Origin of the sequence: Candidatus Pelagibacter sp. HTCC7211, from assembly GCF_000155895.1 — a bacterium.
In the GTDB taxonomy this organism is placed as follows: Bacteria; Pseudomonadota; Alphaproteobacteria; order Pelagibacterales; family Pelagibacteraceae; genus Pelagibacter.
Genome location: NZ_DS995298.1, coordinates 57,672 through 173,014, shown reverse-complemented (window position 1 = coordinate 173,014; position 115,343 = coordinate 57,672). Strand labels below are relative to the sequence as shown.

Genomic DNA, 115,343 nt, shown 5'->3' with positions numbered 1-115,343 from the left:
ATTGAAAATAAGATGAATAATATAATTACGAATACAAGTTTTTATAATTCTCCAACCCTTCCAAAAAAACATAATCATGTAGAGATTATTTTTGAAAAATTTAAGGTTGTTTATAATGACCCAAGAAGATTTGGTTTTTTTCAGATTATAAAAAATAAAAAAAATTTAAAAGAAAGATTTAATCATCTTGGTCCAGAACCATTCGATTTAAATTTTGATTTAAATTATGTTTATAATTACTTTAAGTATAAAAATAGAGATATTAAAAATCTTTTGCTTGATCAAAAATTTATATCAGGGGTAGGAAATATTTATGCAAGCGAGATACTATTTAAAAGTAAAATACACCCTTATAGAAAAGTATGTTTTTTGAGTAAAGAAGAATGTAAAAAAATTATATTAAATTCAAAAAAAATTCTTTTAAAAGCTATAAGTAAAGGAGGTTCCAGCATAAGGGATTTTAAAAATACGTCAGGTTCAAAGGGAGGATTTCAAAATGAATTTAAAGTTTATCAGCAACAAGGCATGAAGTGTAAAAATTTTAGATGCACCGATCTTATAAAAAAAAAAATAAGCTCAAATAGATCAACTTTTTTTTGTGAATCTTGTCAAAAATAGCCAATTATTTTATTGACCACTTTAAATTCTCAAGCTATACCCCTGCGGATATGGCAAACACAAAATCAGCAATTAAGAGAATTAGAAGAATTTCTAAACAAACAGCTGTAAATAAAGTAAGAAAAAGCAGATTTAGAAATGCTTTAAAGAAAATGAACCTTCTGATTGAAGATAAAAAGAAAGACGAAGCTTTAAAATTCTTGCCTAAATTGAATTCTGAATTAATGAAGATTGCTAAAACTGGGATCATTAAAAAGCAAAATGCATCAAGAAATGTTTCTAGAATTACTAAAAAGATATCTGCAATCTAATTTTTTTTTTAATTTATCTTTTTAAAAGACAACTTTTAGTATCCACTGCATATACTCAAAAATTATTTTTCCATCACTACATTTAGACTTAGTAAATTATTAATAGATTATATTCAATCTATGTTTGATTCAATCTACATTCGATTCAATTGTGAATATAATTTTTTAAAGATTTAAAAATTATTTTTTTTAAATTTAATTTTTTTAAAATTAAAAAACTACAATCATAGATTTTATTTTTTTTTTAATTTTTTTATTAAATTGTTGCAAATTTTTTTAATTAGTTCTAACTGAGATTTTCCAATAAGTTATGAATAAATCTACAAATATTAACAATTTAAATCCTGAAAGTTTTGACTGGAAGTTAGTTCAAAACGAGATGAAAAATAAATTGGGTTTAGACATTTATGAAAGCTGGCTAAAAAAAATTACATTTGTAGACGAATTTAATAATTATCTTTTGTTATCAGTTCCAACAAGATTTATTCGTGACTGGATCACTTCTAGATACTTGGATCAAATTTTACAAATTATTCGATTATATAAAAAAGATATTATCAGAATTGAATTTAAAATAGATGATCAAGATAAATCACAAAACATAAATGAAGATATTAAAAAACCTATAGAAAGAAATGAGAATGTTTCTTTTATAAAAGACTCGTATCTCCAATATAATAGAATTGATCCTAATAAAAGATTTGATAATTTTATAATAGGTACTAGCAATAAACTTGCTTACGAAGCATCTTTAAAAGTTTCTGAAAACACATCGCATTATAATCCACTTTATATCTATGGAGGAGTTGGTATGGGAAAAACTCATCTTTTAAACTCCATTGGTTTAGAGCTAAAAGATAATAATAAAGTAATGTTCATTTCTGCAGAACGTTTTATGTATCAATTTGTAAAATCAATAAAAGCAAATGATATGGTTAAGTTTAAAGAATATTTTAGAAATACAGATATTTTGTTAATTGATGATATTCAATTTATTAGTGGTAAGGAAGCTATGCAGGAGGAATTTTTTCATACATTTAACGCATTGTTAGATAAAGGGTCACAAATAATTGTGTCAGCTGACAGAGCTCCAAATAAACTCTCAAGAATTCAAGATAGAATTAAATCTAGATTTTCGGGTGGTTTGGTGGTTGATATTCAAAAACCTGACCTTGAACTAAGAAAAAAAATTGTTGAAAAGAAAACTGAAGAATTAAATAGTTTGTATGCAGATCAGCTACAAGTTTCTAAAGATATACAAGATTTTATCAGTAGAGAAATTACAGCAAGCATTAGAGAGCTTGTTGGTGCAATAAATAGAGTAGTTTCGTTTTCAAGAATATATAATAAGGCTCCTAATTTGTCTGAAACAAAGGTCATTTTAAAAGACTTATTAAACCTAGCTGAAAATAAAGTTACAATTGATTTAATACAGACAATAGTTTGTAAGTTTTTTAAGATTAGTAAAAATGAGATGTTGTCATCAAGGAGATCAAGATACTTAGTTAGACCAAGGCAAACAGCTATATATTTGACAAAAATTTTAACATCAAAATCTTTACCTGAAATAGGTAGAGAATTTTCTAATAGAGACCATACAACAATAATCCATTCGGTAAAAACTATTGAAAAGATTAAGGAAAAGGACCCCGAGATGGTTGATAATATCAATAAGCTAAAAAATCAGATACTATATAATAATAAAGATAATGAAATTTAACGTTAATCAACAAGATCTTCAACAAGCTTTAAATTACTGCCAGGGAGTTATTGAAAAAAGAAGTACTCTTCCAATTTTATCAAATATTTTATTAGATGTTAGTAATTCAAAATTAACAATTACAGCAACAGATTTAGATTTAATATTTGTTCATCAGTTAAACAATATTGAAGTATTAGAAGAAGGAAAAACTACCACTACTTCTTCAATTATGTATGACATTGTTAGAAAGTTTTCTTCAGGAAAAAAAATTAATCTTTCATTAACAGATATAAGTAAATTACAAGTAGAGTCAGAAAAATCTATTTTTAATTTAAATTGTATCAGCGCCACAGAATTTCCATTGACTGATGAAAATTTTAATGAAAATGAATTTGTTATAAAATCAAAACAACTTTTAAAATTATTAAATAAATGTAAATTTTCCGTTTCTAATGATGAAACTAGACATTATTTAAGTGGCATATATTTCCACCAAACTGAAGTTGAAGATAAAAACTATTTGACTGCTGTTGCTACCGATAGTCATCGAATGTCAATTTCAAAAATTAGACTAGGTCAAAAAATTGATTTTGAACCTATTATACTTCCAAAAAAAACAATCTTTCAGTTATGTTCATTATTGGATAGTTATGACGGAGATGTAAAAGTTTCTAATCTTAAATCGAAAATTAAGTTCGAATTAAATAACAGTATTTTGATTTCTAAATTGATTGATGGAAAATTTCCAAACTATATTCAAGTGATACCAAAAAATAACCAAAAAAAATTAGAAATAGATCTTAAATTATTTCTTAATTCAGTTGATAGAGTTGCATCTGTTTCCTTAGATAAAAAAGATGGAGTAAAATTTAATTTATCAAAAGATATTTTGGATCTCTCAGTTAATAATACAAATAGTGGAGACGGTAAGGAAACTTTAAATGTAAAGTTTGATCATGATTTAGAGATAAGTTTTAACTCAAGATATTTAATTGATGTAGCATCACAACTAGATGGAGAAAGAGTTGAGATATTTTTTAATGATACTGGCTCACCAGCGTTAATTAAAGATCCAGGTGATTTTGACAGTATATTTGTTGTAATGCCAATGAAGGGTTAGTTAAGTAAATCTAGTTCTTCGTATATATTCTTTTCCAAATTATTTAGAAATTCTTCTTTTGGAAGTCCAGCAGCTATAGGTTTTAAAATTGAAATAGTAATTGTTTTACAGTTTGATTTTGGACCTTTTTTTGGCCAAACATATCCAGAGTTAATAGCAACAGGTTGACATGGAATCTTTAATTTTTCATAAATTCTGGAAGCACCTTTTTTAAAAGGTGGTCTTTCTTGAGGTAAAACTCTTGTGCCTTGAGGAAATATTATTAGTGGTCTTTTTGAGCTAGAAATAATTTTAGCTATATCCTCAAAGAATCCTAAATTATCTTTAGTAATTTTATTTCTTTTAATCGAAATAGATCCAATTTTTTTTAAATACCAGCCAAAAATAGGAATTAATAATAATTCTTTTTTTAATATAAAGACCGGAGAATTGAAAATTGTTTGAAGATAAAACGTTTCAAACATTGATTGATGAGATGCACCAATAAAAAACTTTCCATTATTAATAATATTTTCCTTACCTTTGATTACAATTTTTATTGATAAAAAAATTTTTAAACATAATTCAGTCCAATATCCCATTAATCTTCCACCTAATAAAACAACTTTTTGAGGTAAAAAAAATGCAGGTAAGAAAATTATTGAAATTAAAATTATTCCTAAAAAGAAAAAAATTGAGAATATAAAGTTTCTAATCATTATAATCAAAAGTTACATCAAGTCTTTGTACTTTTGTTTTTTTCTTATAATTTTAATTTTTGATCCTTTAATTAATATTTCTGATGGTTTTAATCTAACATTGTAATTAGAGCTAAGGGACATTCCATAAGCCCCAACATCGCATATTACGATTAAATCTTTCTCTTCTAATTCTTGAAAATTTTTTAAAGTATTAAATTTATCTGTACTTTCACATATTGGTCCAACAAATTCGTAAGTTTTATTGGATTTTTTTTTACTTTTTATAGATGGTAGAATTTTATGATGTGCTCCGTATAATGCTGGTCTCATTAAATCATTCATAGCTGCATCTAAAATTATAAAATTTTTTGAATCATTTTTTTTAATGTAAATTATTTTAGAAATAAGAATTCCAGTATCTCCTATTATTGATCTCCCTGGTTCAAATATAATTTTTGATTTATGTTTTTTTAAAAATTTTTTTATTATTTCACTGTATTTTGAATAATTAAGTTTTTTATCTTCGTATTTGTATGAAATTCCCATACCACCACCAAGATCAATGAATTCAAACTTATGATTAATTTTATGTATTATTCTATCGATTACTTTAAGCATTTTTTCATAAGGCTTGTAATCTAAAATTTGACTTCCAATATGAACACTAAGACATTTAAGGTCGATATTTTTTGAACTTTTACAAAAGTTAACTAATTTAAAAAATGTTTTTTCATTTACCCCAAATTTATTATCTTTTTTTCCAGTTGAAATTTGACTTAAGGTTTTTGCATCTGTATTTGGATTTAACCTGATACCAATTTTTACTTTTCTTTTTTTTATTTTAGCGACTCTATCAATTTCTCTTATTTCACTTTCAGATTCAGCATTAATTAATAATATTTTTTTTTCTACTGCAAAATTTATTTCTTCAGATGTTTTACCAACTCCTGAAAAAACAATTTTTTTTGGGCTCACACCAGCTTTTAAAGCCATCATGAGCTCTCCCTTTGATACCACATCTGCCCCAAGTCCAAATTTTTTTATTTCTCTTATAAGGTTAACATTAGTGTTAGATTTAACCGCAAAACAAATTAACGGAGAAAAAGATCTAAAATTTTTTTGAAAATTATTAATATTTTTTTTCAATCTTGCATGAGAATAGCAATAGGTTGGTGTGCCATATTTTTTTGCAATATACTGGACATTAATTTTCTCAATTATAAGTTTGTTATCAATGTATTTCATTAAACCTTATTAATAAGGATAGTTTTAAATTCAGCCTTTTTTTCTGGTTCTTTGTATTCAGGATCCCCTTTTTTTCCACAAGAAACAATTAGGCAGTAACACAAAATAATTAAGCTTATTTTTTTTATCATTAATGTTTTTTATATTTTATTATCATTTTTTTAATATTATCAAAAGATGTTCCTCCATAAGATTTTTTCGAATTAACGGAATTCTTCAAATCAAACACTTTTAAAACATCATTTGTTAACTTTGGTTCAATCTTTTTTAATTCCTCTATACTTAATTCATCAAGTTTCTTTTTCTTTTTTTCAGCCAAATTAACTATAGCTGCTGTTTTTTGATAAGCTTTTCTAAAAGACATTGAATGATTTCTTACAAGATAATCTGCCAAGTCAGTTGCTGTGATGTACCCAGAGCTCGCTAGTTCAAGCATCTTTTTTTTATTAGCACTGGTATTTTTAAGTATTTCATCAAAGATTTTAAGACAGTTAATCAAAGTATCATTTGATTTAAAAACAATCTCTTTATCATCTTGAAGATCCTTAAAGTAAGATAGCGGAAGGCCTTTTAGAATAGTAAGCATTGAAAATAAATTACCATAACTACTTCCAGATTTTCCTCTTAAATATTCTAGTAGATCTGGATTTTTCTTTTGAGGCATTATTGATGAACCTGTCACAACTTTATCTGAAAGGTGAATTAGATTAAAACCATCTGAACTCCAAATAATAAGCTCTTCAGCTATTCTTGAAATATGCATTGAACATACAGAAACACTATATAAAAAATCTAAAACAAAATCTCTATCTGATACGGTGTCAATGGAATTATTTGTTGGTCTTTTAAATCCTAATTTTTTACTTGTATAATTTCTGTCAATGTTAAAAGAGGTTCCTGTTAGTGCGGCAACACCTAAAGGATTTTCATCTAAACTTTCTAAATTATTAGTGAACCTTTTTTTATCTCTGTTAAACATTTCGACATAAGCCATAAGGTAGTGCGCAAAAGATATAGCCTGTGCATTTTTAAGATGAGTAAAGCCAGGCATAATAGTATCTATATTTTTCTCTGCTAATTTTAACGTACTTTTAATTACTTTATCTATTGCAATATTTATCTCCTTGGTTGAGGATCTTATCCAAATTTTAAAGTCAGTGATTACCTGATCATTTCTTGATCTTGCTGTGTGAATGTAACCTGCTTCTTCTCCTATTATTTGAAAAAGTCTTTTTTCTATATTCATATGAATATCTTCATATTTTTTACTGAACTCAAATTTTTTTTTAGAAATTTCTTTCTCTATTTTAGTAAGTCCATAGATAATTTTATTTTTGATTTTAAAAGAAATAATTTTTTGTTTAAATAACATCTCAACATGGGCAATTGACCCTTTAATATCTTCTTTATATAGTCGCTTATCAATATCAATTGAATTACCAACTTTTTGAAATAAGCTTGATGCACTCTTCTTGATACGCGTGCCCCATATTGCCTGGTTGTTTTTATTTTTTGCCATGGTATTTAATTATATCTATTTAACATGAGATTTTTAATAATATTTATTTTTTTGACAACTAATGTCATTGCCAATGATTTATCTGAAATAAAAAATGTTGTCATTCATAAAGAACCAAAACTCTATGATAATGTTATTTTTTTAGACAAAAAGGACAAAAGGATTAATTTAAATGAATTCAATGGGAATTTAATCTTATTAAATTTTTGGGCTACCTGGTGTGAGCCATGCAAAGAAGAAATGCCATCTTTAGATAGGCTACAAATTAATAAAGATTTGAGTAATTTAAAAATTTTTTTAATCAATATATCCAAAGAAAGTATTAATAAGATTGATAGTTTTTTTGATGATTTAAATATTAAAAATCTTGAACCATATTTTGATGCTCCAACCACACTTGCAAAAACATTTGGTTTGCGTGGAGTTCCAACATCAATCCTTATTGATAAAGATGGAAATGAATTTGCAAGAATAATTGGATCAATAGATTTTGATGATGAAAATTTTATAGGTTGGCTAAAAGCCTACAATTAGTTTTTAAAAAAATAAGCAAACCCTACAAGAACAAGTATTGCTATAAATTGAAGAAGAACTCTAAGTTGCATCAATTTATTTGAATATTTTTTGCTGGTTTCACCTCCTTTAAAGAGAGTTCCAATTCCTAAAATTAAAACTATTCCTACAGCTATTAAAAGTACTATAGATAGTATTTTAACAAATATTCCTGAAAACATATAAATATTGTAGATTGTTTTAAAAAATAAAAAACATAATTAATCAACTATGACATTTTGCCTAGATTCAATAATAATAAAGCCGGAAGAAGGAACTGAAATTAAAAACGCAATTATTTTACTTCATGGATATGGAGGGGACGGCAATGATATTAGTATGTTGACCTTAAACTGGAAGAGACATTTGCCAAACACAGTTTTTATTTGTCCGAATGGGCATGAAACTTGTTCTATAAATCCATCGGGATACCAATGGTTTGATCTCACCAAAGAAGATTCAAGTTATATACTTGAGCAATCATTGATAGCTGAGGAAAAAATTAAACTTTTTATCGATGAAATTAAAAAAGAATTTAATTTAACAAATGACAAGATATGCTTATCAGGATTTAGCCAGGGCTGCATGATGTCACTTAATATTGGTTTAACTTCAGAAGAAAAATTTTTATGCATTGTAGGTTTTTCTGGAAAAATAATAGATCAAAATAATTTAAAGTTAAGAATTAAAAACCATACTGAAACTTTATTAATTCATGGTGACGCTGATCAAATTGTACCTTCAACACATTTATTGGAGACAAAAGATTTTTTAATTAGAAACAGTGTTGAAGTTCAAACACTTTTAATAAAAAATTGTGATCATCATATTCCTATAGAAGCCTCAAGTACAGCTCTTAATTTTATTTTAAAAAAAACTTAATATCTATTGATATTGATAAAATAGTTCAACTAAGTTAAAAGCACTTAATGAATAATTTTATTGAACAAAATGTTTCATTAGAAAAATGTCCAGCTTTAGTTCTTAATGCTGACTATAGGCCATTAAGTTATTACCCATTGTCTTTATGGTCATGGCAAGATACTGTTAAATCTGTTTTTTTAGATAGAGTTATAATTGTCAGCAACTATGACAGAATAATAAGAAGTCCTTCATTTAATATGCAATTACCTAGTGTTATTGCACTGAAAGATTATATCATTCCACAGACCAAACCTAGTTTTACAAGATTTAATGTTTTTTTAAGAGATAAATTTTCATGTCAATATTGTGGAAGTAGTGAAGAGTTAACTTTTGATCATTTATTACCAAGATCAAAAGGAGGTGAAACAAATTGGGATAATGTAGTAACCGCTTGTTCATCTTGTAATGTTAAAAAGGGTGGAAAATTATTAAAATTTTCAGGAATGAAACTCAACCAGAGTCCATACAGACCCTCTACTGAAGATTTACATAAGAATGGCAAAAACTTTCCTCCAAATTTTTTACATAAAAGTTGGATGGATTATTTATATTGGGATGTCGAGTTAGAATCTTAAATTTTTTCAGAGATATTTATTGCAATTTTAGAGCCAGTTTTAATTATTTTATCTAATATTGAGTAGGCACCTTTTTTTGTTGCACCCTCGTCATAAGCAATATCCTTGTGATGTATTTCATCTTCTCTAAATTTAATAATCTTTTTTTTAAGATTTTTTTCATAATTACCAAGTTGGTTTATTTGGTCGAGATAATGTTTATCAATAACTTCTTCCACGGAGGCAGTGCAAAGCATCGCAGCTTTTTTTCCCAATAAAGTTGATCCAAATCCTAACCCCACTCCCAATAAATCCCATAGAGGTAAAAATTTTGTTGGTTGAATATTTCTTTTCTTTATTTCATTTTCAAAAAATTCACAATGTTCTTTTTCGTGTTCTTTCATTTCTTCAATAGTTTTTTTTAAACTATCGTCTTTAATAAATGTATTTAAAGCAAGTAATTGACCTTCATAAATTTTGATTGCACCTCTTTCCCCTGCATGATCAACTCTAATGAATTCTTCAACTCTTTTATTATTAATTTTTGTCATAATCTAAATAAATTTTTGCTGTGTATATTGTAATTAATAAAGATATTAAAATATTATAAGTTGTAAGTGATAATCCAAAGATTTTAAATGTTACATCTTTGCAAGAAACGCTTTTTTCTTGTAATTGCTTTAAAATGTCTTCTTTTGATAACAAATTTGACCCACTTTTAAGATCACAAACCATTGATTCTTGAATAAAACCTTGCTCAATACCTAAATGATATAAAGATAGAATAGTTGCAATAAAAAATACAATTGTAAGCAGTATTAAAAAATATTTTTCAAAATGATTAAATTTATAATTTAATAAAATTAATATAATTGCTATCAGATATGGTATTCTTTCTAAAATACAAAGATTACAAGGCTGATGACCCAATTTATATTCAATAAAGAACGCAGATGCTAAAGCAACAATACTGATTAAAAAGATAAGTTTTATTAATAAATTTTTACTGTTTTTAGCCATTAGGTTTTAAAAATAAATATATAAATACAAAGATTATAACTATTAAAATTCCAATAACAGTAAACCATTTTGATCCATGTTTATTCATATATTCAGTAAATAATTCGCCAAATTTATAGGATAGAAATGCAACAATAAAAAATCTAAGTGACCTTGAAACTAGACTGACAATTATAAAAATAGGTAAATTAAATGCAATTAAGCCACTCGAGATTGTAAAAGCTTTATATGGCAAAGGTGTAAAGCCTGCTAAAAAAAGTATACTCAACCATGCAAGGAAACCACTTCCTTTAGACATGCTTGATTTTAAATTTTCAACTTTATCTTCATAATTATAAAACTCGATAACATACATTGCCAAATCAAAAAATAGGTAACCAATTAGATATCCTAAAATACCTCCTAAAACTGAAAATATGGAAGCTATTAAAAATATTTTTATAAATGCTTTTTTTTTAGCAATTACCATTGGAATAATCATTACATCTGGAGGTATAGGAAAAAATGAACTTTCAATAAAAGATACAAGACCTAAATAAAAGTTTGAATTTTTATGTCCAGCTAAATTCAAACATTTTTTATAAAGTCTTTGAAACATTTTTTGGTTTTAATATAAATTTAGTTCTTATACTATTTAAATATAATTTAATAAATATTAAGGGCGAATGGCGGAACTGGTAGACGCGCACGACTCAAAATCGTGTTTCGTAAGAAGTGAGAGTTCGATTCTCTCTTCGCCCACCAGAAATAATGAATTTAGATAACTTAAATAACTTAATTGAACTATTTTCTCTTCAAGTAGACAAACAAAATAAAAAAGATATTTTTTTAGAATGGCTAAATCCATTAAATAAAAAAACATATACATGGGAAGAAACACAAAATAATATTTTAAAATTATCAAAAATAATTAGAGAAAATATAAAAGAAGATGATAGATGCCTTTTAGTCTCTGAAAATAGACCAGAATGGTTTATTTCTGATATGGCAATTATGTTGTCAGGAGGAATTACGGTACCTGCGTACACAACATACACAGAAGATGATTATAAATATTTAATTGAAGATTGTGAACCTAGCTTAGTAATTGTTTCAAACAATGAAATGCTTAAAAAATTGAATAATACAATTAATGAAAAAAAATTTATAAAGAAAATAATAACATTAGATGAAGTTAATAAAGTAACTAATGACTTAAACATAATAGATAAAGAAAAATATTTAAATTTTAATTCTATAATAAAAAATAATTTATTAGATGAAGATAAAATACAGAATAATAAATTACAAAGAACTTCACCAGCCTGTATAATTTATACATCAGGAACTGGGGGTAACCCAAAAGGTGTAATCTTAAGTCATGGTGGAATTTTGAATAATCTTGTGGGAGCATCTGAGATTTTAAAACCACTTATAGATTCAAGGCCAGTATTTTTAACTTGGCTTCCACTCTCTCATTCTTACGAGCATAGTGTCCAATTTGTCCAGATCGCTGTAGGAGCAAAAGTATTTTATGCAGAAAAAATAGAAAAACTTCTAGAAAATATATCTGTGGCAAAACCCACAATAATGACAGCAGTTCCAAGATTCTATCAAAATCTTTACAACAAAATAAATATTAATTTAAAAAAACAATCAGGTTTTAAAGCTAAATTAATTGATGCAACTATTCGATTGGGTAAGAAAAAATTATTAAACCAAAAAATGACTATTTTAGAAAAATTTGTAAATATTATAACTGAAGCTTTAGTTAGAAAAAAAATAAAAAAACAGTTTGGTGGAAACCTAAAAGCTTTTGTTTCAGGCGGAGGTGCTCTAGATAAAGAAATAGGAGAATTTTTGAATTCCATAGGACTGCCTACACTACAAGGTTATGGTCTAACAGAAACATCACCAGTAGTAAGTTGTAACCCCATAGATAAGATAAAAGTCGAAACTGTCGGACCACCTTTTCAAGGAAACCAAGTAAAAATTGCTGATGATGGGGAAATCTTAGTTAAAGGGGAAAATGTAATGTTGGGGTATTGGAATAAAAAAGAAGAGACAGATGAAGTTATAATTGATGGATGGCTTCATACAGGTGATATAGGAGAAATAGATCCTGAAGATGGGTATTTAAAAATAACAGATAGAAAAAAAGATATTATTGTAAGTGCAGGAGGAGACAACATTTCACCAGCCAAAATTGAAAATATGATTACAAATGAACCAGAAATAGATCAATGTATGGTTTATGGCGATAAAAAAAATTATTTAGTTGCATTAATAGTGCCTAGTAAAGATTTTTTAAGAGAAAAAGATAAAATTAATAATGTAATTGAAAAAATAAATAAAAAATTAACTTTATTAGAAAAAATAAAAAAAATTCAATTAATAGATGAAAATTTCTCAATAGAAAATGGTTTAATGACACCAACAATGAAAGTAAAAAGAAAAAAAGTTACTGAAAAATATAAAAATCAATTAGAAAAACTTTATTAAATTACATTTAAAATCTGATTATTAACCGCATAAACATTAACAAAATTAATTAAAAAAAATTTTTAAAAAAATAAAAATAAAAAAAAATTTTTTTAAAATTTATGTTTTAATTAAAGAATTGACATAACTTGTATAAAAAAATAAAAATATAGTAACAGCGAATCAATTTGATTCGTTAAACTTAAACAGGGAGCTAAAGATGCCTAAGAAAAGAAAAAAAGCTGCAAAAAAAACTAAGAAAAAAGCAGCAAAGAAAACTAAGAAAAAAGCAAAAAAGGCTAAAAAAGCTAAAAGAAGAAAAAGATAGTAATTTACTAATCTTTACTAAAAACGCTTCTCATTACAATCTGTATGAGAGGCGTTTTTTTTATTCGTCTAAATCTTCATCAGTATCTGAGATAGGTTCTTCCTCAGGTAATTCTGTAGTAGAAGCTTTGGGTGGAGAAGCAACAGGTTGAGTTTGCCCACCTAAATTTCTCTTCAAAGCTTTATCAAGCTTCTTTTGAGTGTCTTCTAGTGACATATTTAGTACTATCTGAAATTCAGATAATATTCTTTCATAAGCTTTTTCAAATAGTTGTCTTTCACTATAAGATTGATCGACCATAAGATCATCACCTTTATTTAAATCTCTCACAACTTCTGCCAATTCATAAATTTTACCCGAAGAGATTTTAGCTTCGTATTCTTGTGCTCTTCTACTCCACATTGACCTTTTTATTTTTGGTTTACTCTTAAGAATAGAGATACATTTATTTACTTGATTGATGGTAGCTAAAGGTCTCAAATGTGATTGTTTATTAACTGGAACCATACCATTTGCTTTATCCTTTTCAAATTTTATTACATAGGTCTCAACATCTATTCCACCTATGTTAATTTTTTTAAATTCTGAAATTTGACCAACGCCATGTTTAGGATAAACAACGTGATCTTTAATTTTGTATTCTCTTTTTTCAGTTTCTTGTTTTTTTACTTTTTTTATTTCAGGCTTAACCTCATTACTTTTAGAAATTCTTAAATTATCTACTTTTGTTTCCTCCTTTATTTCACTTTTTTTTGATATTTTTTTGACCTTAGTTGTCTTAGAGGAAGTTTTTTTTAAAATTTTTTTTGGCGCAACTTTCTTTGCAACTTTTTTAACTTTTTTAACTTTTTTTGGTTTTACGACTTTTTTGATTACTTTTTTGGCTACTTTTTTTTTCACTTTTTTTTCAGTCTTACTTTTAAAGATTTTCTTTAAAATATTTTTCGTACTTATTTTGCTCATCCTTAAATTTTTCATGATCCGTTGGTGGATCTTTTTTTTCACTTATATTCGGCCAGATCTCAGAATATTTTGTATTGATTTCCAACCATTTTTCACTTCCAGGTTCTGTATCTGCAGTTATGGCATCAACAGGACACTCCGGCTCGCAAACGCCACAATCTATACACTCATCCGGTTTAATTACAAGCATATTTTTACCTTCATAGAAACAATCTACCGGGCATACATCAACACAATCAGTTAATTTACATTTAATACATTTGTCATTTACTATATAAGTCATTTAAGATTTTCGATTTTGAATTCTATTCTTAATATCTCCCATAGTTTTACTGTCAATATATAAGAGGCCAGCAAGGCGTCGCATTAAATTTGTCTCATATATATCAGCATCTTCATTTGAGTAGATTATAGACCATAATGCTTCTATTATTTTAATTTTATCTTCCTCAGCTAGGTTTTTGAATTCTCTTGTAAATTCTAAAATTTGATTTGAATTTTCTTCGATAAATTTTGCTTCTTTAATTATTTTATCCAATTCATTTTCATCAGAGCCTAGTTCTAGTAAAGTTTTTTTTATTATTTCTTCCTCACTATTTGTATAATTTTCATCAATCTTAGCTGTATGGATTAATAATGCACAAATTTTTACTAAAAAATTACTTTCTGTTTTATTTTCATTTTTTTTAAAAAACATAAAAATTATCCAAGATTTAAATTTTTTAATACTTTGAAAGGATTTTCACTAGAAACTTCTTTAACTGGATTTTTTTTAAACTGTTTTAAAGGGCTGTATTTGAAAAATGTTTCTTCTTCTTTATCAAAAATTTTATAACCCATTTTCTTTAAAAGTTTTTTAAAATTGTCTTTACTACAACCCAGAAGATTTAACATTTCAGGTACCATTTTTATCTCTTTATTTTCTTTTGAGTTAGAATTAATTATTTGCATGAAAAGTCTTTCCAAAATATCAATTCTAACAAATAAATTATCAAATTTTTCAAAACCACAAAGTAGCATAAAATTTCTATTTCTAGACTCTTGATCATCTAAAAAATTAAGACCAAAAGTAGGAGGTTTTAATTTATAATATTTTTGATGAAAATTTTTCCACAATAAAGTTCTGAGAGATACTGCCTCAGGCTTAATTAATTGATATAAAAAAACATGATATCTTCCAAATTTTACACCAAGATCCCTTAAAATTTTTCTTTCATTTTGACCTAATGATTTTAAATATTCTGAAACTTGTTCTCGTTTTAGCACTCCGTTATTTTCATAAAGTTGATAAGCTAATGCTTTAATTGAGGAGTTTTTTTCTTTAAGATTTTTTAAATCAATAAGACTTTTTAGTACTGAGTTAATTTTTGTCTGTATCCACTTGTGAATAAAGTCAACTAATTTTTGTTTTGGGTTTTGTTCTATTGTGTCATCAATAATAAGTTCAAAATTAGGATTTAAGTAGTCATTTCCAACAGATAGTTTTGCTATAGGAAAATTATTCCAATAAATTTTAAAATCATCATTCAACTCAATAAGCCCTGTATCAATAATTATTTGAATTCTTTTTTCAAGCTCAGGCCCAATAGATTGTCTAGCTGCTTTTTTTAATGATTTAATGTCAGTTTCTAACGCTCCTTTTTTAAAATCTAACTCTAGTTTAAGACCTATTATTTTTCCTATGAATTGATCATCAATTATCACATCGTTATTTTCAAAAATTTCTGTCTTAAATTCCATATCTTGTTTTAAACCTCTTGCAAGAACACTGGCTCTTTTATCAATGAAAGTTTTTGTAAGTTCTTCATGAAGTCTATCTGAAAGTCTATCTTCTAAGTGTTTTGTTTTTTCTATCCAATAGTCTTGATTTTCAATCCAGTTATTTTTATTAGAAACATAAGACCAAGTTCTAACATTTGCAATTCTATTTGATAAAGAATCTACATTTCCTTCTAATTTATCAAGTTTTATAAGCTGTAATCTCATAAATTCATCACTAATTTGTCCTTTTTCACTGTTTAGAAATGAAAATACATTGCCAATAACTTCATAGTGATTTCCATAAGTTTTCTTAACAAAATCGGGTATTTGGCAACATTCCCATAATAGGCTTAACGATTTCTTATTAAATTCTAAATTAATTAAACTTTTTTCTCTTAAAAAATATTTTAAGGCTTTTTCGTCTTCACATTCGTGTATTTTTCTTAACCAATCTGTATGAGGTTTTTCCTCAAGAGATTTAATTAAACTCAATGGATTATTAAAGTTAAGATTTGAATTTCTCCAAAAAAGATTTCTAATTTCTTCAAATTTATGATTTTCTAACAGCTCAACATCTTCGGATGTAATTTCTTTACAATCACCAGTGATTCCAAAATTACCATCATTAAGATATCTACCAGCCCTACCTGCAATTTGACCAATTTCAGAGAGATTTAATTTTCTCAATTTTTTGCCATCAAATTTTTTGAGATTTGAAAAAAAAACATGGTCTAAATCCATATTAATTCCCATTCCTATAGCATCAGTTGCCACTAAAAAATCAACATCGCCTGACTGATACAATTCTACTTGGGCATTTCTTGTTTTAGGGCTTAATGATCCCATTACTATTGCAGCACCACCCTTTTGTCTTCTTATAAGTTCTGCTATGGCATAAACTTCTTCTGCAGAAAAAGCTATTATTGCTGTTTTTCTATTTATTCTAGAAATTTTTTTATGACCTGTATATGTTAGTTTTGATAAACGGTTTCTGTTTATAAACTTTACATCTGCATCAAGTTTAGAAATTATATTTTTAATGGTATTAGAACCCATGAGCATTGTGAGTTTTTCTCCTCTCATATTTAAAAGTCTATCTGTAAAAATATGACCTCTTTCATGATCAGCACACATTTGTATTTCATCCACTCCAACAAATTCTAAATGTTTATCTATGGGCATAGACTCAACAGTACATAAGAAATATTTTGCATTTTGAGGGATTATTTTTTCTTCGCCAGTGATCAAAGCTACTTTATCAATACTAATTTTTTTAATTACTTTGTCATAAACTTCTCTAGCTAATAATCTTAATGGAAATCCAATCATACCAGTATCAAAAGACAGCATAGTCTCTATAGCTAGATGGGTTTTGCCTGTATTAGTCGGCCCAAGAATAGCTGTGATTTTGTGTTTAGTCATTTCTATCTTTGGTATATCTTTTTCTTTACCTACCAGATATTGTTGCTGTTAAAGAACAAAAATAGACTAAAACATGACCGAATCGTAGGGTAAAAAGTTCTCATTTTACTTATATAGTTCAGTTAGATTATCATAAATAAGATTAATTCTATAATGGTAATTTAAAAATATGACCAAAAAAATTTGGCAAGCATCCTTAAATCAAAAAAGAAATTCAATTCTCAATAATTTTGAAAAATATATTTCTGAAAAATTTAATAAAAATTTTAATGGTGATTATCAAAAGATACTTAATTGGAGCATTAAAAATTCCCCAGAATTTTGGAGTGCTTTCTGGAGTTTTAGCAAAATCAAAGGCATAAAAGGGAATAAAAAGATTAAAAAATCTAAAATATTTTATAAAAATAAATTTCTACCAAATAGTAAATTAAATTTTGCTGAGAATTTATTAACTAAAAATAATAATGAAAAGGCTATAACTTTTATAAGTGAAAATAATTATAGAGAAGAGAGAAGTTGGGTTAAATTAAATGAAAACACAAGTAAGTTGATACAGTTCCTTAAAGACAAAAAGATTAAAAAAAAAGATAGAATAGCTGCATACATGCCAAATACTATTGAAACAGTAGAAGCTTTTTTGGCCACATCTTCAATAGGAGCAATATGGTCTTCTTGTTCACCAGATTTTGGAGTAAAGGGAGTAATCGAAAGATTTTCTCAAATAAATCCAAAGTTATTATTTATTACTGATCAATATTTTTATAATGGAAAAAATATTAATGTTTTAGTGAGACTTTCAGAAATATTAAAAAAAATACCTTCAATTAAAAATATTGTAGTTGTTAGTTATCCTGGAAAAAAATTTATAAATTATAAATTACCATTTAGAAAAAATATTTTTAGATGGAATGAATTAATGAAAATTAGTTCTAGGAATATAAATTTCACTAAATATGATTTTAATCATGAACTTGCCATACTTTATTCAAGTGGTACAACAGGAAAACCTAAATGTATTTGTCATAGGACTGGAGGAGTATTAATTCAACATAAAAAAGAACATCAATTACATTGTGATATTAAAGAAGGAGATAATGTTTTTTACTTTACTACTTGTGGATGGATGATGTGGAATTGGTTAGTAAGTGTTTTAGCTTCTAAAGCCTCAATAGTATTATTTGATGGTTCGCCAATGTTTAAGAAAGATGACTTATTGCTAAAAATTGCAGAGAAAGAAAATATTACATTTTTAGGAATAAGCGCAAAATATGCAGATGCATTACGTAAATTAAAACCAAAACTAAAATATAAGTATAATCTAGAAAAGTTAAAAACTATTTGTTCAACTGGATCACCTTTATCAAATGAAGGGTTTAAATATGTATATCAAAATATAAAAAAGAATGTTCATTTAGCGTCAATTTCAGGTGGAACTGATATTGTTTCATGTTTTGTTTTGGGAAATTTATATCAACCAGTGCACGTGGGAGAGATTCAAAATAAAGGACTAGCTTTAGATGTTGATATTTTTAATGACAAAGGGAAATCTATAAAAAATAAAAAAGGAGAATTAATTTGTAAAAATCCTTTCCCTTCAATGCCATTGAAGTTTTGGAATGATAAAAATGATAAAAAGTATAAAAATGCATATTTCAATCGTTTCTCTAATGTTTGGCATCATGGTGATTTTGCAGAAATAAAAACAAATAATGGTTTCGTCATTCATGGCCGATCAGATACAACTTTAAATCCTGGTGGTGTCAGGCTTGGAACTGCAGAAATTTATTCTGAGGTTGAAAAATTTAAGGAAGTAAAAGAGTCAATTGTTGTGGGGCAATCTTGGGATAATGATGTTAGAATTGTTTTATTTTTAATTATGAATTCAAAATTTTATCTTACTGAAGATTTATTAAAAAGAATAAAAATGCAAATCAGAAAAAATGCTTCTCCAAGACATGTTCCTAGTAAAGTAATTGTAGTTAATGATATTCCAAGAACTAAAAGTGGGAAAATTGTAGAATTAGCAGTTAAAAATACAATTGAGCGAAACAAAATAAAAAATAAAGAAGCTTTAGCAAATCCTGATTCTTTAAAATATTTTATGAATTTAAAAGAGCTTAGTAATTAAATGTTAAAAGATTTAGTTAAAAGCCTTAAACCATCTTCAACATTAGCAATAAATGAGACTTCTAGAAAATTAGAGGAGCAAGGAAAAAAAATATTTAAATTTGGTTTTGGACAATCTCCATTTAAAGTTCCATTTGATGTTGTAGAGGAATTAAAAAATAATGCTCATCAAAATCAATATTTACCCATGCAAGGTTTATCCAAGTTGAGAGATGCAGTAGCAAAGTATACTTCCAGTAAAAAAAATTTTAATTATAAATCTGAAAATGTAATTATAGGACCTGGATCTAAAGAATTAATGTTTTTACTACATATAATTTTTGATGGAGAAATTATTTTACCTGCTCCAAGCTGGGTTTCTTATGCACCTCAGGCAATGCTTGGAAGAAATAAAATAAAAATTTTACAAACAAAAGCAGAAAATAACTGGTTCCCAACGGCAAAAGAAATTGAGGAACTTATTCTAAAAGAAAAAAATAAAAACTATTTATTATTTATTAATTCACCAAATAATCCATCTGGCCAAATTTGTGAAAACTTAGAAGAAATAGCTGCAGTTGCTAATAAATATAATCTAATTATTTTATCTGATGAAATTTATTCTGAACTAAGTTTTGAAAAAAATTATAAATCTATTTCAAATTATTGTCCTGAAAAAACAATTGTTAGTACAGGTTTAAGTAAATGGTGTGGAGCTGGTGGATGGCGATTGGGCTATTTTATAGTACCAAACTCCTTAAATAAGTTTAAAGATATGATTAATGTTTTGGCAAGTGAAACTTTTTCTGCTGTCAGTGCTCCCATTCAATATGCAGCAATTAAAGCTTACGAAAACGACCACTCAGATTACATTAATAAATCAAGAAATATTTTAAAAACAGTTGGTAATTACGTTTATGAAAATTTAAAATCAAATAAAGTTTTAATTAATAAACCTCAAGGTGGATTTTATTTAATGCCTGAGTTTTTAAATAAAAAGTTTAATTCTTCAACTGAAATGTGTGACGATATCTTAAATAAGACAGGTGTTGCTTTATTACCTGGATCTGATTTTGGCTTTGATCAAAATCGAATGTTAGCAAGATTAAGTTTTACTGATTTTGATGGAAAAAAATTTATGGAAGAAATTGAAGACAACACAAAAATTGATGATACTTTGATTAATGAGTTAGCTCCTAAGATAGTCGAAGGTGTTGATAAGTTGAAAAAGTGGTCAGAATCAATATAAAATCTGACTATACATACCCAATTAATTGCTGTTAGAATTACAATATAAAAAATAACGATACATGGGGAGAAAAAATGAAAAAAATAATTACATCTCTATCTAGTGCTTTACTGATATTAGCCGCATCTTTATCATTAACTGGTGTTGCAAAATCAGCAGAGTTTTTTACGATAGGAACAGGCGGACCTACTGGAGTTTATTTCCAAACAGGTAACGCAATCTGTAAAATGTTACATAAATCTGCAATTGCTAAAGAACATGGAAGAAAAAAGGGTATTGATAAAGCTTACAGATGTACAGCACCCTCAACAGGTGGATCAAATTATAATATTGGTCAAATCGCTGCCGGTGAGTTTCAATTTGGTGTTGCTCAATCTGACTGGCAATATCATGCAGTAAATGGATCAAGTAAATGGGAAGGTAAACAATATAAAGGCTTACGAGCTGTATTTTCTGTTCACAATGAACCATTTCAAATTTGGGCAAGAAAAAAAGCTAAAATCAAAGATTTTGCTGGCTTAAAAGGAAAAGTTGTAAATATTGGTAACCCTGGTTCAGGACAAAGAGGAACTATGGAAGAGCTTATGAAAGCAAAAGGTGTTGATAATAGTTTCTTTAAATCAACAACTGAATTAACTTCATCTGAGCAAGTTAAAGCATTGTGCGATGGTAAGATAGATGCTTTTGGTTATTCTGTAGGATTTCCAAATGGAGCTATGGAACAAGCAGCAACTTGTGCAGCAAAAGCTTCTCCAATTAACTTAACTGGATCAGAAGTTCAGGGTTTAATTGATGGTGCAGATTATTATGCTAAAGCAGTAATACCTGCTGGAACTTATACAGGACAAAAAAAAGATGCTACTACTTTTGGTGTTAAAGCTACTGTAGTAACTAGTAATATGGTTGAGTCTGATCTTGTTTATTTAGTTGTTAAAGCAGTATTCGAAAACTTTGATGATTTCAGAAAACAACATCCTGCTTTCTCTTCACTTAAAAAAGAAGATATGATTGCAGATGGTTTATCAGCTCCACTTCACGAAGGTGCAGTTAGATATTACAAAGAAGCTGGATTAATGTAATCCAATTACTTAATTAAATTAAAAGGCCTGATTTTTATCGGGCCTTTTTTTTATAATAAGGTATCTTTTTATAATGAGTCAAAGCATTAATGAAAAAGTAAAAAGTAAGATAAATGAAGACCTATCTCCAACAAGAAATTTAACAGGACTTCATCTTAAAATTGTAGCTTTAATAGCAATTATTTGGTCTTTATTTCAGCTTTGGTATGCTTCACCATTTCCTTTTATGTTTAATATTGGAATGTTTAAAGGACTTCCAGCTAGAGCTATACATTTAGGTTTTGCTCTAACTTTAGCTTTTTTAATTTATCCAATATCTAAAGGAAAAAAAATTTCCATAATTGATGTAATAATAAGCTTCGTTGGAGCTTTTTCATGTCTTTATATATATTTTTTCTATGATCAACTTGTTGATCGTGGAGGAGTTCTTTTAAATATTTCAATTAATGAAAATTATAATTTACCCGTTGAATTAATCATTGGTAGTTGTGGTATATTGATTTTATTGGAGGCAACAAGACGCGCAATTGGTTTGCCATTAGTTATTATTGCAATTTGTTTTTTATTATTCTCTTACTTTGGAAGATATGCACCAGAAATAATTTCTCATGGAGGTCTTTCATTAAATAGACTTGTTGGATTTCAATGGCTTGATCAAGAGGCTATATTTGGAATTCCTATTGGTGTTTCGGTTGATTTTATATTTTTGTTTGTCCTATTCGGTGCATTATTAGAAACCGCTGGAGGAGGTAAATATTTTTTAGACTTGGCATTTGCTATGGTTGGAAAAATGAGAGGTGGACCCGCAAAAGCCGCAATTTTAGGCTCTGGAATGACAGGATTAATCTCAGGATCTTCCATTGCAAACACAGTAACAACTGGAACATTTACAATTCCTATTATGAAAAAAACTGGTTTTTCTGAGGAAAAAGCTGGTGCAATAGAAGTTTCATCTTCAGTAAATGGTCAAATTATGCCACCAGTTATGGGTGCTGCAGCGTTTGTTATGGCAAGTTTTATTGGTGTTACATATTTTGAAGTTGTTAAACATGCATTTTTACCAGCAATAATTTCTTACATTGCATTATTTTATATTTCACATCTTGAGGCTCTAAAATTAAATTTAAAAGGGATGGATGATGCAGATGTACCAAATTTAAAAAAAACATTTTTATCAGGAATTCATTTTTTAATACCAATCTTTGTTTTAATTTATATGTTGGTCTACCTAAGATTTACAGCTTCTTATTCAATATTTTATGCAACTGTATCGCTTATATTTGTAAATTTAATTTATTTATTATTTAAAAACTCAAATTTTAAGGAAGCTCTTAAAGAGTGGTTTAATCAAACAATAGTGGGCTTTGAAAAAGGTGCGTTAAATATGGTTGGTGTTGGAATAGCAATCGCAACAGCAGGTATTATTGTTGGAGCAGTTGGGTCCACAGGTTTAAGCACAAATCTTATTATTGTTATAGAGTCTATTGCAAAAGATAATGTTACTATTTTATTATTTTTAACAATTATTTTATGCCTACTTTTAGGAATGGGATTGCCTACTACAGCAAATTATGTAGTCGTAGCCTCATTAATGGCAACTGTTCTGGTAGATGTAGGAAATGCATCTGGTTTTATTTTTCCACTTATAGCAGTTCATTTGTTTGTATTTTATTTTGGTTTAATGGCTGATGTTACTCCACCTGTAGGTTTAGCTTCATACGCTGCTGCAGCTATATCGGGAGGTGATCCTTTAAAAACTGGCCTACAAGCATTTTGGTACAGTTTAAGAACAGGAATTCTTCCAATTGTATTTTTATTTAATCACGAACTATTATTAATAGGAATAGAGAATATTTGGCATGGACTAGTTGTAATTGCAACCTCTCTAATAGGAATATTAGTTTTTACTTCTGCTACACAAGGTTGGTTTATTAATAAATTAAGATGGTATGAGATTGTTATTTTTTTAATTATTTCTATTTCCTTGTTGTCACCTGAATTTGTATTAAATAAATTTTATCCAAAATATAATTATCAAGATATTTATAAAATTAATTCAGTAAAATTAGATCCTACAAAAGAAGTTAGATTCAAAATTACAAGACCAAGTCCATACGGAGAAAGATATAAACTTTTTGTTATTAATAAAAATACTTTTGAAACAGAATATAATATTGAACAATATGGAATTAGCCTTGTTAGAGAGAAAGATAAAATTGTTGTTGATAATTTAAAATGGAATGGAGAAGCTAAGAAAAGTGGTTTTGAGATGGGTGATTTAATTAGTGAATTTAAAATAGAAAATTCTAATAGACCAAACAAAACTAAAATATATCCAATAGCAATTTTATTATTATTTATTTTTGGTTATTTAAATTCAAAAAGAAAACAATAATTTGGCCTTCGCTAATTCGCTTATTTTATTTTTAATATCTTCCAAACTCCAGATCCAGAAGTTATAATTTTGTCATTACACTTTAATTCACAAAACAAAAATATTAGAGTGTTTGTCTTTTTTAATATTTTTGTAAATCCAGTTATCTCATCACCAACTTTTGAGGCACCAATAAATTTTAAATCTAAAGAAATAGTTACACATGGCGATCCATTAGCTGCTCTATGAGCTGAGGTTCCTGCCCCTGCATCAATTAAAGCTGATAAATAACCACCATGAGTTATCCCTGCAGCATTTAAATGATTTTCATTGATTGTAGATTTAAATTCATATTCTGTCTCAGAAATTGTTCTAAATAAAACACCTCCGTTATGTTTCATAAATCCAGGCTTAATACTTATTTGTTCAAATTTATCACTCATATTTTTTTTATAATACAAAAGTTAAAAATAATAAAATTATAAAAATAATTATAAAAAAATATATTACTGATTTTTGTAATGATGTTTTTAATAGCCAATTTAACATTCAATTTCCTTTTTGGTGGACCGCCCAGAACTCGAATCTGGAATCTCCCGGTTCGTAGCCGAGCGCCTTATCCAATTTGGCCAGCGGTCCTTAATTAATTTATTTTATAAAAATATTATAAAGTTACTGTATTTTTTAATTTTATTAACAATTTTTGTGAAATAAAAATACAGCTTTGCATAAAAATCCTAATTAATGTGCTAAAATAACATTAAATATACTTTTTTTTAGGTATATAAACCGTTTTAAAAATGACAGAAAAATTAGTTGTCCCTGATATTGGAGAATTTGAGGACGTTGAAGTTATCGAAGTACTTGTTAAGGAAGGTGATCAGATAAAAGTAAATGATCCAGTAGTTACCATTGAGAGTGATAAATCTAGCGTTGAAATCCCCTCTACTGTTTCAGGAAAAATAGAGAATATAGTAGTAAAGGTAGGTGATAAAGTTTCCAAAGATGATTTGCTTTTAAACGTTTCTTCCTCTGGTAAAATTTTAGACGATAAGTCAATTCCAAAAGATACAGAGAGTATTATCAAACAAGCAGAAGCCGCAATGGCACAACAAAAAGAAGAAACTATAATTTCTCAAGAACCAGTTAGAAAAAAAGAGCAGTCAATTATTCAAGTAACTAAAAGTGGTGACATTGATCCTTTAGAAACACAAGATTGGTTAGAGTCTTTATCTGCTGTAATTTCTAAAGATGGTAATCAGAGAGCGCACTTTTTAATTAAAGAGCTAATAAATAAAGCATATAGAGAAGGTGCTAATATTCCATATACTCAAAATACTCCTTATATCAACACAATCCCCCCAGAGGCTGAGGTAAAATCAAATGGAGATCAAAATATTGAAAGAAAAATTAGATCTTTAATTAGATGGAATGCAGCTGCAATGGTAGTCAGGGCAAACAAAAAATTTCCTGAACTTGGTGGACATATAGGTACATTTGCATCAGCAGCAACATTATATGATGTAGGAATGAATCATTTTTGGAGAGCAAAAAATAATAAATTTGGTGGAGATTTAGTTTATTTTCAAGGACATAGTGCACCTGGCATGTACGCAAGAGCTTTCTTAGAAGGAAGATTGAGTGAAAAACAATTAGATAGTTTTAGGCAAGAGGTTAATACAGATGGGCTTTCCTCATATCCTCACCCTTGGTTAATGCCAAAATTTTGGCAGTTTCCAACTGTTTCAATGGGGTTAGGACCTATGCTTGCAATATATCAGGCAAGATACATGAAATATCTAATTAACAGAGGACTTATAAAAGATGAAGGTCGAAAAGTTTGGGCATTTTTAGGTGATGGCGAAATGGACGAGCCCGAGTCCATGGGTGCTATCGGTTTAGCTGCAAGAGAAAATCTAGATAACTTAATCTTTGTTATTAACTGCAATCTTCAAAGGTTAGATGGTCCCGTAAGAGGAAATGGAAAAATTATTCAAGAATTGGAAGGTAGTTTTCGAGGAGCTGGATGGAATGTAATAAAAGTAATTTGGGGCTCTTATTGGGACGCATTAATAGCTAATGATAAAACTGGTCATTTAGTAAAAATAATGGATGAAACAGTTGATGGTGAATATCAAGCAATGAAAGCAAGAGATGGAGCATACGTTAGAGAGAAATTTTTTGGAAAGTATTCTGAAACAAGTGAATTAGTTTCTAGTTTGTCAGATAAAGATATTTGGAGACTAAATAGAGGCGGTCATGATCCACATAAAGTTTTTGCCGCATATGATAAAGCCTCTAAAAACCAAGGAAGTCCTACAGTCATTATAGCCAAAACCATAAAAGGCTATGGAATGGGAAAGACGGGTGAAAGTGTTAATACAACTCACCAAACAAAAAAATTAGATATTGATGATTTGATGTATTACAGAGATCGATTTGATGTACCTTTAACAGATGAACAAGTGAGAAATATCGAATATTTTAAACCTGATGATAAATCACCTGAGATTAAGTATTTAAAAGAGCGAAGATTAAACTTAGGTGGTTTTTTGCCAGAAAGAACAACTTACGCTAAGCCAATTAAAACGCCATCAAAAGATATTTTTGATTTTATGAAACTTTCAACTGGTGAAAAAGAAATGTCTACCACCATGGCTTTGGTAAGAATGTTGACAAATTTATTAAGAGATAAAAATATTTCACCACGGCTTGTTCCAATTATCCCTGATGAAGCAAGAACTTTTGGTATGGAGGGATTTTTTCAAAAAATAGGTATTTACGCACACGAAGGTCAGAAATATGAACCTGAAGATGCAGCTCAATTAAGCTCTTACCGTGAAGATAAAAGTGGACAGGTATTAGAGGAAGGGATTAACGAAGCTGGTGCAATGTCATCGTGGATTGCAGCTGCTACAGCATACACAAATCACGATATAGAAATGATACCAATCTACATTTTTTACTCAATGTTTGGGTTTCAAAGAGTAGGAGATCTAGCATGGGCAGCAGGTGATAGCCAAGCAAGGGGTTTTTTGATTGGAGCTACCGCAGGTAGAACAACACTAGCAGGTGAAGGTCTACAACACCAAGATGGACATAGTCATTTAATAGCATCTACGATACCCAATTGTGTAACTTATGATCCCACCTTTCATTATGAATTAGCAGTTATTTTCAGAGAAGGTATGAGGCGAATGCATGAAAAAAAAGAAAATGTCTTTTATTATATTACGACAATGAATGAAAACTATTCTCACCCTGAGATGCCAAAAGAAAAGAACTGTGAAGAAGGAATTCTTAAAGGCATGTATAAGATTAGAGAATTTGATAAATTTAAAAAAACAAAAATTCAACTTTTAGGTTCAGGTACAATTTTACGTGAAATGATATCAGCTGCTGAAATTCTACAAAATGATTATCAAATAGATAGTGAAATTTGGAGTGTTACAAGTTTTAATGAGCTAAGAAAAGATGGAATGGAAGTTGAAAGATATAATTTATTAAATCCAGATAAAGATCAAAAAATATCATATGTAGAGCAATGTTTAGGTAAAACAGAGGGACCTATCATGGCAGCTTCAGATTATATGAGGATGCATTCAGATCAAATAAGACCGTATACCAATAAAAGTTTTTATTCTTTAGGAACAGATGGATTTGGCAGAAGTGATACGAGAAAAAAACTTAGAAAATTTTTTGAAGTGGATAAAGAACACTTGGTTGCTTATAGTTTAAGTGTCTTAGCTAAAGAGCAGTTAATAACTTCAAAATATGCGAAAGAGGCTATAAAAAAATATAATATTGATGGTGAAAGACCAATGCCTACTAAATTATAATGTCAGATACTGAAATTAAAGTACCAAATATTGGAGATTTTAAAGATGTTGAGGTTATTGAAGTTTTAGTCTCTGAAGGGCAAACAATAAAAACAAATGATCCACTGATAACAATTGAAAGTGATAAATCTAGTGTAGAAATCCCTTCTAATTTTGAGGGTAAAATTAAATCATTAAAATTAAAAGTAGGAGATAAAGTTTCAGAAGGTGATTTAATATTAATTTTAGAAAAAGAGCCACAAACAAATAAAATAGATGAGGAAAAACCTAATATTGAAAAAGAGTTTAAAAAAATTAAAGTTATTAAGCCAGAAATAGAACAAGCTACGAATAATCAAATTAAAACTTTATCCAAAGAAATATCTTATGCAAGTCCGAAAGCTCGAAAATTTGCAAGAGAACTTGGAGTGGATATTAATCAAGTTTTAGGAAGTGAAAAAGATGGAAGAGTTATTGAGGAAGATATTAAAAAATTTGTTTCATCTAAACCAAAAAATATTGTTGAAATAAAAAAAGATAAGACAAATAAAATTAAAAATGAATTTGAACATTCTGATTTTGGAGAAATTGAAGTTAAAGAAATTCCAAGAGTAAAAAAATTATCTTCAGTTTATTTAACTAATTCTTGGACAACAATACCACATGTAACAAACCATGATGAGGCAGATATAACAGAAATGGATAATTTCAGAAGTTCTCTAAAAGACATGTACACAGGAGAAAGAATTAAAATTACTCCTTTGGCATTTATAATTAAAGCACTAGTAGCCTCCTTAAAAAAATTCCCAAGTTTTAATTCTTCTATTGATGAAATTGAAACTGGAAAAATGACATTAAAAAAATATTTTCATATCGGGATTGCTGTTGATACACCTAATGGTTTAATGGTTCCTAAAATCAGAAATGCAAATAACAAGAAAATTTCACTACTTAGTAAAGAATTAAAAGAAGTTAGTGAACTTTGCAGAAATCTTAAAATTGATAAAAAAGAATTATTTGGTGGCTCTATGACGATCACAAGTTTGGGTGGAATAGGAGGATCATTTTTCACTCCAATTATTAATTTTCCAGAAGTTGCAATTTTAGGAGTAGGCAAGTCTCAAAAAAAACAAATATTGATAGATGGAAAATTTCAAATAAGAACAATGTTACCCTTATCTCTATCTTATGATCATAGAATTATAGATGGTGCGGAGGCAGCAAGATTTAACAACGATTTAAAAGAAAATTTAGGTAGGAATTTTGCTTATAAATTAGCAATTTAATTTTTACAAAAAATATCTTAGATTTAATAAATGATACAAAATATTAAAATTTTACCAAATAGTCTTCATGTAAAATTTAAAAATAATATAGATGATAATTTTCCCAATATTTGGCTTAGAGATCATGCAAAAGATGATGAAAATTGGGATCAAAGAAGCCACCAAAGAAAAACTTTTACTGCTAAGTTAGATACAAACTTATTCATTAAAGAGGCATCAGTAAGTGAAAATGGCAATTATGTTAATATTTTATGGTCAGATTCAGAAAAAATGATCAAGTATTCAACGGAATTTTTACAAAAAAATTTAATTAAAAAAGACACTACACATCAGAAATATTCCTTATGGAGAAGTAAAGATATTAATGATCAAGTTTATCTAAATTTTGATGATGTAGTCTCTGATGATGGATTTAAATTTTTTCTTAAAAATTTACATGAATATGGTTTCTGTGTAATAAAAAATTGTAAAACTAATATGGAAACTGTAGATACAATTGCAAATAAGATAGGTTATGTAAGACAATCTATTTTTGGAGGATTGTGGGAATTCGAGTCTAATGCAGGGATGGCTGATAGTGCTTATACTCAAGAAGAACTAAGACCTCATACAGACTCTACCTATAGTAAAGATGCACCAGGGCTTCAATTATTATTATGCTGTGAACTTGATGCGACAGGTGGAGAGTCAATTATGGTAGACGGTTTCAAAATTGCTGAAACTTTAAAAGAACAAAAAGAGGTATTCGAAATACTTTCAAACGTTGAGGTCCCAGGAAAATATGTTGGTGATGGTGTTATACTTGAAGCAAGAAGACCAATTTTCCGACACAATTCTAAAAAAGAATTAACTCAAGTAAGCTTTAATAACTATGATCGTGCTGAATTTAGAATGGAAAATGATCTTATGTTAAAATTTTATGAAGCAATTACTCAATTTGACAATTTGGCAAACAATATTGAATATCAATGGAGACATATTCTAAAACCTGGTGAGCTTTTAATTTTTAATAACTGGAGAGTTTTACATGGGCGAGGTTCATTTCAGGGGAAAAGAAAAATGGCTGGCTGCTACATAAATATGGAAGATTTTGAAAGTATCTGTAAAATCAACAACATATTTTAAATTATTTTCTAATCAATTAATCAAGTATGACAAAATCTTTATCATTAATTTGCGCTTTAGTTACAACATTTATTTGGGGAACTGCTTTTATCGCTCAAGATACGGGTATGGACAATATTGGTCCTTTAACTTTTAATGCAGCTAGATTTCTTGTTGGTTTTGTAGCCATATTACCTTTTGCATTGATATTTGAAAAAAAAAAAATTATTAGCCAAATAAATTTAGATAGAAAAAGATTCATTAAATATCTTGTGTTCATGGGTTTTTCTTTATTTTTAGGTACTTCGTTACAACAAGCTTCCCTTCAATATACAAATGTTGCAAATGCTGCTTTTTTTACTGTGTTTTATGTACCTTTAGTACCAATACTATTATTTTTTTTATATTCTCAAAAAGTTCATTGGAGTATTTGGCCTTCAATTGCCCTTTGTGTATATGGAGTTTATCTTTTAAGTAATTTTTCTGACTCAGAAATTATGAAAGGGGATGCGCTTGTAATTTTATGTTCTTTATTTTGGGCATTTCACATAATTTTTGCAGGTAAATTTATGAAAATATTTGATATCCCAATGTTTTATGCTGCTTTACAGGCAGTATTTGTTGCTACACTATCATTAATTACAGCTTACACTTTTGAAGATGTTGTTTTATCAAATATTCTTCTAGAAAGTTCATCCATAATTTATGCTGGAGTTTTATCCGGTGGTATTGCATTTACCCTTCAAATGTTTGCACAAAAAAATATAGATGAAGCCCCTGCTGCAATTATATATTCTCTTGAAGGAGTTTTTGCAGTAATTGCAGCATGGATAATTCTAAATCAAATATTAGATATTGATAATATTATTGGATGTATATTAATATTAGTAGCTGTTATATTTTCTCAATTAGCTCCAGAGATTAAAAATAAATTATAAAGAATAGAAATAAAGCTATTATAATTCTGTAAATTACAAAAGCGTTCATTGAGAATTTATTAATATATTCTAAAAAAAATTTAACCGTAACAAAAGAAAAAATGAACGATGATACAATTGCGATTATAACTAGATAATTAAACTCTACTGATTGATCAAATAAATCTTTCAATCCAAGAAAGCTTGCACCACTTAGCGCAGGAATTGAAAGTAAGAATGAAATTTTACTTGAGTCTACTCTATTAAATTTCAAAATCCTTGCTGCTGTCATTGTAATCCCCGCTCTACTAACACCAGGAATTAATGAAAATATTTGAAATAATCCAATAATTAAAATTGATTGAAAATTTAAATTAGCTGAAATTTTTTTATCAAAACGACTTTTGTCAGCAATGTATAAAATAATTCCAAATATTAAAGTTGTCCAAGCAATCACTTCAATATTCCTTAAACTATAAATAATACCTGTTGTGTATAAAAAATATCCAACAATTATAAGAGGAACTGATCCCAAAGTAATTAAAACCAAGATTTTCTGATTATTTTTAATATCTAGTAATTCTTTTCGAAAAAAATAAATTATTGCAAATAAAGAACCTAAATGAAGACTAATATCTATTAATAAAGAGCTTGATTTAAACTCATATAAGCTAGAAACTAATATTAAATGTGCCGATGAGCTTATTGGTAGAAATTCGGATATGCCTTGGATTGCTGATAGAATTAAAATTTCTATAATATTTTGAAACATTTAGACTTCGTAACTTAAAAAATATTTATTTAAAACAATTCGATTTCTGCATATTAGGTATGCATTTGTTAAAAATCACACTTTTTAAACACTATTATTGTATATTAAGGTCATAGTATATGACCTATTTTTTACTTTATTAATTAAAAACAATATATAATTTGCATAAAATTTTTAAAAATTATGTCTGACAAAATGCTTCAATTCGTAAAAATAGGTCAACAAACTCCACCTAAAAGAGGAGTAGATAAGCGTAAAAACGATTTTAATGAAATATATGATGAATTTATTACCGATAAAGCAAAAGAGCAATCAAGTAGATGCTCCCAATGTGGAGTTCCCTTTTGCCAAGTTCATTGTCCTTTGAGCAATAATATTCCTGATTGGCTAAAATTGACGGCCGAGGGAAGACTTAAAGAGGCATATGAGCTATCTCAAAGCACAAATAATATGCCTGAAGTTTGTGGAAGAATTTGCCCACAAGACAGATTATGTGAAGGCAATTGTGTAATAGAACAATCAGGCCATGGAACTGTAACCATCGGTTCAATGGAGAAGTACATCACCGATAATGCTTGGGAAAAAGGATGGGTAAAACCAATAAATGTTTTGAATGAAAAAAATCAGAGTGTTGGAATAATAGGTGCTGGGCCAGCAGGATTAGCAGCAGCAGAACAGTTAAGAAAAAATGGTTATAAAATTACGATTTATGACAGATACGATAGAGCTGGTGGATTATTAATTTATGGAATTCCTAATTTTAAATTAGAAAAAGAAGTTGTTGAAAGAAGAACTAAGCTTTTAAAAGATGGTGGAATAGAATTTGTTCAAAATTTTGAAGTTGGAAAAGATGCTACTTTAGAACAACTAAGAAAAAAACATGATGCTATATTAATAGCCACAGGTGTTTACAAAGCAAGAGAAGTTGAATTACCAGGAAATGACTTAAATAATATTTTTCCAGCAATGGATTTTTTAACTGCATCAAATAGAAAAGGTTTGGGTGATGAAGTAGAAATGTTTGATAAAGGCATTTTAAATGCTGAAGGTAAAGATGTAGTTGTTATTGGAGGTGGCGATACAGCTATGGACTGCGTAAGAACTTCAATAAGACAAAAAGCAAAATCAGTAAAATGTTTATATAGAAGAGATAAAGAAAATATGCCTGGATCTGCGAGAGAAGTTGCTAATGCAGAAGAAGAAGGAGTTGAATTTGTTTGGTTATCTAGCCCAAAAGAATTTAGAGGAACAAACAAAGTCGAAAAGTTATTAGTTGATCAAATTAAATTATGTGAACCTGATGAAAGTGGTAGAAGACGACCAGAAGTACAAGATGGTTCAGATTATGAAATTAAAGCCGATATGGTAATTAAAGCTTTAGGTTTTGATCCAGAGGATCTACCAAAATTATTTGATGCCAACGAATTGCAAGTTACCAAGTGGGGAACTATAAAGGCAGATTTTGATACAATGGAGACAAATTTAAAAGGTGTATTTGCTGCAGGTGATATTGTGAGAGGTGCATCACTAGTTGTTTGGGCAATTAAAGACGGAAGAGATGCAGCATCAGCAATAAAAACTCATCTTGAAAATAATGAAATTAAAAATTCAAAAGTTGCTTAATGGAAAATTATAAAAAAAACTTAAAATTACTCGAAAAGAATCATGTTTATTCAACAGAAATGGAGCATGATGCTTGTGGTGTGGGTGTAATAGCTTCAACTGAAGGAAAAAAATCAAGGCAAATAGTTGAATATGGCATAGAGGCTCTTAAGGCTGTCTGGCATAGAGGAGCAGTAGATGCAGATGGAAAAACAGGTGATGGAGCTGGAATTCATGTAGAAATTCCAAAGGATTTTTTCATAGAGAAAATTGAGGTTACTGGACACGATTATGATAATGCAGAAATTTGTGTTGGAATGATTTTTCTACCAAGAAACGATTACGCAGCCCATGAAAGCTGTAAAACAATTGTTGAAAGTGAGTTAACTAAAAACAATTTTAGTATTTATGGTTGGAGGCAAGTACCAGTTAACCCAAAAGTTTTGGGTGATAAAGCTTTGCAAACTATGCCGGAAATTATCCAAGTTCTTTTTAAATCAAATGATACTAATTTAGTTGATAAAAAATTAGAAAGAAAAATTTATGAAACTAGAAAACGAATTGAAAATAAAGCTTTCCAATTATCTTTAAATAATTTTTATGTTTGTTCAATTAGTTCTAAATCAATAATTTACAAAGGGCTATATTTGGCTGAAGCAATCTCAGATTTTTATCTAGACTTAAAAGATGAAAGATTTGTTTCAAGATATGCAATATTTCATCAAAGGTTTTCTACTAACACAGCACCAAGTTGGAGTTTAGCACAACCGTTTAGAGCCATAGCGCATAATGGTGAAATAAATACTTACAAAGGTAATAAAAATTGGATGAAGGTTCATGAACAAGAAATGAGTAGTCCCCTTTTTGACAACGTAGAGAATTTAAAACCAGTTATACAAAAAGGTGTTTCAGACTCAGCTGCACTTGATAATGTCTTTGAACTATTAAATAAATCTGGACAAACAGCTCCATTAGCTAAGCTAATGTTAGTGCCAGATGCTTGGTCAAAAAAAAATAAAACACTACCCAAAAGTCATCAACAATTATTTAATTTTTTAAATAGTACAATGGAACCATGGGATGGTCCTGCCGCTATCGCCGCCACAGACAATGAATGGATTATAGCTGCTAACGATAGAAATGGATTAAGACCTCTTAGATATGCAATAACAAAAGACAAATTACTTTTTGCTGGATCTGAGACAGGAATGATTGAACTTAATGAAAAAAAAATATTAACTAAAGGAAGATTGGGACCTGGCGAAATTATAGGGGTTAGGATTGAAAAAGGAAAAGTTTTTTTCAATGATGATATTAAAGATTATTTAGCTAAAGAGTTTAAACAGTTTAATTCTCAAATCGTAGATTTAGATGAAAAATTAACAATTTCTAATGAGAAGAATAACTTTGAGGGCGAAGATCTCAGAAGAAGACAATATACATTTGGAATTAGTTTAGAGGATCTTGAATTGATATTGCATCCTATGGCTGAAGATGCAAAAGAAGCCATAGGTTCAATGGGTGATGACACACCTCTTGCTGTTTTATCTGATAAATATAGACCCTTATATCATTTCTTTAGACAAAATTTTAGCCAAGTAACTAATCCACCAATCGACTCTCTAAGAGAGAATAAAGTAATGAGTTTGAAAACAAGATTTGGAAATTTAGGAAATATCTTAGATTTTGATACTCTTACAAAAGAGAATATATATGTTTTAAATAGTCCTATCTTATCTAATTCACAATTTAATAAATTTATAAATTTTTTTGGAAAAAATTCAAAAATTTTAGATTGTACTTTTTCTAAAGATGAGAATTTATCAGTTGCTCTAGAGAGAATTCAAAAAGAGTCAGAAATAGCTGTTAGACAAGGTGTAACGCAATTAATACTTAGTGATAAAAATTTATCTAATGAGAATTTACCTATCCCAATGCTTTTAAGTGTTGGAGCAATTAATACTTATTTAATCACCAAAAAACTTAGAGGCTATGTTTCAATAAATGTTCAATCTGGTGAGGCAATGGATACACACTCATTTGCAACGTTATTAGGTGTTGGCGCAACTACAGTTAATCCATATTTAGCTTTTGATAGCTTGTATCAAAGACATACCAAGAAATTATTTGGTCAGTTCAGTTTTGATGACTGTGTTAAAAGGTATATTAATTCAGTTAATGCTGGCCTTCTAAAAATAATGTCAAAAATGGGTATATCAGTATTAAGCTCATATAGAGGAGGGTGTAACTTTGAGACTGTAGGTTTAAGTAGAACAGTAGTTGATGATTATTTTCCAGGAATTACCTCTAAAATTTCAGGTATAGGTTTAACAGGAATTGAAAAAAAAATTCGTGAAATACATAAAGAAGCATTTGATAGTACAGAAACTGTGCTGCCTATTGGAGGAATTTATAGATATAGGAAAAATGGAGAAACTCATCAATACCAAGGGAAATTAATACATTTATTGCAAAGTGCTGTTGGATCAAATTCTTATGAAGCTTATAAAAGATATGCTGAGGGTATTTATAATTTACCACCTATTAATTTGAGAGATTTAATTAATTTTAGAAAGAAAAAATTAGGACCTTCGATTGACCTTTCTGAAGTAGAGCCAATTGAGAAAATTCTAAAAAGATTTGGTAGTGGAAGTATGTCTCATGGTGCGCTGTCAAAAGAAGCTCACGAAACATTAGCAATTGGAATGAACAGAATTAAAGGAGCTTCATGCAGTGGTGAAGGTGGGGAAGATGAAAAAAGGTTTAAAGTTTTAGATGGTGGAGATAGCGCTAACTCAAGAGTTAAACAAATTGCATCTGCAAGATTTGGTGTAACTATAAATTATTTAAATAATTGTAATGAAATTGAAATTAAAATTGCACAAGGTGCTAAGCCTGGTGAAGGAGGTCAATTACCTGGGTTTAAAGTAACTGAAGAAATTGCAAAATTAAGACACTCTACACCAGGAGTTACTCTTATTTCTCCACCGCCTCATCACGATATTTATTCAATAGAAGATTTAGCCCAATTAATTTATGACCTAAAGCAAATAAACCCTAAGGCTCGAATAGGTGTTAAGTTAGTTGCGTCTTCAGGTGTTGGAACTATTGCGGCAGGAGTAGCAAAAGCTGAGGCAGATATAATATTAATTTCAGGTCACAATGGTGGAACTGGAGCAACTCCACAAACTAGTGTAAAATATGTTGGCATTCCATGGGAAATGGGTCTTACTGAGGCTAATCAAGTACTAACTTTAAATAATCTTAGACACAAAGTTACTTTAAGAACAGACGGAGGAATTAAAACAGGAAGAGATGTTGTTATTGCTGCAATGATGGGTGCAGAAGAATATGGGGTAGCAACAACTGCTTTAGTTGCTATGGGATGCATAATGGTAAGACAATGTCATTCAAATACTTGTCCAGTAGGAGTTTGTACACAAGATGACAAGTTAAGAGAAAAGTTTACAGGCACACCAGATAAAATTGTTAATTTGTTTACTTTTATTGCATCGGAAGTAAGAGAAATTTTAGCTGAACTTGGCTTTAAATCTCTAAATGAAATTATTGGAAGGACAGATTTATTAATGCAAGTTAATAAAGCATCTCCAAATTTAGATGATTTAGATTTAAACCCACTTTTTGTTCAAGCAGATCCGGGTAATAATAAAAGATATTGTGAGAACTCTTCGATTAATAAAGTTCCAGATACACTTGACCAAGAAATTTGGCCAGAGATTGAAAGATCTTTAGATAATTCAGAAAAAATAGAAAAAGAATTTCTAATTAAAAATACTAATAGAGCTGTTGGTACGAGAATTTCACATCATTTGTATGTGAAGTATGGATATGAAAAATTAGAAGAAAATTTTTTAGAGTTAAAATTTAAAGGTTCAGCAGGTCAATCTTTTGGTGCTTTTACTTCAAAAGGTCTAAAACTTACACTTAAGGGTGATGCAAACGATTATGTTGGTAAAGGTCTGTCGGGTTCAACCATATCAATAAAACTTTCAGACGAAAGTAATTTAGTATCAAATGAAAATACAATAATAGGGAATACGGTTCTTTATGGAGCAACATCAGGTAAACTTTTTGCAGCAGGCCAAGCAGGTGATAGATTTGCTGTGAGAAATTCAGGAGCTACTGCCGTGGTAGAGGGATGTGATTCTAATGGTTGTGAATATATGACTGGAGGAACAGTTGTAATTTTAGGAGAAGTTGGAGATAATTTTGCAGCTGGTATGACAGGTGGAATGGCATTTGTTTATGATAGAAATAAAGAATTTGAAAAAAAGGTTAATCCAGAGTCAGTTGTTTGGCAAAACTTAGAGACTGATTATTGGAAAAATTTTTTAAAAAGTTTAGTAATAGAGCATGTAAACGAAACAGGATCTGATTTATCAAAACAAATTATTGAAAATTTCGATGAAGAATTAAATAACTTTGTTCAAGTCTGCCCTAAAGAAATGTTAGATAAATTAAGTAATCCGATTAGCCTAAAGTCAAATATTAAAGAAGTAAGTTAGAAGAAAAAATCAAGCTCTCTTACTATTTTCTTTTGAAGTTTTTTACTGAATAGACTGTGATCTCCATTCTTAATTATTAGTAATTTTTTTTTAGCATTATCAAATAACTTTAGTACTTTCCTGGATAAGGAAGTAGGCACTGTGGTATCATTACTGCCATGTATCATCGTTACAGGAATTTCAAGTTTAATCTTTTTATTTAAAATTTTATTTTTTCTACCATCCTTAATTAATTGATAAGTTATTGGATATTCATAGCCACCATGTTTTAAATTATAAACCCCTTTATTTTTGGTTTCCATTTTCATTTTTTTTGTAAATTTTTTCCACATTATTCGATCTAAAAATTCAGGAGCCGAACCAATACCCAAAAAACCTTTAATTTGTTTTTGAAAATATTTAAATTGATTAAGTGAAATCCATGATCCCATACTAGATCCTATTAAGATAAAATTGTTTTTTTTTATAATCTTCTTGATGACAGTTTTTGTATCTGAGGTCCATTTACTAATATTTCCTTTAGTAAATTCGCCTGAAGATTTTCCATGTCCCGAATATTCAATGGCTAGAAAACCAAGTTTATTTTTTTTTGCATATTTGAGAAATACTTTTGGTTTTTCTCCTTCCAGATCAGACATAAAACCATGAAGAAAAACTATATAGAGATTTTTCTCATAATAATTACATAAATATCTAATTTTTTTTGTTTTTGAGATTTTGTAATATTTAAAATTAGTCATTATTATTTATATGTTTTCAGTATTAATATATAATAATTTTAATGTCATTGAATTTAAAAGTTTTACAAGTAATCCCAAAATTAGGATATGGTGGAGCTGAAACTGGATGTTATGATATTGCTCATTATTTACCTGAAAATAATTGTGAGTCTTTTATTGTTACTAGTGGGGGTGAGCTTTTAAAATTTGTTGATAAAAAAAAAGTTAAAGTTATTAAACTGCCAGTTAACAGTAAAAATCCATTATTAATATTTTTTAATTCTTTAGCTTTGATTTGGATAATCTTGTACAATAATATTTCAATTGTACATGCTAGGAGCAGAGCACCAGCATGGTCTTGTTATTTAGCTACTATCCTAACAGGTAGAAAATTTGTTACGACTTTCCACGGAACATATAATTTTGAAAGTAAATTAAAAAAATTTTATAATTCAGTAATGGTTAAATCTGACTTAATAATTGCTGGATCTAATTTTATTTTTTCACATATAAAAGAAAATTATTCGAAATATTTTGATGTGAATAAAAGACTTCGTGTAATTTTTAGGGGCATAAATGTTGATTATTTTGATCCAACCACAAAGATAGAGAGTGATGAAAAAAAGTTATTAAAACAATGGGAAATTGAAAAAGATAAAAAAATAATTTTATTACCTGGAAGACTTACTTCATGGAAAGGACAAGAGCTTTTTATTGAAGCTATTAATTTAGTAAATATAGAACTTGGATATGAAGCTTTTTATGTTGTTATTCTTGGAAGTGATCAAGGTAGAGATTTATATAAAAAAAAACTTATCAGACTATCAGAACAGTTTAGAATGAATAATCAGGTAAGATTTATTGATCACTGTAAAGATATGGCTCTTGCTTATAAAATTTCAGATATAATTGTTTCAGCATCAACGGAACCCGAAGCTTTTGGTAGAGTTGCTGTAGAAGCTCAATCTATGGAAAAACCAATAATAGCAAGCAATATTGGCGGTTCAAATGAAACTATAATTGATGAAAAGACTGGTTTTTTATTTGATTCAGGAAATTCAAAATCACTAAGTCAAAAAATTTTAAAATTACTCTATTTAGATGAAACTTCTTTAAAATTGATTGGAACTGAGGGAAGAAAGAATGTTATTAAAAAATTTAATGTTGAAAAAATGTGCTTTTCTACTTATTCAGAGTATAAAAAAATAATGAATTAATTAAATGCCAATAATTACATTACCAGATGGAAATAATTTGAATTTCCCAAACAAAGTTACGGGTTTAGATGTAGCTGAAAAAATTAGTAAATCACTTGCCAAACAAGCAATGGTTATTAGTGTCAATGGTGAATTAAAAGACTTAGATCATATAATTGAAAATGATTGTTCTATTAAAATATTCACATCAAAAAATCCAGAAGGATTAGAAACTATAAGACATGATACAGCTCATATATTAGCAATGGCAGTTCAAGAATTATTCCCAGGAACTCAGGTAACTATTGGGCCTGTTATAGAAAATGGTTTTTATTATGATTTTGCAAGAAAAGAGTCTTTTACAGAAGACGATTTAATTAAAATTGAAAATAAGATGAAAGAAATTGTTGATAGAGACGAAATTACTAAAAGAGAAGTTTGGGAAAGAAATAAAGCCATTGCTCATTTTAAGAAAAAAGGTGAAGTTTATAAAGCAGAATTAATAGAGGCTATTCCTGAAAATGAAGATGTATCAATATACTTTCATGGTGACTGGCATGATCTTTGTAGAGGTCCACATCTTTCTTCTACAGGCAAGATTGGAAAGTATTTTAAACTGACTAAGGTATCTGGTGCTTACTGGAGAGGTGACTCAAAAAATGAGATGTTACAAAGAATTTACGGAACTAGTTGGGCAAGCCAAAAAGAATTAGATGAATATTTAAAAAGAATTGAAGAAGCTGAAAAAAGAGATCATAGAAAACTTGGAAAAGAAATGGATTTGTTCCATTTTAGAGAAGAAAGTCCAGGATCAGTATTTTGGCATGAAAAAGGATGGGCTTTATTTCAAAAATTAATAAATTATATGAGAAGTAGGCAAGATGCTGCTGGCTATAGAGAGGTGAACACACCAGAAATATTAGATAGACAACTTTGGGAAAAATCTGGTCATTGGGAAAAATATGGAGAAAATATGTACACTTCGGAAACACCAGATGAAAAAGTATTCGCGATTAAACCGATGAATTGTCCAGGTCATATTCAAGTATTTAACCAAGGATTAAAAAGTTATAGAGATTTACCAATACGAATAGCTGAATTTGGAAAAGTTCATCGATATGAACCATCTGGTGCTTTACATGGTTTGCTGAGAGTAAGAGCATTTACACAAGATGATGCTCATATATTTTGTTCAGAAGATCAAATCACAAGTGAGTGTTTAGAGGTAACTAATTTGATTTTAGATATTTATAAAGACCTTGGTTTTGAAAATGTAATATTAAAATATGCAGATAGACCTGAAGTAAGAGTAGGTGATGATGAGATTTGGGATAAAGCGGAAGCATCATTGCTCGAAGCAGTTAAAGCTTCAAAACTTGAGTATAGTATTAATAAAGGTGAAGGTGCATTCTATGGACCTAAGATTGAATTTGTTTTAAGAGATGCAATTGGTAGAGATTGGCAGTGTGGAACTTTACAAGTCGATTTAAATCTACCGGGTAGATTAGATGCTTCTTATGTAGATAAAGATGGAACTAAAAAAGTTCCCGTCATGTTGCATAGAGCATTATTTGGATCTCTAGAGAGATTTATTGGTATTTTAATTGAAAACTATGCTGGAAAATTTCCTTTTTGGATATCCCCTTTACAAACTATGGTAATACCTATTTCAGAAGAATTCAACGACTACGCAGTTGAAGTGTCTAAAAAAATAAAAAAAGTAGGGATTAGTTCTGCAGTAGATTTAAAAAACAATAATTTAAATTACAAGATTAGAGATCATTCTTTAGCAAAAATACCAGTTTTATTAATTTGTGGTAAAAAAGAAGTTGACTCCAATTCAGTAACGATTAGAAGATTAGACTCTAATAAACAAGAAAATATGGATACAGAACAATTCTTAAAAACATTCTCTGCTTTAAATAAAGCATCCTCAAACTAAGTGGCAGATTTAAAACAAAATTATTTTCAACGAAGAACGAAAGATCGTGGACCAAGATCTAATAACAGAATTTCATCTCCTGATGTTCAGGTAATAGCAAGTGACGGGGAAAATCTTGGTGTGATGAACACAAATGACGCTATCTCAATGGCGAAAAATCAAGGATTGGATTTAATCGAAATAGCTGCTAATGCTAATCCTCCAGTTTGTAAGATTATGGATATGGGTAAATATAAGTATGATGCCCAAAAAAAAGCAAATCTCGCGAAGAAGAAACAAAAAATTGTCTTACTAAAAGAAATTAAAATGAGGCCGGTAACAGAAACACATGATTATGAATTTAAAGTAAAAAATGCAAAAAAATTTATAGCAAAAGGAGATAAAGTTAAATTTACAATCAGATTTAAGGGTCGAGAGCTTCAACATTCACACCTAGGAAATGAATTAATGGGCAAGATCAAAGAAGACATGAAGGATATTGGTAAGGTCGAATTGCACCCTAAGTTTGATGGCAAGCAAATGATCATGGTTATTCAGCCTTTATAGGCCTTAATATAGGTTGTAAATTTATAGCAATCTTTGTATAACACCGCAGAATTATGCCAAAATTAAAAACAAAAAGCTCAGCAAAAAAAAGATTTAAGATATCTGCAAAAGGTAAAGTCATGACTGCCCAGGCTGGTAAAAGACATGGCATGATTAAAAGAACAAATTCTCAAATTAGAAAATTAAGAGGTACAACAACGATGTCAAAACAAGACGGAAAAATTGTTAAGTCGTATATGCCTTACAGTTTAAGAGGTTAAAATGGCAAGAGTTAAAAGAGGTGTCACAAGTAAAGCTAAACATAAAAAAGTTTTAAAGGCAGTAAAAGGCCAGTGGGGCAGAAGAAAGAATACTATTAGAGTTGCAAAACAAGCCATGGAAAAGGCTATGCAATATGCTTATCGAGATAGAAGAAATAAAAAAAGAGACTTTAAAGCATTATGGATCCAAAGAATTAATGCCGGAGTAAGAGCCGAGGGATTGACTTATTCAAAGTTTATTAATGGACTTAGTAAATGTGGAGTAACTATCGATAGAAAAATATTAGCAGAAATAGCATACGATAGCCCAGAAGCCTTTAAAACTATTGTTCAAAAAGCTCAATCTGCTCTAAATTAATCTTCACTATTGTTTTTCGCCGGTGAAGAAATAATCTCTTAAAATGTCAGATATTAAAAATATTAAAGACGAATATCTTCTTAAGCTAAGCAAAGACTTAGATGTAAATCAAATTAATGAAATTAAAACAGATTTATTTGGCAAAAATGGATTAGTAAGTTCTCAATTTAAACAACTTGGTAAAATTCCAGAGGATGAAAGAAAAAAATTTGCGTCAGAATTAAATGATATAAAAGATGAATTACAAAATTTAATTGTTTCAAAAATAGAAGAAATTGAAATTAAAGAAATAAATCAAAAACTAGAAAAAGAAAAAGTAGATATTACATTACCAGGGAGACCATTTGCAGAGGGTAAAATTCATCCAGTATCTCAAGTAATTGATGAAATTTCCTCTATCTTCTCTGAAATTGGTTTTAGTGTTGAGGAAGGTCCTGATGTTGAAAATGAATATAATAATTTCACAGCTTTAAATACTCCAGATAATCATCCAGCCAGAGATATGCATGATACTTTTTATCTAGATGAAAAAAAAGAATTACTCTTAAGAACACATACTTCTCCTGTTCAAATTCGAACCATGTTAAATGATAAACCACCTTTTAAGATTATTGCACCTGGAAGGACTTATAGATCTGATAGTGATCAAACACATGCACCAATGTTTCATCAAGTAGAAGGCTTACATATTGATAAAGATATTAATATGGGTCACTTAAAAGGCTGTTTAAATTATTTTATTAAAGAATTTTTTGAGGTTGATAAGATAAAAATGAGATTTAGACCAAGCCATTTTCCATTCACGGAACCTTCGGCTGAAGTAGATATAGGTTACGAAATTAAAGATGGAAAAATAATAATTGGTGAGGGAGACAAATGGCTTGAAATTTTAGGCTGTGGAATGGTTCATCCTAATGTTCTTAAAAATGTTAATGTGGATCCAGGCAAATTTCAAGGATATGCTTTTGGAATTGGAATAGATAGATTGGCGATGCTTAAGTATGGAATCAATGACTTAAGGGCATTCTTTGATTGTGATTACAGATGGTTAAATCAATTTGGATTCGATCCAATTGATGTACCTTCAAGTTATAGAGGTTTAAGTAGATGAAAATTACATCTGACTGGTTAAAAGAACATCTAGATACAAAATTAGATGAAAATAAGATAATAGAAAAACTTACAGATGTTGGTTTAGAAGTTGAAAGTGTTGAAAAACAAGGTGGCGAATTAGATGAGTTCATTGTTGCAAAAATTTTAAAAGTAGAAAAGCATCCAAATGCTGATAAGCTTAGAGTTTGTGATGTGGATATAGGTAAAGAAAATCCTGTCAAAGTTGTTTGTGGTGCTCCAAATGCGAAAGAAGGTTTGTTTACAATCTATGCCCCACCAGGTTCGGTTATTCCTAAAAATCAAATGAAATTAGTAGTCAGTAAAATTAGAGGAGTTAGCTCTTATGGGATGTTATGTTCAGAGTCTGAATTAAATTTATCAGATGAAAGTGATGGTATTACTGAGCTTTCATCGAATGATTTTAAAAATAAGATTGGAGATAATTATTTTCCAAAAAAAAATTCAAACGTAATTGATATATCTATTACACCAAATAGAGCAGACTGTTTAGGTGTTAGAGGAATTGCCAGAGATCTGGCTGCAGCAGGCTCAGGTAAATTAAAAGACTTTAAAGAAAATGAATTAAAAAAAGATGGAAAACAAACGGTTAGTGTAAAAATTGAAAATGAAGAAAATCAAGCGTGCACAATATTTGGAAGCTGTTTAATTACTGGAGTAAAAAATATTGAAAGTCCAGATTGGCTAAAAGAAAAAATAATTTCTATAGGGCAAAAACCAATTTCAGCCATTGTTGATATTACCAACTACATAATGTTTGATTTAAATAGACCTCTCCATGCTTATGATGTTGATAAAATTGACAAGGGAATAATAGTCAGAAATTCAAAAAAAAATGAAACTTTTACAGCATTAGATAATAAGGAATATAAACTTGATGAGGGAATGTGCGTAATTTCAGATGCCTCAGGTGTATTGGGCTTAGGTGGAATAATTGGAGGTACTAGATCTGGAACAGAACTTGATACAAAAAATGTATTAATTGAGTCTGCTTATTTTTTGCCTAGATCTATTAGAAAATCTTCAAAAATTTGCAATATCGATACTGATGCAAAATTTAGATTTGAAAGAGGCATTGATCCATTATCAATCGAACAAGGTTTAAAAAAAGCATCTAATTTAATTCAAGAAATTTGTGGTGGTAAAGTAAGTGATATTGATATCCAAAACATTAAAAAATATGAAAATAAATCTTTAGAATTTAATCCTAAGATTTTTGAAAAAGTAACTGGAATAAAAATCGAAAAAGATGAAATGATGAAGATTTTGAATGATTTAGGGTTTGTCATTAAAGAAAATCAAAAAAACTTACAGCTCAAGATTCCTTCTTGGAGACCAGATATTTCCCAAGAAATCGATGTAGTTGAAGAACTAATAAGAATTAAAGGTTATGAACATATTGAATTAATAGAACCTCAAAAAGTTCGACAAAAAGAAACTTTAAATAAAAAGCAAAAATTATTTCATTTTTTACAAAGAGCTGTTGCTTCAAAAGGTTATTTAGAGGCAATTACTTGGTCATTTACTGATAGTAGAATTAATCAATTATTTCTTGAAAAAAATAAAGAAATTAAAATTGTTAACCCAATAAGCTCAGATTTAGATGTTTTAAGAAGCTCGATATTTTCTAACTTAATAATTCATTTAAATAAAAACTTAGATAGAGGATTTAAAGATTTATCAATATTTGAAATAGGACCTACATTCCTTGGAAAAAAACCAGGTGAGCAACAAACAGTTGTAGGTGGATTAAAATCTGGAAAGATTTTCAGACAGAGTTGGTTAGAAAAAGAGAGATTAGTTGATTTATTTGATGTCAAAAGTGATGTGATTAAAAGCCTAGTAGAGGCAGGATATTCTAAGGAAAATCTATATTTTGATATAGAAACACCAAGTTATTATCACCCAGGAAAATCTGGAAGAGTTTTTTTAAACAAAGGTAAAGAAAAAGTAGTAGCTTATTTTGGAGATATTCATCCTAATGTTTTAAAAAAATTAGATATTAAAATAGAGGCTCTAGTAGGATTTGAAATTTTTTTAGATAATATTAAACAACCAAAAAAATCTCTTAAAGATCAAAAAACTAAAAATAAATTTTCTGACTTTCAAAAATCAGAAAGAGATTTTGCTTTTATCTTAGACAAAGATTTTCAAGTTCAAGAGTTAATTGAAATAATAGCAAATGTTGATAAAAATTTAATTAAGTCGGTTAAAGTTTTTGATGTATATGAAGGTAAAAATATACCAGATAACAAAAAATCTATCGCACTAAACGTAACAATTCAATCATCTGAAAAAACACTAAATGAAGATGATTTGAACAAAATAAACCAAACAATTATCACTGCCGTAGAGTCCAAACTAGACGCTAAGATAAGATCATAGTAATGGCAAACATTGATAATATAAGAAATTTTGCAATAATTGCGCATATTGACCATGGTAAATCTACGATAGCAGATAGAATAATTCATAGTTGTGGCGGACTTACTGAAAGAGAAATGAAGGCACAGGTACTAGACTCAATGGATATTGAGCGTGAGAGAGGGATTACCATCAAAGCACAAACTGTAAAACTTAATTATAAAGCAAAAGATGGTAAAAATTATATTCTAAATATTATTGATACACCGGGCCATGTTGATTTTAGTTATGAAGTAAGTAGATCTCTATATGCATGCGAAGGATCAATTTTAATTGTGGATAGTACTCAAGGTGTAGAGGCACAAACACTTGCAAATGTTTATCAGGCATTAGACATAAATCATGAAATTGTACCAGTACTAAATAAAGTTGATTTACCTGCATCAGATTTGGAAAAAACGAAAACACAGATTGAAGAAGTAATAGGCATAGATACGGAAGGAGCTGTTCCTTGTTCTGGAAAAACAGGAGAAGGTATTAATGATATTTTAGAACAAATTATAACTGTTCTACCTGGTCCCAAAGGCGAAGTTTCTGGAGATTTAAAATGTTTACTAGTTGATAGCTGGTATGACACTTATTTAGGAGTTGTTATCTTAGTTAGAGTAATTGATGGAAAGATTTCAAAAAATATGAAAATTAAAATGATGTCTACTAATCAAGAATATATCGTTGAAAAAGTTGGGGTATTTACACCTAAAGCTACAGATATTAATCAATTAAATGCTGGTGAAATAGGATTTATAACAACTGGAATAAAAGTTTTATCCGAAACAAAAGTTGGTGACACTATTTGTGATGCAGCAAAACCATTGAAGGAGGTTTTGCCTGGTTTTAAACCAAGTAAGCCAGTAGTTTTTTGTGGACTATTTCCAGTAGATAGTTCTGAATATCAAAAATTAAAAGATGGGTTAGCAAAATTACAATTGAATGATGCAAGTTTTTCATTTGAACCTGAGTCTTCTTCAGCATTGGGATTAGGTTTTAGATGTGGTTTTTTAGGATTACTTCATTTGGAAATTGTAACAGAAAGATTAGAAAGAGAATTTGATGTCAATTTATTAACTACGACACCAGGTGTTGTTTACAAAGTTTATATGAATAATGGGAGTACTATAGATTTACACAATCCATCAAGTTTGCCTGACTCAACATTAATAAAAACAATTGAAGAGCCCTGGATAAAGGCAACAATTATTACACCTGATCAATATTTAGGATCAATAATTAAGATGTGCCAAGATAAAAGAGGTGTGCAGACCAATTTGAGTTATTCAGGTAATAGAGCAGTTGTTAATTATGAACTACCTCTTAACGAAGTTGTTTTTGATTTTAATGATCGTTTAAAATCAATGACAAGTGGTTACGCTAGTTTTGATTATGAAATTATTGAACATAGAGAAGGAGATTTAGTCAAACTTGGAATTTTAGTAAATGCTGAACCAGTTGATGCTTTGGCTATGATGATACATAAAGATTTTGCCCAAAGAACAGGAAGAGAAGTTTGTGAAAAGCTCAAAGATTTAATTCCAAGACATAATTTTATGATACCAGTTCAAGCAGCAATTGGTGGAAAAATCATAGCAAGAGAAACTATAAAAGGCTTCAAAAAAGATGTATTAACTAAAATTCATGGTGGTGGAGCTACCGATAGAAAAAGAAAACTTTTGGAAAAACAAAAAAAAGGTAAAGCTAGATCGAAGCAATTTGGCAGAGTAGAAATACCTCAAGAAGCATTTATAGGTGTTCTTAAAATAAGCAAAGAAAAATAAAAGAATTAATTTTTTATTCCTAAAACTTAATTTTTTTAAATATTTTAGACTCTAAAAAATTTTTAAATAAGATATTTTTTTTATCCTTAGAAGACACAAAAAATTTTTTTTTTGGCCAATTAATGGCCAAATCTTTATCTTTCCAATAAATACCAGTCTCTGAATTTTTATCTCTATAATTTGTGCATCTATAATGCAAAAGAGTATTATTAGCTAAACTGCAAAATCCGTGAGCAAACCCCTCTGGAATATATAAAGAAATATTTTCATTTTCAGATAATTCTACAGTATAAAATTGTCTAAAAGTTTTTGATTTTGGTCTACAATCAAGAGCAACATCGAAAATTTTTCCAGATAGTACAGTTATTAGTTTTCCTTGAGGTTTTTTGAGTTGTAGGTGCAATCCTCTTAGTACATTTTTTTTTGATAAAGAATAATAATCAAATACAAATTTTTTATTTAAATCTTTTTTTAAAAATAATTCTCTAAAATATCCTCGTTTATCATCGAAAGTTTCTCTTTTATAAATTACTAATCCAGGAAATTTAGTTTTTATTATTGACAATTTTTTAGAAATTTTAAAAATGTTTGACAAATATAATCTAATTCATTTTTCTTCATTCCTTGATGGCACCCAAGCAAAATTCCATTCTTCATAACATTATTTGCAATTGCGTCACATTGAGGATGTTTTTTATATGTCTTATTTCTCATAACAGGTTGTTTTAATATATTACCAGTAAAAATTGTTCTCGTCTGAATGTTATTTTTTTCAAAGAAAATTTGCATTTCTTTTCTATTAAAATATTTATTTTCTTTTATTACTAGAGGAAAAGCTAGCCATGGTGTTTTTACATTTTTATATTGTTCAGGTAGATTAAATAAATCATCATAATCTCCAAAAAAATTTTTCAAATAATCAAAATTTTTATTTCTTATATTTATGTTATTTTTTAGCTTTTTAATTTGTTCGATAGCAAATGTAGCTGATATCTCTGAAGGTAAAAAGTTATAACCAAGATCTGAAAATATATATTTTGCATCATAATCAAATCCAGATATTTTAACATTAAATCTATCTTTAATACTTTCTGACTCGTTAAAATGAGCTGAAGATCTACCCCACCCCCTGAGAAGTTTAGCTCTTTGGTATAATTTAAAATCGTTGAAGCAAACTATTCCTCCTGTTCCTGCTCCATTGATAATATGTGATGCATAAAAACTATTTGTTGTTATATCTGAATATTTCCCAGCATTTTTTTTGTCAATAGTATAACCAATAGTATCGGCTGAATCTTCGATAACTTTAAGTTTATGTTTTTTAGCTATCGAATGAATTTTTTTCCAATCAGCTATATTGCCTAGTAAATTTGGAATCATTATTGCAACAGTTTTTTTATTGATGCATTTTTCTATATGAGATGGGTCGGCTAAAAACTTATTTTCTTCTACGCCTATAAAATGAGGTATCAAACCTAATTGATAAATTGGAGCCACAGTAGTTGAAAAAGTCAAATTTGGAGTAATTATCTCTGAATTTTTTTTAAAGTTTAATGATGCAATAGCAAGTAGATTTGCAGATGATCCTGAATTGACCATTAAACCATATTTTTTTCCAAATAAAGATGAAACTATTTTTTCTAAGATTTTAACATTTTTACCATCCACTAGAGATAAACTGTCATTTTTGAGAACTTTAAGAACTGCATTAATCTCTTTATTATCGTAAACAGCCTTACCGTAATAAACTTTTTTCATAAATAATTGTAAGTAAAGTTAATTTAAAATTAAATTCTTTATATTCTCTATATTACTTTTTTTAGGATTCCAATAATTTAATTTTTTATATTTTAATATTTTATCTTTTATTAAAGAGCTTGATAGCCATTTAACTTTTATCTTATTGCTATTACTTTTGTTAATATATTCAACTAAATTAAAAATATTTAGATAATTTGTATTTTTTAGAATATATTTTCCTGGTCGAATTTTATTTTTTAAAATAATTTTTACGGCGCTCACAATGTCTTCAACATTGATCAAATTAAGATATAGTTTTTTTGATATTATTTTTGTTATTTTCTTTTGATTATAATTTTTCCTTAAAGTATTTATTAATTTTTGTCTTTTATCATTTTCTCCAAAAGTATCTACTACCATCAGGTCAATAAAATTAATATTGGGAAAGTTTTTTTTGTAGTATTGTATAATACAGTTAAAACTTTTTTTATAAGCAGCGTATAAATTTTTTGGATTGTTTTCTTTATTATCAATATCTTCCCATGTTGTTGAAAAATTAATAAATTGTTTTGCATTTAAAATTTTTATATTTTCCAATATTATATTTCCCAACATGATATTAGACTCTGCAAACTTAAAAATATCTTTATAGGAATGTTTTTTTTTATAATGAGTTGCACAATGTATAATCGTATTTACTTTAATTTTTTTAAGTTTATTCGAAAGGGAATTATAATCTTTAAATTTTAAGATTTTTATATTATTGGATTTATTAATTATTATTTTTGAGTTAAATCTTTGAAGTACAAATACTTTATTATTTAATTTTATTGCTTTTAAAATATTAGAGCCGATAAATCCAGTTGCTCCTGTTAATAATATATTAGGCACTTTTTTTTATAATTTTTTTTAAGTAATTCGAGTATTCACAATTTCCATAAAATTTTACTTGTTTCATTATTTGAGATTTTGATATCCATTTATTTAATAAAGCAATTTCTTCAAGACAAGCTATTTTTAAACCTTGACGATTTTCAATTGCCTGAACAAATGCTGAAGTTTTATAATAATCTTCTATAGATCCAGTATCAAGCCAAGCCCCACCTCTACCAAGAAATTCCGCAGAGAGTTTTTTTTTAGTTTTGTACTTATTAAGCAAATCAACTATTTCCAACTCTTTTCTTTTTGAAGGTTTTAAATTCTTTGCATACTTAATTACTTTATTATCAAAAAAATATAATCCAGTTACAGCTTGATTTGAAATAAACTTTTTTGGTTTTTCTTTTAAAGCTTTAATTTTTTTGCTTTTTCTGTCAATTTTTGCAACCCCAAATAGTTCTGGATTATTAACTTTATATAATAAAACTTTTGCTCCGATTTTAAGATTAGCACACCTTTTAAGAGTATCTGATAAACTTTGACCATAAAAAAAATTATCACCCAATATCATGGAGACGTTATCTGAACCAATAAATTTTTCACCTAGTATAAATGCATCTGGTAATCCCCTTGGTTTATCTTGTTCTATGTATGTTATTTTAATTCCAAGATTTTTACCATCTGGTAATAATTTTTTGTATTGATCTAGTTGCCCTTTATTTACAATAATTAGAATATCTTTAATTTTAGAGAGCATCAAAATTGACAATGGATAAAAAATTAGAGGTTTATCATAAATAGGTAGTAATTGTTTATTTACTGCTTTGGTTAATGGACTCATTCTTGTTCCTTTTCCACCAGCAAGTATTATACCTTTTTTTATCATATTGTACCGAGCCTTTTTGTTATATGAATTTTTTTTATTGATTTAAAATATTTCTGATTATTTAGATACCATAAAAAAGTTTTTTTAAGTCCTTTATTAATTCCTGTTGAGGATTTCCATAAAAGTTTCTTATTAATTTTATCACTATTCAAAGCATATCTTTTATCATGCCCTGGTCGATCTTTGACATACTTAATTTTGACATGGTTGCCAGGTTTAATATGTTGTGATGAGATATTTATAAGTTTTTTTGTAATTTCAAGATTGTTATAATTTTTATTAGAACCTATATTGTAGAACTCTCCTATCTTACCTTTTTTGAATACTTGAAATAATGCATCGCAGTGGTCTTCAACAAATATCCATTCTCTTGAATTTTTACCATCACCATAAATTGGTAAAGGTATGTTATTAAGAATGTTGTAAATTAGTTTTGGAATTAATTTTTCAGGATGTTGACAGGGACCATAATTATTTGAACAATTTGTTATAATTGCTGGTATTTTAAATGTTCTTACATAAGAAGAAACAAGATGATTTGATGATGCTTTACTTGCTGCATAAGGTGAGCTAGGTTTATAAGGATAATCTTCATTGGATCTTCCTTTTATAATATCACCAAATACTTCATCGGTAGAAATATGTATTAATTTAATTTTTTTATATTTTTTATAATGTTCCCTGAAAGCCTCTAGTAAATTAAATACACCCACTATATTGCTTTCTATAAATGATTTTGGTGAGTCTATCGATCTATCCACATGTGTTTCTGCTGCAAGATTAAAGATAGCGAGGGGCTTGTATACTTTAAAGATATTAACAAGTTTTTTTTTATTATTAATGTCACATTTAATGAATTTGTAATTTTTTTTTGGAAGATCTTTTAAATTAAAAAAATTAGATGAATATGAAACGTTATCAATATTGATGATTGAAAATTTTTTTTTTAAAAGTAACTTTATTAAATTACTTCCGATAAAACCTAAACCGCCAGTGACAATTAAATTTTCTTTCATTTTTTAAGTATCGCAATATATTAGACATTGTAAATGAATTATAATCAAATTACTGTTGGTATTGTTACTTTTAGAAGTGAAAATGTTATTTTTAACTGTCTTAAAAGTATTAAAAAAATTGAAAATATAATCATTTTAGACAATTCAAATGATGAAATTTTAAAAAAAAAAATTAAAAAAAAATATCCAAAAATAAAAATTATACTATCAAAAAAAAATCTAGGTTATGGAGCCGCAAATAATAAAATTATTAGAAAATCAAAAACTCCTTTTGTATTCATATTGAGTCCAGACGTAGCTTTAAAAAAAGATTGTGAGAAGAATATGTTAAAAAGTATCAATAAATTAAAGAATAATTTTTCAATTATATCACCTATTTCACAATATAAACATTATGGTTATCTAGACAGCGATATAAATGAAACTGAAGGTGTTCAAGGTTTTGCAATGTTAGTAAATAAAAAAAAAATAATGCATTACGGCATGTTTGATGAGAACATTTTTTTATATGCTGAGGAATTAGATTTATGCAAAAGGCTCAGATTAAATAATGAAAAAATTTTTATAAATAAAACTGCTAAAGTTTTTCATTTAGGAGCAAAATCAACAAATATTGGTTTTGAATTTGATAAATGTCGAAATTGGCATTGGGGTTGGTCAAAAGTCTATTTTGAAAAAAAATATTTTAATATTTTTTTAGTTTATTTAAAATTTTCTTCTTTATTATTCATACAACTATTGAAGATTATTTTCTATATTGCTTTACTTAATAAAAAAGAAGTCATAAATAAATCAATGAGATTCTCTGGTGCACTGAATTCTTTATTAGGCAGAACTTCTTGGTATAGACCAAAATTTAATTTTGACAGATGAAATTAATGAATAAAATTTTAATAATTGATCCTGGAAAAGGCTGGGGCCAGTTTGTTTCTAAAATGTATTGCTATCAAAAATTAGCTAATCACTTAAACTCAAAAATAATTTTTTTTACAAAAAAGTCAACACAAGCTGAACACTATTTAAAATCACTCTCTTTTTGTGAAGATGTCCTATATATAGATGAGCCAAAAAAAGGAATTAAATATATTTTTAGTAATATTAAATCAATAATTAAAAATATTAAAAAAATAAATCAGTTTCAAATTGAGCAATGTTATGTTTTTCACCCTTCTTTAAGATATTTATTAATAGCGTATCTTTCAAATATTAAAGAGATTTGGGGATTAGGATTTAAATTTCAAAATTTTTTTTTAAAAAAGAATAAAAGATTTTATTCAAGTTTTTTTTCAAAAACCAAAAGTGATGATGAAGCCTTAGAGGCAGTAAAAAAAATTACCAATTCTCAAAAAATTGACTTTCAACCACTATCTAGTACAGAAAATAATTTAAGAGACACTGTTGGAATAATCATTGCAGCTTCTGGAAATGAAAAAAGATGGGCTATAAGTAATTATTTGAAAATCTTAAAATTTTTGAAAGAAAAAAATTATAAAAAATTTTTAATTATAAGTGGATTAGATCAATCAAAAGATGAGAATTTAATAAAAGAAAAGTTTATACAAAATACAGATATAATTTTTACATCAGATAAAAAGATTAGCGATGTGATTCCGTATTTAAAAAAATGTAAATTCTGCATAGGTAATGACACTGGATTTTCCCACTTATCTGTTAATTTAGATGTAGAAACGCTAGTTATTCAGGGTGATTGTCCACCTCAATCTTACTCAAAATTATTGAAACACGTAGATATTGAGTCAAATGTTAATCGTTCACCTACATCAATACACACAATAAAAATTGAAAAGGTTTTGGATGAATTATCAAAACTTTTAAATAGGAGAGGTGGCCGAGTGGTTGAAGGCGCACGCTTGGAAAGCGTGTAAAGGAGCAATCCTTTCATGGGTTCGAATCCCATTCTCTCCGCCATCAAATAAACTTTATTTTTAGAGCTTTATTTAACTATTTTAGCAAACTTTGTTAAAGATAATTAAGCATTTTTCTATAAAAATGTTATAATTTTTTTTTCCTAAAATTAAAAAAATGACAAACAAAAATACATATCAAGCAGATTCCATAAAAGTTCTAAAAGGTCTTGAAGCAGTTAGAAAGAGACCAGGAATGTATATCGGTGATACAGATGATGGAACAGGTTTGCATCATATGGTTTACGAGGTAGTAGATAATTCCATTGACGAAGCACTAGCAGGCCATTGTAAAAATATAAATGTAAGAATTAATTCTGATGGAACAATAACAGTAAATGATGATGGAAGAGGTATACCAGTCGACATGCATAAAGGAGAAAAGAAATCTGCAGCCGAGGTTATTATGACCCAACTTCATGCAGGAGGAAAATTTGACCATGATTCTTACAAAGTTTCAGGTGGATTACATGGCGTAGGTGTTTCAGTTGTAAATGCATTGTCAGAAAAATTAAAATTAGAAATTAATAGAGATGGAAAAAAACATTTTATCGAATTCAAAAATGGAGAAGCAATTGCTCCATTAAAAATAGTTGGAAAATCAAAGAACTCAGGCACTCAAATAACTTTCTTACCATCTAAAGAAATATTCTCTTCAATAAAGTTTAGTGCAAATATTTTGATTAAGAGAATGAGAGAATTAGCTTTTTTAAATAAAGGAATTAAAATTATTTTTACAGATGCAAGTTTAAAAAAAGAAAAAGTCTCAGAATTTAAGTTTGATGGTGGTGTACTTGAATTTGTAAATTTTTTAGATGAAAAAAGAGAAAAATTACAAAATAAAAATGGTAACGATTTATTCAAGAAACCGATTTATATAGAGGGAAAAAAAGATAATATAGAGTTAGAATGTTCGCTAAAGTGGAATGCAAGTTATGCAGAAGATATATTTCCTTATACAAATAATATATTTCAGAAAGATGGTGGAACACACTTATTAGGTTTTAGAAGTGCGCTGACAAGAGTTGTTAATAAATATGCTAACGAGCATAACCTCTTAAAAAAGAATAAATTGGCAATATCTGGAGATGATATAAAAGAAGGACTTACTTGTGTATTATCCACTAAAATACCAGATCCAAAATTTTCATCTCAAACAAAAGATAAATTAGTTTCATCTGAAGTTAGAATGATTGTAGAAACAGTCGTCAATGAAAAATTATCTATATGGTTTGATCAAAATCCGTCGGTAGCAAAAATTATTTTAGCAAAAGTTATTCAAGCTGCAATGGCAAGAGATGTTGCTAGAAAGGCAAGAGAAAATGTAAGACGTAAAGGTGCCCTTGAATTAAGTGGATTACCTGGAAAATTAGCTGATTGTCAGATAGGCAAACAAGAAGGCACTGAATTGTTTATTGTTGAGGGAGATTCAGCGGGTGGATCAGCAAAACAAGGAAGAAATAGAGCTAATCAAGCAGTTTTACCTCTTAGAGGTAAAATTTTGAACACTTATGTTGAAGATCTAAGTGTAAAAAAGAATGGAAACGGAGATGCATCTGAACAACAAAGAACAAAAGCTTTATCAAAAATGATCTCCTCAAACGAAATAGTAACTTTAATCAATGCGCTAGGTTTGGATCCAAAAACTCAAGAGATAGACTTAAAAGATCTAAGATATGGAAAAATTATTATCATGACCGATGCCGACGTTGATGGTTCACATATTAGAGCTTTGCTATTAACTTTCTTTAATAACAAACCTTTTAATAAATTAATAGAAAATGGGCATGTTTATTTGGCACAACCGCCACTATTTAAAATTAACAAAGGCACTAAAGGAATTTATATCAAAGACGAATTGGAATTGGAAAACTACATAGTGAAAAATAGTAAAGAGCTGAAAAAAATTAAAAAGGGATCAAAAGAATATATCAAAGAATTAGAACTAGAAAAATCAAAAATGAATATTCAAAGATTTAAAGGACTGGGTGAAATGAATCCGGAAGAATTATGGAGTACAACCCTTGACCCTGAAAATCGAAATTTACTTCAAGTTCAATATTCTAAAGATTTAAAAAAAGATCAAAGTTTAATTCATACTTTAATGGGTAATGACGTAGCTTTAAGAAAAGATTTTATAATCTCTAATGCAATAAATGTACAAAATCTTGATATCTAAAAATGAAGTTTTTTGAAACTTCAAAATATCATTCTTTTAAAAAATCTACATATATAAGTTTAAGGTGGATAGGAATAGCAGGACAATTTATTGCAGTTAACTTTGTATTTTTTATTTTAAATTTTGATTTTAATGTACTTGTTTCAAACTTAACAATATTTTTTGGTATCCTAAGCAATTTATATTTAATCTTTATTTATAAAAAAACACAATTATCAGATAGATCAGCATTTATATTTTTAGTTATTGATATTTTTCAATTAGGTATTTTGATTTATCTGACGGGAGGAGTTTCTAATCCTTTTGTAATATTTTTGTTAATTCCAAGTGTTTTTTCATCATCCAACTTAAGTTTTGTAACCAATTCTTTGCTTGTATCTTTAACTACTATAGTAATTATTTTTCTTACATTTTACTCAAATAATTTACCTGGCCCAATCAGTGGTCATTTTCATGTAAGCCCATATTATTATTACGCTATCCCAGCATCGTTAATAATAGCTCTATTTTTTTTAAATTTCTTTGCGATGACATTTGGCTCTCAATCTCGCCTAAGAAAAGAGGCGCTTGCAAAAATGGAAGAAGTAATGGCAACAGAACATGAGCTTTTGTCATTAGGAGGACAAGCTGCAGCTGCCGCTCACTCGTTAGGCACACCACTTTCTACAATTAAGATAATCACTCAAGATTTGTTAAGACAGTTTAAAGGACAAAAAGAGGTTGAAAAAGATATTGAGTTATTATCTAGCCAAGTTGAAAGATGTAATGAAATCTTAAAGCGTTTAACTATTGATCCTGTTGAAGAAGATGATTTTATCGATAAAGATCTTACCATGAGAGAATATTTGTCAGAAATTATCTCATCATTTAGAGAAATTAGTAAAAAACAATTTATCTTTAATTACGATCAAGACTCAAATGTTAAAAAAATAACTAAATCTATAGAAATAGTTTATGGTTTAAGAAATTTTGTTGGAAATGCTAATAAGTTCTCTAAAGGTTCAGTTTATATAAACCTAAAAAGTGATAGTGAAATAACAGAAATCACAATTGAAGACGATGGAAATGGGTATCCTAAAGATGTTTTGCCGAAAATTGGGGAACCCTATTTAAGCTCAAGTTCACAAGAAAAATCTAAAAAAGGGTTAGGACTTGGATTATTTATTGGAAAAACTCTTTTAGAAAAAAATTTTGCATCGATTCTTTGTAGAAATTCAAAAACTAGAAGTGGAGCTGAAGTGATTATTAAATGGAGTAACAGAGATTTATTTAAAATTTAGTGAAACTTTTTTTTTGTGTCAAATAAAGAACTTAATTGAGATATCATCACATCACCTAATTCATTAACATCAGTAATTTTAATTGCTCTGTTGTAATATCTTGAAACATCGTGGCCGATTCCGATTGCTAAAACTTCTATTTCTGTTTTATTTTCGATAAATTTTACCATTTTTTTTAAGTGCTTTTCTAAAAAATCACCTGAGTTTACAGAAAGAGTAGAGTCATCAACTGGTGCCCCATCAGATATGACCATTAATATTTTTCTTTCTTCTTTTCTCTTTTTTAACCTGTTGTATGCCCAGGAAATTGCTTCTCCGTCAATATTTTCTTTAAGTAACCCTTCTTTTAGCATCAGACCTAGATTATTTTTAGCTTGTCTCCAGTGAGTATCTGCGCCTTTGTAAATTATATGTCTTAAATCATTTAATCTTCCAGGTGTCTTAGGTTTTGAGTTTTTGTTCCAATGCTCTCTACTTTGTCCACCTTTCCAGTTTTTAGTAGTAAAACCTAATATTTCTACTTTAACCGAACATCTTTCCAAGGTTCTAGAAAGTATGTCAGCACATATTGCTGCTATTGTAATTGGTCTTCCTCTCATTGAACCAGAATTATCAATAAGTAGAGTCACAATTGTATCTTTAAAATCTAAATCTTTTTCTTTTTTAAAAGAAAGGGAATTATATGGATCCATTATAATTCTTGGTAATTTCGAACTATCAAGCAAACCTTCCTCTAAATCAAATTCCCACGCTCTATTTTGTTTAGCTAAAAGTTGCCTTTGAAGTTTATTTGCAAGTTTAGTAATTACATCTTGAAAACCAATTAATTGCTGGTCTAAAGTTCTACGAAGTTTAACTGCTTCGTCTGCATTTTCTAAATTTTCAGCTTTTATTACTTCATCGTATTGTGTTGTAAAAATTTTATAATCTAAGTTTAAATTTTCAATATTCTTTTGAACTATTTGCTCTGAGCTTTGTTCATCAGACTCAACATCTGAAAGTTGTTCATCAAGATTAAATTCATCAACGTTATAGTCTGCATCTAATGAGGCTTGTGTTTCATTTTCATTATTTTCATCTTTATTGTCTTCAGTTTCTTTATCTTGATCATCATTTGAAGGATTATCTTGTCCTTGATCTTGATTTTCCTCTCTTTTTTCATCGTTTTCATCATTTTGAAAAATATCCATTTCATTTAAGATTTGAGAAAATCTGGAACTATAGTTATTTTGATCTTCAAGATTATCTTGCAAAAATTTCTTATGTTTACCTACTGATTGGTCAAAATCATGTTCCCAAAAATTTAGTATTTTTGTTGTTAAAGGACTTAACTTTATTTCGTGAAAATTTTTAAGCATATATAGCTCAAATGCTTCTGTCACAGGTACATCTTCTTTAGTTTTTAATTGATCTTTTCTTTTACTATTTATTATATATGAGTAATTTTCTTGAAAATTTTTTTCAATCCCTTTGAGCATTTTTCCACCCAAAGCCTCATATCTTATTTTTTCTGCTATATTATACAGTGATCTAGAAGAGTTATTTAATGGAAGATTTTTTTTGTAAATTTGGTCGTTAGAAAATTTTTTTTTTAAAGCAGCAGAGTCTGTTTCAGCTCTTAATCTTATAAAATCACTAGGATTTGTTAAATCATTAATTTCAATTGAATTTAAATCTTTATTTTTTTTTTCTTCTGAAGTTTTATTTATTAACTCAAAATCATCAGAAATTACTTTTGCAGTAGAGGTTAATGCTAATCTAAACTTTTCTTTAAGCCTGGTTATTTTATCACTCATTTAGATTTGAATATTAATCAATGACTCTGGTAATTCTTCTCCAAAACATCTTTGATAATACTCTGCGATAGTATTTTTTTCAATCTCATCACATTTATTTAAAAAAGTCACTCTAAAAGCATAACCAGTGTCTTTAAAAATCTCAGAATTTTCAGCCCAATGCATAACTGTTCTTGGACTCATTACAGTTGATATATCTCCTGCAATAAAACCTTTTCTAGTTAAAGATGCTACCTTTATCATATTGGCAACTTTTTCCTTACCTTTAGCGTTATTAAGATTTTTATTTTTGGCTAAAACAATATCTAGCTCTCTATCAAGACTGAGATAATTAAGTGTTGTAACAATATTCCATCTATCCATTTGCCCTTGGTTGATCTGTTGTGTTCCATGATAAAGACCTGTTGTGTCACCTAAACCAACAGTATTTGATGTAGCAAATAATCTAAAAAATTTATTCTGTTTAATAACTTTATTTTTATCAAGAAGTGTAAAATTTCCTTCAGCCTCTAAAACTCTTTGAATTACAAACATTACATCTGGTCTACCCGCATCATACTCATCAAAAACAAGTGCTACTGGATTTTGAATAGACCATGGTAAAATACCTTCATTAAATTGAGTAACTTGTTTACCATCTTTTAATACGATGGCATCTTTTCCTATCAAATCTATTCTACTTACATGGCTATCTAAATTTACCCTGATACAAGGCCAGTTTAATCGTGCTGCAATTTGTTCTATATGTGTAGATTTTCCCGTTCCATGATACCCTTGCACCAAAACTCTTTTGTTAAAAGCAAAACCAGAAATTATTGCTAGCGTAGTGTCTCTATCGAATTTATAAGTCTTATCAATTTCAGGGACATATTCATTTTTTTTTGAAAATGCATCTACTTCCATTTCAGAATCGATTCCAAAAGTTTGCTTTAATGAAACTTTTATGTCCGGCTGCGTGTCAAGATTTGGTGTCAATTTTTTCTCTATAAGTATTTTTAAGTTGTGTATAAGCTAAAGTGATTAGTTTTAGTTTTTCTTCATATTTTTTATTTCCGGCATTTATATCTGGGTGAAATTTTTTGACAAGTAATTTGAACTTATCTTGAATTTTTTTCCATTTTAAACCTACTGAAACACCTAATATTCCAAAGGCTTTAATGTCTTTATGATTAAATTTAAATTGACGCATATGATCATATTCTCCATTAATCTTATCTTTATCTAATTCATCTCTTAAAGTGTTATTCCAAAGAACTTTAAAAAAAATATCTGAAGAACTGAAGCTTTGTGTGGGTTTATGCCAAATCATATCTGATTTTAAGAAATTTAAAACCTGGTCATCATTCATACCTGAAAAATAATTCCAATTTTTATTAAATTCTTTTACATGTTCAAGACAAAGCATTCTATATTTTTTGCTATTATCTTTTTCCACTGGAGCTTTATATTCACCAATTTCATTACAATTATTCCAGTCACAAATATTTTTCATGATATATAATAATATTTATGGATATAAATGAATTAATTGCAATTGTAAAAAAAAAGCTTGAAGAGAAAATTAATATTGAAAGTATAAGAATTGAGGATAAGTCTTTCCTTCATAAAAACCATGCTGGAAATAAAGAAGGTAAATTCCACTTAAAAATTCATCTTAAGTCAATTGAACTAAAAAAAATGAATAGATTAGAAAGTAATAAAAAAATTTATAAGATATTAGATGAAGAACTAAAGATGTCTATTCATTCAATACAAATATTAATTAGTTAATTCACTTTTTAAAAAATTTGCTATCATTTTTTTGGTATATTCTTTATTGATTAAGGGGGAGCCAATTTTTTTTAATAAAACTAAACTAATTTTATCTGAATTATTTTTCTTGTCTTTAAGCATAAAGGATAAAATTTTACTTAAATCCTTAAAATTAAAAAACTTATTTATTTTTGACGGTAAATTCGAATTGCTTATATGATTAATAATTAAATTATGCTCTTTTTTTTTAAGCAAATTATTCTTAAAACTAAAATTTAAAGCAGTTTTCATTCCAAGTATCACTGCTTCACCGTGGTTTAGCCTTTTTGAGTAGCCTAAAGATGCCTCATATGCATGTGCAAATGTATGCCCAAAATTTAGAGTTTTTCTAAGTCCTTTTTCTTTTTCATCTTTTTCAACAACATTTTTTTTAATTTTACAACTTTCGTAAATTGTTTTTTCTATAAACGGCGAAGTAAGGCTTAAAATTTTTTTACTATTTCTGTTTAAATAATTAAAAATTTTTTTATCAGCAATTAAAGAATGTTTTAAAATTTCGCCATATCCACATATTATTTCTCTTTTCGGAAGTGTTTTTAACAATTGAATATCAGAAACAACCAAATGAGGTTGATAGAAACTTCCAATTAAATTTTTTCCATATTTAGTGTTAACTCCAGTTTTTCCTCCAATTGAAGAGTCTACTTGCGATAAAAGGGTTGTTGGAACATTTATAAATTTTAGTCCTCTTTTGAACAAACTAGCAGCAAAGCCACTAATATCTCCTGTAATTCCGCCACCAATTGAGATTAGGCAATCTTCTCTAGAAAAGTTTTCTTTTAAAAGAATATCTAAAATTTTATTAATACTATTTTGATTTTTATTTTTTTCATTTGCATTGAAAATAAAAATGTAGAGTTTTTTTTTGCTTAAAGATTTTTTTATTTTAGAAATAATTTTTTTTGATATATTTCCATCTATAATAAGAAGACATTTTTTAAAATTAACTGAATTATTTTTTGCAATATTTGCTAAATTTGAAACTAAATTAGATCCAATTATAATGGGATATTTTTGGCTTTTAGTATCTATCTTTAATTTAATGGGCTTCATAAATATTTAAAATTTTTTTAACAATTTCTTTCTTAGTTAAGCTATCACATTCAATTTTATATAAAGCTTTTGAATAAATGTTAGACCGTTTTTTAATTAAATCAATAATTTCATTTTCAGAAGCATTTGACACCAAAGGTCTTTTTTTACTATTTTTTATTCTATTCACCAATATTTTATCACTCCAATTTAACCAAAAAGATAAATGATTTTTTATTACCTCTTTTCTAATATTTCTATTTGTAAATGCACCACCCCCAAGAGATATAACCACAGGCTTTGATTTTAGTTTTTTTAATGTAATTTTTTCCTCAAATTTTCTGAAATAATTCTCACCTTTTGTTTCAAATATTTTTTTAATCGACAATCCTAGCTCAGTCTCAATTTCATTATCAATATCTATAAAATTTAATTGTAATTTTTTTGCAACTAAAGAGCCAATAGAACTCTTTCCTGATCCCATCATCCCTAAAAAAATTAGATTTTCTTTTGATTTCATAAGTTTCTTTATTGAAAAAACACAAATATGTCTTAATTTGAAATTATCTAAAGTTATATGGAATTTAGTAAAAATACAAGTTCAGGCAAAACTAATGTAATAGGATTAGTAATTAAATCTATTCTTGGATTAGTAGCAATTTTAGGTTTGGTTTTTTTTCTAAATACAATTGATTTTCCATCCCCAAAAAAAGAAATAAAGAAAATTATCCCTAATGAGAATTTTAAAGTGGTTAAATAAAAAATATTTATCAATAACAGTCATATATTTACTATCTTCATTTTGTGCATTAGCAGAAGATCAACCTATAGATATTTGGAATATAGAAAAAAAATCAAATGAGACAATTTCAGCAACAATTTCAACAATTGAAAATATAGAAGTTAAAAAAGAGGGTAATATTTATAATTTACAAGCTGATAATAAAAAAGAAACTGTAAAACTAGATAACGAACTCACTTCCAAAGAAATTAAGATTGTTGGATTATATGATCCTGCAGACTATGGACTAAGTATTGATATGTGGTCAAATTCAGATGGTGTAACTCTTAAAAAACTTTTTAAAAATATAGATAATTATGATCTTTCAAGTGATGCATCAGAAATTCTTAATATTGCATTACTCACTAATACTTACTATCCAAATAAAAGTATCACAGAGGATGAATTTTTAAATTTTAAATCTAATTGGTTAATTAAAGATTCAAATCTTGAATTAATAGAAGAATTTCTTATTAAAAATCAAGCTACCAATCTACATCCAGAATTAACGAGATATATGGTTGATAACTACCTTTCTAAATCTGATGTAAAAAAATCCTGTGAAATTTTCTCTAAGATAAAAGAACCTCTTGAAAATGAATATTTATCAAAATTTAATTTATATTGTTTAATAAATTATGGAAAAAATGAAGAAGCTCAACTTATATTAGATTTAAAAAAAGAATTAGGTTTTAACGATGAATATTTTGAAAATAAAATTAATTATTTGTTTGGATATTTAGAAGAAGCTAACAAGGATATATCTGAGAATTCTATTCTTGATTTTCATTTAGCTCATAGAACAAATCCAGAATTTAAATTTGAACCAAAAAAAGATACTCCAAAATTAATTTGGAAATATTTATCAGCTTCAAATTTATTATTTAATATTAAAGATATTGAAATTACTGATATTGAAAAAATTTCAATAATTGAAAAAGCAGTTCATGATAAAAATTATTCTGAGGAAGAATTATTTGAATTTTATAAAAATTTTCAATTTACTATAAATCAATTACTAAATACTAAACAGACTTATAAATCTCTTTCATCAATTGAAGCAAAAGCTTTAGTTTATCAAAGAGTACTTTTAACTGAGGAACCAAAGTTAAAACTAGAGTTAATGAAAATTTTAAAGGATATATTTATATCAGAAGGATTGGATAATGCTTTTGATTTAGAACTAAAAAAATTTTTAAAAATAATAAAACCTGAAGATGTTCCTTCAAATTTTACAACTTTTTATAGTGAAAATATAGAAGGCAGTGCTTCAAGTAAAAAAAGAATTAAATATAATAATAAAGTTTTACACCAATCAAAATTAGTAAATTATTTTAATGGTGATTACGCTAAATCTAAAATTGAAGAAGATTTGAACAAATACCTAAAAAAGATAAAAAAAAATAAAAAATATGTTTTATCAAAAAAAGATATAATTTTTATTGAGGCATTAAAATCTGATGGAATTGAAATTTCAAAAAAATATGATGATCTGTATAAAATTAGCGCAACTGAAATGCCAGCAGATATACAGTTAATGATAGATAATAAAGAGGTTGGTGCAGCATTATTAAGGGTTATTGAAGTTATTGGTTCTGAGAGAATTGAAGATATTGATGATGACACAGTTTATTTCATAATTAATACGCTTAACCAATTAAATGTAGATTTAATAAGAAATAAACTTCTACTTAAAGTTCTTCCTTTAAAAGTTTAAAATTTATAATAAAATAATACTATTTATGACTATTAAAACTATCATAACCGAGCCTAATCCATTGTTAAGACAGGTATCTAAACCTGTTGATCAAGTAGGCAAAGAGGAACAAATATTAATGGATGATATGTTGGAGACAATGTATGACGCACCAGGTATAGGGCTCGCAGCAATTCAAGTTGGTGTTCCAAAAAGGATAATAGTGATGGATATTAGTAAAGAAGAAGGGAAAAAAGAACCAAGGTATTTTGTAAATCCTGTTATTAAAAATAAAGATTCAATAAAATCAACATATGAAGAAGGATGTTTATCTGTTCCTAACCAGTTTGCAGAAATAGATAGACCAAGTAAATGTGAGGTAGAATATTTAGATTATCACGGAAAAAAGCAGTTATTAAAAGCAGATGGATTACTAGCAACCTGTATACAACACGAAATGGATCATTTAGAGGGTGTGCTTTTTATTGACTATTTATCAAAATTAAAAAAATCAATGATAATTAAAAAGTTATCAAAATTGAAATCAAATACAGCTGTACTTTAATTAATGCCTAAAAAGATTGTTTTTATGGGCACCCCAATGTTTGCAGTACCAATTTTAAAATCTTTGTATCAAAATGGATACCCTATCTCAAATGTATATACACAACCTCCTCAAAAATCTCAAAGAGGACAAAGAATAAATAAATCACCAATACAGGGAATAGCAGAGACTTTGAATTTGGATTTTAAAACACCAAAATCATTAAAAGATAACAATGAAGAGTATGAGTCTTTTAAAAAGATAGAAGCAGATCTTGTTGTAGTTGTTGCTTATGGACAAATTATACCAAAAGAATTCCTGAGTTTATCTAAAAAAGGTTTTATAAATATTCATGCATCAATACTTCCAAGATGGAGAGGTGCAGCTCCTATACAAAGATCAATCATGAACTTAGACAAAGAAACTGGTGTAAGTATTATGAAAATAGCAGAGAAGCTTGATACGGGTCCAGTATGTAACACTTATAAAATAGATTTAGACAATAATTTAAATGCTCAGGATATTGGAGAGAAACTTTCTTTATTAGCCGCAGAAAAAATTTTAGATAATATTGATGATATATTAGATGATAAGGCTACTTTTATTGAACAAGATCATTCAAAAGTAACTTATGCGTCAAAAATTCAAAAGTCTGAAGGAGAAATTGATTGGACAGAGTCTGCAAAAAACATTATTGGCAAAATTAATGGTCTGTATCCAACACCTGGTGCTTTTTTTATATATAATGGCGAAAGATATAAGATATTAAAAGCAGAAATTGGTAATGGAATTGGAAATCCAGGAGAAGTTATTTCTGATTATCTAGAAATTGTATGTGGAAAAAATCAATCAATAAAGATTACCGAAATACAAAGACAAGGAAAAAAGCCTCAAAATATTGGTGAATTTATCCTTGGTTCTCAAATAAAAAAAGGGTCTAAAGTCTAAATGATAAGATATCAACTGCTTATTGAGTATGTAGGTACAAATTTTAGAGGATGGCAAATTCAAAAAAAAGGCGCAACAATTCAAGGTCTAATTCAAGAAAAACTCACGAAACTGTTAAAACAAAAAATAATTTTAAATGGTTCTGGAAGAACAGATACTGGAGTTCATGCAATTGAACAATCTGCTCATTTTGATTGTAAAAATGAAATTAAAGATTTAACAAAATTTTTAAAATCTATTAACTTTTTTTTAAATGATAAAGGTATTGCAATTAAAAAAATAAAAAAAAGAAGCAATAAATTTCACTCAAGATTTTCTGCAAAACAAAGAATTTATAAATACATAATTTTTAATCAAATTAGTGAACCTGTAATAGAAAAAAAAAGAGGTTGGCATGTTAGAAAAACTTTAGATTTAAGTTTAATTAAAAAAGGTGCAAAAAAACTAGAGGGAACTAATGATTATTCTACTTTTAGAGCATCTAGCTGTCATGCTAAAAGTCCAATTAAGACTATTAAATCTATCAAAATCAAATCGTCTAAAAATAAAATAGAAATAGAATTTAAATCTCAATCATTTTTACAACAACAGGTAAGATCCATGGTAGGTTGTTTAAAATATTTAGGTGAAAAAAAATGGGATTTGAAAACTTTTGATAAGATATTTAAATCAAAAAAAAGAGTATTATGTGCACCACCAGCACCTCCAGAGGGACTTTTTTTAGCGAGAGTGATTTATTAATTTTTTTTTATTACTCATTGCAAATTTTTTATTAATTCGCCATCTAGACTCTGCTCTGACTATATAGCCACAACAATTTTTTGATTTACATTTGCATTTAAATTGTTTGTAATTTTCATCATATCCAAAACCATAGTCACATGTAAATTCTTCACCTTTTTTAATATCTTTAATGGCCTTAACCCATATCTTAAGTCCTTTACCATCATAATCACAATTATTATCACAGGAGTGATTTATTAAACCAGCAGTGTTCCAAGAAAAATCCCCATCAAGATCATATCTTTTATTTATTGTGAATAAATAAATAGGTTTATTATTATCATATTTATCTGACTCTTCAGTTTCTTTTTTAGTAATTAGTTTTCCGATATAATCAATTATTTTTGTTCCAGCTTTTATATCTTTTGTTGCGTAAAGGCCTCGACCTTTTTTATCAATGTCAGATTTTTTAATTCTATACAATTTCATTACATTTTTTTAGAGAGTTATTAAAAATTATCAATTAAATTCTATTAAAGCATCTACATGTCTTTGAGTACTATCTTGTAGTGCTTTTAAATCATACCCACCCTCAAGAATTGAAACCACATTTCCGTTACAAAATGGTTTTGAAATTTCCAAAGTTCTTTTTGTTAAGGTATAAAAATCCTCTGAACTTAATCTTAATTGAGCCAAAGGATCATCAATATGTGCATCAAAACCCGCAGAAAATAACAAAAATTCAGGCTTAAATTCTTTAAGTTTATTTAAAACATGCTCGTACGCATTAAGATATTCAACAGCTGTTGTACCTGCTTCAAGAGGAATATTGAAAATATTATTATATTTACCTTTTTCTTTTTCAGATCCTGATCCGGGATAATAAGGATACTGATGAGTTGATATGTATAAGACTTTTTCATTATCATAAAAAATATCTTGAGTTCCATTTCCGTGGTGTACATCAAAATCAATGATTGCAATTTTATTATACTTATATTTTTCGATAAGATAATTTGCACCTACAGCAACATTATTATAAATACAAAATCCCATTGCTTTTTCTTTTTCAGCATGATGCCCGGGTGGTCTAACAGCACAAAAAGCATTTTTGAAATCTTTATTCTGAACACCTTCTATTGCAGCAAGTATTGAACCAACTGCATCTTTAGTGGCATCTTTACTACCCGGTGAAACAACTGTATCACCGTCAAGAAAATTAAATCCATTTTGTGGAAAAGATTTTTGTACTTGGTTTATATAATCCAATGAATGAGTTTTTATTAAAAGATCTAGATCAAAGTTAGTTGGTTTTTTCCAAATTAAATTTTTATTATCTAACTTTTTAAAGTTATCAATTACTGCAGTAACTCTATCTATTTTTTCAGGATGACCTTCACCTGTATTATGGTTTTGATAAGTATCTGATGTTACTAAACCAGTTTTCACTTAAAGTAGTTTTTTAAGATATTAGAATAAATTAATGTTAATTTTTTTAAATCTGACAATGAAACTGCTTCATCTACTTTGTGCATAGTTTTTCCAACTAAACCAAACTCTAAACAAGGTGCTATTTTTCTAATGAATCTCGCATCAGAAGTTCCACCAGTTGTAGATAACTTAGGTTTAATCTTTGTTATTTTTTTAATTTCATCTCTAATCATATAAGTAGTGTCATTTGGTTTAGTCAGAAAAGCTTCTCCTGAGACACTATAATCAATATTAAACTTTGATTTATTTTTTTTACATATTCTTTTAATAATTTTATCAATTTTCTTTTTAATTGAATTTGAAGAATGTTTGTTGTTAAATCTGATATTAAATTTTGCATTAGCTGATCCTGGTATCACATTATCTGCAAAATTATCTATATTGATTTTGGTAATTTCAAGATTTGTGGGTTGAAAATCTTTTGTACCATTATCAAATTTAATTTCTTTAAGTTCTTTCAGTATTTGAATTAATGCCGTTGAAGGATTATTTGCTCTGTCAGGGTAAGCAACATGTCCTTGGATACCAATGATTGTTAATTTTCCAGTCATACTTCCCCTACGACCAATTTTAATCATTTCACCCAATTTATTTGGGTTAGTTGGCTCTCCAACTAAACAAAAATCTATCTTTTCTTTTTTCTTTCTTAAATATTTGACTACTTTTTTTGTACCATTTATTGCAACTCCTTCTTCGTCACCAGTAATTAAAAGACTAATAGAGCCATTAAATTGTCTTTCTTTTGAGATGAAATTGCTTACCGCTGAAACAAAAGCAGCAACAGAACTTTTCATATCATTCGCGCCTCTTCCGATTAAAAAACCTTTTTTTATAGAGGGCTTAAAAGGATTTACGGTCCAATCTTTTAAATTCCCTGCTGGAACAACATCAAGATGACCAGCATAGCAAAAATTAGGCCCTTTATTTCCCAGTCTTGCGTAGAGATTTTTTACAGGCTTACTGTTTTTCTCTTTAAATTCTAAAATTTTTGTTTTGAACCCAAGAGTTTTAAGTTTTTTTTCTAAGAATTTCATTATTCCAGCGTCAATAGGTGTTACAGTTGGAAATTTAATTAGTTCTTTAGCTAATTGAAGTTCGTTAATAGTGGCCATTATAAATCTATTCTCTTAATAGATCATTAACAGAAGTTTTAGATCTAGTCTTTTCATCAACTTGTTTGATTATTACCGCACAATATAACGATGGTGCGGAAGAATTATTTTTATCAGGCAATGAACCAGGCACAACTACGGAATATGGTGGAATTTTTCCATAAGTAACTTCCCCTGTATTTCTATTAACTATTTTAGTTGATTGTCCTATATACATTCCCATACTCAAAACAGATCCTTCTCCAACAATGACACCCTCAACAACCTCTGACATTGCTCCAATAAAACAATTATCTTCAATTATAGTTGGTAATGCTTGAGCGGGTTCCAAGACACCCCCAATTCCTGATCCAGCAGAAATATGACAATTTTTTCCTATTTGGCAACAACTACCAGCACGACTAAAAGTATCCATCATAGTACCTTCATCTATATAAGCTCCAATATTTACATAGCATGGCATAAGCACAGCATTTTTTCCTACAAACGAACCTTTTCTTACAGGAGAATTAGGTACCATTCTAAAACCGGCTTTTTCATGATCCTCTTTTGTCCAACCAGCTGTTTTACCCTTTAACAAATGTGCCTTGTCATACCAACTACTGTATGGTCCATTTAAATTTTCCATTGGATATATTCTAAAGCTGAGCATAATAGCTTTTTTAATGTGTTGATGTGTGACCCATTCACCATCTATTTTTTCTGCGACCCTAACTTTACCACTATCTAAATCATCAATCATTTGATTGATAGTATCCTTTAAACTTTGGTCAGAATCTTGATTTACATTATCTCTATTTTCCCACGCATCATTTATAATTTTTTCTATATCGCTCATATTTTAATTTTAGAAAGTTAATTTAATTATTCTTTAATATATTAATTTCTTGTAAAAAAGAAGGCAAGTTCTTAATCTTATAATCTATGTAAGATTTGTCAGAGTCTTTTTTTGCAAATGACTCCTCATTTTCCAACCAACAAGTTTTCATTCCTAAATTTTTAGCTTGTTCTAAATTGTGTGCAATATCCTCAATTAAAATTGACTGATTTGGATTGATATTAAATTTTTTTATTAATTTTTCATAGGGATCTAAATGAGGTTTTGGAGTAAAATCAGCATCTACAATATCAAAAGCTCCATCAAATAGGCCATCTATTCCTAATTGCTTGGTGACATTTTCAACATGTGCATGTGAACCATTGGTAAAGATAATTTTTTTTTCTTTAATTTTTGTTAATTCTTCTCGTAATTTTAAATCTTTAGGCAACCAGCTTATGTCAATATCATGAACAAATTCTAAAAAGTCATGTGGATCTATACCATCCTGTTTCATTAATCCTGATAGTGTTGTGCCATATTCATAAAAATATTTTTTTTGTATTTCTTTTGCTTTGACTAAATCCACATTCATTTTTTTTGATATAAATGCGCTCATTTTCTTATCTACTTCAGAGAAAACCTGCGTTTGACCGCTATAAAGAGTGTTATCTAGATCAAATATCCAGTATTTTATGTCTATTAATTCTTTCATTGTCTAATTAAAGTTCCTGAACCTTTGTCGGATAATAATTCAAAAAGAATAGAGTGGTTCTTTCGACCATCAATAATAACAACACCTTTAACACCGTTACAAGCAACATCTAAACAATTATTAATTTTAGGAATCATTCCTCCAGTAACTACCTCATCATTTATTAAATCTTTAATTGATTGAGAATTAATTTCAGGGATTAATTTTTTATTACTATCAAGAACACCATCAACATCACTCATTATTATTAAACGTCTAGCTTCAATTTTTTTTGCAATTGATCCAGCAGCTGTATCAGCATTAATATTATAAGCTTGATTATTTTCGTCTAGACCCAAAGGAGCTATAACAGGAACTTTTTTTTCATCTACAATTTTATCAATAATCGACTTATTTATTTCTGTTGGTGTTCCAACAAATCCTAGCTCAGTATTTTCTTGCACAACTGTCATAATATTATTTTCTCTAGAGTTTATAGTTTGACTAGTACATTGTTGTTCCTTTAAGGCCTCTATAATTTCAGAGTTAAACTCTATTAACACTTGTTCTACTACTTCAATTGTTTCTTTTTCTGTAACTCTCAATCCTTTTATAAAATTACTCTTAATTCCTAATTCATTTAGTTTATTGCTAATTCTTTTTCCGCCTCCATGGACAATAATTGGAATAAATCCAAGCTTATCCAATACTGATATATCTTTAATGAAAATATCAAATAATTTGTTATCTACTAAAACACTACCACCACATTTAATAACAATGTATTCATCATTATATTTTTTTAAATATTTTTTAACCTCATTAATCGAGGGACCATCAGTGGGTAGGATTTTTTTTAATTCTTCTTCTTTGATTTCCAACATTAAGTTGCTGTTTTGACTGTAGTTCGTTTCATTATGAAAACTTGTTGAGCCATAGTTAAAATATTATTAACCGTCCAATAAATTACCAATCCAGCAGGGAAAGGTGCTAAAATTATCGTTAAGAATAAAGGAAAGAACATAAATATTTTTGCTTGCATTGGATCTGTTGGAGCTGGATTTAATTTTTGTTGAATAAACATAGAAACACCCATTGCAATTGGCCATGCTCCAATCATTAAAAAAGATGGAACGTCATAAGGAAGCAGACCAAACAAGTTAAATAAAGATGTTGGATCTCTCTCAGATAAATCTTGTATCCAGCCATAAAAAGGCATTTGTCTCATTTCAATTGTCACAAATAAAACTTTATATAAAGCAAAAAATACTGGTATCTGCACCAATATGGGCAAACATCCAGACATAGGATTTACTTTTTCCTTTTTATAAAGTGCCATCATTTCTTGCTGGAGCTTCATTTTATCTTCTTTATGTAAATCTTTTAATCTTACCATCTCTGGCTGAAGTGCTTTCATTTTAGCCATGCTTCTGAATGAGAAGTTAGCAAGTGGAAAAAATGCCAGTCTTATACAAATTGTTATAGCAATAATTGCAAGACCATAATTTCCTAATAATTTAAAGAAATAGTCGATTCCGTAAAAAAGAGGTTTTGTAATAAAATATAAAAAACCCCAATCAATTGTTAAATCAAATTTATCAATATTTAACGACTCTGCGTATCCATCAATAACATCTACTCTTTTTGCAGCTACAATTACCTGCAATTTATCCTCGATACTTGAGTTTCCTTTTAGTTCCAAAGGCTCTGTACCTACAAAATTGGCACGAAATTTATCTTTATAATCAAAAGTTGTTTTAAATTCTTTTCCATTTGGTGGAATTAATGATGTTATCCAAAATTTGTCTGAAATTCCAAGCCATCCCTTTTGTGAAGTTTTTGAAAATTTTTCTTCTTGAATATCGTCGTAATCCTCTTCAATCAATTCTTCATCTAAAGTTGCAATAAGACCTTCATGGAGGATATAGAAATTAGAAATTTCAGGAATTTCTTTTCTAATAATTTGACCATAAGGATAAAAATCAAACTCTTTATTTGTTGAATTAATTACTTTTTGTTTAATAGTGAATAAAAACTTATCATCTAGAGATATCTCTTTTTCAAAAGTAATCCCTTGATCATTAGTCCATGTTAATTTTACAGGAGATTGATCAGTTAATATATTACTTCCTGATACAGACCACTCTGAATTAGAATTTGGAATATCAATATTTTTATCAGTAGTTATAAATCCACTTTCTATTAAGTATCCATCTTTGGCACTTCTAGGTGACAATAGTTTAACTTTTTCATCACTTTCTAATGCTACATTATATTCTTTAAAGGTTAAGTCATCGATTGCTGCACCTTTAAGAGATATAGAACCAATTATACTTTGATTTTCAAATTTAATTCTCTTACTTTGACTTAAAGCCTCCTCTCTTGAAACTTCAGTTATAGTTTCTTTTTGATCTAAACTTGGCGCATCAGTAGTTTGTTCAGTTTTATTTTTTTCTGCAAGTTGTTCTTTAGTAATCGGAGGTGGTGCAAAATAAAGTGAATACAGTATAATTACTGCTGCTGATAAAGAAATTGCTGCGATAACATTTCGAGTATCCATTATTTTTTAACCTTTATATTTTTTTTTACAGGATCAAAACCATCACCACCGCCTAAAAATTTTATTGGGTGACATGATAAAATTCTTTTTAAACTTAAAAAAGTTCCCTTAGCTAATCCAAATTCTTTCAAAGCTTCAATACTGTATTCTGAGCATGTAGGCAAATATCTGCATGAATGACCAAATAAAGGACTGATAAAAAATTTATAACCTTTTATAATTTTAATAAAAATAACAGTGATAATGTTCATTATTTAATCTTTTCTAAATCTTGAAATAAGCTTTCTTTTATATTTTTGTAATCACTGTTTAACATAGTTGACTTAGCAATAACAAGATATGAATAGTTGAATTTTATTGATATTTTTTTAACTGCATCATTAATTATATTTCTTAATCTTCTTTTGATTTTATTTCTTTTTACTGCATTGCCTATTTTCTTCTTTGTCACAAAACTTATATTAAGTTTTTTATTATCTTTATTTTCTAAAGTGCCAAAAAAAATTGTAACGAATTTATTAGAAATTTTTTTTTGTTTAAGTAGATTTTTGAATTCTTCGTTTTTTGAAAGAGCAAGTATTTTGCTTTTCATTTATTTAAACTGATACAGTTAACGATTTTCTTCCTCTTGCTCTTCTTCTAGCTAAAAGCTTTTGTCCACCTTTAGTTTTCATTTTAGACCTAAAACCATGTTTTCGAGCTCTTTTAACGTTAGATGGTTGATATGTTCGTTTCATAAATGTGGTTAATTTTTAATTAAATTTCGCCCTTTATAGTAATTAAATATATAAATAGCAAACAGAAGATTTTATAAATTGTATTAGATTTGATGGAAAAAACTAAAAAAATTAAAACAATTATAGGATTATCCTATCTAATTTTAGTTTGTTTATTTTTATACTTTTTCTTTTCAAAATTTAGCCTTCAAGATCTCACATCATATGATTTCATTAAACAAAACAGATCTTATTTCTTTGAACTTAAAAACTCTAATTTGTTTTTAATATCAATAATTTTTTTATTACTGACAATATTATGGGTTTTTCCATTTTTAGGTTTTGGATCTCCTGTAGCTTTGTTTGGAGGATTTATTTTTGGAAAATGGATTGGAACTCTAATTGTTGTTTTAGGATTAAGCATTGGCGCAACTCTTTTGTATGTGTTTGGAAATTATTTTTTAAAAAATTTTATTAGAGAAAATTTTTTAAACAAATACCAAAGACTTGAAATGAAATTTAAAAAATCTGAATTTATTTATTTATTGATATATAGATTCATTGGAGGAATACCTTGGCAATTAAGCTGTCTTTTACCAACACTTTTTAATGTGAAAATAAAGAATTTTTTCTTTGCAACGATTATAGGAATTATACCTCAAATTTTTTTAGCTGTTTCAATTGGAAGTGGTTTAGAGAAATTAATTGATCAAAATTCAGAGGTTCCAAAAATTACAGATGTAATTTTTTCCCAAGATATATACGTTCCAATTTTAGCGTTTTTTACATTAATTTTATTTACAATTTTTTTGAGAAAAATTTTTTATAAAAATTAATTATGGTGCTCCCACCCTGTACTGACCAGGGAATTAGTCATTACCAATGACTTGATATACCATTTATCTATAGGAGCTAATAAACAATTTATATTTTATTGATAATAAAGCATTTTTTTCAAAATATTGCCTTAATTTTTTAGGTAATATGAATTATATCTACTTGAGGAAATTTTATGGGAATTCATTACGATTATAAATCTACTAAAGGTAATAAGCTTATGGAAAAGCAAGCTAAGAGAGAAAAGAAGCTTGCAGAAAAAAAAGCTAAACGTTTAGCTAAAGAAGGCCCAAAGGAGGAGGAGGCAAAACCAAAAACACTAGATACTTCAAAGCCAATAACCTTAGACTTCCTTACTAATCCAGATAAAGAATGAATTCAAAAGATAAAAATGAGCGCTTAAGCTTAGCACTAAGAAAAAACTTAAAGAAAAGAAAACTTTTTCAAAAAAAAACAAAAAAGAAAAATAAATAATGTCAGTTCTTTCAGATAAGTGGATTAGAAAAATGTCTATAGAAGAAGATATGATTAGTCCGTTTGAAGAAAAACAAGTTAGAGGAAATAGTATTTCATATGGTTTATCCTCTTTCGGTTACGATGCTAGAGTATCTGAAGAATTTAAGATATTTACAAATGTAAATTCTGAAATAGTTGATCCTAAAAATTTTAAACCAACAAACTTTGTAACTAAAAATGTTTCAGAGTGCATTATTCCACCTAATTCATTTGTATTAGCTAGAACAGTCGAAAAGTTCAAAATACCAGATGATGTGCTAGTTATTTGTCTTGGTAAATCTACTTATGCACGATGCGGAATTATAGTTAACGTAACACCTTTAGAGCCTGGATGGGAAGGGTATGTAACACTTGAGTTTTCAAACACCACACCACTGCCTGCTAAAATTTATGCAAATGAAGGTGTTGCACAATTCATTTTTTTAAAAGGAAATGAAAAACCAGAAGTGACTTATGCAGATAGAAACGGAAAATACATGGGTCAAACTGGAGTAACATTACCTAAAGTTTAACCATGCAAAAACTAGAAGTCCTAGGAGCAAATAAGCTCAAAGGACAAATAAAAATATCTGGTTCAAAGAATGCTTCTTTACCAATTTTAGCGGCAACTTTGTTATCTAGTAAAAAAATTTATTTAAATAATTTACCAAAGGTAAAAGATATTGAGACAATGATTAATTTAATACAATCATTAGGATCAAAAGTAAAATTTGATAATGAAAAATTAATTATTGATAATTCTAAACAACAAAAAAAAATTGCCTCCTATAATTTAATGAAAACTATGCGAGCAGGTATTTTGGTTCTTGGCCCACTACTTGCAAAATTTGGTAGCGCAAAAGTCTCACTACCAGGAGGATGTGCAATTGGCACAAGACCAGTAGACATTCATTTAAAAGCATTATCAAAACTTGGTGTAAAATATAAAATTATTGAAGGTTATGTACATGCAACTGCACCTAAAGGTTTAAAAGGATCTAAAATTCGATTTCCAAAAATTTCAGTTGGAGCTACTGAAAATTTAATTATTGCTGCAAGTTTAGCAAAAGGCACCACTATTTTAAGTAATTGTGCAATAGAGCCTGAGATAAAAGATTTGATTAATTTTTTAAATAAAGCTGGATGTAAAATAAAATGGATTACAAAACGCTCAATTAAAATTCAAGGTGTAAGCAAAATTAATGAAACAAATTATAAAATTATGTTCGATAGAATTGAGGCTGGTACTTATTTAGTTGCAGCAGCTGTTACAGAAGGAAATTTAACGATTAAAAATGTCGTACCAAGTATTATTCAAACTGAAATTGATATCCTTAAAAAGATAGGTGCAAAAATTAGTATTAAAAAAGGTGATATTCACATTATTGGAAATAAAAAGATCAATAATATAAATATAAAAACAGCACCTTATCCAGGCTTTCCAACAGATCTGCAGGCGCAGATCATGGTTTTGTTATGTAAAGCAAATAAAAAATCTTTAATAAAAGAAGATATTTTTGAAAATAGATTTATGCATGTTGCAGAGTTAAATCGAATGGGCGCCAATATCTCAACTAATGGCAATAAAGCTATAGTTGAAGGAAATATAAATTTTGCAGCAGCAGAATTGATGGCAACTGATTTAAGAGCTTCAGTTTCATTAATTCTTGCTGCATTAACTGCAAAAGGTAAATCTGTTATAAATAGAATATATCACCTAGATCGTGGATATGAGAGTTTAGAAAAGAAATTAAAAAAAGTTGGTGCAAAAATTAGAAGAGTTAATTAATGGATAAAAAATATCTAGCTCAAATAATTGCTACAGATAATGAGGGTTTACAAATGATTTCTGCATGTACTGCTGGTGCAAAAGTTAAAGTAGCAGACATTAAATATCTTGCTTCAAATAAAGTTTTTTTATTATCTCTTGAACGAACCAAAATTGAAACAGATCAAGCAGATAAAATAATTAACAGTATTTGCAGGTTTGATTTTGTTGATAAAGTAAAGTCAAAAAATATTGATCAAAAAAATGAAGAATTAGTTTTAGACTTAATAGCTATAGATTATTTAAAAAATAAAGATGATTATGAAATTAACTTAATTTTTGATAATAATGCTCACATAGCTTTGACTACAGAAACAATTGAGGTAAATCTAGAGGATCAAAACGAAATTAAACAGTAATGAAAATATTAAATAGTAAGAGTAAAAATTTTGATAAAGTTTTGGACGCTTTGCTTTTAAAAAGAAAAAATAAAGTCCAATCCAATTCAGTTTCAATTGTAGGTATTATAAAAGATGTTAAAAAAAATGGCGATAAAGCTCTTTTAAAATATGAAAAAAGATTTAATAAAAATAATGTAATTGTACCAAGCGCTAATCAAATTTCTAAATCAATAAAGTCTCTAGATAAAAAAGTTAAAAATGCAATTGATCTTGCATATACTAGAATTCATAAATTTCACTCTCTTCAAAAATTTAAGAATATTTCATACACAGATAAACTAAAAAATAAATTGGAATACAAATATGTTCCAATAGAATCAGTTGCAATATATGTGCCTGGTTCTACAGCTTCATACCCTTCAAGTGTTTTAATGAACGCTATTCCAGCAATTGTTGCTGGTGTTAAAAGGGTAATAATGATCAATCCTGGATATAAAGGAAAGCAAAATCCAGCAGTATTATATGCAGCGCGTAAATGTAAAATAAAAGAGATTTATTCAATAGGAGGGCCATCAGCAATTGCTGCCGCAGCTTATGGAACAAAAAGAATAAAAAAGGTTAATAAAATTGTAGGTCCTGGCAATGCATTTGTTGCAGCCGCTAAGAAAGAAGTTTTTGGTGATGTTGGAATTGAGGGAATGACTGCAGGACCATCTGAGGTAACAATAATTTGTGATAAATTTTCGAATCCAGGATGGGTCGCAAGTGATCTAATAGGTCAAGCAGAGCATGATAATCTTGCTCAATGTATTTTAATTTCTAAAGATAAAAATATTGTAGAAAAAGTTAAAATTGAAATCTTTAAACAATTAAAAGAAATTCCAAGACAATCTGTTGCTAAAAAAAGTTTAATTAGTAATGGAATTTTAATGCACATTAGTTCTGATAAAAAAATTACTGATGTAGTAAATAAAATTGCACCCGAACACTTGGAGCTGAATGTTAAGAATTATAAATCGTTTATTCCAAAAATTAAAAACTCAGGTTCTATTTGTTTAGGAAAATATGCGGTTATGGCAATGACAGATTACAATGTAGGATCAAACCATATACTTCCAACAAACGGATCTGCAAAATACTCAAGTGGAGTAAGTGTAAACGAATTTTATAAACGGATTTCCTACATAAACTTATCTAAAAAGGGTATTGAAAGTCTTGGACCATCCGTTATAACACTTGCAAATTACGAAGGCTTAGCAGGACATGCTGAATCTGTAAAGAAAAGAATTAGGAGAAAATAAATTTGTCAAAACAAGACCTACTAGAATTTAAGGGTAAAGTAACGGACTTACTACCAAACGCAATGTTTAGAGTTAAATTAGAAAATGGCCATACAGTTACTGCACACACAGCTGGTAAGTTAAGAAAAAATAGAATTAGAGTATTGCAAGGGGATAATGTGACAGTAGAAATTACACCTTATGACCTTACAAAAGGCAGAATAATCTTTAGAGGTTAATCTTTTGCCTCGGTAGCTCAGGAGTAGAGCAGAGCCCTGAAAAGGCTTGTGTCGGAGGTGCGAATCCTTCCCGAGGCACCACCATCATTTTTAATCTTGAAATTTAAAAAAAATCAAAATAGCTTTACAGAATAATAAACAACATAAGGACTAAGAATAAGATGAGTACATTAACGGGTAAAATTAAATGGTATAATGGTAAAAAAGGGTATGGTTTCATTGAAAGAGATGACAAAGAAAAAGATGCCTTTGTGCATGCATCAGCTGTTAAAGCAGCAGGTATGAGATATCTAAATGAGGGTGATAAACTTGAATTTACATTAGAAGATGGTCCTAAAGGTCCTTCAGCAGTTAACTTAAAAAAAGTAGACTAATTTTTATTAAAATATTTTAAAGGGCGTTTTATCTATAGAAAAATAGATAACGTCCTTTTTTATTTTTTGTCTTGAATAATCGGAATTATTGTCTAAAAGACTGCTCATGATTATAAATATTACGTATAGAGAGACTTCAAGAAGTACTCATAGAATTTGTTTGCATAGCCTGTAGGCTATTTATTTATAATATAATTTTAAATCCACACAAAAATAATATAAAAACAAGGAATGCCTGGGTGGTGTAACGGTTAGCACGAAAGTTTGTGGAACTTTAAGTTTGAGTTCGATTCTCAGCCCGGGTACCAAAAAATGAATAAAGAAAATAAATTAGTACCTGGATTACCTTCAGGTTTTGAAGATCGTTGGGATAAAAAACTTCTTCTCAAAAAAAAGCTATTAAAAGCGATTGAGAATAATTTTATCAAGTTTGGGGCAGACGCTCTTGAAACACCTTCGTTTGAAATTAGTGAAAACATAGGATCTTTTCTTGCAGAAGACGATAGTAATCCTATGTCTGATATATTCTCATTTCAGGATGGGGAAAAAAGTATTACGCTTCGATATGATCTATCAAGTCCACTAGCAAGATTTGTTGCACAAAATAATCAAGAACTACCTTCAATTTATAAACGATATGCAATTCAAAATGTATTTCGAAATGAAAAAGCTGGAAACGGCCGTTACAGAGAATTTATGCAAGCTGATTTTGATATTGTTGGAAACGTTAATCCTGCTCAAGCTAATGCTGAACTTTGTAATTTAATATCAAGTACATTGTCAGATTGTGGATTAAACAAAGATCAATTCACAATAAATGTTAGCAATAGAAAAATAGTTCAAGGACTAATTAATGAATTGAAAATTTCTGAAGAAAAACAAATTAAAGTTATTCGAGCAATTGATAAATTAGATAAGCCTGGATTTGGATTAAAAGGAGTTGAAGATTTACTCAAAAAAGAAAGAAAAGACCAAAGTGGTGCAATTACTAAAGGAGCAGATCTATCAGGTGATCAAGCTCAACAAATATTAAATTTTTTAAAAATTAAAGATTTAAAAAAATTAAAAGAAACTTTAAAAAACCCACTTTCTCAAGAAGGAATAAAAGAGTTAGAAGATGTATTTGAAGTACTTGGTTATGGATCAAATTTAAATCAAGTTAAGACTAATTTTACAATTGTAAGAGGGCTAGCTTACTATTCTGACTTTATTGTAGAAACTAATTTAAATTTCAAAGTTACTAATAATAAAGGAAAAGAAGTAGATATTGGCAGCATATGTTCAGGAGGTGCTTATGCAAAATTGATATCTAGATTTAGAGGGGTTGATATTCCAGGAACAGGAATAAGCTTTGGTGTAGACAGATTGTTATTTGCTTTAATGCAATTAGATCAAATTAAAGTTGAAGATCAAAAACCTGTTTTAGTTTGTGTCATGGATCAAAAGTATCTAAAAAATTATTATGAATTAGCAGATCTATTAAGAGACAATAATATTAACGCTGAAGTTTTTTTAAATACTAAGAAAAACTTAGGTAAACAACTTGATTTAGCAAATAAACGTCAATTAACCATTGCTGTTATTTGTGGAGAAAATGAATTTAATGATAATACAGTCACTATTAAAAACCTTAAAGGAGTTAAGGGTGAAAATAATCAAACAATTCCAAAAGCTGACTTAATTAATGAAATCAAAAAACTTATCTGAAAAAATCCTTAGATCGGTCAAATCTAAAGGATTTAAATATATAGATTTACCCTCTGTAATAGAGACTAATCATATTGTTCAAAGATCAGGTGAAAATTTTAGAAAATTTATTTTTTCTTTTATTGATCAAAATGGAAGTGAGCTTTGCCTTAGACCTGACTTAACTATTGCATCTTGTCTTAGATATTTAGAAAATAATTTAAAAGGAAAAGAAAAAATTTTTTATAGTGGTCAAGCTTATAGAAAATCACAAAATAAAAAAGACTCAATAATTAGAGACCAAGTAGGATTTGAAATTATTGGATCAAAAGATGAAAAAAATGATGATAAAGAAATTATCAATACCTCTTTAAAATCGCTTCAAAATATCAAATATACATCAGGAACATTAACAATTGGTAATGTTGAAATCTTTAATTTGTTAATTTCAAAATTAGATATCCCGAAGCGTTGGAAGTTAAGATTATCAAGACATTTTTGGAGAGAAAAATATTTTAATGATCTTTTAAAGAGATTAGAAACTAATTCAGACGTAGATCCAACTATCGTTGAAATTGATAAAAAACGATATTTTAAAATGTTAAATGAAGATTTATCTAAAGTTGTTGCAGGAAGATCAATTAACGAAATTTTAAAAAGATTTGATAATAAAATTAGAGATCCGAGAGGAGCCAGTAAGGGTAAAAATGTATCAAAAATTATAAAAGATTTTCTTAAAATTAAATGCCCAATTACTAAAGCTGCAAGCGAACTTAATAAGTTTTTTAAAAAGAATAAAATAAATTTAGTAGTTGATCAAAAATATTTTCCAATCTCAAATAATAAAATTTCAAAATTAAATGTTATTTTCTCCACTTCATTTGGAAGACAGTTAGAATACTATACTGGCATGGTATTTAAAATTGATATTAAATCTAAATTAAAAAACAGAAACATAATTAATGGCGGAAGGTATGATAAATTAATTTCTGATCTTGGCTCAAAAAATCAAGTAGCTGCAGTAGGAGCTGCTTTAAACTTAAATTACTAATGAACAAAAACATAATTAATATTGGTATTCCAAGCAAAGGTAGACTTAGAAAAGATATTTTAAAGATATTTAAAAAAAATAAATTAAATTTAATTTCAGAAAGAGGAGAAAGAGATTTATTAGGTTCAATAAAGCAATTAAAAAATGTTAAAGTTTTATACCTTCATGCAAGAGAAATAGTTGAAAGACTTGGAGACGGCTCATTAGATCTTGGTTTTTCAGGATTTGATTTACTTAAAGAGAGTGAAGTTAACATTCAAAATAAAATCAATGTATCTAAAAGATATCATTTTGGAAAAGCAACTTTGGTTGTTGCAATTCCTGATCCATGGATAGATGTTCAAACAGTTGCAGATTTAGAGGAAATTGCATTTGAGTTTAAAGATAAAAAGAAGAAAAGATTAAGAGTTGCAACCAAATATCCAAATTTAACCAGAGAGTTTTTGTTTTCAAAAGGAGTTACTCAATTTAAGTTAGTTGGTAGTTTAGGTGCAACTGAGGCTTATCCTTTTACTGGATCAAGTGAAATTATCACCGATATAACATCAACAGGCGAGACCTTAAAAGCTAACAATCTTCGTATTTTAAAAGATGGAGAAATATTAAAATCAGAGGCTTGTATGATGATATCTAAATCATCTGTAAAAAAACCAGAGGTTAAAAAATTAGTTAAGCTACTTTCTAAGAATTAGATCTTTCCAATAAACTAGAATAATCTTAATAATATCAAGGTTTCTAGCAACTGCATAAAGCGCCACAACAGCCCCAATAATAAATACAATTTTTAATATAAAGAATAATTCCATCAGATAAGTTTTAAATAATTAAATATATTAATCACATTTTTACTATAAAATAAATTATTAGAATCATGGATATAATTTTAATTATTTTATTGGCTTTGTTGATAGGGATTGTCTCATCAATTTTGTATCTAAATCTGAAATCTAAGCCTAAAGATGAAAATGAAAATAAGGAAGCTGAAGAGATAGCTAACTTAAAGACTGAAATACAGAATTTAAAAGATACTCTTAACAATACTATTAATACCTCACTAGGCTCGATGTCGACCTCGTTTAACAATCTATCAACAGGCGTTACCAAAGATATGACAGAAGCGTTAACTAAGGTGGATGAAAAAGTTGGAAACTTTAATCAACAGGTTCAATTATTAAATCAAAGCCAAGAGGGGATAACCAAAATTTTAGCAGGAGTTAAAAAATATGGAACACTGGCTGAATTTAGCTTGGATGCTTTAATCAAAGATTTATTACCTGTCTCTCAATTCATGACTAACGTAAAGATGAAGGAAGATAGCAGTGAAAATGTAGAATTTGCAATCAAACTTCAAGGAGATGTTTTGGTTCCTGTAGACAGTCATTTTCCAGTAGAAAAATTTAAAGCAATTACCGATGGCCATGATGCGCAAGATAAAAGGGCTGTTGCAGATGCTAGAGCAAAATTGGCTACCGCCTTTAAAGCTAAAGCTAAAAGTGTTAATGAAAAATATATCGTTCCACCAAAAACTACAGATTTTGCAATTGTGTATGCTCCAACTGAAAGTTTATATAAAGAATTAACCGAATACCAAGATCCAAGCACTAAAGAGTTATTAACGCAAGAATTAATGAAAAAACATAAAGTTGTAATCTGTGGCCCAAATACTCTTTCAGCTTATCTACAATCTTTGCACATGGGTTTTCAATCACTAAAAGTTCAAAAAGGTGCAACGGAAATTTATAATCATTTGAAAACAATCAGTACGAGATTTGGAAAACACTTTGATAATATAATTTCTCTAAGAAAAAAATTAGAGGAGGCAATGGCAGTTGTTGATAAGTTTGGAACAGATGCTAGATCAATTACTAGAACTCTTGAAAGTATTAAAGATCCCGATCAACTTGAAAAAGCAGTCCAAACAGAAAATGTAGAAAAATTTGTTGATCGTTCAAAACAAGCAAATAATTAATTTCTATTTTTCTCCAATAAAGAATATAAGAAATCACATGCAGTGGAATAATAAATATATCTATCCAAAGTCTACTAGGTCAATTGTTGATGGTTCTAGGCATTATTCTGTTAATGAAGAAAGATTGCCTTCAGTTACAACAATTTTAAAAGCAACTGAGTCTGAGGAAAAAAAAGCATCTCTACAAGCTTGGAAGGACAGAGTAGGTCATAAACAAGCTGAAATTATTAAAAGAGAAGCTAGTAGCAGAGGAACCTCTATGCATGATTATATTGAAAAGTTTTTACTTGGTAAATTAAATTTAGATTTATTGGGAGACAACACAAGAGAAAGAATGATGGCAGACCAAATTATTGAAAATGGTCTCAGAAATAAATTAGATGAAATTTGGGGGTGTGAAGCTACTTTATATTATCCTGGAAAATATGCAGGTGCTGCTGACTGTGTTGGTATTTATGAGAAACGTGAAACGATAATTGATTTTAAACAAAGCAATAAGCCTAAAAAAGATGAGTGGATTGAGGATTATTATTTACAATGTGCAGCTTATGCTTTGGCTCATGATACTGTTCATGGTTCAAAAATTTCTCAGGCTGTAATTTTGCTTTGTACTAAAGATAATATATTTCAAAGATTTATAATTGATGGAGAAAGACTAAAAGATTTTCAAAAGAAATTTTTAGAAAAAGTTGAACAATTTTATGCACAAAGGAGAGCAAATTGAAATACGTAGTATGGGATATTGAAACAGACTCTGCTCAAACAGATTGGGCAACAATAATTGAAATTGGAGGAATTTTATTAGATGAAAACTTCAAAGAATTAGAGCGTTTTTCAGCAAGATGCAGAATGCCTCAAGATAGAGTGCCATCAGCAACAGCTTTATGCATAAACAAATCAAATGTAGATTTATTGACTAAAGGTAATTTAAGTCATTATGAAATGCTCAGCCAAGTTGAAAATAAGTTTAAAGAGTGGTCTCCCGCAACATTTTTGGGATATTCAAGTATTAATTTTGATGATGAGGTTATTAGGAAAGAATTTTTTAAATCTTTGAGAAAACCTTATTTAACAAACACAGAGGGTAATGTCAGACATGATGCTCTTAATATTGTTAAAGCTGCATTTGCTATTGATGATGATATTTTAAAAACAGAGCTAAACGCTAAAGGAAATAAATCAATGAAACTCGAGTCTCTTGCAAGACTAAATGGTTTTGAGTCAGCTGGAGCTCATTCTGCATTATTTGATACTGAACTTACGGTTAAAGTTTTAGATTTAATTAAAAAAAAACAACCAGATATATGGACCGAATACTTAAAGACAAGCAGCAAGGTCGTGGTTGAAAATTTAATTAAACAAGAAAATATTATTACCCTAAATGAATATTTTTATGGAAAAAGTTATCTATATTTATGTGCACCTTTACACCCTAATTTTTGTTCTCATCCAGTTTATAAATGGGGGCAAGTTGTTGATTTAAAAGCTGATATAGAAGCCATTCAAAAACTTAATTACGAAGATCTTAAAAAAGAGATGAAAAAATCACCCAAGTTTTTAAGAACAGTAAAATCAAATAAGGCTCCTATAATATTAGATAAAAGCTTTGCTTTAAAAGTAGATCCTTATAAAAAATTAGATTCTAGTTTAATCAACAAAAGAGCCGAATTAGTAAAAACAAATGAAAAATTTTCAAAAGACATTTCAAATATTTTAAGAGAAGCAGCTGAAGAAAAAATAGAAACCTCTTCACAAGAAGATATAGAACCAGAAGAATCTATTTATTCTGGAGGCTTTACATCAGCTAAAGATCAAGCATTATTTCCAAAATTTCATAATAGCAATTGGAAGGAAAAATTTGCATTATTAGATAAATTTGAAGATGAAAGATTAATTACTTTTGGGCATGGCCTCATCTTCAATGAAGCACCGGAAATTCTACCAAAGGAAATTCATAAAAAAATAAAGAGAAGAATAGCCTCACGGATTTTAAGCACAAACAAGGAGAAATGGTGGACAGTTTCTGCTTTTTACTCTGAATGTGATGAAATTAGAGAGAATGAGGATAAGATGTTCTCATTTAAAACAGTAGATGAAAAGCTTAAATTCTTAGATGGGATTAACGAATATGTTATGAATCTTGAGCAAAAGTATTCTGACGCTTGATTGAATAAACTAAAAATTTTATTTTTTGCCCATTGAATAATCAACTGAATCAATTATATCAATGTTATGCTTATAGATTTTAAAGACGAAGATTTTGATAGTAAAATAAAAAATGAAGACGTTTCAGTAATCCAGTTTAGTGCTGCTTGGTGCGGACCTTGTAAGGCCTTGAAACCTGTGATGGATAAACTAGCTGATGAGTACAAAGAAAAAGCTGGTTTCTATTATGCAGATATTGAAGATGGTGGAATTAATACTGGAAGTGCCGCAGGGATTAGAGGTGTGCCGACAGTAATAATCTACAAAAAAGGTGTTGAAGTAGATAGAAAAGTTGGTGGAGTTCCTGAAGGTCACATGAAAGAATTCCTAGAAAAAAATATCTAGTTTGCGTTTAATACTTCTCCAGCAAGATATAAAGATCCAGTAATTAGGATAATATCGTTTTCCTTGACCGGAATTGACCTGATAGCACTCTCTATACTTTCTTTATAATTGATATTTTTGAAGCTATTTAGCTTATCTTTAAGCTCTTTTCCTTTAATGGAGTTTGGTTGATTTGGGATATCTATAGTGGTCAAGGTTTTAACATCCTTAAAGTAACTCATATACTCATTATGATCTTTATTAGCCATCATTCCTAAGATGATATGTTTGTTACAATTTAAACTTTCTAAATATTCATTTAATACTTTTGCACCTAAAGGATTATGAGAGCCATCAACAAAAAGTTGATGTTCTTTTGTAAGTTCTTTTAGTCTACCAGATTTAATTTCTTGCAATCTTGCAATACTTTTTATTTTTGTAATTCCTTTTTTGATATGTTCATCTTTTATATCAAAATCTTTTATAGCTCTTAACGTTGCAATAGCTGTTGAGATATTTTCTAATTGAAATTGCCCTTTAACATTTGGCATTGGTAATTTAATTCCACCTAATTGATCCTCATAATAAAAGAAATCATTTTCTTTCATTGTAAAACTATAATTTTCATTATGAAAAAACTTCTTTGAAATATTATTTGAGATTGTTTTTCTAATACTATCTGTAATTTCTTTAGAGCTTTGTTTTGCAATTATAATATTTGAATTTAAAAGAGTTGAAGTTTTCTCATAAATAATTTTTTCAACAGTTTGTTCATTTTCAGGTAACCAATCTAAATGATCAAGGCCAATAGAAGTTACAATACTAGCTAGATTATCTTTAAGTATATTTGTGGCGTCAAACCTATGAAATAAGCCAGTTTCTATTAAATTTATATTATCTGGATATTGAGAGGCTTTTAAAAAATAAGCTGCAGTTAGTATCTCAAAAAAAGTAATAGGTTCGTTATTATTAGCACTTTCAATTTCTTCAAACAAACTTGCTAACTCTTCATTATTAAGTTCTTCATTGTTAAAAACAAATCTTTCATTAATATTTTTGATATGTGGACTAGTGAAGATATTACATTTGATATTTGCCTCTTTTAAAAAAGCAAACATTGCTTGGATGGTTGAATATTTTCCATTGGTTCCTACAATTGAAATTGCTTTGAGTTTATCTTGAGGGTTTCCTAATCTTTGACAGAGATTTTGAATACGATCTAAACTTAGATCTATTTCTTTAGGATGCAGCTCTTGTAAGCGACTGACTATCTTCTGAAGTTTCATTTTGCTCAGAACTTATAACAGAATTTTGCTTTAACAATATTGATAATAAAGTTCCTATTTTTGATGCTAAATCTTTACGTTCAACAATTAAATCAACAAAACCTGTTTTTTCAACGTACTCACTCTTTTGAAATCCTTCAGGTAATTCCTCTTTAACCGTTCCTTGAATAACTCTTGCTCCCGCAAAAGCTATTAATGCACCCGGTTCAGCGATATGAATATCACCAAGCATTGCATAAGATGCTGTAATACCGCCTGCTGTTGGATCTGTAATACATACTAAATAAGGTAAACCATTTTTCTTCAATTCATTGATTGCAAGTGTTGTTCTGGTCATTTGAGATAGAGATATTAAACTTTCCATCATTCTCATTCCACCACCAGCGCTGATACATAAAAAAGGAGTTTGGTTTTCAATAGCATGTTGAATTCCGTATAAGAACGCTTCCCCTTCAGCTGCAGCTATTGAAGCTCCTAGAAAATCAAAATCAGAAGCAACTGCTGTAATTTTAATATTGTTAATAGTTCCACTAGCAACCATCATTCCACATTCCATACCAGTTTTTTTACGAGCAGCTTTTAATCTATCTTTGTAAGATTTTGAGTCAGTCCAATTTAATGGATCATCTTTTGGTATAGGTGTTTTGAATATTTCATAATTATTCTTACCAAATAAGATATCAAATCTTTGACTTGGTTTAATTCGATGATGTCTGTTACAGTCTTGGCATACCCATAAATTATTAGCTAAATCTTTTTTTAATATTGGTCCTTTACAACATGAAGTCCAATCACTTTTGGCTATATCTTCTTTAGAAGCTCTTTCATGAAAAGCAGTTTTAATTTTCTCACCTGCTTTAATTATTTTTGTAATCCAGTTCATTTAATTTTATTTTTTAGTCTCTTGACGATATTAGTAACATTTGTGACAGTATTTTGTCTTTTATTAATTGAATTGGAAATTTCCTTACAAATTGCACTTCCAACAACTAATCCATCAGCTTTTTTAAGTGATTTTATTGTTTTTTCAGTAATTCCAAATCCAATCACAACATTTTTAGATTTATTTTGATTTTTAATTTTACTGTATTTTTCCAATATTTTTTTAGGTGAAACTTTTAATTTACCTCCAGTTGTTGAAAGCATACTTATATAATAAATCATATCATGAGAATCTTTGATTATTTTTTTTAATCTTATCTCAGATGTAGTAGGGGATACTAATTGAATAAAGTTAATTCCTTTTTTTTTACATTTAGCAGCAAAACTTTGGTTCTCTGGATAAGGTAAATCTACAACAATTAATCCATCAACTTTTGATTTTTTGCATTTTTCTAAAAATTTATCTTCATTACATTGAAAAATCATGTTGTAGTAGCCCATTAGAATAATAGGTTTATTTTTTTTCTTACTTTTAAAATCTTTAGCTATTGAAAAAACGTCATTAATTTTAATTCCATTTTTAATGGCACGATAAGCACTGGTTTGTATTTGGCCACCGTCTGCAATAGGTGTGTTATGTGGAAAGCCTAATTCACAAATGTCTGCATAATTAGAAATTGATTTTAATATCTCTAAGGATCTTTTTTTAGTATTATCTCCAGCTACTGTGTAAGTAAGTAAAGCTGGTCTATTTTCACTTTTAGCATTTTGAAAAGCCTGATTAATTAAAGAACTCATTATTTTTTACCCAATCTTTCTCTTAAAATATCTCTATCCTTTTTTGCATCACCACATGAATTTACAATTATAATTGTATCTTTACTTAATTTAGGAGCAATTTTAATTGCTTCTGCAAATGCGTGACTTGGTTCAAGACTAGGATTTAAATTTTCAAATTTAGTTACCATTTGATGTGCATTTAACGCTTCTTCATCTGTTGCATATGTATATCTTGCCCTTTTAGTATCTTTTAAAAAACAGTGCATAGGACTTACTCCAGGATAATCTAGTCCAGCACTTATAGACTCGGTCTCATTTATTTGGCCCTCTTTATTCTGACATACATAAGAGGCTGCTCCATGCAATATCCCAATCTTTGTTTTACGGCTTAATGGAGCTGCGTGCAGTTTTGAATTTTTAGGCCCACCCGCTTCAACGCCAATTAGTTCAATCTGTTTTTTATCATAGTCAATAAACTCACTCCAAAATCCATATGCTGAACTTCCACCCCCAACACAGTTTATTAATTTTATTTTATTTGGTATTTTTTTAAACTCTGATTTTAATTGTACTTTCAATTCTCTAGAAATTTGTGCAGTGCTCCAGCCACAGATTTTAACAAATATATTAGGTCCAACGGTGCTTCCTACACACATGTGAGTATTATCGCAATTTGATACCCAGTATCTCATACATTCACTTACAGCATCAACTAGCGTTTGACTTCCAGAGTAAACAGGAACTATCTCAGCTCCATTCTTTCTCATTGCATCACAATTAGGTTTTTGTCTTTTAATATCTTTTGCACCCATAAATATTTTACATTTAAGACCAAATTTTTTAGCTGCCATACTTAGCATTTTCCCTGCATAACCAGCCCCAGTATCTCCAACTATGTATTTTTTACCCATCGCTTTACAAATAAGAGCATGAACAGTTGCATTATATATCTTGTGTGCACCTCCGTTTGCTTCAGAGACAATTTTCGCCCAAATTTGAGCACCACCTAATTGATTTGTTAAATTATCAAGTTTTACAAATGAAGTAGGAGCTCCTATATAATTTTTGAAATAATGGTCTCTTTTTTTAAGAAATTTTTTATCTTTTCTTAGTTTTTTAAATTCGTTTGTTAAATCTTCTACAGGTTTTTTTAAAGTCTCAGGAATAAAACTACCTCCAAATTTACCACCCCAAAAACCGTGTTGATCATGCTGATCAATTAATAGAATTCCTCTTTTAAGTTTCATTTTGCACCTGTTTTATCTTATTTAAAAATATATCTATTTTGGATTTATCTTTTACCCCAGAAGTTTCTAGACCCCCAGATATATCTATAATATCTGCTATTTTTTTATAATTTTCAAGATTATCATTTATTTGTATATTACCAGCTAACATTAATGGTTTGTTAATCTTTATTTTTTGAATAAGTTCATGGTCAAAAGCCATACTTTTTTCGTAGCCTTTGCTATCAAATAAATAAATATCAGCTACCTCAGAAAACAAATTATGTTTTTGAACATCACTTTTATCTTTTATAGTTAAAGCAGTAATAATTTTTTTATTATACTTTTTTTTAATTTCTTTAGTCTCTTCAGGTGTGCAGTCATATATTTGATAATAATCAAAAGGGAGATTTTTAATTTTCTCCAAAATTTCTCCATCAGGTTTAACAAGTACAGCCACAAAATAAGAATTTTTTTTATCTAATTTTAATAATTCATTTAGCTTTTCAACTTCAACATATCTTGAGCTTTTTTTATAATTACAAATAAAACCAATAAATTGAGGTGGATATTGATGATCAATTATAAATTTAAGAGTATCAAGATCTGAGATCCCACAAATCTTAGAACCTTTCATTAGTTTAAATGATTGATTAATGTTTGAATATTATTTTTAATATTGCCTTTAGTAATAGGTCTTCCAATAACAAGCCAATCACTTCCATTTTTATATGCCTGCTTAGGGGTTAAAACTCTTTTTTGATCATTTAATTTTGAATCAAATCTTATTCCAGGTGTAATAATTTCTTTTTTAAATATTTTTCTAACTATTTTAACTTCTTGTGCACTACAAACAATAGCGTCTAATTTTGCTTTATTAGCTAACTTAGCTTGTTGGTAGACTAATTTTTTGACATCTTTTTTAAAACCAATTTCATTAAGAGCTTTGTTGTCTAATGATGTTAGAATTGTAACTCCTACTAATTTAGTTCTACCAGAAGCTTTCTTTGCTGCTTTTAGCGCTTCTAGTCCTGAACTAATGTGCATAGTACAATAATTAAATTTAAGATCTTTAATTGCCTTTATAGCTGAAGCACAAGTATTTGGGATATCTGAAAATTTGTAATCTCCAAAAGTTATTTGATTTTTTAATTGTAAAACAAATTTTCTTCCATTTTTGGAATTTAAAAACTCTAATCCAAATTTATAACCAATCTTTAATTTGGAAGTTTTTGATTTTTTTATTATTTCTTTAATTCTTGGAATATTTGTGCTGTCACAAGCTATGAATATTTTATTGTTCTTCATCGTTTAATTTTTTAAACAAGTCTTTTGACATTTTAAAGTGAATTGTTTTTTTTTGAGGTGTATTAACTTTCTCTCCTGTTTTTGGATTCCTTGAAATTCTTGCTTTTTGGATATTAGTTGAAAAAACACCAAAACCCCTTAATTCAACTCGATCTCCTCTTTTAAGAGCATTTTTAATTTCACCAAGAATAATATTGGTAAATTTTTCAAGGTCTTTTTTTAGAAAATTTGGATAATTATCAGAAAGTTGTTTTAAAAGCTTTGATTTTACAATAGCCAATTTTAATCTTCTTTTACTCTTTATCTTCTTCTTTTTTCTTTAAATCTTCAGAAAGTGAAGAAAATGGTAAGTTCTTACCAGATCCTTCAGATCCATATTTATCTAAAGCTTCTTTTTTCTCAATTTCTTCTAGTAATTTAATACTCAATGTAACTTTTCTTTTATCTAGATCAAGGTCAGCTATTGCACAGTCAAGTTTTTCACCACCTGTCCATCTACTTGGTCTTGCATCAGCTGCATTTATTGCAATTGCCGATTTTTTAATTTGGAAATCCATTTCACAGCCTTCAGGTCTAACCATCAAACCTTTATTATCAGTTGAGATTACTTTTACAGTGATTGTTTGGTTTTTAGCTTTGTCTTTAAACCACTCAAAAGGATCTGCTTGTGTTTGTCTTAAACCAACTCTAATTTTTTGTTCAGAAACTTTAACTTCAAGCACTTTAACTTTTATCTTGTCACCTTTTTTATATTTTTCTAATTCTTGTTCACCATTATTTAGGTAAGTTAAATCATTGCAATGTAAAAAAGCATCTACATCTAAGTCTTCTACTTTTACAAATAATGAATATTCATTTTTATTAACAACTTCGCCTTCAACAATAGTTCCTACAGGATATTTTTTCTCAAAAGTTTCAAATGGATTTTCTTGAGTTAATCTATGTGAAATTGCAACACGTCTTTTGTCTTTATCAATCTCTGTAATAACACAATCTATTTCATCACCAACTTTGAACATTTTTTTTGCAGATATGTTTTTTTTAGTCCAACTAAGTTCACTTGAGTGAAGTAATGTTGTAAGTCCTGGTTCTAATTCACAAAAAGCTCCAAAATCCATTAATTTAGAAACTTTAACTTTATAAATTTTATTTAATTCGTAATTTTCAATATGTTCAAAAGGGTCAGGTGATAATTGTTTAACTGAACAACCAACTTGTAGTTTTTCTTTATCTACAGTGATAACTTTAAGATCATGTTTTTCACCAATGTTAAAAACTTCATCAGGATGGTTTACTCTTGAATAAGAAATTTCTTGCAGATGAACTAATACATCTAATTCACCGTTAACATTAAAGAAACATCCAAAAGTGCTGTAACCTTTAACTTCAGCACCTTTAATAATATCTCCAACTTTATATTTTTCTATTATTTTAGCTTTATCTTCTTTTTTAAACGATGAAATAATTTCTCTTCTAGAAACACACGCGTTTCCTCTAATTTTATCTAATTTAATTAATGCAAACTTTTGTGGTTCATTCATTAAATGACTTATATCTTTCAAAGGTTTATCGCTTATTTGGGATCCTGGTAAAAACATTAAAGAGCCAGTATCTATATGTTCAACAATACATCCACCCTTACATTTAGATGTAATTTTACCCATGATTGGTTCATTTTTTTCATAAGCTTCTACAAGTTTGTCCCAACCTTTAATTTTTTGAGCTTTACTAGCAGAAACTAAAACTTCACCATGTTTATCTTCAATTTTTTCTAACAATACTGATATTGTTTCACCTACTTTTATTTTATCAGCAAGTCCCATGCTTTTTAGTTCATTGATATCTAAAACAGGTTCACTTTTTAAACCTTCAACAAATAAGAAAACAAACTTTTCAGTAATTTTGTTAATCTTTCCTTCAATAATTTTTCCTTCTTCAATTTGGACTTTTGAAAGCTGGCTGTTTAATAGTTTTTCGAATTCTTGAGATGCTGTATTTGATAGGTCTTTATAAATTTCCATTAAATATTAATTTTTCTGTCTATAATTTTTTTTATTTTTAAAAAACACGCTCTTTTAGATAAATTTGTAGTGTTAATCAATACCGAATCTTTTGTTTTCTTGAGGGGTGAAATTCTTCTATTGTAGTCACTTTTATCCCGTTTTTTGATACTTTTAAGCACTTCATCGTAAGAAATTTTTTTTTTTAAACTTTTTAGCTCTTTATATCGCCTTAATGCTCTAGTTTTTACACTGGCGGTAATAAAAAACTTAAATTCAGCATCTGGTACAATATTGTAAGTAATGTCTCTTCCATCTAAACATGAACCATTATATTTTTTTGGTGGATTGTATGCAAAATTTAACTGAAAAGAATGTACAAGTTTCCTTGTTAATTTTACTTTTGATATAATTGATGCTTCTGTACCCACTTCATCAGATAATAGTGCTTTTTTAGCTAAGTCTTTAACTTTTAAAGATTTAATTTTTGATTTAATAAATTTCCGATTGAATTTTTTTGGATATTTCAATTTTAAATATGCAATCATTCTATATATTTTTCCTGTATCGAGATAAAATAAATTGTAATGTTTTGATATAGCTTTTGCTAAAGTTCCAGCCCCAGCTCCTGCTGGAGAGTCAATTGCTATTTTTAAAATATTTTTTCTTTTGATCATTAAGTTTTTAATTGATTTATAGTTTTAAGAAAACTAGGAAACGAAGTTTTAATTGAGTCTTTATCATGTATGTGCCATTCACCACCAAATGAAAGACCTGCAACAACACAAGTCATAAACACTCTATGATCTTTTAAATAATCTTTAATTATTATCTTTTTTCTTACTTCAAAATCAGGGTTACCGAAAATTTTTATAGAGTCTTTGGTTACAATATTTTTTACACCCATCAAATTAAGAATTTTAGCACCCCATTGCAGTCTTGGACTTTCTTTTTGATCTAACTCAGCTAAATCTTTAAAATATGAAATACCTTTAGCTTTAGCAGCTAGAATAAAAATTATTAAAAATTCATCAATTGCTCCGCTATTAAATCTTGTAGGACAATTGATGGCTTTAAGTTTTTTTCCTCCTATAACTTTAATATCAGCAATTTTTTCACCTTTATAAATTTTTTGATTTTGAAAAGTGATTTTTGCACCCATCTTTTTTAAAATAGAAATTATAGCTACTCTTGAAGGATTAATATTTACATTTTTAATAAGTAATTTTGAATTTTTTGATAATGATGTCAGAATGATAAAAAAAGCACTGGAGCTGATATCAGAGGGAATAATATAGTCAAATGGTTTAATTTCTTTTACTTTTTTTACCTTTATTAAGTCATAAATCTTTTTATTCTTTACTGTGATTGGTAATTTTAGATATTTACACATCAGCTCTGTATGATTTCTTGATTTTTTTGCTTTGATAAAAGTAGTTCCTTCAGTTCTCATACCTGCAAAAATTACAGCACTTTTGCATTGAGCTGATCCTTTATTTTCTAAGTAAGATATTGGTCTTAAATTTTTAGGACTATAAATAGTTAAAGGTAAGTTTTTTTTATTTTTTAATCTAAAAATACCTCCAAATTTACTTAAAGGATCGGATATTCTTTTAAAATCTCTTGTTGATAAACTTTTATCACCAATAAGATTAATTGGTTTTGTGGTATTAATTAAAAATCCAAGAATTAATCTTCCTAGTGTCCCTGAATTTTCAGCATTCAGAGTAAGATTGTTTTTATATTTATATCCATCAATCCCTTTTCCGTAAATTTTACAAATATTATTTTTTAAATCGACTTTAATGCCCAATTTTCTTATTGTTTTGATTGCCGCTTTTACATCCTCTGAAATTAACAAATTTTTTGCTTTAGAATTTCCATTTGCTAGTGATGCAAATAAAACCCATCTAATACTAATACTTTTGTCTCCGCTTACAAATATTTCTTTATCAAAATTTTTTATTTTTTTTTTTATTATTATGGGGCTCGACATTAATACCTATTTAAAACTAAAGCTCTCACCAAAATAAGCATTTTTAGCATTAATATTATTAACTAATTCTGAAGGGGTGTCCTGAGCTATAACTTTTCCATTATTCAAGATCATTGCAACATCAACACATGCAAGTAAATCTCTTGCTTGGTGATCACATATGCAAATTGTAATTGTATTTTCTTGTTGTAAATTAACTATAGTTTCTTGTAACATTTTAATAGTTAAAACATCTAGCGCTGCAAAACATTCATCTAAAAGAAGTACCTTTGGGTCACTTAGAAGCGATAAAGCAATTACTAATTTTTTTTTTTGACCTCCAGATAAAAATTTAGCTTTTATATCTTTGAGGTTATCAAGTTCAAACTTTGAAATTAAATAATTAATTTTATCGTTTCTAAAATTTTTATCATCAATTACAATTTCACTTATGGCTCTAAGATTGTCTTGAAGAGTAAGCTCATTAAAAAAGCCTCCATACTGAGGAACATAACCAACTTTAAATTTTTTACTTCTTAGATATATTGGATATTGAGTTACATCTTCTCCATTAATCTTAATTATTCCACTTTTAGGACTAATTAATCCTGTTATAAGATTAAATATTGTAGATTTTCCCACACCATTTGGTCCGAGCATTCCAAAAATTTGACCCTCGTTAATTTTAAAATTTATGTTATCTAAAATTAATCTATTTCCATAAGCCAATGAAACATTATCAAATTCGATTACTGAATTTGTTTTTTTAAATGATTTAATTCTAAATTTTTTGATAAGAGCCATTTTAATCTTTGCTTTTTATATTCACTTTTTTATTATCTTTATACATAAATATTTTTGTGTCTTTAGTAGTAACATTAATTTCAACAACATCCGCTTTTAGAATATTTTCAATATTTGTATAGACCACTTTTTTTGAAATAATCATTGAATTCCTTCCTATAGAAAAGTCAAGATATTCACCGGTAATTTTATTATCCAAATATTTAATCTCGACATTCTTTGTGAAAATAGTGTCAAAATTATTAGTATTATATTTTCCAAAATCTGAAGTTATTGTGACATTATTTGAATTTGTTAACTTAATGAATGCTCTTACATTTGTAAGATATATTATGTTTGGTTTATCAAAATCTATTTCACCTTGAGATGCATTTACAATGTATTCATTTCCTTTAGCATCTTTAGATGAATAACTAACGTCTTCCATTATATTTGATTTATAGGGTTCTTCTAAAACCTCTTCTTCTATTTTAGTAACACTCTCCTCTTTTGAGTATTTAAGAAATATAATTAAAGAAAAAATTAGTAAAAATATAATTAAAAAAAATATAATATTTTTTTTTTTCATCTACACAATATTAGAGGCAAGAATATTATGTATGTGAATTACTCCAATTGTCTTAGACTTATTTTTTTTACTAAAAACACTTAAGGAAGTAATCTTTTTATGATTCATTAGAGCCAATGCTTTAGCAGCCAACATATCTTTATCAACACCTATGGGATTTTTTGTCATCACATTTTTTACTTTTAATGAATGAAAATTATTTTTTTTAGATTTAAATCTTCTAATTTGACCGTCAGTGATAATACCAATTGTTTTTTTATTCTTGTCTTGAATAATTAAAAATCCTAACTTCTTTTTGGTTAATATTTCTAAGGCCTTTTTCATATTTATATTATCTTGAACAAATGGAATTTGAGGTCCAGTAACCATTAGATCTTCAACAGTTTTAAGTTTCAATCCCAAATTACCAGCAGGATGAATTTTTTTAAAATCTAATTTTCCAAAATTTTTATACTGCATAGCAGCTATAGCGAGAGCATCTCCTAGAGCAAGCTGAACAGTAGTACTTGATGTAGGAACTATACCTCCCGATTCTATCACCTGTGGAATTAACAATTTTATGTCCGCAGCTTTATACAAAATAGAATCTTTTTTTGACATTATTCCAATCAATAATACCTTATTTCTATTAGCATACTGGATAATGTTTTTAAGTTCATTAGTTTGTCCAGAATAGCTTAACAATATTAATACATCTTTTTTTTGAATAGACCCCAAATCGCCATGAGATGAGTCGCTTGCTGATAACTTAAATGCAGGAGTTCCTACTGAAGAAAGTGTTGCCGCTATCTTAGATGCTATTAATCCACTTTTACCAACCCCACATACAATTACTTTAGACTGACATTTTGCTATTTCAACTACAGCTTTATTAAATGAATTATCTATTTTTTTTTTTAATTTTTGTAAACTTTTTATTTCTAATTCAATTACGTCTTTAGCAATTTTTGTAAATTTTTTTTTGTTCATTAATGTGACCAAATATCATCTTTGAATAAAGCTAGATCAAGATCAACTCTAGTTTTTAAAAAACTTAAACAATCCTTATAAAGTTTTATCCTATTTTCTCTTTCGAGTATTTTGAAGAGTTCATCATGAATTTGATGCAAATAAATAACATCATTTGCACAATATTTTAGTTGTGCTGGTGTTAGTGTGCCTCCAAAATCAGAACTTTGAAATTGTTTACTTATATCAACATTTGCAAATTCTTTAATTAAAGTTTTTAGAGAATGATTATCAGAATAAGATCTAGCTAATTTAGAGGCAATTTTGGTATCTAGAATATTATTTGTTTCAGTTTTTAAATAATACTTAATATGAGCCATATCTGCTCTTCCATAATGAAATATTTTTGTAATAGTTTCATCTTTGAGTATTTTTATTAAATTTGGGGCTTCATAGCTTTTTCTATCAAGCTGGACAATATGAGCATCTGAATTTCCCGTGGATAATTGTATTAAACAAAGAGGGTCTCTTCTCACATTAAGACCCATGAACTCACCATCAACTGCTAACACATTGCCTAAATCTAAATCTTCTGGTAAATCCTTTTGGTGTAATTTAATATTATTACTCATTTTTAAATATATATATGACGAATTCAAAGCATTGTCTAATTTTTGGGGGTAGTGGCCAGATTGGTCGAAACTTGATCCGAAAATTAACTAAAAATAATTATAGAGTAACTGTTGTAACAAGAAATATTCATCAAAAAAGCTACATTATCAAAACCCAAGCAAATGCTGGTTATATTGATATTGTAGAGGCTAATATATTTGATGAAAAAAAAATTAGAGCTCTTTTTAAGAAAACAGATATTTGCATTAATTTAATTGGAATATTATTTGAACAAAAAAAAGGAAACACATTCAAAAACATTCATTCTATTTTTCCATCTTTATTAGCTAAACTTTGTAAAGAATATAATTTAAAACATTTTATTCATTTATCAGCACTAGGAATTAATGATGCTGTTGACTCTGAATATGCTAAAAGCAAATTAGAGGGTGAAAATAATGTTTTAAAAAACTTTCCTTTAGCAACAATTTTAAGACCATCAATTGTCTATTCAGTGGATGATAATTTTACAACTAATTTCATGACACTTTTAAATAGATTACCAATATTTCCACTTTACTATGAAGGAAAGACTAAATTTGCTCCAATTCATTGTTCAGATTTGACTGATACAATAAATCATATTATTTCTAAAAATATTTATTCAAAAATAATTGAATGCACAGGACCTGAGATAATATCTTTTAAGGAATTATTACAAAAATTATTATATTTGATTAATAAAAAAAGAATTTTAGTACCTTTCCCTTTGCCTTTAGCAAAATTTTCAGCCAGATTTTTTGAGTTGTTACCTAACCCTTTACTTACCAGCGATCAGCTAAGATTATTAAAATATGATAATATATCATCTGGGAAATATAAAACTAACTCAGAAATTGGAATTCCTAGTGTTAGATATTTTGAAGAAGAGGTAAAAAAATATTGTTATATGTGGAGAGAAGGTGGACAGTTTTCGACTGAAAAATATACTTCAAAAGATTTAGAAAATAAAATTAACTAAATTATTTTAAGCTGACTGAATCTTTTTCTCAATAAAATCAGGAACATCTTCTTTATCTGAAATTTCTTCTTTTTTACCTTTAGGTTGATAAGCGTACAGAAGATGAAGCTTACAATAAGAAAAGTCTTTTAAAGAAGACCTTCCACAAAAATAAAAACCTTTCTCATCTGGATGACCTATGGGCCATTTGCATGAGCTTTCATCAAGTTCCTCTAATTGCTTTGGATTTTCAGGCTCAAAATCTTTTTCAATAATCAAAGATTTAAATTTACTTTTTCTTCCTCTTCTAGATTTGATATCTTTCTGTTCTTGTGAATTTTCAAAATTTTGATTTGATGTAGCTGTTCTGGTTTTAATTTTAGCAGACAAATTCAATCTATGAGCTTTTCCGATAACTGCATTTCTACTAATACCACCAATAATTTCGGCAATTTGGCTTGCAGTATTTCCTTTACCCCAAAGTTCTTTTAATTTATTAACTTTTTCCTCGTTCCAGCTCATTATCTATATGTTGTATTAATGTTTATAAGTAATACAATATACTGATACATTGAAAAAATAAACAAGCAAAATCTCAAAGTTATCAACAAAAATTACTTCAAATTAGATTAAATGTATTTTCAATCATAACTTGTATCTAATAATTAAAATTTATAAAAACTGATTAAAATTATGAGCTATTTAGCAAAAAATTATAATAGAAAAAAAATTTCATTTAAATATGGCAAGGGAAGCTTTCTATATTCAACTGATGGAAAAAAATATCTAGATTTTGTTCAAGGCATAGCTGTAAATTCCTTAGGTCACGCACATCCAAAATTAATAAATACTGTTCACAAACAATCAAAAAAACTTTGGCATGTTTCAAATGCATTTCAAATTCCAGAAGGGGAATTATTAGCAAAAAAATTAGCTAAAAAAACTTTTGCTGATTATGTAATGTTTCAAAATAGTGGTGCAGAAGCGACAGAGGCAGCAATAAAAGTTGCAAGAAGATATTTTTACTCAATTGGTAAACCTAAAAAAAATAGAATTTTATGTGTTAAAAATAGTTTTCATGGAAGAACCATAGCAGCAATTTATGCAAGTGGTTCAAAAAAAATGACTGAAGGTTTTGGACCAAAGGTAAGTGGCTTTGATCATTTTGAATTTGGCAATCATTCCTCTTTAAAAAAAAAGATTTCAAAAAATACAGCAGCCATAATGATAGAGACAATAATGGGAGAGGGCGGCATAAAAGTAGTACCTGATTGGTGTTTAATAGAGTTAAGAAAAATTTGTGACAAAAAAAATATATTGTTAATTTTAGATGAAGTTCAATGTGGAATAGGAAGATCAGGTGATTTTTTTGCTTTTGAAAAATCTAAAGTAAAACCAGATATTGTACCAATTGCAAAAGGAATTGGAGGTGGATTTCCAATAGGTGCTGTTTTAATGAATAAAAAGGTTGCTTCAGGAATGATTGGAGGAACCCATGGTTCTACTTTTGGAGGAAACCCACTTGCTATGTCTGTTGGTAATACAGTGCTAGATATTATTCATAACAAAAAGTTTTTAGACAACGTAAAAAAAATTTCAAAATATTTTTTACTTAATCTTAATTTTATCAAGGAAAAGTATCCTAACGTTATAAATGAGATCAGAGGTAAAGGTTTATTAATTGGAATACAACTTAAAGCAGATCAAACAAAATTTATAAAAAAACTAATGGACAATAGATTATTGACTATTAGAGCTGCTGAAAATGTAGTTAGAGTTTTGCCACCATTAAATGTAAAAAAAAGCGAAATAAATCAAGCTTTAAAGATAATTAATAAAGTTTGTTGGGAAATGAATTAAAATGAAACATTTTATAAATTTAAAAGATATTCCAGCTAAAGATCTTAAAAAAATTATAACTGATGCAAAAAAAAGAAAAAAACTTAGAAAAAATTTAAATACCTTAGAGGTTGATAAAGGAGCTCCATTAAAGGGTAAAATGCTTATCCAAATGTTTGAAAAGGCGAGCTCGAGAACAAGAATTAGCTTTTATTTGGCTATTAAGCAGCTTGGTGGTGGAACATTAACACTTAGATCAAATGAACTTCATCTTGGACAAGGTGGAGAAAGCATAGCAGATACTGCAAAAATACTTTCAACTTATGGTGATGGTTTCATGTTGAGAACTGATAGTGATGAAAAAGTTGAGAGTTTCAAAAATCATTTAACAATACCAGTAATTAATGGTTTAAGTCCTTCTTCACATCCAACCCAAGTATTATCAGACGTATTTACAGTAGAAGAAATAAAAAAAAAACCTATCTCAAAATTAAATATTTGTTGGATTGGAGACTCCAATAATGTTCTAGATAGCTTGATAGCAGCTTCAGTTAAATTTTCATTTAAACTCAGCATAGGATGTCCTAAAAAATTTGAACCAGGTAAAGAAGTTAAGACATGGGTTAAAAAAAATAATAAAAAAATATTTATTTACAATGATCCTAAAAAAGCAGTTAAAGGCTCTGATGTTATATTTTCAGACAAAGTTATATCTTTGAATGATAAAGTTAATAAAAAGAAAAAAATTCAACAATTTAAAAAATTTAGAATAGATAAAAAATTGATGAGTTTTGCGAAAAGAGATTGTATTTTTTTGCACTGTTTACCTCGTGGATCTGAAGTGAGTGATGAAATTTTTTTAGGAAATAAATCACATGTTTGGCAACAAGCTCTTAATAGAGTTCACGTTCAAAAGAGTATCTTATTATATTGTTTTGGGAAATTAAGGTAGTGATACTGGACTATCAGAATTTTGATTTAAGTATTTAATAACTGAGGCTCTATCTTTTTCTTTTCTTAATCCAGCAAATGCCATTTTTGTTCCCTTAATCCATTTGGCAGGCTTAATTAAATATCCGTTTAACTCTTCAAAAGTCCATTCTTTTTCATACGATGCTAAAGCTTTAGAATATTTATAATCTGTAACAGCGCCAGTTTTTCTTCCAACTACATTATATAAAGCGGGACCAATATTATTTTTTCCTCCCTTAACTATTGAGTGACATGCAGCACATTTTTTAAAAATTTTTTCACCTGATGCGACATCACCCATTGCCATTAATGCAGCAATATCAATTTTTTCTTCAACAGCTGTTTTAGCAGATGATGATACAGCCGTTGCTTGTTCTACTTCAACTGTGTAACCTGGAGTTTTAGGTTTTTCCACATGAAATATTAAGTTAGATAGTTTTCCAATACCAATCACCAAAAGAGCAACCATTAGAACTGCTGCTACTATTTTATTAATTTCAAATGAATCCATTTTGTAATTTTATTTTTGAACGTATATCACGATAAATTAAAAAATTACTAAATTTTAATGTATAAATTTGCCTCTATTACTATTTAAAATGTATAATAAATTGTAAATATAATGAAAACATTGACAATTATTCCATCAAGATTATCAGCCACTAGACTACCAGGTAAACCTTTGCTTAAAATTAATGGCCTATCCATCATCTCGCATGTATTTAGAAAAGCCAAAGAGGCAAATATTGGAGAGGTTGTTGTTGCTACTGAAGACCAGGAAATAGTAGATGATGTTATTAAAAATGGGGGTAAAGCTATAATTACAAGCAATAATCATAAAACTGGTACTGACAGAATATATGAAGCATTTAAGAAATTAGATATCAGAGATGTAGATTTAATAATGAATTTACAGGGTGACGAACCAGCAATTAACATTGATGATATTATCAGCTTAAATAAGAAAATGACTGTTTATCCAAGTCAAATGGGAACTCTTGCTGCTAATATAAAAAATGACAACGATTTAGAAAATGAAAATATAGTAAAGGTTATTACTAAAAAAAATCTGAAAGATGAAGATTTTTCTAGTGCTGAGAATTTTTTAAGAAACTCCTCAAAAAAGAATAATATTTATCATCATATAGGAGTTTACTGTTATTCAGCCGAAACATTAGAAAAATTTGTAAAACTAGAACAATCTCAAAATGAAATTAAAAATAGATTAGAACAATTAAGAGCATTAGATAATAATATCGAAATAAATGTTTCTTTAGCTAAATCATCACCGATAGGAGTTGATACTGAAGAAGATTATCTAGCCTTAAAAAAAATTATGGAATATAAAGCCTAATGTCAAAAATATATTTTCAGGGTACTTTTGGAGCATATTCTCATTTAGCTGCTTTATCAGTTGATCCTGATGCAGAAATATTACCATGTAAAACTTTTGATGATTGTTTTAATAAAGCAAGTTCAGAAGCTGAGTGTAAAATAATTATCCCAGAGTCTAATAGAATTACAGGAAATATTGGCATAGAATATTTAATCTTTAAACATAGACTCAATATTTACGAAGAGCATTTTCAAAAAATTGAACATAATTTATTAGGACAACCTGGTGCAAAGCTAAGTGATATAAAAGAAGTATATTCTCATGCTCAAGGATTATCTCAATGCTCAAAATTTATAAAAGATAATAATATAACAGAGCATATCAGAGCTGATACTGCAGGCTCTGCAGAAATGATTTCTAAAACTAAAGATATTAAGCAAGCAGCAATAGCTTCTTCTTTAAGTGCTGAAATTTATGGTTTAAGCGTAATAAAAAAAAATATTGAAAATGAAAATGGCAACTTAACAAGATTTTTAATTATGGGTAAAAATATTTCACAACCAGAATTTGGAGATAAAAAATACATCACTTCTTTTTTATTTAAATTAAAAAGTAAACCAGCTGCACTTTATCAATCATTAGGAGGCTTCGCAATTAATGGAGTTAATTTAACAAAATTACAGAGCTATCCAGAAAAGAATACTTTTGACTCATTCTTTTTCTTATGTGAATTAGATGGTCATATCGAAGATTCAAAAGTTCAAAAATCCTTAGAAGAGCTTGGGCTTCATTGCGAAGATTTTCACGTTCTAGGTGTTTTTGAAGCAGATAAGTTAAGAGAAAAAAATAATTAATCTTTTCTTGTGGAATAGAAATTATAACTGCTATAATAGTTTTGGAGGCTAGAGGTGGATGCTGCTTGAACCCGACCAGATCTTAACGGAAGCAGTCGTAGAGACAGTTATTCAGGTTCTAGTCTCCTTAAAATAAACAAAATGAACAATAACTCAAAAGTATTAGCATTAAAATATAGACCACAAGTTTTTGATGATCTTATTGGCCAAGAAGTTGTGGCTGAAACTATAACTAATTCCATTAAAGCAGATAAAATTCCTAATGCATATTTATTCACTGGAATAAGAGGAATTGGCAAAACTACGACTGCCAGAATTGTTGCTAAGGGGCTTAACTGTTCTAAAGGAATTGAAAATTTATGTAAAAAAGATTTATGCGAAAATTGTAAATCAATAGCCGATGCAAGTCACATTGATGTACTTGAAATGGATGCAGCTAGCAAAACTGGTGTTGATGATGTCAGAGATTTAATTGAATTCTCTAGATATGGGCCCACTTCTGCAAAATATAAGATATTTATAATTGATGAAGTGCACATGTTAAGCAAACAAGCATTTAATGCTTTGTTAAAAACACTAGAAGAGCCACCAGCATATCTTAAATTTATTTTTGCAACTACAGAAATTAAAAAAATACCAATTACTGTGGTGTCAAGATGTCAAAGATTTGATTTATCTAGAATTAAATCAACAGAATTATTTGAATTTATAAAAAAGATTAAAGATAAAGAGAATGGCAACGTATCAGATGAAGCTTTAAAATTAATTGTTAAAATATCCGAGGGATCTGTAAGAGATGCGCTATCTTTATTGGATAGAGGTCTACTAAGTTTAGAGCAAAATACTGAATTAGATTTAAATGCTGCACAAAAAATTTTTGGATATTTTGATAAATCTCAATTAATAAATTTATTTGAATTAATACTTAAAGGAGAAGAGAAAAAAGTTATTAATATTTACAGAAAAATTTATGATCAGGGGGTTGAGCCAAAAGTATTTATTAATGATTTTTTAGAAATACTTTATTATTACAAAAATATAAATTCATTATCTCTAGAAAGTACAAATTTTTCACTTAACGATGAAGAGTTTTCAAAAATTAAAGAAATTTCTAATCAAGTAAACTCAGAAATTTTAATTTTATTTTGGCAGTTTGCTGTATCTTCACTTGAAGAATTAGACATTGTCTCTAACCAGCATCTGTCTATAGAAATGTTTTTGATAAGATTGATGCATTTAAGTTCAATTAAGTTAAAGCAAGATACTAAAAAAGAGCAAACAAGCCACAATATAGATGATCGAATCCAGAAAAAAAAAAAAGAAAATGAATTTGATGATAATTCAAGAGTTATAAATCAAATAAAAAATGTAGCCCAAGAAGAAAAACACAAACCTGATGTGAAACAAGAAGTTGAAGCGATTGATAAAAATTTGATAAATTCATTTGAAGACCTTCTTGATATCTGTACTCAAAAAAAAGAAATTAAACTAAAATATGAATTAGAAAAAAATGTAAATCTTGTAAAATTTGAGAGAAATAGAATTGAAATTTCTTTTAATGATAACTTAGATAAAGATTTTGTAAAAGATCTTTCCTCAAAACTTTTTGAATGGACTTCTGAAAGATGGATTATTACCTTCAGTAAATCTAAAGGTGAGATGTCAATTAAAGAAAAACAAAAGAATAGAAAAGATAAATTGATTAATGAGGTTAAAAGTTCAGAGACTTATCAGATGGTAATGGAAAAATTTCCTGATGCAGAACTTATTGACGTTAAATTAAATGGAAAAGAAGAGGATAAAAATGACTGATTTTACAAAGATTTTGGATAAAGCAAAGGAATTAGAGGCAAAAATGAAAGAGAGCCAAGAAAAAATTAAGGAGATTAAAGCTGAGGGAGTTTCAGGCTCTAATTCAGTTAAAATAACTCTTGATGGTGAGGGTGAGATGCAAAAAATTGAATTATCTGATGAAATTATTAAAGAAGATAAGGCAATAATTGAAGATTTAATTGTTGCTGCTCATAATAGCGCAAAATCACAGTTGAAAACAAAGACCACAGAAGAGATTTCAAAAGCTACGGGAGGCTTCGGAATTCCTGGTTTTAAATGGCCGTTATAATTAATGCAAAATATTAACGAGATTGAGGAATTAATAAAGTTAATTTCAAAGCTTCCTGGTCTAGGCCCTAAATCAGCAAAAAGAATTGTTTTAAAATTGATTAACAATAGAGACGAGTTGGTTAAGCCATTGGCAAGCACGTTGGACCAAGTTTATAAAAATGTAACAAGATGCAATTTTTGTGGATCATTAAAATCAAATTTAAGTGGATGTATTAATTGTGAAAATTCAAAAGAAAAATATAATAAAATTTGTGTAGTAGAAGATATTGCAGACCAATGGTCAATTGAAAATTCGAATATTTTTCAAGGATATTTTCATATTTTGGGTGGAACTATTTCCTCTGTAGGTCAAAGAAAAGAAGATCTTTTAATTAACTCATTAGTAGAGAGGGTTAATAAAGAGGGTATAGAGGAAGTTATACTTGCAACTAGTGCAACTGTTGAGGGACAAACTACCGCATACTATATCCAAGATAGTTTAAAAAATACTAGTGCTAAAGTTACTAAATTAGCCCAAGGATTACCAGTTGGTGGTGAAATTGAAAATTTAGATGATGGAACTTTATTTTCTGCTTTTAAAAATAGAGCAAATTTAAATTCTAATTCTGATTAATTTTTTTTTTAAGCCTATTTAAATGCAGCAAAGGTTCTGTATATCCTGAGGGCTGTTCTTTACCACTAAAAACTAAATCACATGCAGTTTTAAAAGCTAATGACCTATCAAAGTCGTCACTCATCCTGACATATTTGTCATCACTTTTATTTTGATTATCAACAATTTTTGCCATCTCTTTCATTATTCCTAAAACTTGTAATTTAGTAGTAATTCCATGATGTATCCAGTTAGCAATATGCTGTGAAGATATTCTTAAAGTTGCTCTATCTTCCATTAGACCAATATTATTTATATCTGGAACTTTTGAACAACCTACACCTTGATCTATCCATCTTACCACATAACCTAACAATGTTTGTGCTGAGTTAGAAATTTCACTATTAATTTCTTCAATCGACCAGTTAGGTCTATTTGCAACTGGAATTGTTAAAAGGTCATCAAGTTTTGCTTTTTCTCTTTTAATTATATTTTTTTGTTGATCAAAAATATCTATTTCATGATAGTGTAATGCATGTAGGGCTGCTGCTGTAGGAGATGGTACCCAAGCACAATTTGCACCTGCTTTTAAGTGACCTGTTTTTTGCTCCATCATATCTTTCATTTTATCTGGCATTGCCCACATTCCTTTACCAATTTGAGCCTTCCCTGAAAGACCACATTTTAAACCAACATCAACGTTATTATTTTCGTATGCTAAGATCCATTTAGAGGATTTCATTTCTCCTTTTTTAATCATTGGTCCTGCTTCCATCGAAGTATGCATTTCATCTCCAGTTCTATCTAAAAAACCTGTATTGATAAAAAATACTCTATTTTTTAGTGTTCTTATGCATTCTTTTAGGTTGGATGAAGTTCTTCTTTCTTCATCCATAATTCCGATTTTACAAGTGTATTTATCTAATCCTAAAACTTCCTCAACTTTAGAAAATATCAAATCAGTAAATTCAGTTTCCTCTGGTCCATGCATTTTTGGTTTAACTATATAAATGGATCCAGTTCTAGAATTATTTTTATTTTTAAGATCATGAAGTGCAGCAGCAACAGTTATAAAGGCATCCATTATACCTTCTGGGACTTCATTACCATTACTGAGAATTATTGATGGGTTTGTCATTAAATGTCCAACATTTCTTATCAATAAGAGACTTCTTCCATGAAGTTTAAGGCCTTTACCTTCTTTTGATATGTAGCTTCTGTTTGGATTTAATTTTCTTTCAAGTAGTTTACCTCCTTTTTCAAATTGAGTTTTTAGATTACCTTTCATTAAACCCAACCAGTTCCTGTAGCAAATAACTTTATCCGCAGCATCTACTGCCGCAACGCTATCTTCGTTGTCACATATTGTAGACACAGCAGACTCTAAAATTATATCACTAATACCCGCATAATCTTGTTGAGCACTAAAAGCTCTTCGATCTCTTAAAATTTCTATATGTAAGTTATTATTTTTCAAGATAATTGCCGATGGGTTATCTGCTTCACCTCTATGACCAATAAATTTTTCTTCATCTACTAAATCAAATGTTTCAACTCCTTTTAATGCTTTAAAACTTCCTTCTTTGACTGCTACAGTAGTAATTTTATTCCAGCTCATATCCTTCAAAGGAAAATATTTATTTAAAAAGTCTCTACCATATTTAATAACCATTTCTCCTCTTAAAGGGTCATATCTTTCAGAAACACTATCTTCAGATTGTTCTATCACATCAGTCCCATATAAACTGTCATAGAGACTCATCCATCTTGCATTAGCTGCGTTCAATGCATAACGTGAGTTCATAATTGGTACAACTAATTGTGGTCCTGCAATTTTTGTGATTTCATCGTCTACATTTTTTGTGTCTATTGAAAAATCTGGGCCTTCTTCTTTTAAGTAGCCGATCTCAACCAAAAATTTTTTGTATTCAATTAAATTGAATTCATTAGATTTATTCTTAATATGCCATGCATCAATTTTTTTTTGTAAAGTTTCTCTAAAATTAATTAATTGTTTATTTTTTGGTTCAAGCTCCTCAATAGTTCTTTCAAAACCAAGCCAAAAATCATCACTAGAAATATTTGTGTCTTTCAATAGTTCATCTTTAACAAATCTAGATAAACTCTCTGAAACTTTTAGTTTGTTAATGTTAATATATTTTTCTTGCATAGCACTAATATTTACCCCATCTGTATTTTTGCCTGAGAGTTTTGCTCCTTCGGCGGAAATTAATCTCTTTCCAGAGTGTTATGCGTTTAACGGTCCTTTTGCCTGAGAGTTTCCGGGGTGGTTGCTCCTTCGGCGCTAATAAGCTTATCAGTCTCTCCCGATATACAAATTTTATCTTTAAAAAAAATTTAAGTCAATTGATAACATTTACAAAGGATATTCATCATCACTTTATTGCCTTTTTTATATTTTAATTGTCCGATATAAATTAATTATGAAAAATTATCTTAATTTTGAAAATGATATTAAAAATTTAGAGAGTGAAATTGAAAAACTAAAAGATCCCTTTAATCAAGAGGGTTTATCTGAAGTCGACACTCAAAAAATATCAAATACGCAAGCTGAATTAGATAAAAAATTAAAGGATATTTACTCAAATTTAGACCCTTGGCAAACCACTATGGTTGCTAGACATGAAGATAGGCCTAAATCGAAATTTTTTATAGATAATTTATTTGATGATTTTATCTCTTTATCTGGAGATAGATATTACGGTGAAGATAAATCAGTATTAACTGGTTTTGCAAAATTCAATGGACAATCAGTATTGGTAATTGGACAAGAAAAAGGTGAAAATTTAGAGAGTAGAATTGAAAGAAATTTTGGGATGATGAGACCAGAAGGTTACCGAAAAACAATTAGGCTAATGAATTTGGCAAATAAATTTAATATTCCAATAATCTCTTTTATAGACACTCCAGGAGCATATCCAGGAGTTGGTGCTGAAGAAAGAGGTCAGGCGGAGGCAATTGCAAAATCAATTGAATGCTGTATGGAACTTAAAGTTCCAACACTTGCTATTATAATTGGTGAAGGCGGATCTGGAGGGGCGATAGCTTTAGCATCATCTAGTAAAGTAATAATGTTAGAAAATGCTATTTATTCTGTAATATCACCAGAAGGATGTGCAACAATTTTATGGAGAGATCCAAAAAAAATGCTAGATGCCGCAAAGGCCATGAAATTATCAGCTAAAGATTTATTAGAACTTCAGGTTATAGATGAAATAATTCAAGAGCCATTAGGGGGAGCCCATAGAGATAGAGATTTAATATTAGACAATTTAAGAAATTCGATATCTAAAAATTTAGAATATTTTAAAGATTTATCCTCCGAGGAAATCATGAGTGAAAGAAAAAATAAATTTTTAAAGATTGGAAGAAATAAAGGATTTATAAGTAATTCAGAGGACATAAGTACGCTTACAATAAAAGAAAATAATATTGTAGAAATTTTAAAATCTAAAAAAATACTTATTGGAGCTTCTGTCTCAGGCTTTATCTTACTTGTTTTAGTATTTGCTTTATTTTAATTAACTTTATAAAGCTCCACAACAATGTTTGAATTTTTTTCCAGAGCCACAATAACAAGGTTCATTTCTTCCAATTTTTTTACCTTTTTTTATTTGGTCTAACATACTATTTTTATTTTCTTGTTCTGGTGCTTGTTCAGTTAAAACTTTCAAATTCATTAGTATGGTTACGAAATCTAACTTTAATTTTTCTAAAAGATTTGAAAATAGTTCAAAAGCCTCTTTTTTATACTCAATTAAAGGATCTCTTTGCCCATACGATCTAAGACCTATTACTTGTCTTAGTTGCTCTAAATATTGTATGTGAGACTTCCAATTTAGATCTATTGATTGAAGAAATATTCTTTTTTCGATTTCTTTTGCATGATCTTCACCAAGTAAATTTATTCTATCGTTTCGTGATTCTTTAAATTTATTTAAAATTTTTTCTTTAATTTCATTATCACTAGATGAAATTAACTCTTTAAATTCATTTTCTTCAAAACTTTTTCCAACAATTTGTCTTAATCGATTTGAGAATTCATTACTTTTAGGATTTGATAATTTTTGAATTTTTAATTTCACAATATCTTGGGAAATTTCTTTCAAAAATTCGTCTGAATATTCAAAAATATTTTTACTATTCATTGCATTTTTTCTTTGTGAAAATACAACGTGTCTTTGATCATTTAAGACATTATCAAACTTAATTAGAGTTTTTCTTATATCAAAATTTCTAGCTTCAACTTTTTGTTGTGCTCTCTCTAATGCTTTATTAATCCATGGATGATCAATACTCTCTCCATCTTTTAGTCCTAATTTTTCGAGCATATTATTCATAGACTCTGAACCAAAAATCCTCATTAAATCATCTTCTAAACTTACATAAAAAATAGAACTACCTTCATCTCCTTGACGACCAGCCCTTCCTCTTGCCTGATTATCAACTCTTCGAGACTCCATTCTTTCTGTACCAATAACAAACAATCCACCCAATGTTTTAATCTTAGCCTTATCAATTTTTAATTGATCATCTTGAATAGATCCTTTCTTGCCTCCTAATTGAATATCTACGCCTCTTCCAGAAATGCTGGTTGTAATTATTACCGAATTTTCCTTACCAGCATTTGCAATAATTTCTGCTTCATTTGCATGATTTTTTGCATTTAAGACAACATGTTTAATATTTTTTTTACTAAGTAATTTTGAATAAATTTCTGATTTATTTATACTTGATGTAAATATTAAAATTGGTTGTCCTAAATTATGACACTCAACAATCCTTTCAATAATTGCATCATTTTTTTCACCTTCAGTTCTAAAAATTTGATCATTGTAATCTTTTCTGATCATTTCATTATTTGTAGGTATCACTACTACTGGCAAATTATAAATTTCAAAAAATTCCTCTGATTCTGTTGCGGCTGTTCCCGTACATCCTGACATTTTTTTATAAAGTTTAAAATAATTTTGATAGGTTATCGAAGCTAAAGTTTGATTTTCTGCCTGAATAGTAATTTTTTCTTTTGCTTCTAATGCTTGATGTAATCCATCACCAAATCTTCTTCCCTCTAAAATTCTACCGGTAAGTTCATCAATTATCTTAAGACTTTCATCTTTAACAATATAATCTTTACCTTTTTCAAATAAATGATTTGCACGTAATGCTTGATTTACATGATGAACTAGACCTAAATTTTCTGGATCATAAAAATTATTATTTTTCAAAATACCCGCATCAGAAAAAATTTTTTCTACATTATTAATTCCATCATTGGTTAAAAGAATACCTCTATCTTTTTCATCAATTTCGTAATCTTTATCATTTAGTTGTTTTACAAGTTTATCTATTGCAAGATATTGAGCTGTTTTATCATCTGCTGATCCTGAAATAACAAGTGGAGTTCTAGCTTCATCAATTAAGCAGGAATCAATTTCATCAACAATTGAAAAGGCATGCTCTCTCTGAACCATTTCGGCCTCTGAAAATTTCATATTATCTCTTAAATAATCAAAACCTAACTCACTATTAGTTGCATAGGTTATGTCACAGCTATAGTTTTTCTTTCTATCTTCATCATTTTGGTCATTATTGATGTAGCCCGAGGTTAGGCCAAGAAAATTATATATTTGTCCCATATCGATCGAGTCTCTTTTTGCGAGATAATCATTTACAGTTACTATATGAACTCCTTTTTCAGTCAGTGCATTAAGATATGCGGCTAATGTAATTGTTAAAGTCTTACCTTCCCCAGTCCTCATTTCTGCAATTTTACCCTCGTGCAAAACAACACCACCAATTATTTGAACATCAAAGTGTCTTTCATTTCGAGTTCGTCTAGAAGCCTCCCTAACCAATGCAAAAGCTTCAGGTAAAATTTCATCCAATTTTTTTCCATTTTTAATTTGATCTTTAAAAGCAGATGTTTTTTTAGGAAAATCTAAATCATCTAAATTTTTGAATTCATCTTCTAAAGAGTTAATTTTTGTTACAATATTTGAAATTCTATCTAACTCTTTTTGATTACTAGATTTGATGAATTTAGAAATTAAATTTAATGGATTAAACATGTATATTTGATTTATTGTTTACTTATATTGTTTAATATATGTATTAAATAATTATTTTAAACATTATGGGAATTAATTTATCAAATTTTTTATCTTCAAAATCAAAAAACACCAGAATGATTGATTTTCAAGACTTAGAGCATGTAGATGGTTTATCAATTTCTGTTGGTAGTGCAAATCTTTACAAAGATAACAGAGATGATCTAGCAATGTTTTATTTTAGAGATGGCGCTAATCATGCGTCTGTTTATACACAATCAAAAATAATTTCAGAAAATATCAAATGGAACTTAAATCAAAAATGTAAGAAAGTTTATTCACTACTAGTTAACACAAGGAACGCCAATGCATTTACTGGCAAAGAAGGATATGAAGGTCTAAACAAAATTTCCTTAGAAATTTCTAAAGAATTAAATAAAAAACAAGAACTTGATGAAGATAATCCTAAAAAAATTTCTCCTAAAGAAATTATGTTTGGATGCACGGGAACTATAGGTGAAGCATTTCCTTATCAAAAAATACTAAATCA

The 115,343-nt window shown here is 28.4% G+C and carries 113 protein-coding genes, 5 tRNA genes and 1 riboswitch (2 of these 119 cut by a window edge); of the genes, 65 read left to right on the top strand and 53 right to left on the bottom strand.

Features of this window, described 5'->3' with window-relative positions:
• The 4 genes from mutM to dnaN form a co-directional block, all read left to right on the top strand.
• Positions 1–618, top strand: partial view of a bifunctional DNA-formamidopyrimidine glycosylase/DNA-(apurinic or apyrimidinic site) lyase gene (gene mutM, locus PB7211_RS00880; RefSeq protein ID WP_008544769.1) — the 3' portion only. 246 nt of this gene lie to the left of the window's left edge; 618 of the gene's 864 nt are visible here — the last part of the coding sequence; its start codon lies off the left edge, out of view; its stop codon occupies positions 616–618.
• Positions 619–668: 50 nt separating this feature from the next.
• Positions 669–929, top strand: coding sequence for a 30S ribosomal protein S20 (rpsT, locus tag PB7211_RS00875; RefSeq protein ID WP_008545716.1), 261 nt, complete (start codon positions 669–671; stop codon positions 927–929).
• Between the two features lie 310 nt (positions 930–1,239).
• Complete coding sequence (dnaA, locus tag PB7211_RS00870; protein WP_008545518.1) at positions 1,240–2,649, top strand: chromosomal replication initiator protein DnaA; 1,410 nt, start codon at positions 1,240–1,242, stop codon at positions 2,647–2,649.
• Complete coding sequence (dnaN, locus tag PB7211_RS00865; protein WP_008544934.1) at positions 2,639–3,751, top strand: DNA polymerase III subunit beta; 1,113 nt, start codon at positions 2,639–2,641, stop codon at positions 3,749–3,751. The genes dnaA and dnaN overlap by 11 nt, the downstream gene beginning before the upstream one ends.
• Here the strand turns inward: dnaN and PB7211_RS00860 are convergent.
• The 3 genes from PB7211_RS00860 to argH all read right to left on the bottom strand — a co-directional run bounded on the left by PB7211_RS00860 (position 3,748) and on the right by argH (position 7,195).
• Positions 3,748–4,449, bottom strand: coding sequence for a lysophospholipid acyltransferase family protein (locus PB7211_RS00860; RefSeq protein WP_008544353.1), 702 nt, complete (start codon positions 4,447–4,449; stop codon positions 3,748–3,750). The two genes, dnaN and PB7211_RS00860, sit on opposite strands and share 4 nt — an antisense overlap.
• Positions 4,450–4,461: 12 nt before the next feature.
• The gene (lysA, locus tag PB7211_RS00855) at positions 4,462–5,676 is read right to left on the bottom strand and encodes a diaminopimelate decarboxylase (protein ID WP_008546061.1); all 1,215 of its coding nucleotides are present in this window, start codon (positions 5,674–5,676) and stop codon (positions 4,462–4,464) included.
• Between the two features lie 130 nt (positions 5,677–5,806).
• Positions 5,807–7,195, bottom strand: coding sequence for an argininosuccinate lyase (gene argH / locus PB7211_RS00850; protein WP_008545310.1), 1,389 nt, complete (start codon positions 7,193–7,195; stop codon positions 5,807–5,809).
• A gap of 24 nt (positions 7,196–7,219) precedes the next feature.
• On the opposite strand from argH, the gene PB7211_RS00845 reads away from it, so the two are divergent.
• The gene (locus PB7211_RS00845) at positions 7,220–7,729 is read left to right on the top strand and encodes a TlpA family protein disulfide reductase (protein WP_008544224.1); all 510 of its coding nucleotides are present in this window, start codon (positions 7,220–7,222) and stop codon (positions 7,727–7,729) included.
• Here PB7211_RS00845 and PB7211_RS00840 read toward each other — a convergent pair.
• Positions 7,726–7,929, bottom strand: a complete 204-nt coding sequence (locus PB7211_RS00840; protein WP_008545818.1) for a twin transmembrane helix small protein — start codon at positions 7,927–7,929, stop codon at positions 7,726–7,728. The two genes, PB7211_RS00845 and PB7211_RS00840, sit on opposite strands and share 4 nt — an antisense overlap.
• Before the next feature lie 49 nt (positions 7,930–7,978).
• Here PB7211_RS00840 and PB7211_RS00835 point away from each other — a divergent pair, with 49 nt between their 5' ends.
• A complete protein-coding gene (locus PB7211_RS00835; protein WP_008544696.1) occupies positions 7,979–8,629 on the top strand; it encodes an alpha/beta hydrolase in 651 nt (216 codons plus the stop codon).
• 47 nt (positions 8,630–8,676) lie between these two features.
• Positions 8,677–9,246, top strand: coding sequence for an HNH endonuclease (locus PB7211_RS00830; RefSeq protein WP_008544332.1), 570 nt, complete (start codon positions 8,677–8,679; stop codon positions 9,244–9,246).
• Here the strand turns inward: PB7211_RS00830 and PB7211_RS00825 are convergent.
• The 3 genes from PB7211_RS00825 to PB7211_RS00815 are packed head-to-tail and all read right to left on the bottom strand — an operon-like array spanning position 9,243 to position 10,843.
• A complete protein-coding gene (locus tag PB7211_RS00825) occupies positions 9,243–9,776 on the bottom strand; it encodes a demethoxyubiquinone hydroxylase family protein (RefSeq protein ID WP_008545333.1) in 534 nt (177 codons plus the stop codon). The two genes, PB7211_RS00830 and PB7211_RS00825, sit on opposite strands and share 4 nt — an antisense overlap.
• Positions 9,763–10,245: a disulfide bond formation protein B gene (locus tag PB7211_RS00820; RefSeq protein WP_008544161.1), complete on the bottom strand. Its 483-nt coding sequence runs from the start codon at positions 10,243–10,245 to the stop codon at positions 9,763–9,765. The genes PB7211_RS00825 and PB7211_RS00820 overlap by 14 nt, the downstream gene beginning before the upstream one ends.
• Entirely contained in the window at positions 10,238–10,843 is a 606-nt protein-coding gene (locus PB7211_RS00815; protein WP_008545657.1) for a YqaA family protein, read from the bottom strand. Before PB7211_RS00815 ends, PB7211_RS00820 begins: the two co-directional genes overlap by 8 nt.
• Positions 10,844–10,904: 61 nt before the next feature.
• On the opposite strand from PB7211_RS00815, the gene PB7211_RS00810 reads away from it, so the two are divergent.
• Both PB7211_RS00810 and PB7211_RS00805 read left to right on the top strand, forming a co-directional pair.
• A tRNA-Leu gene (locus tag PB7211_RS00810) sits at positions 10,905–10,989 on the top strand.
• A gap of 6 nt (positions 10,990–10,995) precedes the next feature.
• Positions 10,996–12,726, top strand: coding sequence for an AMP-dependent synthetase/ligase (locus tag PB7211_RS00805; RefSeq protein WP_008545157.1), 1,731 nt, complete (start codon positions 10,996–10,998; stop codon positions 12,724–12,726).
• A 367-nt stretch (positions 12,727–13,093) separates the two neighbouring features.
• On the opposite strand, the gene PB7211_RS00800 is transcribed toward PB7211_RS00805, so the two are convergent.
• Genes PB7211_RS00800 through PB7211_RS00785 form a run of 4 tightly spaced genes read right to left on the bottom strand, consistent with a single transcriptional unit; the run spans position 13,094 to position 17,179 of the window.
• On the bottom strand, positions 13,094–14,011 hold the full coding sequence (locus tag PB7211_RS00800) for a CarD family transcriptional regulator (RefSeq protein ID WP_034398701.1): 918 nt from the start codon (positions 14,009–14,011) through the stop codon (positions 13,094–13,096).
• A complete protein-coding gene (gene fdxA, locus PB7211_RS00795; RefSeq protein ID WP_034398699.1) occupies positions 13,953–14,279 on the bottom strand; it encodes a ferredoxin FdxA in 327 nt (108 codons plus the stop codon). The genes PB7211_RS00800 and fdxA overlap by 59 nt, the downstream gene beginning before the upstream one ends.
• Positions 14,280–14,693, bottom strand: coding sequence for a tellurite resistance TerB family protein (locus PB7211_RS00790; protein WP_008544352.1), 414 nt, complete (start codon positions 14,691–14,693; stop codon positions 14,280–14,282). It abuts the gene before it with no gap.
• A gap of 5 nt (positions 14,694–14,698) precedes the next feature.
• Positions 14,699–17,179, bottom strand: a complete 2,481-nt coding sequence (locus tag PB7211_RS00785) for a helicase-related protein (RefSeq protein ID WP_008545605.1) — start codon at positions 17,177–17,179, stop codon at positions 14,699–14,701.
• Between the two features lie 169 nt (positions 17,180–17,348).
• On the opposite strand from PB7211_RS00785, the gene PB7211_RS00780 reads away from it, so the two are divergent.
• From PB7211_RS00780 to PB7211_RS00765, 4 genes are all read left to right on the top strand, one after another.
• Complete coding sequence (locus PB7211_RS00780) at positions 17,349–19,307, top strand: acetoacetate--CoA ligase (RefSeq protein WP_008544244.1); 1,959 nt, start codon at positions 17,349–17,351, stop codon at positions 19,305–19,307.
• The gene (locus PB7211_RS00775) at positions 19,308–20,534 is read left to right on the top strand and encodes a pyridoxal phosphate-dependent aminotransferase (protein WP_034398691.1); all 1,227 of its coding nucleotides are present in this window, start codon (positions 19,308–19,310) and stop codon (positions 20,532–20,534) included.
• Between the two features lie 74 nt (positions 20,535–20,608).
• Complete coding sequence (locus tag PB7211_RS00770) at positions 20,609–21,613, top strand: TAXI family TRAP transporter solute-binding subunit (protein ID WP_008545786.1); 1,005 nt, start codon at positions 20,609–20,611, stop codon at positions 21,611–21,613.
• Positions 21,614–21,686: 73 nt separating this feature from the next.
• Positions 21,687–24,008 carry a TRAP transporter permease gene (locus PB7211_RS00765; RefSeq protein WP_008545452.1) on the top strand — a complete coding sequence of 774 codons (2,322 nt, stop codon included), beginning with the start codon at positions 21,687–21,689 and terminating at the stop codon, positions 24,006–24,008.
• 20 nt (positions 24,009–24,028) lie between these two features.
• Here the strand turns inward: PB7211_RS00765 and PB7211_RS00760 are convergent, their stop codons facing one another.
• The gene (locus PB7211_RS00760) at positions 24,029–24,430 is read right to left on the bottom strand and encodes a PaaI family thioesterase (RefSeq protein WP_008544981.1); all 402 of its coding nucleotides are present in this window, start codon (positions 24,428–24,430) and stop codon (positions 24,029–24,031) included.
• 119 nt (positions 24,431–24,549) lie between these two features.
• Positions 24,550–24,626: transfer RNA gene (locus PB7211_RS00755), tRNA-Arg, on the bottom strand.
• A 161-nt stretch (positions 24,627–24,787) separates the two neighbouring features.
• Here PB7211_RS00755 and aceE point away from each other — a divergent pair.
• The 4 genes from aceE to PB7211_RS00735 are packed head-to-tail and all read left to right on the top strand — an operon-like array spanning position 24,788 to position 31,133.
• Positions 24,788–27,826 (top strand): pyruvate dehydrogenase (acetyl-transferring), homodimeric type, encoded by a 3,039-nt coding sequence (aceE, locus tag PB7211_RS00750; RefSeq protein ID WP_008544334.1) that lies wholly within the window; start codon positions 24,788–24,790, stop codon positions 27,824–27,826.
• On the top strand, positions 27,826–29,091 hold the full coding sequence (locus tag PB7211_RS00745; RefSeq protein ID WP_008545617.1) for a 2-oxo acid dehydrogenase subunit E2: 1,266 nt from the start codon (positions 27,826–27,828) through the stop codon (positions 29,089–29,091). The genes aceE and PB7211_RS00745 overlap by 1 nt, the downstream gene beginning before the upstream one ends.
• Positions 29,092–29,121: 30 nt before the next feature.
• Positions 29,122–30,216, top strand: coding sequence for a trimethyllysine dioxygenase (locus tag PB7211_RS00740; RefSeq protein ID WP_008545275.1), 1,095 nt, complete (start codon positions 29,122–29,124; stop codon positions 30,214–30,216).
• 26 nt (positions 30,217–30,242) lie between these two features.
• Positions 30,243–31,133 carry a DMT family transporter gene (locus PB7211_RS00735; protein ID WP_008545207.1) on the top strand — a complete coding sequence of 297 codons (891 nt, stop codon included), beginning with the start codon at positions 30,243–30,245 and terminating at the stop codon, positions 31,131–31,133.
• Here the strand turns inward: PB7211_RS00735 and PB7211_RS00730 are convergent.
• Positions 31,117–31,884, bottom strand: coding sequence for an undecaprenyl-diphosphate phosphatase (locus PB7211_RS00730; protein WP_008544237.1), 768 nt, complete (start codon positions 31,882–31,884; stop codon positions 31,117–31,119). The two genes, PB7211_RS00735 and PB7211_RS00730, sit on opposite strands and share 17 nt — an antisense overlap.
• 183 nt (positions 31,885–32,067) lie before the next feature.
• Here PB7211_RS00730 and PB7211_RS00725 point away from each other — a divergent pair, with 183 nt between their 5' ends.
• Together PB7211_RS00725 and gltB are read left to right on the top strand one after the other, a co-directional pair.
• Positions 32,068–33,507 carry an NAD(P)-dependent oxidoreductase gene (locus PB7211_RS00725; RefSeq protein ID WP_034398689.1) on the top strand — a complete coding sequence of 480 codons (1,440 nt, stop codon included), beginning with the start codon at positions 32,068–32,070 and terminating at the stop codon, positions 33,505–33,507.
• Positions 33,507–38,012, top strand: coding sequence for a glutamate synthase large subunit (gene gltB / locus PB7211_RS00720; RefSeq protein WP_008544265.1), 4,506 nt, complete (start codon positions 33,507–33,509; stop codon positions 38,010–38,012). The genes PB7211_RS00725 and gltB overlap by 1 nt, the downstream gene beginning before the upstream one ends.
• On the opposite strand, the gene PB7211_RS00715 is transcribed toward gltB, so the two are convergent.
• Entirely contained in the window at positions 38,009–38,752 is a 744-nt protein-coding gene (locus PB7211_RS00715; protein WP_008545949.1) for an alpha/beta hydrolase, read from the bottom strand. The two genes, gltB and PB7211_RS00715, sit on opposite strands and share 4 nt — an antisense overlap.
• Before the next feature lie 41 nt (positions 38,753–38,793).
• Here PB7211_RS00715 and PB7211_RS00710 point away from each other — a divergent pair, with 41 nt between their 5' ends.
• The 8 genes from PB7211_RS00710 to lepA are packed head-to-tail and all read left to right on the top strand — an operon-like array spanning position 38,794 to position 48,360.
• A complete protein-coding gene (locus PB7211_RS00710; RefSeq protein WP_008545997.1) occupies positions 38,794–39,948 on the top strand; it encodes a glycosyltransferase family 4 protein in 1,155 nt (384 codons plus the stop codon).
• Positions 39,949–39,952: 4 nt separating this feature from the next.
• Positions 39,953–41,869, top strand: a complete 1,917-nt coding sequence (gene thrS, locus PB7211_RS00705; protein WP_008545166.1) for a threonine--tRNA ligase — start codon at positions 39,953–39,955, stop codon at positions 41,867–41,869.
• Positions 41,870–42,415, top strand: coding sequence for a translation initiation factor IF-3 (infC, locus tag PB7211_RS00700; RefSeq protein WP_034398687.1), 546 nt, complete (start codon positions 41,870–41,872; stop codon positions 42,413–42,415).
• 53 nt (positions 42,416–42,468) lie between these two features.
• Positions 42,469–42,675, top strand: coding sequence for a 50S ribosomal protein L35 (gene rpmI, locus PB7211_RS00695; RefSeq protein WP_008545827.1), 207 nt, complete (start codon positions 42,469–42,471; stop codon positions 42,673–42,675).
• A gap of 1 nt (position 42,676) precedes the next feature.
• On the top strand, positions 42,677–43,033 hold the full coding sequence (gene rplT / locus PB7211_RS00690; RefSeq protein ID WP_008544130.1) for a 50S ribosomal protein L20: 357 nt from the start codon (positions 42,677–42,679) through the stop codon (positions 43,031–43,033).
• A 43-nt stretch (positions 43,034–43,076) separates the two neighbouring features.
• The gene (gene pheS / locus PB7211_RS00685) at positions 43,077–44,144 is read left to right on the top strand and encodes a phenylalanine--tRNA ligase subunit alpha (protein WP_008545386.1); all 1,068 of its coding nucleotides are present in this window, start codon (positions 43,077–43,079) and stop codon (positions 44,142–44,144) included.
• A complete protein-coding gene (gene pheT, locus PB7211_RS00680) occupies positions 44,141–46,549 on the top strand; it encodes a phenylalanine--tRNA ligase subunit beta (RefSeq protein WP_008544115.1) in 2,409 nt (802 codons plus the stop codon). Before pheS ends, pheT begins: the two co-directional genes overlap by 4 nt.
• A gap of 2 nt (positions 46,550–46,551) precedes the next feature.
• The gene (lepA, locus tag PB7211_RS00675; protein ID WP_008545640.1) at positions 46,552–48,360 is read left to right on the top strand and encodes a translation elongation factor 4; all 1,809 of its coding nucleotides are present in this window, start codon (positions 46,552–46,554) and stop codon (positions 48,358–48,360) included.
• A 19-nt stretch (positions 48,361–48,379) separates the two neighbouring features.
• Here the strand turns inward: lepA and rfbC are convergent, their stop codons facing one another.
• From rfbC to rfbB, 5 genes are read right to left on the bottom strand one after another with little or no spacing between them, the layout of a single operon-like run.
• On the bottom strand, positions 48,380–48,925 hold the full coding sequence (gene rfbC / locus PB7211_RS00670; RefSeq protein WP_034399198.1) for a dTDP-4-dehydrorhamnose 3,5-epimerase: 546 nt from the start codon (positions 48,923–48,925) through the stop codon (positions 48,380–48,382).
• A complete protein-coding gene (locus PB7211_RS00665; protein ID WP_008544996.1) occupies positions 48,916–50,118 on the bottom strand; it encodes a DegT/DnrJ/EryC1/StrS family aminotransferase in 1,203 nt (400 codons plus the stop codon). The genes rfbC and PB7211_RS00665 overlap by 10 nt, the downstream gene beginning before the upstream one ends.
• An 18-nt stretch (positions 50,119–50,136) precedes the next feature.
• Complete coding sequence (locus PB7211_RS07815) at positions 50,137–50,991, bottom strand: NAD-dependent epimerase/dehydratase family protein (RefSeq protein WP_008545137.1); 855 nt, start codon at positions 50,989–50,991, stop codon at positions 50,137–50,139.
• Positions 50,984–51,865, bottom strand: coding sequence for a sugar nucleotidyltransferase (locus PB7211_RS00655; protein WP_008544815.1), 882 nt, complete (start codon positions 51,863–51,865; stop codon positions 50,984–50,986). The genes PB7211_RS07815 and PB7211_RS00655 overlap by 8 nt, the downstream gene beginning before the upstream one ends.
• On the bottom strand, positions 51,862–52,881 hold the full coding sequence (gene rfbB / locus PB7211_RS00650) for a dTDP-glucose 4,6-dehydratase (RefSeq protein WP_008544817.1): 1,020 nt from the start codon (positions 52,879–52,881) through the stop codon (positions 51,862–51,864). The genes PB7211_RS00655 and rfbB overlap by 4 nt, the downstream gene beginning before the upstream one ends.
• A gap of 33 nt (positions 52,882–52,914) precedes the next feature.
• Between rfbB and PB7211_RS00645 the strand changes: the two genes are divergently transcribed.
• From PB7211_RS00645 to PB7211_RS00630, 5 genes are all read left to right on the top strand, one after another.
• Positions 52,915–53,754, top strand: a complete 840-nt coding sequence (locus PB7211_RS00645) for a glycosyltransferase family 2 protein (protein ID WP_008546081.1) — start codon at positions 52,915–52,917, stop codon at positions 53,752–53,754.
• Positions 53,751–54,767: a glycosyltransferase family 9 protein gene (locus PB7211_RS08125; protein WP_083780128.1), complete on the top strand. Its 1,017-nt coding sequence runs from the start codon at positions 53,751–53,753 to the stop codon at positions 54,765–54,767. Before PB7211_RS00645 ends, PB7211_RS08125 begins: the two co-directional genes overlap by 4 nt.
• Positions 54,721–54,810 (top strand) — tRNA-Ser (locus tag PB7211_RS00640). Before PB7211_RS08125 ends, PB7211_RS00640 begins: the two co-directional genes overlap by 47 nt.
• A gap of 114 nt (positions 54,811–54,924) precedes the next feature.
• A complete protein-coding gene (locus PB7211_RS00635) occupies positions 54,925–56,985 on the top strand; it encodes a DNA gyrase subunit B (RefSeq protein WP_008545184.1) in 2,061 nt (686 codons plus the stop codon).
• Between the two features lie 2 nt (positions 56,986–56,987).
• The gene (locus PB7211_RS00630; RefSeq protein WP_008545189.1) at positions 56,988–58,265 is read left to right on the top strand and encodes an ActS/PrrB/RegB family redox-sensitive histidine kinase; all 1,278 of its coding nucleotides are present in this window, start codon (positions 56,988–56,990) and stop codon (positions 58,263–58,265) included.
• Here PB7211_RS00630 and PB7211_RS00625 read toward each other — a convergent pair.
• Genes PB7211_RS00625 through PB7211_RS00615 form a run of 3 tightly spaced genes read right to left on the bottom strand, consistent with a single transcriptional unit; the run spans position 58,262 to position 61,553 of the window.
• Positions 58,262–60,061: a cobaltochelatase CobT-related protein gene (locus PB7211_RS00625; RefSeq protein ID WP_008544918.1), complete on the bottom strand. Its 1,800-nt coding sequence runs from the start codon at positions 60,059–60,061 to the stop codon at positions 58,262–58,264. The two genes, PB7211_RS00630 and PB7211_RS00625, sit on opposite strands and share 4 nt — an antisense overlap.
• Complete coding sequence (gene cobS / locus PB7211_RS00620; protein WP_034398680.1) at positions 60,062–61,036, bottom strand: cobaltochelatase subunit CobS; 975 nt, start codon at positions 61,034–61,036, stop codon at positions 60,062–60,064. It abuts the gene before it with no gap.
• A complete protein-coding gene (locus PB7211_RS00615) occupies positions 61,020–61,553 on the bottom strand; it encodes a J domain-containing protein (protein WP_008545714.1) in 534 nt (177 codons plus the stop codon). Before PB7211_RS00615 ends, cobS begins: the two co-directional genes overlap by 17 nt.
• A 17-nt stretch (positions 61,554–61,570) precedes the next feature.
• On the opposite strand from PB7211_RS00615, the gene PB7211_RS00610 reads away from it, so the two are divergent.
• Complete coding sequence (locus PB7211_RS00610; protein WP_034398677.1) at positions 61,571–61,831, top strand: BolA/IbaG family iron-sulfur metabolism protein; 261 nt, start codon at positions 61,571–61,573, stop codon at positions 61,829–61,831.
• Here PB7211_RS00610 and aroB read toward each other — a convergent pair.
• Together aroB and PB7211_RS00600 are read right to left on the bottom strand one after the other, a co-directional pair.
• The gene (gene aroB / locus PB7211_RS00605; RefSeq protein WP_008544391.1) at positions 61,820–62,926 is read right to left on the bottom strand and encodes a 3-dehydroquinate synthase; all 1,107 of its coding nucleotides are present in this window, start codon (positions 62,924–62,926) and stop codon (positions 61,820–61,822) included. The genes PB7211_RS00610 and aroB overlap by 12 nt on opposite strands.
• Positions 62,913–63,425: a shikimate kinase gene (locus tag PB7211_RS00600; RefSeq protein ID WP_008545277.1), complete on the bottom strand. Its 513-nt coding sequence runs from the start codon at positions 63,423–63,425 to the stop codon at positions 62,913–62,915. Before PB7211_RS00600 ends, aroB begins: the two co-directional genes overlap by 14 nt.
• Positions 63,426–63,482: 57 nt before the next feature.
• On the opposite strand from PB7211_RS00600, the gene PB7211_RS00595 reads away from it, so the two are divergent.
• From PB7211_RS00595 to truA, 5 genes are read left to right on the top strand one after another with little or no spacing between them, the layout of a single operon-like run.
• On the top strand, positions 63,483–63,665 hold the full coding sequence (locus tag PB7211_RS00595) for a hypothetical protein (protein ID WP_034398674.1): 183 nt from the start codon (positions 63,483–63,485) through the stop codon (positions 63,663–63,665).
• Positions 63,640–65,403 (top strand): hypothetical protein, encoded by a 1,764-nt coding sequence (locus PB7211_RS00590; RefSeq protein WP_008545319.1) that lies wholly within the window; start codon positions 63,640–63,642, stop codon positions 65,401–65,403. The genes PB7211_RS00595 and PB7211_RS00590 overlap by 26 nt, the downstream gene beginning before the upstream one ends.
• Positions 65,404–65,428: 25 nt before the next feature.
• Positions 65,429–65,947, top strand: coding sequence for a peptide deformylase (gene def, locus PB7211_RS00585; protein ID WP_008545128.1), 519 nt, complete (start codon positions 65,429–65,431; stop codon positions 65,945–65,947).
• A 3-nt stretch (positions 65,948–65,950) separates the two neighbouring features.
• Positions 65,951–66,874 (top strand): methionyl-tRNA formyltransferase, encoded by a 924-nt coding sequence (gene fmt / locus PB7211_RS00580; protein WP_008544863.1) that lies wholly within the window; start codon positions 65,951–65,953, stop codon positions 66,872–66,874.
• Positions 66,875–67,615 carry a tRNA pseudouridine(38-40) synthase TruA gene (truA, locus tag PB7211_RS00575; RefSeq protein WP_034398670.1) on the top strand — a complete coding sequence of 247 codons (741 nt, stop codon included), beginning with the start codon at positions 66,875–66,877 and terminating at the stop codon, positions 67,613–67,615.
• On the opposite strand, the gene PB7211_RS00570 is transcribed toward truA, so the two are convergent.
• The 10 genes from PB7211_RS00570 to rpmH are packed head-to-tail and all read right to left on the bottom strand — an operon-like array spanning position 67,595 to position 75,008.
• The gene (locus tag PB7211_RS00570) at positions 67,595–68,086 is read right to left on the bottom strand and encodes an SET domain-containing protein (RefSeq protein ID WP_034398668.1); all 492 of its coding nucleotides are present in this window, start codon (positions 68,084–68,086) and stop codon (positions 67,595–67,597) included. The genes truA and PB7211_RS00570 overlap by 21 nt on opposite strands.
• Before the next feature lie 30 nt (positions 68,087–68,116).
• Positions 68,117–69,046, bottom strand: a complete 930-nt coding sequence (locus tag PB7211_RS00565; RefSeq protein WP_008544711.1) for a histone deacetylase family protein — start codon at positions 69,044–69,046, stop codon at positions 68,117–68,119.
• The gene (gene dapE / locus PB7211_RS00560; protein WP_008545032.1) at positions 69,043–70,200 is read right to left on the bottom strand and encodes a succinyl-diaminopimelate desuccinylase; all 1,158 of its coding nucleotides are present in this window, start codon (positions 70,198–70,200) and stop codon (positions 69,043–69,045) included. Before dapE ends, PB7211_RS00565 begins: the two co-directional genes overlap by 4 nt.
• Positions 70,201–70,207: 7 nt before the next feature.
• A complete protein-coding gene (dapD, locus tag PB7211_RS00555) occupies positions 70,208–71,038 on the bottom strand; it encodes a 2,3,4,5-tetrahydropyridine-2,6-dicarboxylate N-succinyltransferase (RefSeq protein WP_008544716.1) in 831 nt (276 codons plus the stop codon).
• Positions 71,039–71,060: 22 nt separating this feature from the next.
• Positions 71,061–71,732, bottom strand: coding sequence for a pyrimidine 5'-nucleotidase (locus PB7211_RS00550; RefSeq protein WP_008544838.1), 672 nt, complete (start codon positions 71,730–71,732; stop codon positions 71,061–71,063).
• Entirely contained in the window at positions 71,729–72,595 is an 867-nt protein-coding gene (gene argB, locus PB7211_RS00545) for an acetylglutamate kinase (RefSeq protein WP_008544286.1), read from the bottom strand. Before argB ends, PB7211_RS00550 begins: the two co-directional genes overlap by 4 nt.
• Positions 72,595–74,271, bottom strand: a complete 1,677-nt coding sequence (yidC, locus tag PB7211_RS00540; RefSeq protein ID WP_008544797.1) for a membrane protein insertase YidC — start codon at positions 74,269–74,271, stop codon at positions 72,595–72,597. Before yidC ends, argB begins: the two co-directional genes overlap by 1 nt.
• Positions 74,271–74,522 carry a membrane protein insertion efficiency factor YidD gene (gene yidD / locus PB7211_RS00535; protein WP_008545181.1) on the bottom strand — a complete coding sequence of 84 codons (252 nt, stop codon included), beginning with the start codon at positions 74,520–74,522 and terminating at the stop codon, positions 74,271–74,273. Before yidD ends, yidC begins: the two co-directional genes overlap by 1 nt.
• Positions 74,522–74,863, bottom strand: coding sequence for a ribonuclease P protein component (rnpA, locus tag PB7211_RS00530; protein ID WP_008545130.1), 342 nt, complete (start codon positions 74,861–74,863; stop codon positions 74,522–74,524). The genes yidD and rnpA overlap by 1 nt, the downstream gene beginning before the upstream one ends.
• 4 nt (positions 74,864–74,867) lie before the next feature.
• Entirely contained in the window at positions 74,868–75,008 is a 141-nt protein-coding gene (gene rpmH / locus PB7211_RS00525; RefSeq protein WP_008545591.1) for a 50S ribosomal protein L34, read from the bottom strand.
• Between the two features lie 92 nt (positions 75,009–75,100).
• Between rpmH and PB7211_RS00520 the strand changes: the two genes are divergently transcribed.
• From PB7211_RS00520 to PB7211_RS00440, 17 genes are all read left to right on the top strand, one after another.
• The gene (locus PB7211_RS00520) at positions 75,101–75,823 is read left to right on the top strand and encodes a TVP38/TMEM64 family protein (RefSeq protein WP_008545398.1); all 723 of its coding nucleotides are present in this window, start codon (positions 75,101–75,103) and stop codon (positions 75,821–75,823) included.
• Between the two features lie 176 nt (positions 75,824–75,999).
• Entirely contained in the window at positions 76,000–76,200 is a 201-nt protein-coding gene (locus PB7211_RS00515) for a hypothetical protein (protein ID WP_008545976.1), read from the top strand.
• 97 nt (positions 76,201–76,297) lie between these two features.
• On the top strand, positions 76,298–76,852 hold the full coding sequence (gene dcd, locus PB7211_RS00510) for a dCTP deaminase (RefSeq protein ID WP_008544275.1): 555 nt from the start codon (positions 76,298–76,300) through the stop codon (positions 76,850–76,852).
• Between the two features lie 2 nt (positions 76,853–76,854).
• Positions 76,855–78,108 carry a UDP-N-acetylglucosamine 1-carboxyvinyltransferase gene (gene murA, locus PB7211_RS00505; RefSeq protein WP_008544542.1) on the top strand — a complete coding sequence of 418 codons (1,254 nt, stop codon included), beginning with the start codon at positions 76,855–76,857 and terminating at the stop codon, positions 78,106–78,108.
• On the top strand, positions 78,108–78,506 hold the full coding sequence (locus tag PB7211_RS00500; RefSeq protein WP_029454106.1) for a DUF2948 family protein: 399 nt from the start codon (positions 78,108–78,110) through the stop codon (positions 78,504–78,506). Before murA ends, PB7211_RS00500 begins: the two co-directional genes overlap by 1 nt.
• Positions 78,506–79,789, top strand: a complete 1,284-nt coding sequence (gene hisD, locus PB7211_RS00495) for a histidinol dehydrogenase (protein WP_008544799.1) — start codon at positions 78,506–78,508, stop codon at positions 79,787–79,789. The genes PB7211_RS00500 and hisD overlap by 1 nt, the downstream gene beginning before the upstream one ends.
• 2 nt (positions 79,790–79,791) lie before the next feature.
• A complete protein-coding gene (infA, locus tag PB7211_RS00490; RefSeq protein WP_029454108.1) occupies positions 79,792–80,007 on the top strand; it encodes a translation initiation factor IF-1 in 216 nt (71 codons plus the stop codon).
• A gap of 6 nt (positions 80,008–80,013) precedes the next feature.
• A tRNA-Phe gene (locus PB7211_RS00485) sits at positions 80,014–80,088 on the top strand.
• 80 nt (positions 80,089–80,168) lie between these two features.
• Positions 80,169–80,381 (top strand): cold-shock protein, encoded by a 213-nt coding sequence (locus PB7211_RS00480; protein WP_008544806.1) that lies wholly within the window; start codon positions 80,169–80,171, stop codon positions 80,379–80,381.
• 233 nt (positions 80,382–80,614) lie between these two features.
• Positions 80,615–80,689 (top strand) — tRNA-His (locus PB7211_RS00475).
• A 4-nt stretch (positions 80,690–80,693) separates the two neighbouring features.
• Positions 80,694–82,088, top strand: a complete 1,395-nt coding sequence (gene hisS, locus PB7211_RS00470) for a histidine--tRNA ligase (RefSeq protein WP_008544108.1) — start codon at positions 80,694–80,696, stop codon at positions 82,086–82,088.
• Positions 82,066–83,118, top strand: coding sequence for an ATP phosphoribosyltransferase regulatory subunit (locus PB7211_RS00465; protein ID WP_008544740.1), 1,053 nt, complete (start codon positions 82,066–82,068; stop codon positions 83,116–83,118). Before hisS ends, PB7211_RS00465 begins: the two co-directional genes overlap by 23 nt.
• Complete coding sequence (gene hisG, locus PB7211_RS00460; RefSeq protein ID WP_008545439.1) at positions 83,118–83,810, top strand: ATP phosphoribosyltransferase; 693 nt, start codon at positions 83,118–83,120, stop codon at positions 83,808–83,810. The genes PB7211_RS00465 and hisG overlap by 1 nt, the downstream gene beginning before the upstream one ends.
• A gap of 179 nt (positions 83,811–83,989) precedes the next feature.
• Positions 83,990–85,087, top strand: coding sequence for a DNA recombination protein RmuC (locus tag PB7211_RS00455; RefSeq protein ID WP_008545305.1), 1,098 nt, complete (start codon positions 83,990–83,992; stop codon positions 85,085–85,087).
• Positions 85,088–85,124: 37 nt separating this feature from the next.
• Positions 85,125–85,811 carry a hypothetical protein gene (locus tag PB7211_RS00450; protein WP_008544355.1) on the top strand — a complete coding sequence of 229 codons (687 nt, stop codon included), beginning with the start codon at positions 85,125–85,127 and terminating at the stop codon, positions 85,809–85,811.
• Positions 85,808–87,253, top strand: coding sequence for an exonuclease domain-containing protein (locus PB7211_RS00445; RefSeq protein ID WP_008544717.1), 1,446 nt, complete (start codon positions 85,808–85,810; stop codon positions 87,251–87,253). The genes PB7211_RS00450 and PB7211_RS00445 overlap by 4 nt, the downstream gene beginning before the upstream one ends.
• Before the next feature lie 66 nt (positions 87,254–87,319).
• Positions 87,320–87,637 carry a thioredoxin family protein gene (locus PB7211_RS00440; RefSeq protein ID WP_008544467.1) on the top strand — a complete coding sequence of 106 codons (318 nt, stop codon included), beginning with the start codon at positions 87,320–87,322 and terminating at the stop codon, positions 87,635–87,637.
• Here the strand turns inward: PB7211_RS00440 and PB7211_RS00435 are convergent.
• Genes PB7211_RS00435 through PB7211_RS00370 form a run of 14 tightly spaced genes read right to left on the bottom strand, consistent with a single transcriptional unit; the run spans position 87,634 to position 100,025 of the window.
• On the bottom strand, positions 87,634–88,902 hold the full coding sequence (locus tag PB7211_RS00435; protein WP_034398661.1) for a bifunctional folylpolyglutamate synthase/dihydrofolate synthase: 1,269 nt from the start codon (positions 88,900–88,902) through the stop codon (positions 87,634–87,636). The genes PB7211_RS00440 and PB7211_RS00435 overlap by 4 nt on opposite strands.
• Entirely contained in the window at positions 88,856–89,785 is a 930-nt protein-coding gene (locus PB7211_RS00430; protein WP_008545695.1) for an acetyl-CoA carboxylase carboxyltransferase subunit beta, read from the bottom strand. Before PB7211_RS00430 ends, PB7211_RS00435 begins: the two co-directional genes overlap by 47 nt.
• The gene (gene trpA / locus PB7211_RS00425) at positions 89,782–90,582 is read right to left on the bottom strand and encodes a tryptophan synthase subunit alpha (RefSeq protein ID WP_008544403.1); all 801 of its coding nucleotides are present in this window, start codon (positions 90,580–90,582) and stop codon (positions 89,782–89,784) included. Before trpA ends, PB7211_RS00430 begins: the two co-directional genes overlap by 4 nt.
• Complete coding sequence (trpB, locus tag PB7211_RS00420) at positions 90,582–91,811, bottom strand: tryptophan synthase subunit beta (RefSeq protein WP_008545263.1); 1,230 nt, start codon at positions 91,809–91,811, stop codon at positions 90,582–90,584. The genes trpA and trpB overlap by 1 nt, the downstream gene beginning before the upstream one ends.
• Positions 91,801–92,427, bottom strand: a complete 627-nt coding sequence (locus PB7211_RS00415; protein ID WP_008544526.1) for a phosphoribosylanthranilate isomerase — start codon at positions 92,425–92,427, stop codon at positions 91,801–91,803. Before PB7211_RS00415 ends, trpB begins: the two co-directional genes overlap by 11 nt.
• Positions 92,427–93,098, bottom strand: coding sequence for an orotidine-5'-phosphate decarboxylase (gene pyrF, locus PB7211_RS00410; RefSeq protein WP_008545961.1), 672 nt, complete (start codon positions 93,096–93,098; stop codon positions 92,427–92,429). Before pyrF ends, PB7211_RS00415 begins: the two co-directional genes overlap by 1 nt.
• Complete coding sequence (locus PB7211_RS00405; protein WP_008545154.1) at positions 93,085–93,378, bottom strand: HU family DNA-binding protein; 294 nt, start codon at positions 93,376–93,378, stop codon at positions 93,085–93,087. The genes pyrF and PB7211_RS00405 overlap by 14 nt, the downstream gene beginning before the upstream one ends.
• A gap of 13 nt (positions 93,379–93,391) precedes the next feature.
• Entirely contained in the window at positions 93,392–95,119 is a 1,728-nt protein-coding gene (locus tag PB7211_RS00400) for a S1 RNA-binding domain-containing protein (protein WP_008545633.1), read from the bottom strand.
• A complete protein-coding gene (gene cmk / locus PB7211_RS00395) occupies positions 95,119–95,775 on the bottom strand; it encodes a (d)CMP kinase (RefSeq protein ID WP_008544211.1) in 657 nt (218 codons plus the stop codon). Before cmk ends, PB7211_RS00400 begins: the two co-directional genes overlap by 1 nt.
• Positions 95,775–97,094 (bottom strand): 3-phosphoshikimate 1-carboxyvinyltransferase, encoded by a 1,320-nt coding sequence (gene aroA / locus PB7211_RS00390; protein WP_008545861.1) that lies wholly within the window; start codon positions 97,092–97,094, stop codon positions 95,775–95,777. The genes cmk and aroA overlap by 1 nt, the downstream gene beginning before the upstream one ends.
• 6 nt (positions 97,095–97,100) lie before the next feature.
• Positions 97,101–97,877 carry an ATP-binding cassette domain-containing protein gene (locus PB7211_RS00385; RefSeq protein ID WP_008544855.1) on the bottom strand — a complete coding sequence of 259 codons (777 nt, stop codon included), beginning with the start codon at positions 97,875–97,877 and terminating at the stop codon, positions 97,101–97,103.
• Between the two features lies 1 nt (position 97,878).
• Positions 97,879–98,445 (bottom strand): LPS export ABC transporter periplasmic protein LptC, encoded by a 567-nt coding sequence (gene lptC / locus PB7211_RS00380; RefSeq protein ID WP_034398655.1) that lies wholly within the window; start codon positions 98,443–98,445, stop codon positions 97,879–97,881.
• Complete coding sequence (locus tag PB7211_RS00375; protein WP_008544354.1) at positions 98,446–99,414, bottom strand: KpsF/GutQ family sugar-phosphate isomerase; 969 nt, start codon at positions 99,412–99,414, stop codon at positions 98,446–98,448.
• A complete protein-coding gene (locus PB7211_RS00370) occupies positions 99,414–100,025 on the bottom strand; it encodes a ribonuclease D (RefSeq protein ID WP_008545229.1) in 612 nt (203 codons plus the stop codon). The genes PB7211_RS00375 and PB7211_RS00370 overlap by 1 nt, the downstream gene beginning before the upstream one ends.
• A 14-nt stretch (positions 100,026–100,039) precedes the next feature.
• Between PB7211_RS00370 and PB7211_RS00365 the strand changes: the two genes are divergently transcribed.
• The gene (locus PB7211_RS00365; protein ID WP_034398646.1) at positions 100,040–101,026 is read left to right on the top strand and encodes a complex I NDUFA9 subunit family protein; all 987 of its coding nucleotides are present in this window, start codon (positions 100,040–100,042) and stop codon (positions 101,024–101,026) included.
• Positions 101,027–101,032: 6 nt separating this feature from the next.
• On the opposite strand, the gene PB7211_RS00360 is transcribed toward PB7211_RS00365, so the two are convergent.
• Positions 101,033–101,527 carry a GcrA family cell cycle regulator gene (locus PB7211_RS00360; RefSeq protein ID WP_008545630.1) on the bottom strand — a complete coding sequence of 165 codons (495 nt, stop codon included), beginning with the start codon at positions 101,525–101,527 and terminating at the stop codon, positions 101,033–101,035.
• A 171-nt stretch (positions 101,528–101,698) separates the two neighbouring features.
• Between PB7211_RS00360 and PB7211_RS00355 the strand changes: the two genes are divergently transcribed.
• Together PB7211_RS00355 and argF are read left to right on the top strand one after the other, a co-directional pair.
• On the top strand, positions 101,699–102,865 hold the full coding sequence (locus PB7211_RS00355) for an aspartate aminotransferase family protein (RefSeq protein WP_008545598.1): 1,167 nt from the start codon (positions 101,699–101,701) through the stop codon (positions 102,863–102,865).
• Position 102,866: 1 nt separating this feature from the next.
• Positions 102,867–103,796, top strand: a complete 930-nt coding sequence (argF, locus tag PB7211_RS00350; protein ID WP_008544280.1) for an ornithine carbamoyltransferase — start codon at positions 102,867–102,869, stop codon at positions 103,794–103,796.
• On the opposite strand, the gene PB7211_RS00345 is transcribed toward argF, so the two are convergent.
• The gene (locus PB7211_RS00345) at positions 103,788–104,327 is read right to left on the bottom strand and encodes a c-type cytochrome (protein ID WP_034398639.1); all 540 of its coding nucleotides are present in this window, start codon (positions 104,325–104,327) and stop codon (positions 103,788–103,790) included. The two genes, argF and PB7211_RS00345, sit on opposite strands and share 9 nt — an antisense overlap.
• Before the next feature lie 111 nt (positions 104,328–104,438).
• Here PB7211_RS00345 and kdsB point away from each other — a divergent pair, with 111 nt between their 5' ends.
• From kdsB to recR, 5 genes are all read left to right on the top strand, one after another.
• Positions 104,439–105,170 carry a 3-deoxy-manno-octulosonate cytidylyltransferase gene (gene kdsB / locus PB7211_RS00340; RefSeq protein ID WP_008544249.1) on the top strand — a complete coding sequence of 244 codons (732 nt, stop codon included), beginning with the start codon at positions 104,439–104,441 and terminating at the stop codon, positions 105,168–105,170.
• Positions 105,170–106,006 carry a prephenate dehydratase domain-containing protein gene (locus PB7211_RS00335; RefSeq protein ID WP_008546020.1) on the top strand — a complete coding sequence of 279 codons (837 nt, stop codon included), beginning with the start codon at positions 105,170–105,172 and terminating at the stop codon, positions 106,004–106,006. The genes kdsB and PB7211_RS00335 overlap by 1 nt, the downstream gene beginning before the upstream one ends.
• A 141-nt stretch (positions 106,007–106,147) precedes the next feature.
• Positions 106,148–107,818, top strand: a complete 1,671-nt coding sequence (gene dnaX / locus PB7211_RS00330) for a DNA polymerase III subunit gamma/tau (RefSeq protein WP_008545463.1) — start codon at positions 106,148–106,150, stop codon at positions 107,816–107,818.
• The gene (locus tag PB7211_RS00325; RefSeq protein ID WP_008545388.1) at positions 107,811–108,128 is read left to right on the top strand and encodes a YbaB/EbfC family nucleoid-associated protein; all 318 of its coding nucleotides are present in this window, start codon (positions 107,811–107,813) and stop codon (positions 108,126–108,128) included. Before dnaX ends, PB7211_RS00325 begins: the two co-directional genes overlap by 8 nt.
• Positions 108,129–108,131: 3 nt before the next feature.
• Positions 108,132–108,743, top strand: coding sequence for a recombination mediator RecR (gene recR / locus PB7211_RS00320; protein WP_008545135.1), 612 nt, complete (start codon positions 108,132–108,134; stop codon positions 108,741–108,743).
• Here recR and PB7211_RS00315 read toward each other — a convergent pair.
• Positions 108,730–110,892, bottom strand: coding sequence for a malate synthase G (locus tag PB7211_RS00315; protein ID WP_008544864.1), 2,163 nt, complete (start codon positions 110,890–110,892; stop codon positions 108,730–108,732). The genes recR and PB7211_RS00315 overlap by 14 nt on opposite strands.
• Before the next feature lie 80 nt (positions 110,893–110,972).
• Positions 110,973–111,062, bottom strand: a riboswitch (glycine riboswitch).
• 104 nt (positions 111,063–111,166) lie between these two features.
• On the opposite strand from PB7211_RS00315, the gene PB7211_RS00310 reads away from it, so the two are divergent.
• Positions 111,167–112,264: an acetyl-CoA carboxylase carboxyltransferase subunit alpha gene (locus tag PB7211_RS00310; RefSeq protein ID WP_008544219.1), complete on the top strand. Its 1,098-nt coding sequence runs from the start codon at positions 111,167–111,169 to the stop codon at positions 112,262–112,264.
• A gap of 6 nt (positions 112,265–112,270) precedes the next feature.
• Here the strand turns inward: PB7211_RS00310 and secA are convergent, their stop codons facing one another.
• Positions 112,271–114,814 carry a preprotein translocase subunit SecA gene (secA, locus tag PB7211_RS00305; protein ID WP_008545852.1) on the bottom strand — a complete coding sequence of 848 codons (2,544 nt, stop codon included), beginning with the start codon at positions 114,812–114,814 and terminating at the stop codon, positions 112,271–112,273.
• Between the two features lie 65 nt (positions 114,815–114,879).
• Between secA and argJ the strand changes: the two genes are divergently transcribed.
• Positions 114,880–115,343 carry the beginning of a bifunctional glutamate N-acetyltransferase/amino-acid acetyltransferase ArgJ gene (argJ, locus tag PB7211_RS00300; RefSeq protein ID WP_008544148.1) on the top strand. It continues 838 nt past the right edge of the window, so 464 of the gene's 1,302 nt are visible here — the first part of the coding sequence; its start codon is at positions 114,880–114,882; the stop codon falls past the right edge of the window.

Coding starts and splice junctions, on each gene's coding strand:
- rpsT (WP_008545716.1), top strand. CDS start 669: ATGGCAAACACAAAATCAGCAATTAAGAGAATTAGAAGAATTTCTAAA.
- dnaA (WP_008545518.1), top strand. CDS start 1,240: ATGAATAAATCTACAAATATTAACAATTTAAATCCTGAAAGTTTTGAC.
- dnaN (WP_008544934.1), top strand. CDS start 2,639: ATGAAATTTAACGTTAATCAACAAGATCTTCAACAAGCTTTAAATTAC.
- PB7211_RS00860 (WP_008544353.1), bottom strand. CDS start 4,449: ATGATTAGAAACTTTATATTCTCAATTTTTTTCTTTTTAGGAATAATT.
- lysA (WP_008546061.1), bottom strand. CDS start 5,676: ATGAAATACATTGATAACAAACTTATAATTGAGAAAATTAATGTCCAG.
- argH (WP_008545310.1), bottom strand. CDS start 7,195: ATGGCAAAAAATAAAAACAACCAGGCAATATGGGGCACGCGTATCAAG.
- PB7211_RS00845 (WP_008544224.1), top strand. CDS start 7,220: ATGAGATTTTTAATAATATTTATTTTTTTGACAACTAATGTCATTGCC.
- PB7211_RS00840 (WP_008545818.1), bottom strand. CDS start 7,929: ATGTTTTCAGGAATATTTGTTAAAATACTATCTATAGTACTTTTAATA.
- PB7211_RS00835 (WP_008544696.1), top strand. CDS start 7,979: ATGACATTTTGCCTAGATTCAATAATAATAAAGCCGGAAGAAGGAACT.
- PB7211_RS00830 (WP_008544332.1), top strand. CDS start 8,677: ATGAATAATTTTATTGAACAAAATGTTTCATTAGAAAAATGTCCAGCT.
- PB7211_RS00825 (WP_008545333.1), bottom strand. CDS start 9,776: ATGACAAAAATTAATAATAAAAGAGTTGAAGAATTCATTAGAGTTGAT.
- PB7211_RS00820 (WP_008544161.1), bottom strand. CDS start 10,245: ATGGCTAAAAACAGTAAAAATTTATTAATAAAACTTATCTTTTTAATC.
- PB7211_RS00815 (WP_008545657.1), bottom strand. CDS start 10,843: ATGTTTCAAAGACTTTATAAAAAATGTTTGAATTTAGCTGGACATAAA.
- PB7211_RS00805 (WP_008545157.1), top strand. CDS start 10,996: ATGAATTTAGATAACTTAAATAACTTAATTGAACTATTTTCTCTTCAA.
- PB7211_RS00800 (WP_034398701.1), bottom strand. CDS start 14,011: ATGAAAAATTTAAGGATGAGCAAAATAAGTACGAAAAATATTTTAAAG.
- fdxA (WP_034398699.1), bottom strand. CDS start 14,279: ATGACTTATATAGTAAATGACAAATGTATTAAATGTAAATTAACTGAT.
- PB7211_RS00790 (WP_008544352.1), bottom strand. CDS start 14,693: ATGTTTTTTAAAAAAAATGAAAATAAAACAGAAAGTAATTTTTTAGTA.
- PB7211_RS00785 (WP_008545605.1), bottom strand. CDS start 17,179: ATGACTAAACACAAAATCACAGCTATTCTTGGGCCGACTAATACAGGC.
- PB7211_RS00780 (WP_008544244.1), top strand. CDS start 17,349: ATGACCAAAAAAATTTGGCAAGCATCCTTAAATCAAAAAAGAAATTCA.
- PB7211_RS00775 (WP_034398691.1), top strand. CDS start 19,308: ATGTTAAAAGATTTAGTTAAAAGCCTTAAACCATCTTCAACATTAGCA.
- PB7211_RS00770 (WP_008545786.1), top strand. CDS start 20,609: ATGAAAAAAATAATTACATCTCTATCTAGTGCTTTACTGATATTAGCC.
- PB7211_RS00765 (WP_008545452.1), top strand. CDS start 21,687: ATGAGTCAAAGCATTAATGAAAAAGTAAAAAGTAAGATAAATGAAGAC.
- PB7211_RS00760 (WP_008544981.1), bottom strand. CDS start 24,430: ATGAGTGATAAATTTGAACAAATAAGTATTAAGCCTGGATTTATGAAA.
- aceE (WP_008544334.1), top strand. CDS start 24,788: ATGACAGAAAAATTAGTTGTCCCTGATATTGGAGAATTTGAGGACGTT.
- PB7211_RS00745 (WP_008545617.1), top strand. CDS start 27,826: ATGTCAGATACTGAAATTAAAGTACCAAATATTGGAGATTTTAAAGAT.
- PB7211_RS00740 (WP_008545275.1), top strand. CDS start 29,122: ATGATACAAAATATTAAAATTTTACCAAATAGTCTTCATGTAAAATTT.
- PB7211_RS00735 (WP_008545207.1), top strand. CDS start 30,243: ATGACAAAATCTTTATCATTAATTTGCGCTTTAGTTACAACATTTATT.
- PB7211_RS00730 (WP_008544237.1), bottom strand. CDS start 31,884: ATGTTTCAAAATATTATAGAAATTTTAATTCTATCAGCAATCCAAGGC.
- PB7211_RS00725 (WP_034398689.1), top strand. CDS start 32,068: ATGTCTGACAAAATGCTTCAATTCGTAAAAATAGGTCAACAAACTCCA.
- gltB (WP_008544265.1), top strand. CDS start 33,507: ATGGAAAATTATAAAAAAAACTTAAAATTACTCGAAAAGAATCATGTT.
- PB7211_RS00715 (WP_008545949.1), bottom strand. CDS start 38,752: ATGACTAATTTTAAATATTACAAAATCTCAAAAACAAAAAAAATTAGA.
- PB7211_RS00710 (WP_008545997.1), top strand. CDS start 38,794: ATGTCATTGAATTTAAAAGTTTTACAAGTAATCCCAAAATTAGGATAT.
- thrS (WP_008545166.1), top strand. CDS start 39,953: ATGCCAATAATTACATTACCAGATGGAAATAATTTGAATTTCCCAAAC.
- rpmI (WP_008545827.1), top strand. CDS start 42,469: ATGCCAAAATTAAAAACAAAAAGCTCAGCAAAAAAAAGATTTAAGATA.
- rplT (WP_008544130.1), top strand. CDS start 42,677: ATGGCAAGAGTTAAAAGAGGTGTCACAAGTAAAGCTAAACATAAAAAA.
- pheS (WP_008545386.1), top strand. CDS start 43,077: ATGTCAGATATTAAAAATATTAAAGACGAATATCTTCTTAAGCTAAGC.
- pheT (WP_008544115.1), top strand. CDS start 44,141: ATGAAAATTACATCTGACTGGTTAAAAGAACATCTAGATACAAAATTA.
- lepA (WP_008545640.1), top strand. CDS start 46,552: ATGGCAAACATTGATAATATAAGAAATTTTGCAATAATTGCGCATATT.
- PB7211_RS00665 (WP_008544996.1), bottom strand. CDS start 50,118: ATGAAAAAAGTTTATTACGGTAAGGCTGTTTACGATAATAAAGAGATT.
- PB7211_RS00655 (WP_008544815.1), bottom strand. CDS start 51,865: ATGATAAAAAAAGGTATAATACTTGCTGGTGGAAAAGGAACAAGAATG.
- rfbB (WP_008544817.1), bottom strand. CDS start 52,881: ATGAAAGAAAATTTAATTGTCACTGGCGGTTTAGGTTTTATCGGAAGT.
- PB7211_RS00645 (WP_008546081.1), top strand. CDS start 52,915: ATGAATTATAATCAAATTACTGTTGGTATTGTTACTTTTAGAAGTGAA.
- PB7211_RS08125 (WP_083780128.1), top strand. CDS start 53,751: ATGAAATTAATGAATAAAATTTTAATAATTGATCCTGGAAAAGGCTGG.
- PB7211_RS00635 (WP_008545184.1), top strand. CDS start 54,925: ATGACAAACAAAAATACATATCAAGCAGATTCCATAAAAGTTCTAAAA.
- PB7211_RS00630 (WP_008545189.1), top strand. CDS start 56,988: ATGAAGTTTTTTGAAACTTCAAAATATCATTCTTTTAAAAAATCTACA.
- PB7211_RS00625 (WP_008544918.1), bottom strand. CDS start 60,061: ATGAGTGATAAAATAACCAGGCTTAAAGAAAAGTTTAGATTAGCATTA.
- PB7211_RS00615 (WP_008545714.1), bottom strand. CDS start 61,553: ATGAAAAATATTTGTGACTGGAATAATTGTAATGAAATTGGTGAATAT.
- PB7211_RS00610 (WP_034398677.1), top strand. CDS start 61,571: ATGGATATAAATGAATTAATTGCAATTGTAAAAAAAAAGCTTGAAGAG.
- aroB (WP_008544391.1), bottom strand. CDS start 62,926: ATGAAGCCCATTAAATTAAAGATAGATACTAAAAGCCAAAAATATCCC.
- PB7211_RS00600 (WP_008545277.1), bottom strand. CDS start 63,425: ATGAAATCAAAAGAAAATCTAATTTTTTTAGGGATGATGGGATCAGGA.
- PB7211_RS00595 (WP_034398674.1), top strand. CDS start 63,483: ATGGAATTTAGTAAAAATACAAGTTCAGGCAAAACTAATGTAATAGGA.
- PB7211_RS00590 (WP_008545319.1), top strand. CDS start 63,640: ATGAGAATTTTAAAGTGGTTAAATAAAAAATATTTATCAATAACAGTC.
- def (WP_008545128.1), top strand. CDS start 65,429: ATGACTATTAAAACTATCATAACCGAGCCTAATCCATTGTTAAGACAG.
- fmt (WP_008544863.1), top strand. CDS start 65,951: ATGCCTAAAAAGATTGTTTTTATGGGCACCCCAATGTTTGCAGTACCA.
- truA (WP_034398670.1), top strand. CDS start 66,875: ATGATAAGATATCAACTGCTTATTGAGTATGTAGGTACAAATTTTAGA.
- PB7211_RS00570 (WP_034398668.1), bottom strand. CDS start 68,086: ATGAAATTGTATAGAATTAAAAAATCTGACATTGATAAAAAAGGTCGA.
- dapE (WP_008545032.1), bottom strand. CDS start 70,200: ATGGCCACTATTAACGAACTTCAATTAGCTAAAGAACTAATTAAATTT.
- dapD (WP_008544716.1), bottom strand. CDS start 71,038: ATGAGCGATATAGAAAAAATTATAAATGATGCGTGGGAAAATAGAGAT.
- PB7211_RS00550 (WP_008544838.1), bottom strand. CDS start 71,732: ATGAAAGAATTAATAGACATAAAATACTGGATATTTGATCTAGATAAC.
- argB (WP_008544286.1), bottom strand. CDS start 72,595: ATGTTGGAAATCAAAGAAGAAGAATTAAAAAAAATCCTACCCACTGAT.
- yidC (WP_008544797.1), bottom strand. CDS start 74,271: ATGGATACTCGAAATGTTATCGCAGCAATTTCTTTATCAGCAGCAGTA.
- yidD (WP_008545181.1), bottom strand. CDS start 74,522: ATGAACATTATCACTGTTATTTTTATTAAAATTATAAAAGGTTATAAA.
- rnpA (WP_008545130.1), bottom strand. CDS start 74,863: ATGAAAAGCAAAATACTTGCTCTTTCAAAAAACGAAGAATTCAAAAAT.
- rpmH (WP_008545591.1), bottom strand. CDS start 75,008: ATGAAACGAACATATCAACCATCTAACGTTAAAAGAGCTCGAAAACAT.
- PB7211_RS00520 (WP_008545398.1), top strand. CDS start 75,101: ATGGAAAAAACTAAAAAAATTAAAACAATTATAGGATTATCCTATCTA.
- PB7211_RS00515 (WP_008545976.1), top strand. CDS start 76,000: ATGGGAATTCATTACGATTATAAATCTACTAAAGGTAATAAGCTTATG.
- dcd (WP_008544275.1), top strand. CDS start 76,298: ATGTCAGTTCTTTCAGATAAGTGGATTAGAAAAATGTCTATAGAAGAA.
- murA (WP_008544542.1), top strand. CDS start 76,855: ATGCAAAAACTAGAAGTCCTAGGAGCAAATAAGCTCAAAGGACAAATA.
- PB7211_RS00500 (WP_029454106.1), top strand. CDS start 78,108: ATGGATAAAAAATATCTAGCTCAAATAATTGCTACAGATAATGAGGGT.
- hisD (WP_008544799.1), top strand. CDS start 78,506: ATGAAAATATTAAATAGTAAGAGTAAAAATTTTGATAAAGTTTTGGAC.
- PB7211_RS00480 (WP_008544806.1), top strand. CDS start 80,169: ATGAGTACATTAACGGGTAAAATTAAATGGTATAATGGTAAAAAAGGG.
- hisS (WP_008544108.1), top strand. CDS start 80,694: ATGAATAAAGAAAATAAATTAGTACCTGGATTACCTTCAGGTTTTGAA.
- PB7211_RS00465 (WP_008544740.1), top strand. CDS start 82,066: ATGAAATCAAAAAACTTATCTGAAAAAATCCTTAGATCGGTCAAATCT.
- hisG (WP_008545439.1), top strand. CDS start 83,118: ATGAACAAAAACATAATTAATATTGGTATTCCAAGCAAAGGTAGACTT.
- PB7211_RS00455 (WP_008545305.1), top strand. CDS start 83,990: ATGGATATAATTTTAATTATTTTATTGGCTTTGTTGATAGGGATTGTC.
- PB7211_RS00450 (WP_008544355.1), top strand. CDS start 85,125: ATGCAGTGGAATAATAAATATATCTATCCAAAGTCTACTAGGTCAATT.
- PB7211_RS00440 (WP_008544467.1), top strand. CDS start 87,320: ATGCTTATAGATTTTAAAGACGAAGATTTTGATAGTAAAATAAAAAAT.
- PB7211_RS00435 (WP_034398661.1), bottom strand. CDS start 88,902: ATGAAACTTCAGAAGATAGTCAGTCGCTTACAAGAGCTGCATCCTAAA.
- PB7211_RS00430 (WP_008545695.1), bottom strand. CDS start 89,785: ATGAACTGGATTACAAAAATAATTAAAGCAGGTGAGAAAATTAAAACT.
- trpA (WP_008544403.1), bottom strand. CDS start 90,582: ATGAGTTCTTTAATTAATCAGGCTTTTCAAAATGCTAAAAGTGAAAAT.
- trpB (WP_008545263.1), bottom strand. CDS start 91,811: ATGAAACTTAAAAGAGGAATTCTATTAATTGATCAGCATGATCAACAC.
- PB7211_RS00415 (WP_008544526.1), bottom strand. CDS start 92,427: ATGAAAGGTTCTAAGATTTGTGGGATCTCAGATCTTGATACTCTTAAA.
- pyrF (WP_008545961.1), bottom strand. CDS start 93,098: ATGAAGAACAATAAAATATTCATAGCTTGTGACAGCACAAATATTCCA.
- PB7211_RS00400 (WP_008545633.1), bottom strand. CDS start 95,119: ATGGAAATTTATAAAGACCTATCAAATACAGCATCTCAAGAATTCGAA.
- cmk (WP_008544211.1), bottom strand. CDS start 95,775: ATGATCAAAAGAAAAAATATTTTAAAAATAGCAATTGACTCTCCAGCA.
- aroA (WP_008545861.1), bottom strand. CDS start 97,094: ATGTCGAGCCCCATAATAATAAAAAAAAAAATAAAAAATTTTGATAAA.
- PB7211_RS00385 (WP_008544855.1), bottom strand. CDS start 97,877: ATGGCTCTTATCAAAAAATTTAGAATTAAATCATTTAAAAAAACAAAT.
- lptC (WP_034398655.1), bottom strand. CDS start 98,445: ATGAAAAAAAAAAATATTATATTTTTTTTAATTATATTTTTACTAATT.
- PB7211_RS00375 (WP_008544354.1), bottom strand. CDS start 99,414: ATGAACAAAAAAAAATTTACAAAAATTGCTAAAGACGTAATTGAATTA.
- PB7211_RS00370 (WP_008545229.1), bottom strand. CDS start 100,025: ATGAGTAATAATATTAAATTACACCAAAAGGATTTACCAGAAGATTTA.
- PB7211_RS00365 (WP_034398646.1), top strand. CDS start 100,040: ATGACGAATTCAAAGCATTGTCTAATTTTTGGGGGTAGTGGCCAGATT.
- PB7211_RS00360 (WP_008545630.1), bottom strand. CDS start 101,527: ATGAGCTGGAACGAGGAAAAAGTTAATAAATTAAAAGAACTTTGGGGT.
- PB7211_RS00355 (WP_008545598.1), top strand. CDS start 101,699: ATGAGCTATTTAGCAAAAAATTATAATAGAAAAAAAATTTCATTTAAA.
- argF (WP_008544280.1), top strand. CDS start 102,867: ATGAAACATTTTATAAATTTAAAAGATATTCCAGCTAAAGATCTTAAA.
- PB7211_RS00345 (WP_034398639.1), bottom strand. CDS start 104,327: ATGGATTCATTTGAAATTAATAAAATAGTAGCAGCAGTTCTAATGGTT.
- kdsB (WP_008544249.1), top strand. CDS start 104,439: ATGAAAACATTGACAATTATTCCATCAAGATTATCAGCCACTAGACTA.
- PB7211_RS00335 (WP_008546020.1), top strand. CDS start 105,170: ATGTCAAAAATATATTTTCAGGGTACTTTTGGAGCATATTCTCATTTA.
- dnaX (WP_008545463.1), top strand. CDS start 106,148: ATGAACAATAACTCAAAAGTATTAGCATTAAAATATAGACCACAAGTT.
- PB7211_RS00325 (WP_008545388.1), top strand. CDS start 107,811: ATGACTGATTTTACAAAGATTTTGGATAAAGCAAAGGAATTAGAGGCA.
- recR (WP_008545135.1), top strand. CDS start 108,132: ATGCAAAATATTAACGAGATTGAGGAATTAATAAAGTTAATTTCAAAG.
- PB7211_RS00315 (WP_008544864.1), bottom strand. CDS start 110,892: ATGCAAGAAAAATATATTAACATTAACAAACTAAAAGTTTCAGAGAGT.
- PB7211_RS00310 (WP_008544219.1), top strand. CDS start 111,167: ATGAAAAATTATCTTAATTTTGAAAATGATATTAAAAATTTAGAGAGT.
- secA (WP_008545852.1), bottom strand. CDS start 114,814: ATGTTTAATCCATTAAATTTAATTTCTAAATTCATCAAATCTAGTAAT.